At 38.9% G+C, this 115,343-nt stretch carries 115 protein-coding genes, 1 tRNA gene, 4 pseudogenes and 1 riboswitch (1 of these 121 running past the window's edge); of the genes and pseudogenes, 83 read left to right on the top strand and 37 right to left on the bottom strand.

Annotated features, from left to right (window positions below; translation table 11 throughout):
* Nucleotides 1–990: the 5' portion of a B12-binding domain-containing radical SAM protein gene (locus NCCP133_RS13120; protein WP_264805464.1), read on the bottom strand. Its footprint begins 759 nt before the window's first position; 990 of the gene's 1,749 nt are visible here — the first part of the coding sequence; the start codon lies at nt 988–990; the stop codon falls past the left edge of the window.
* A gap of 853 nt (nt 991–1,843) precedes the next feature.
* Entirely contained in the window at nt 1,844–2,011 is a 168-nt protein-coding gene (locus NCCP133_RS13115; RefSeq protein WP_264805463.1) for a hypothetical protein, read from the bottom strand.
* Between the two features lie 346 nt (nt 2,012–2,357).
* Here NCCP133_RS13115 and NCCP133_RS13110 point away from each other — a divergent pair, with 346 nt between their 5' ends.
* A complete protein-coding gene (locus tag NCCP133_RS13110; protein ID WP_264805461.1) occupies nt 2,358–2,702 on the top strand; it encodes a hypothetical protein in 345 nt (114 codons plus the stop codon).
* A 661-nt stretch (nt 2,703–3,363) separates the two neighbouring features.
* Here the strand turns inward: NCCP133_RS13110 and NCCP133_RS13105 are convergent.
* Both NCCP133_RS13105 and NCCP133_RS13100 read right to left on the bottom strand, forming a co-directional pair.
* Nucleotides 3,364–3,437 (bottom strand) — tRNA-Arg (locus NCCP133_RS13105).
* Between the two features lie 118 nt (nt 3,438–3,555).
* Nucleotides 3,556–4,596 carry an acyltransferase family protein gene (locus NCCP133_RS13100; RefSeq protein WP_264805459.1) on the bottom strand — a complete coding sequence of 347 codons (1,041 nt, stop codon included), beginning with the start codon at nt 4,594–4,596 and terminating at the stop codon, nt 3,556–3,558.
* Between the two features lie 629 nt (nt 4,597–5,225).
* On the opposite strand from NCCP133_RS13100, the gene NCCP133_RS13095 reads away from it, so the two are divergent.
* The 4 genes from NCCP133_RS13095 (at nt 5,226) to NCCP133_RS13080 (ending at nt 10,259) form a co-directional block, all read left to right on the top strand.
* Nucleotides 5,226–6,980, top strand: coding sequence for a methyl-accepting chemotaxis protein (locus NCCP133_RS13095; protein ID WP_442874264.1), 1,755 nt, complete (start codon nt 5,226–5,228; stop codon nt 6,978–6,980).
* A 207-nt stretch (nt 6,981–7,187) separates the two neighbouring features.
* Nucleotides 7,188–9,032, top strand: coding sequence for a PAS domain-containing sensor histidine kinase (locus tag NCCP133_RS13090; RefSeq protein ID WP_264805510.1), 1,845 nt, complete (start codon nt 7,188–7,190; stop codon nt 9,030–9,032).
* Nucleotides 9,029–9,529 (top strand): methylated-DNA--[protein]-cysteine S-methyltransferase, encoded by a 501-nt coding sequence (locus tag NCCP133_RS13085; protein ID WP_264805456.1) that lies wholly within the window; start codon nt 9,029–9,031, stop codon nt 9,527–9,529. Before NCCP133_RS13090 ends, NCCP133_RS13085 begins: the two co-directional genes overlap by 4 nt.
* A gap of 127 nt (nt 9,530–9,656) precedes the next feature.
* Entirely contained in the window at nt 9,657–10,259 is a 603-nt protein-coding gene (locus NCCP133_RS13080) for a DUF2087 domain-containing protein (RefSeq protein ID WP_264805455.1), read from the top strand.
* 20 nt (nt 10,260–10,279) lie between these two features.
* On the opposite strand, the gene NCCP133_RS13075 is transcribed toward NCCP133_RS13080, so the two are convergent.
* Complete coding sequence (locus NCCP133_RS13075; protein WP_264805453.1) at nt 10,280–11,065, bottom strand: carbon-nitrogen family hydrolase; 786 nt, start codon at nt 11,063–11,065, stop codon at nt 10,280–10,282.
* 147 nt (nt 11,066–11,212) lie between these two features.
* Between NCCP133_RS13075 and NCCP133_RS13070 the strand changes: the two genes are divergently transcribed.
* The 8 genes and pseudogenes from NCCP133_RS13070 to NCCP133_RS13035 all read left to right on the top strand — a co-directional run bounded on the left by NCCP133_RS13070 (nt 11,213) and on the right by NCCP133_RS13035 (nt 18,270).
* Nucleotides 11,213–12,385, top strand: coding sequence for a pyridoxal phosphate-dependent aminotransferase (locus NCCP133_RS13070; protein ID WP_309298066.1), 1,173 nt, complete (start codon nt 11,213–11,215; stop codon nt 12,383–12,385).
* Between the two features lie 93 nt (nt 12,386–12,478).
* A riboswitch (SAM riboswitch) is annotated at nt 12,479–12,584 on the top strand.
* A 76-nt stretch (nt 12,585–12,660) separates the two neighbouring features.
* Nucleotides 12,661–13,050 (top strand): annotated as a pseudogene (mtnW, locus tag NCCP133_RS13065) (2,3-diketo-5-methylthiopentyl-1-phosphate enolase); the annotation flags it as partial.
* 14 nt (nt 13,051–13,064) lie between these two features.
* Nucleotides 13,065–13,622 carry a 1,2-dihydroxy-3-keto-5-methylthiopentene dioxygenase gene (locus tag NCCP133_RS13060; protein WP_309298065.1) on the top strand — a complete coding sequence of 186 codons (558 nt, stop codon included), beginning with the start codon at nt 13,065–13,067 and terminating at the stop codon, nt 13,620–13,622.
* Nucleotides 13,623–13,931: 309 nt separating this feature from the next.
* Nucleotides 13,932–14,165, top strand: a complete 234-nt coding sequence (locus tag NCCP133_RS13055; protein ID WP_264805452.1) for an aspartyl-phosphate phosphatase Spo0E family protein — start codon at nt 13,932–13,934, stop codon at nt 14,163–14,165.
* A gap of 667 nt (nt 14,166–14,832) precedes the next feature.
* Entirely contained in the window at nt 14,833–15,651 is an 819-nt protein-coding gene (locus tag NCCP133_RS13050) for an electron transfer flavoprotein subunit beta/FixA family protein (protein WP_264805451.1), read from the top strand.
* Between the two features lie 18 nt (nt 15,652–15,669).
* Nucleotides 15,670–16,698 carry an electron transfer flavoprotein subunit alpha/FixB family protein gene (locus NCCP133_RS13045; protein ID WP_264805450.1) on the top strand — a complete coding sequence of 343 codons (1,029 nt, stop codon included), beginning with the start codon at nt 15,670–15,672 and terminating at the stop codon, nt 16,696–16,698.
* Nucleotides 16,691–17,986: an FAD-dependent oxidoreductase gene (locus tag NCCP133_RS13040; RefSeq protein WP_264805449.1), complete on the top strand. Its 1,296-nt coding sequence runs from the start codon at nt 16,691–16,693 to the stop codon at nt 17,984–17,986. Before NCCP133_RS13045 ends, NCCP133_RS13040 begins: the two co-directional genes overlap by 8 nt.
* Nucleotides 17,968–18,270 (top strand): ferredoxin family protein, encoded by a 303-nt coding sequence (locus NCCP133_RS13035; RefSeq protein WP_264805448.1) that lies wholly within the window; start codon nt 17,968–17,970, stop codon nt 18,268–18,270. Before NCCP133_RS13040 ends, NCCP133_RS13035 begins: the two co-directional genes overlap by 19 nt.
* Nucleotides 18,271–18,993: 723 nt before the next feature.
* Here the strand turns inward: NCCP133_RS13035 and NCCP133_RS13030 are convergent.
* The gene (locus NCCP133_RS13030; protein WP_264805447.1) at nt 18,994–19,314 is read right to left on the bottom strand and encodes a hypothetical protein; all 321 of its coding nucleotides are present in this window, start codon (nt 19,312–19,314) and stop codon (nt 18,994–18,996) included.
* 240 nt (nt 19,315–19,554) lie between these two features.
* Here NCCP133_RS13030 and NCCP133_RS13025 point away from each other — a divergent pair, with 240 nt between their 5' ends.
* The gene (locus NCCP133_RS13025) at nt 19,555–20,076 is read left to right on the top strand and encodes a hemerythrin domain-containing protein (protein ID WP_264805445.1); all 522 of its coding nucleotides are present in this window, start codon (nt 19,555–19,557) and stop codon (nt 20,074–20,076) included.
* Between the two features lie 26 nt (nt 20,077–20,102).
* Here NCCP133_RS13025 and NCCP133_RS13020 read toward each other — a convergent pair whose 3' ends face one another.
* Nucleotides 20,103–21,347 carry an MFS transporter gene (locus tag NCCP133_RS13020; protein ID WP_264805444.1) on the bottom strand — a complete coding sequence of 415 codons (1,245 nt, stop codon included), beginning with the start codon at nt 21,345–21,347 and terminating at the stop codon, nt 20,103–20,105.
* Between the two features lie 231 nt (nt 21,348–21,578).
* Between NCCP133_RS13020 and NCCP133_RS13015 the strand changes: the two genes are divergently transcribed.
* Nucleotides 21,579–22,571, top strand: a complete 993-nt coding sequence (locus NCCP133_RS13015; protein ID WP_264805443.1) for a phosphotransferase enzyme family protein — start codon at nt 21,579–21,581, stop codon at nt 22,569–22,571.
* A 47-nt stretch (nt 22,572–22,618) separates the two neighbouring features.
* Here NCCP133_RS13015 and NCCP133_RS13010 read toward each other — a convergent pair whose 3' ends face one another.
* A complete protein-coding gene (locus NCCP133_RS13010) occupies nt 22,619–24,124 on the bottom strand; it encodes an ATP-binding protein (protein WP_264805442.1) in 1,506 nt (501 codons plus the stop codon).
* 140 nt (nt 24,125–24,264) lie between these two features.
* Between NCCP133_RS13010 and NCCP133_RS13005 the strand changes: the two genes are divergently transcribed.
* The 3 genes from NCCP133_RS13005 to NCCP133_RS12995 all read left to right on the top strand — a co-directional run bounded on the left by NCCP133_RS13005 (nt 24,265) and on the right by NCCP133_RS12995 (nt 28,524).
* Complete coding sequence (locus tag NCCP133_RS13005; protein ID WP_264805441.1) at nt 24,265–25,869, top strand: bifunctional metallophosphatase/5'-nucleotidase; 1,605 nt, start codon at nt 24,265–24,267, stop codon at nt 25,867–25,869.
* A gap of 84 nt (nt 25,870–25,953) precedes the next feature.
* Nucleotides 25,954–26,415: a MarR family winged helix-turn-helix transcriptional regulator gene (locus NCCP133_RS13000; RefSeq protein WP_264805440.1), complete on the top strand. Its 462-nt coding sequence runs from the start codon at nt 25,954–25,956 to the stop codon at nt 26,413–26,415.
* A gap of 414 nt (nt 26,416–26,829) precedes the next feature.
* Nucleotides 26,830–28,524, top strand: coding sequence for a M3 family oligoendopeptidase (locus NCCP133_RS12995; protein WP_264805439.1), 1,695 nt, complete (start codon nt 26,830–26,832; stop codon nt 28,522–28,524).
* A gap of 51 nt (nt 28,525–28,575) precedes the next feature.
* On the opposite strand, the gene NCCP133_RS12990 is transcribed toward NCCP133_RS12995, so the two are convergent.
* Nucleotides 28,576–30,732 carry an ATP-dependent Clp protease ATP-binding subunit gene (locus NCCP133_RS12990; RefSeq protein WP_264805437.1) on the bottom strand — a complete coding sequence of 719 codons (2,157 nt, stop codon included), beginning with the start codon at nt 30,730–30,732 and terminating at the stop codon, nt 28,576–28,578.
* A gap of 202 nt (nt 30,733–30,934) precedes the next feature.
* On the opposite strand from NCCP133_RS12990, the gene NCCP133_RS12985 reads away from it, so the two are divergent.
* Nucleotides 30,935–31,993, top strand: coding sequence for a YkvI family membrane protein (locus NCCP133_RS12985; RefSeq protein ID WP_264805436.1), 1,059 nt, complete (start codon nt 30,935–30,937; stop codon nt 31,991–31,993).
* A 190-nt stretch (nt 31,994–32,183) separates the two neighbouring features.
* Here the strand turns inward: NCCP133_RS12985 and NCCP133_RS12980 are convergent, their stop codons facing one another.
* Nucleotides 32,184–32,873, bottom strand: a complete 690-nt coding sequence (locus tag NCCP133_RS12980) for a hypothetical protein (RefSeq protein ID WP_264805435.1) — start codon at nt 32,871–32,873, stop codon at nt 32,184–32,186.
* Between the two features lie 235 nt (nt 32,874–33,108).
* Nucleotides 33,109–33,711 carry a lysostaphin resistance A-like protein gene (locus NCCP133_RS12975; RefSeq protein ID WP_442874263.1) on the bottom strand — a complete coding sequence of 201 codons (603 nt, stop codon included), beginning with the start codon at nt 33,709–33,711 and terminating at the stop codon, nt 33,109–33,111.
* 160 nt (nt 33,712–33,871) lie between these two features.
* On the opposite strand from NCCP133_RS12975, the gene NCCP133_RS12970 reads away from it, so the two are divergent.
* Nucleotides 33,872–33,982, top strand: coding sequence for a DUF6254 family protein (locus tag NCCP133_RS12970; protein WP_019381647.1), 111 nt, complete (start codon nt 33,872–33,874; stop codon nt 33,980–33,982).
* 260 nt (nt 33,983–34,242) lie between these two features.
* On the opposite strand, the gene NCCP133_RS12965 is transcribed toward NCCP133_RS12970, so the two are convergent.
* Nucleotides 34,243–34,431 (bottom strand): YkvS family protein, encoded by a 189-nt coding sequence (locus tag NCCP133_RS12965; RefSeq protein ID WP_264805432.1) that lies wholly within the window; start codon nt 34,429–34,431, stop codon nt 34,243–34,245.
* A 271-nt stretch (nt 34,432–34,702) separates the two neighbouring features.
* On the opposite strand from NCCP133_RS12965, the gene NCCP133_RS12960 reads away from it, so the two are divergent.
* The 8 genes and pseudogenes from NCCP133_RS12960 to NCCP133_RS12925 all read left to right on the top strand — a co-directional run bounded on the left by NCCP133_RS12960 (nt 34,703) and on the right by NCCP133_RS12925 (nt 41,282).
* A complete protein-coding gene (locus NCCP133_RS12960; protein ID WP_264805431.1) occupies nt 34,703–34,897 on the top strand; it encodes a hypothetical protein in 195 nt (64 codons plus the stop codon).
* A gap of 328 nt (nt 34,898–35,225) precedes the next feature.
* A pseudogene (locus NCCP133_RS12955) lies at nt 35,226–35,431 on the top strand (SDR family oxidoreductase); the annotation flags it as partial.
* Between the two features lie 269 nt (nt 35,432–35,700).
* Complete coding sequence (locus tag NCCP133_RS12950; protein WP_264805430.1) at nt 35,701–36,072, top strand: cbb3-type cytochrome c oxidase subunit I; 372 nt, start codon at nt 35,701–35,703, stop codon at nt 36,070–36,072.
* Between the two features lie 957 nt (nt 36,073–37,029).
* Nucleotides 37,030–37,296: a phosphocarrier protein HPr gene (locus NCCP133_RS12945; protein ID WP_264805429.1), complete on the top strand. Its 267-nt coding sequence runs from the start codon at nt 37,030–37,032 to the stop codon at nt 37,294–37,296.
* Entirely contained in the window at nt 37,296–39,011 is a 1,716-nt protein-coding gene (ptsP, locus tag NCCP133_RS12940; protein ID WP_264805427.1) for a phosphoenolpyruvate--protein phosphotransferase, read from the top strand. Before NCCP133_RS12945 ends, ptsP begins: the two co-directional genes overlap by 1 nt.
* Before the next feature lie 505 nt (nt 39,012–39,516).
* On the top strand, nt 39,517–39,978 hold the full coding sequence (locus tag NCCP133_RS12935) for a hypothetical protein (RefSeq protein WP_264805426.1): 462 nt from the start codon (nt 39,517–39,519) through the stop codon (nt 39,976–39,978).
* Between the two features lie 171 nt (nt 39,979–40,149).
* On the top strand, nt 40,150–41,028 hold the full coding sequence (locus NCCP133_RS12930) for an NAD(P)-dependent oxidoreductase (RefSeq protein WP_264805425.1): 879 nt from the start codon (nt 40,150–40,152) through the stop codon (nt 41,026–41,028).
* Between the two features lie 74 nt (nt 41,029–41,102).
* Entirely contained in the window at nt 41,103–41,282 is a 180-nt protein-coding gene (locus tag NCCP133_RS12925) for a hypothetical protein (RefSeq protein WP_110067347.1), read from the top strand.
* Between the two features lie 253 nt (nt 41,283–41,535).
* Here NCCP133_RS12925 and NCCP133_RS12920 read toward each other — a convergent pair whose 3' ends face one another.
* Nucleotides 41,536–42,687: an aminotransferase A gene (locus NCCP133_RS12920; RefSeq protein ID WP_264805424.1), complete on the bottom strand. Its 1,152-nt coding sequence runs from the start codon at nt 42,685–42,687 to the stop codon at nt 41,536–41,538.
* 111 nt (nt 42,688–42,798) lie between these two features.
* Here NCCP133_RS12920 and NCCP133_RS12915 point away from each other — a divergent pair.
* From NCCP133_RS12915 to NCCP133_RS12905, 3 genes and pseudogenes are all read left to right on the top strand, one after another.
* Nucleotides 42,799–42,981 (top strand): annotated as a pseudogene (locus NCCP133_RS12915) (RDD family protein); the annotation flags it as partial.
* 340 nt (nt 42,982–43,321) lie between these two features.
* Entirely contained in the window at nt 43,322–44,641 is a 1,320-nt protein-coding gene (locus tag NCCP133_RS12910) for an MFS transporter (RefSeq protein ID WP_264805423.1), read from the top strand.
* A gap of 181 nt (nt 44,642–44,822) precedes the next feature.
* The gene (locus tag NCCP133_RS12905) at nt 44,823–45,725 is read left to right on the top strand and encodes a chemotaxis protein (protein WP_264805422.1); all 903 of its coding nucleotides are present in this window, start codon (nt 44,823–44,825) and stop codon (nt 45,723–45,725) included.
* 32 nt (nt 45,726–45,757) lie between these two features.
* On the opposite strand, the gene NCCP133_RS12900 is transcribed toward NCCP133_RS12905, so the two are convergent.
* From NCCP133_RS12900 to NCCP133_RS12885, 4 genes are all read right to left on the bottom strand, one after another.
* Complete coding sequence (locus NCCP133_RS12900; protein WP_264805421.1) at nt 45,758–46,243, bottom strand: YkyB family protein; 486 nt, start codon at nt 46,241–46,243, stop codon at nt 45,758–45,760.
* Nucleotides 46,244–46,348: 105 nt separating this feature from the next.
* On the bottom strand, nt 46,349–46,720 hold the full coding sequence (locus NCCP133_RS12895; protein ID WP_264805420.1) for a hypothetical protein: 372 nt from the start codon (nt 46,718–46,720) through the stop codon (nt 46,349–46,351).
* A 64-nt stretch (nt 46,721–46,784) separates the two neighbouring features.
* Complete coding sequence (locus NCCP133_RS12890; RefSeq protein ID WP_264805507.1) at nt 46,785–47,282, bottom strand: L,D-transpeptidase family protein; 498 nt, start codon at nt 47,280–47,282, stop codon at nt 46,785–46,787.
* 133 nt (nt 47,283–47,415) lie between these two features.
* Nucleotides 47,416–48,291 carry a metallophosphoesterase gene (locus NCCP133_RS12885; protein WP_264805419.1) on the bottom strand — a complete coding sequence of 292 codons (876 nt, stop codon included), beginning with the start codon at nt 48,289–48,291 and terminating at the stop codon, nt 47,416–47,418.
* 242 nt (nt 48,292–48,533) lie between these two features.
* Here NCCP133_RS12885 and fadH point away from each other — a divergent pair, with 242 nt between their 5' ends.
* Complete coding sequence (gene fadH / locus NCCP133_RS12880; protein WP_264805418.1) at nt 48,534–49,298, top strand: 2,4-dienoyl-CoA reductase; 765 nt, start codon at nt 48,534–48,536, stop codon at nt 49,296–49,298.
* Nucleotides 49,299–49,371: 73 nt separating this feature from the next.
* Here fadH and NCCP133_RS12875 read toward each other — a convergent pair whose 3' ends face one another.
* Nucleotides 49,372–50,160: a C39 family peptidase gene (locus tag NCCP133_RS12875; protein ID WP_264805417.1), complete on the bottom strand. Its 789-nt coding sequence runs from the start codon at nt 50,158–50,160 to the stop codon at nt 49,372–49,374.
* Nucleotides 50,161–50,489: 329 nt separating this feature from the next.
* Between NCCP133_RS12875 and NCCP133_RS12870 the strand changes: the two genes are divergently transcribed.
* From NCCP133_RS12870 to NCCP133_RS12860, 3 genes are all read left to right on the top strand, one after another.
* Nucleotides 50,490–51,704: an EAL domain-containing protein gene (locus NCCP133_RS12870; RefSeq protein ID WP_264805416.1), complete on the top strand. Its 1,215-nt coding sequence runs from the start codon at nt 50,490–50,492 to the stop codon at nt 51,702–51,704.
* Between the two features lie 78 nt (nt 51,705–51,782).
* Complete coding sequence (locus NCCP133_RS12865) at nt 51,783–52,022, top strand: hypothetical protein (protein ID WP_264805415.1); 240 nt, start codon at nt 51,783–51,785, stop codon at nt 52,020–52,022.
* A 241-nt stretch (nt 52,023–52,263) separates the two neighbouring features.
* Complete coding sequence (locus tag NCCP133_RS12860; RefSeq protein WP_264805414.1) at nt 52,264–52,971, top strand: DUF3993 domain-containing protein; 708 nt, start codon at nt 52,264–52,266, stop codon at nt 52,969–52,971.
* A 27-nt stretch (nt 52,972–52,998) separates the two neighbouring features.
* Here NCCP133_RS12860 and NCCP133_RS12855 read toward each other — a convergent pair whose 3' ends face one another.
* On the bottom strand, nt 52,999–53,250 hold the full coding sequence (locus NCCP133_RS12855; RefSeq protein ID WP_264805413.1) for a glutaredoxin family protein: 252 nt from the start codon (nt 53,248–53,250) through the stop codon (nt 52,999–53,001).
* 59 nt (nt 53,251–53,309) lie between these two features.
* Nucleotides 53,310–54,263 carry an MBL fold metallo-hydrolase gene (locus NCCP133_RS12850; RefSeq protein WP_264805412.1) on the bottom strand — a complete coding sequence of 318 codons (954 nt, stop codon included), beginning with the start codon at nt 54,261–54,263 and terminating at the stop codon, nt 53,310–53,312.
* A 183-nt stretch (nt 54,264–54,446) separates the two neighbouring features.
* On the opposite strand from NCCP133_RS12850, the gene NCCP133_RS12845 reads away from it, so the two are divergent.
* The 5 genes from NCCP133_RS12845 (at nt 54,447) to NCCP133_RS12825 (ending at nt 57,446) form a co-directional block, all read left to right on the top strand.
* Nucleotides 54,447–54,683, top strand: a complete 237-nt coding sequence (locus NCCP133_RS12845; RefSeq protein ID WP_264805411.1) for a YkuJ family protein — start codon at nt 54,447–54,449, stop codon at nt 54,681–54,683.
* 286 nt (nt 54,684–54,969) lie between these two features.
* Complete coding sequence (locus tag NCCP133_RS12840) at nt 54,970–55,119, top strand: hypothetical protein (protein ID WP_264805410.1); 150 nt, start codon at nt 54,970–54,972, stop codon at nt 55,117–55,119.
* Nucleotides 55,120–55,172: 53 nt separating this feature from the next.
* Entirely contained in the window at nt 55,173–55,316 is a 144-nt protein-coding gene (locus NCCP133_RS12835) for a hypothetical protein (protein ID WP_264805409.1), read from the top strand.
* Nucleotides 55,317–55,396: 80 nt separating this feature from the next.
* Complete coding sequence (gene cbpB, locus NCCP133_RS12830) at nt 55,397–55,843, top strand: cyclic-di-AMP-binding protein CbpB (RefSeq protein ID WP_264805408.1); 447 nt, start codon at nt 55,397–55,399, stop codon at nt 55,841–55,843.
* Between the two features lie 103 nt (nt 55,844–55,946).
* On the top strand, nt 55,947–57,446 hold the full coding sequence (locus NCCP133_RS12825) for an MDR family MFS transporter (RefSeq protein WP_264805505.1): 1,500 nt from the start codon (nt 55,947–55,949) through the stop codon (nt 57,444–57,446).
* A gap of 53 nt (nt 57,447–57,499) precedes the next feature.
* Here NCCP133_RS12825 and NCCP133_RS12820 read toward each other — a convergent pair whose 3' ends face one another.
* The gene (locus NCCP133_RS12820) at nt 57,500–57,682 is read right to left on the bottom strand and encodes a hypothetical protein (RefSeq protein ID WP_264805407.1); all 183 of its coding nucleotides are present in this window, start codon (nt 57,680–57,682) and stop codon (nt 57,500–57,502) included.
* 107 nt (nt 57,683–57,789) lie between these two features.
* Between NCCP133_RS12820 and NCCP133_RS12815 the strand changes: the two genes are divergently transcribed.
* The 6 genes from NCCP133_RS12815 to NCCP133_RS12790 all read left to right on the top strand — a co-directional run bounded on the left by NCCP133_RS12815 (nt 57,790) and on the right by NCCP133_RS12790 (nt 65,690).
* Nucleotides 57,790–58,674 (top strand): LysR family transcriptional regulator, encoded by an 885-nt coding sequence (locus NCCP133_RS12815; RefSeq protein WP_264805405.1) that lies wholly within the window; start codon nt 57,790–57,792, stop codon nt 58,672–58,674.
* Between the two features lie 154 nt (nt 58,675–58,828).
* Nucleotides 58,829–59,539, top strand: coding sequence for a 2,3,4,5-tetrahydropyridine-2,6-dicarboxylate N-acetyltransferase (gene dapD / locus NCCP133_RS12810; RefSeq protein WP_264805404.1), 711 nt, complete (start codon nt 58,829–58,831; stop codon nt 59,537–59,539).
* Between the two features lie 68 nt (nt 59,540–59,607).
* Nucleotides 59,608–60,732: an N-acetyldiaminopimelate deacetylase gene (locus tag NCCP133_RS12805; RefSeq protein WP_264805403.1), complete on the top strand. Its 1,125-nt coding sequence runs from the start codon at nt 59,608–59,610 to the stop codon at nt 60,730–60,732.
* 522 nt (nt 60,733–61,254) lie between these two features.
* Entirely contained in the window at nt 61,255–63,009 is a 1,755-nt protein-coding gene (locus NCCP133_RS12800; protein WP_264805402.1) for an ABC transporter ATP-binding protein, read from the top strand.
* Between the two features lie 11 nt (nt 63,010–63,020).
* Nucleotides 63,021–64,838 (top strand): ABC transporter ATP-binding protein, encoded by a 1,818-nt coding sequence (locus NCCP133_RS12795; protein ID WP_264805401.1) that lies wholly within the window; start codon nt 63,021–63,023, stop codon nt 64,836–64,838.
* 192 nt (nt 64,839–65,030) lie between these two features.
* Nucleotides 65,031–65,690, top strand: coding sequence for a potassium channel family protein (locus tag NCCP133_RS12790; RefSeq protein WP_264805400.1), 660 nt, complete (start codon nt 65,031–65,033; stop codon nt 65,688–65,690).
* A 56-nt stretch (nt 65,691–65,746) separates the two neighbouring features.
* Here NCCP133_RS12790 and rnjA read toward each other — a convergent pair whose 3' ends face one another.
* Both rnjA and NCCP133_RS12780 read right to left on the bottom strand, forming a co-directional pair.
* Entirely contained in the window at nt 65,747–67,414 is a 1,668-nt protein-coding gene (rnjA, locus tag NCCP133_RS12785; protein WP_264805399.1) for a ribonuclease J1, read from the bottom strand.
* 3 nt (nt 67,415–67,417) lie between these two features.
* Entirely contained in the window at nt 67,418–67,630 is a 213-nt protein-coding gene (locus tag NCCP133_RS12780) for a DNA-dependent RNA polymerase subunit epsilon (RefSeq protein ID WP_264805398.1), read from the bottom strand.
* A 580-nt stretch (nt 67,631–68,210) separates the two neighbouring features.
* Here NCCP133_RS12780 and NCCP133_RS12775 point away from each other — a divergent pair.
* From NCCP133_RS12775 to NCCP133_RS12765, 3 genes are read left to right on the top strand one after another with little or no spacing between them, the layout of a single operon-like run.
* Nucleotides 68,211–69,104, top strand: a complete 894-nt coding sequence (locus NCCP133_RS12775; RefSeq protein WP_264805397.1) for a DMT family transporter — start codon at nt 68,211–68,213, stop codon at nt 69,102–69,104.
* A 38-nt stretch (nt 69,105–69,142) separates the two neighbouring features.
* Nucleotides 69,143–69,913 carry a Cof-type HAD-IIB family hydrolase gene (locus NCCP133_RS12770; protein ID WP_264805396.1) on the top strand — a complete coding sequence of 257 codons (771 nt, stop codon included), beginning with the start codon at nt 69,143–69,145 and terminating at the stop codon, nt 69,911–69,913.
* Nucleotides 69,880–70,074: a hypothetical protein gene (locus tag NCCP133_RS12765; RefSeq protein WP_264805513.1), complete on the top strand. Its 195-nt coding sequence runs from the start codon at nt 69,880–69,882 to the stop codon at nt 70,072–70,074. The genes NCCP133_RS12770 and NCCP133_RS12765 overlap by 34 nt, the downstream gene beginning before the upstream one ends.
* Before the next feature lie 176 nt (nt 70,075–70,250).
* Here the strand turns inward: NCCP133_RS12765 and def are convergent, their stop codons facing one another.
* Nucleotides 70,251–70,802, bottom strand: a complete 552-nt coding sequence (gene def / locus NCCP133_RS12760) for a peptide deformylase (RefSeq protein WP_264805395.1) — start codon at nt 70,800–70,802, stop codon at nt 70,251–70,253.
* A gap of 180 nt (nt 70,803–70,982) precedes the next feature.
* Complete coding sequence (locus NCCP133_RS12755) at nt 70,983–71,108, bottom strand: YjcZ family sporulation protein (RefSeq protein ID WP_264805394.1); 126 nt, start codon at nt 71,106–71,108, stop codon at nt 70,983–70,985.
* Between the two features lie 278 nt (nt 71,109–71,386).
* On the opposite strand from NCCP133_RS12755, the gene NCCP133_RS12750 reads away from it, so the two are divergent.
* The 5 genes from NCCP133_RS12750 to lpdA all read left to right on the top strand — a co-directional run bounded on the left by NCCP133_RS12750 (nt 71,387) and on the right by lpdA (nt 77,618).
* On the top strand, nt 71,387–72,055 hold the full coding sequence (locus NCCP133_RS12750; RefSeq protein ID WP_264805393.1) for a YkyA family protein: 669 nt from the start codon (nt 71,387–71,389) through the stop codon (nt 72,053–72,055).
* Nucleotides 72,056–72,667: 612 nt separating this feature from the next.
* On the top strand, nt 72,668–73,783 hold the full coding sequence (gene pdhA / locus NCCP133_RS12745) for a pyruvate dehydrogenase (acetyl-transferring) E1 component subunit alpha (protein WP_264805392.1): 1,116 nt from the start codon (nt 72,668–72,670) through the stop codon (nt 73,781–73,783).
* 3 nt (nt 73,784–73,786) lie between these two features.
* Nucleotides 73,787–74,764: an alpha-ketoacid dehydrogenase subunit beta gene (locus NCCP133_RS12740; RefSeq protein ID WP_264805391.1), complete on the top strand. Its 978-nt coding sequence runs from the start codon at nt 73,787–73,789 to the stop codon at nt 74,762–74,764.
* 87 nt (nt 74,765–74,851) lie between these two features.
* Nucleotides 74,852–76,204 carry a dihydrolipoamide acetyltransferase family protein gene (locus tag NCCP133_RS12735; protein ID WP_264805390.1) on the top strand — a complete coding sequence of 451 codons (1,353 nt, stop codon included), beginning with the start codon at nt 74,852–74,854 and terminating at the stop codon, nt 76,202–76,204.
* Between the two features lie 4 nt (nt 76,205–76,208).
* Nucleotides 76,209–77,618 carry a dihydrolipoyl dehydrogenase gene (gene lpdA, locus NCCP133_RS12730; protein ID WP_264805388.1) on the top strand — a complete coding sequence of 470 codons (1,410 nt, stop codon included), beginning with the start codon at nt 76,209–76,211 and terminating at the stop codon, nt 77,616–77,618.
* Between the two features lie 85 nt (nt 77,619–77,703).
* Here the strand turns inward: lpdA and NCCP133_RS12725 are convergent, their stop codons facing one another.
* Nucleotides 77,704–78,084, bottom strand: a complete 381-nt coding sequence (locus tag NCCP133_RS12725) for a small peptidoglycan-associated lipoprotein (protein WP_264805386.1) — start codon at nt 78,082–78,084, stop codon at nt 77,704–77,706.
* Nucleotides 78,085–78,393: 309 nt separating this feature from the next.
* Between NCCP133_RS12725 and NCCP133_RS12720 the strand changes: the two genes are divergently transcribed.
* Nucleotides 78,394–78,639 (top strand): hypothetical protein, encoded by a 246-nt coding sequence (locus NCCP133_RS12720; protein ID WP_264805385.1) that lies wholly within the window; start codon nt 78,394–78,396, stop codon nt 78,637–78,639.
* A 53-nt stretch (nt 78,640–78,692) separates the two neighbouring features.
* On the opposite strand, the gene NCCP133_RS12715 is transcribed toward NCCP133_RS12720, so the two are convergent.
* Complete coding sequence (locus NCCP133_RS12715; RefSeq protein WP_264805384.1) at nt 78,693–80,216, bottom strand: glycine betaine uptake BCCT transporter; 1,524 nt, start codon at nt 80,214–80,216, stop codon at nt 78,693–78,695.
* A gap of 243 nt (nt 80,217–80,459) precedes the next feature.
* Between NCCP133_RS12715 and NCCP133_RS12710 the strand changes: the two genes are divergently transcribed.
* Nucleotides 80,460–81,329, top strand: coding sequence for a polysaccharide deacetylase family protein (locus tag NCCP133_RS12710; RefSeq protein WP_264805383.1), 870 nt, complete (start codon nt 80,460–80,462; stop codon nt 81,327–81,329).
* 119 nt (nt 81,330–81,448) lie between these two features.
* On the opposite strand, the gene NCCP133_RS12705 is transcribed toward NCCP133_RS12710, so the two are convergent.
* Nucleotides 81,449–81,886 (bottom strand): DUF1885 family protein, encoded by a 438-nt coding sequence (locus NCCP133_RS12705; RefSeq protein ID WP_264805382.1) that lies wholly within the window; start codon nt 81,884–81,886, stop codon nt 81,449–81,451.
* 178 nt (nt 81,887–82,064) lie between these two features.
* Here NCCP133_RS12705 and NCCP133_RS12700 point away from each other — a divergent pair, with 178 nt between their 5' ends.
* Nucleotides 82,065–82,364, top strand: coding sequence for a DUF3055 domain-containing protein (locus NCCP133_RS12700; protein WP_264805380.1), 300 nt, complete (start codon nt 82,065–82,067; stop codon nt 82,362–82,364).
* A gap of 221 nt (nt 82,365–82,585) precedes the next feature.
* A complete protein-coding gene (locus NCCP133_RS12695; RefSeq protein ID WP_264805379.1) occupies nt 82,586–82,720 on the top strand; it encodes a GapA-binding peptide SR1P in 135 nt (44 codons plus the stop codon).
* Nucleotides 82,721–82,759: 39 nt separating this feature from the next.
* Here NCCP133_RS12695 and NCCP133_RS12690 read toward each other — a convergent pair whose 3' ends face one another.
* Nucleotides 82,760–84,229 (bottom strand): aminotransferase class I/II-fold pyridoxal phosphate-dependent enzyme, encoded by a 1,470-nt coding sequence (locus NCCP133_RS12690; RefSeq protein ID WP_264805378.1) that lies wholly within the window; start codon nt 84,227–84,229, stop codon nt 82,760–82,762.
* A 205-nt stretch (nt 84,230–84,434) separates the two neighbouring features.
* On the opposite strand from NCCP133_RS12690, the gene NCCP133_RS12685 reads away from it, so the two are divergent.
* Nucleotides 84,435–85,409, top strand: a complete 975-nt coding sequence (locus NCCP133_RS12685; RefSeq protein ID WP_264805377.1) for an NAD(P)H-dependent flavin oxidoreductase — start codon at nt 84,435–84,437, stop codon at nt 85,407–85,409.
* Between the two features lie 55 nt (nt 85,410–85,464).
* A complete protein-coding gene (locus NCCP133_RS12680; RefSeq protein WP_264805376.1) occupies nt 85,465–85,737 on the top strand; it encodes a UPF0223 family protein in 273 nt (90 codons plus the stop codon).
* A gap of 86 nt (nt 85,738–85,823) precedes the next feature.
* On the opposite strand, the gene NCCP133_RS12675 is transcribed toward NCCP133_RS12680, so the two are convergent.
* Nucleotides 85,824–86,444, bottom strand: coding sequence for a YktB family protein (locus NCCP133_RS12675; RefSeq protein ID WP_264805375.1), 621 nt, complete (start codon nt 86,442–86,444; stop codon nt 85,824–85,826).
* Nucleotides 86,445–86,644: 200 nt separating this feature from the next.
* Here NCCP133_RS12675 and NCCP133_RS12670 point away from each other — a divergent pair, with 200 nt between their 5' ends.
* From NCCP133_RS12670 to NCCP133_RS12660, 3 genes are all read left to right on the top strand, one after another.
* Nucleotides 86,645–86,839, top strand: coding sequence for a hypothetical protein (locus tag NCCP133_RS12670; protein WP_264805374.1), 195 nt, complete (start codon nt 86,645–86,647; stop codon nt 86,837–86,839).
* Nucleotides 86,840–87,112: 273 nt separating this feature from the next.
* Nucleotides 87,113–87,913, top strand: coding sequence for an inositol monophosphatase family protein (locus NCCP133_RS12665; protein ID WP_264805373.1), 801 nt, complete (start codon nt 87,113–87,115; stop codon nt 87,911–87,913).
* Entirely contained in the window at nt 87,900–88,370 is a 471-nt protein-coding gene (locus NCCP133_RS12660; RefSeq protein WP_264805372.1) for a GNAT family N-acetyltransferase, read from the top strand. The genes NCCP133_RS12665 and NCCP133_RS12660 overlap by 14 nt, the downstream gene beginning before the upstream one ends.
* 199 nt (nt 88,371–88,569) lie before the next feature.
* Here NCCP133_RS12660 and NCCP133_RS12655 read toward each other — a convergent pair whose 3' ends face one another.
* Nucleotides 88,570–88,755, bottom strand: coding sequence for a YlaF family protein (locus NCCP133_RS12655; protein ID WP_264805371.1), 186 nt, complete (start codon nt 88,753–88,755; stop codon nt 88,570–88,572).
* A gap of 214 nt (nt 88,756–88,969) precedes the next feature.
* On the opposite strand from NCCP133_RS12655, the gene typA reads away from it, so the two are divergent.
* The 3 genes from typA to NCCP133_RS12640 are packed head-to-tail and all read left to right on the top strand — an operon-like array spanning nt 88,970 to nt 91,456.
* Nucleotides 88,970–90,808 (top strand): translational GTPase TypA, encoded by a 1,839-nt coding sequence (typA, locus tag NCCP133_RS12650; protein ID WP_264805370.1) that lies wholly within the window; start codon nt 88,970–88,972, stop codon nt 90,806–90,808.
* Between the two features lie 27 nt (nt 90,809–90,835).
* Nucleotides 90,836–91,150 carry a YlaH-like family protein gene (locus NCCP133_RS12645; protein WP_264805369.1) on the top strand — a complete coding sequence of 105 codons (315 nt, stop codon included), beginning with the start codon at nt 90,836–90,838 and terminating at the stop codon, nt 91,148–91,150.
* A gap of 15 nt (nt 91,151–91,165) precedes the next feature.
* A complete protein-coding gene (locus NCCP133_RS12640) occupies nt 91,166–91,456 on the top strand; it encodes a hypothetical protein (RefSeq protein WP_264805368.1) in 291 nt (96 codons plus the stop codon).
* Between the two features lie 88 nt (nt 91,457–91,544).
* Here NCCP133_RS12640 and NCCP133_RS12635 read toward each other — a convergent pair whose 3' ends face one another.
* Entirely contained in the window at nt 91,545–91,745 is a 201-nt protein-coding gene (locus tag NCCP133_RS12635) for a YlaI family protein (RefSeq protein ID WP_264805367.1), read from the bottom strand.
* Nucleotides 91,746–92,087: 342 nt separating this feature from the next.
* On the opposite strand from NCCP133_RS12635, the gene NCCP133_RS12630 reads away from it, so the two are divergent.
* Nucleotides 92,088–92,543 carry a pyridoxamine 5'-phosphate oxidase family protein gene (locus NCCP133_RS12630; RefSeq protein WP_264805366.1) on the top strand — a complete coding sequence of 152 codons (456 nt, stop codon included), beginning with the start codon at nt 92,088–92,090 and terminating at the stop codon, nt 92,541–92,543.
* 89 nt (nt 92,544–92,632) lie between these two features.
* Here NCCP133_RS12630 and NCCP133_RS12625 read toward each other — a convergent pair whose 3' ends face one another.
* On the bottom strand, nt 92,633–93,232 hold the full coding sequence (locus NCCP133_RS12625) for a YhcN/YlaJ family sporulation lipoprotein (protein ID WP_264805365.1): 600 nt from the start codon (nt 93,230–93,232) through the stop codon (nt 92,633–92,635).
* 367 nt (nt 93,233–93,599) lie between these two features.
* Here NCCP133_RS12625 and NCCP133_RS12620 point away from each other — a divergent pair, with 367 nt between their 5' ends.
* Nucleotides 93,600–94,928 (top strand): PhoH family protein, encoded by a 1,329-nt coding sequence (locus tag NCCP133_RS12620; protein WP_264805364.1) that lies wholly within the window; start codon nt 93,600–93,602, stop codon nt 94,926–94,928.
* A 133-nt stretch (nt 94,929–95,061) separates the two neighbouring features.
* On the opposite strand, the gene NCCP133_RS12615 is transcribed toward NCCP133_RS12620, so the two are convergent.
* Complete coding sequence (locus tag NCCP133_RS12615) at nt 95,062–95,559, bottom strand: peptidyl-prolyl cis-trans isomerase (RefSeq protein WP_264805363.1); 498 nt, start codon at nt 95,557–95,559, stop codon at nt 95,062–95,064.
* Between the two features lie 272 nt (nt 95,560–95,831).
* On the opposite strand from NCCP133_RS12615, the pseudogene NCCP133_RS12610 reads away from it, so the two are divergent.
* The 4 genes and pseudogenes from NCCP133_RS12610 to pyc all read left to right on the top strand — a co-directional run.
* Nucleotides 95,832–96,136, top strand: a pseudogene (locus NCCP133_RS12610) (glutaminase); the annotation flags it as partial.
* 123 nt (nt 96,137–96,259) lie between these two features.
* Nucleotides 96,260–96,541 (top strand): YlaN family protein, encoded by a 282-nt coding sequence (locus NCCP133_RS12605; RefSeq protein ID WP_110067841.1) that lies wholly within the window; start codon nt 96,260–96,262, stop codon nt 96,539–96,541.
* A gap of 416 nt (nt 96,542–96,957) precedes the next feature.
* On the top strand, nt 96,958–98,160 hold the full coding sequence (locus tag NCCP133_RS12600) for an FtsW/RodA/SpoVE family cell cycle protein (RefSeq protein WP_264805362.1): 1,203 nt from the start codon (nt 96,958–96,960) through the stop codon (nt 98,158–98,160).
* A 199-nt stretch (nt 98,161–98,359) separates the two neighbouring features.
* Nucleotides 98,360–101,800: a pyruvate carboxylase gene (gene pyc / locus NCCP133_RS12595; RefSeq protein ID WP_264805361.1), complete on the top strand. Its 3,441-nt coding sequence runs from the start codon at nt 98,360–98,362 to the stop codon at nt 101,798–101,800.
* A 214-nt stretch (nt 101,801–102,014) separates the two neighbouring features.
* Here pyc and NCCP133_RS12590 read toward each other — a convergent pair whose 3' ends face one another.
* Nucleotides 102,015–102,989 carry a COX15/CtaA family protein gene (locus NCCP133_RS12590; protein WP_264805360.1) on the bottom strand — a complete coding sequence of 325 codons (975 nt, stop codon included), beginning with the start codon at nt 102,987–102,989 and terminating at the stop codon, nt 102,015–102,017.
* A gap of 672 nt (nt 102,990–103,661) precedes the next feature.
* On the opposite strand from NCCP133_RS12590, the gene cyoE reads away from it, so the two are divergent.
* The 8 genes from cyoE (at nt 103,662) to NCCP133_RS12550 (ending at nt 111,812) form a co-directional block, all read left to right on the top strand.
* On the top strand, nt 103,662–104,600 hold the full coding sequence (gene cyoE, locus NCCP133_RS12585; RefSeq protein ID WP_264805359.1) for a heme o synthase: 939 nt from the start codon (nt 103,662–103,664) through the stop codon (nt 104,598–104,600).
* A 110-nt stretch (nt 104,601–104,710) separates the two neighbouring features.
* Nucleotides 104,711–105,784 (top strand): cytochrome c oxidase subunit II, encoded by a 1,074-nt coding sequence (coxB, locus tag NCCP133_RS12580; protein WP_264805358.1) that lies wholly within the window; start codon nt 104,711–104,713, stop codon nt 105,782–105,784.
* Nucleotides 105,785–105,814: 30 nt separating this feature from the next.
* The gene (gene ctaD / locus NCCP133_RS12575; protein WP_331491062.1) at nt 105,815–107,683 is read left to right on the top strand and encodes a cytochrome c oxidase subunit I; all 1,869 of its coding nucleotides are present in this window, start codon (nt 105,815–105,817) and stop codon (nt 107,681–107,683) included.
* Complete coding sequence (locus NCCP133_RS12570; RefSeq protein ID WP_264805357.1) at nt 107,683–108,312, top strand: cytochrome (ubi)quinol oxidase subunit III; 630 nt, start codon at nt 107,683–107,685, stop codon at nt 108,310–108,312. The genes ctaD and NCCP133_RS12570 overlap by 1 nt, the downstream gene beginning before the upstream one ends.
* A gap of 4 nt (nt 108,313–108,316) precedes the next feature.
* Nucleotides 108,317–108,652, top strand: coding sequence for a cytochrome c oxidase subunit IVB (gene ctaF / locus NCCP133_RS12565; protein WP_264805356.1), 336 nt, complete (start codon nt 108,317–108,319; stop codon nt 108,650–108,652).
* Nucleotides 108,653–109,110: 458 nt separating this feature from the next.
* Nucleotides 109,111–110,013 carry a cytochrome c oxidase assembly factor CtaG gene (gene ctaG / locus NCCP133_RS12560; protein ID WP_264805503.1) on the top strand — a complete coding sequence of 301 codons (903 nt, stop codon included), beginning with the start codon at nt 109,111–109,113 and terminating at the stop codon, nt 110,011–110,013.
* Between the two features lie 390 nt (nt 110,014–110,403).
* Nucleotides 110,404–110,871: a DUF420 domain-containing protein gene (locus NCCP133_RS12555; protein WP_264805355.1), complete on the top strand. Its 468-nt coding sequence runs from the start codon at nt 110,404–110,406 to the stop codon at nt 110,869–110,871.
* Nucleotides 110,872–111,137: 266 nt separating this feature from the next.
* The gene (locus tag NCCP133_RS12550) at nt 111,138–111,812 is read left to right on the top strand and encodes a GNAT family N-acetyltransferase (RefSeq protein ID WP_264805354.1); all 675 of its coding nucleotides are present in this window, start codon (nt 111,138–111,140) and stop codon (nt 111,810–111,812) included.
* Nucleotides 111,813–111,837: 25 nt separating this feature from the next.
* On the opposite strand, the gene ytvI is transcribed toward NCCP133_RS12550, so the two are convergent.
* Complete coding sequence (ytvI, locus tag NCCP133_RS12545; RefSeq protein WP_264805353.1) at nt 111,838–112,896, bottom strand: sporulation integral membrane protein YtvI; 1,059 nt, start codon at nt 112,894–112,896, stop codon at nt 111,838–111,840.
* A 223-nt stretch (nt 112,897–113,119) separates the two neighbouring features.
* Between ytvI and NCCP133_RS12540 the strand changes: the two genes are divergently transcribed.
* Nucleotides 113,120–113,476 carry an Asp23/Gls24 family envelope stress response protein gene (locus NCCP133_RS12540; protein ID WP_264805352.1) on the top strand — a complete coding sequence of 119 codons (357 nt, stop codon included), beginning with the start codon at nt 113,120–113,122 and terminating at the stop codon, nt 113,474–113,476.
* A gap of 63 nt (nt 113,477–113,539) precedes the next feature.
* On the opposite strand, the gene NCCP133_RS12535 is transcribed toward NCCP133_RS12540, so the two are convergent.
* Nucleotides 113,540–113,899, bottom strand: a complete 360-nt coding sequence (locus NCCP133_RS12535) for a YugN-like family protein (protein WP_264805351.1) — start codon at nt 113,897–113,899, stop codon at nt 113,540–113,542.
* 241 nt (nt 113,900–114,140) lie between these two features.
* Between NCCP133_RS12535 and NCCP133_RS12530 the strand changes: the two genes are divergently transcribed.
* Nucleotides 114,141–114,770, top strand: a complete 630-nt coding sequence (locus NCCP133_RS12530) for a CAP domain-containing protein (RefSeq protein ID WP_264805350.1) — start codon at nt 114,141–114,143, stop codon at nt 114,768–114,770.
* Between the two features lie 13 nt (nt 114,771–114,783).
* On the top strand, nt 114,784–115,215 hold the full coding sequence (locus NCCP133_RS12525; protein WP_264805349.1) for a CBS domain-containing protein: 432 nt from the start codon (nt 114,784–114,786) through the stop codon (nt 115,213–115,215).
* The last annotated feature ends 128 nt before the right edge of the window (nt 115,216–115,343 follow it).

Genomic DNA, 115,343 nt, shown 5'->3' with positions numbered 1-115,343 from the left:
CAAACCTGCAATCAAATCAAGATGCTGATCAATTTTTCCTCCGTCTTTAACCATTGTTACCGTCCTGCAAAGCTTATCAAAGTTCTGCTTCCTCATGACAAGTTCATTTGTATAGTCATTCGTTGACTGTACTCCAATCTCAAATCTGAACAATCCCGGAGGAGCCTCATTATTTAGAAATTCAATAACTTCAGGCCTCATGATATCTGCAGTGATTTCAAACTGAAATACAGTTCCGGGCAAATGCTCATCAATCAGAAATTGGAACATCTCAAGAGCATAGCTGCGGCTGATATTAAACGTACGGTCAACAAACTTAATGGTTTTTGCGCCATTTTTCATTAAATACCGAATGTCCTCTTTAATTTTTTCTCTGTCAAAATAGCGCACACCCACTTCAATAGAGGAAAGGCAGAACTGGCAGCTAAAAGGACAGCCGCGGCTTGTTTCGATATAAGTAACACGCTTGGATAGATGGGAAATATCTTCTTCAAATCGGAAAGGTGATGGTAGCTCGCGCAAATCCAGCTTGTTCCGCTGGGGGTTAACCTGAACCTCTCCATTTTTCCTGAAAGCAAGACCGTGTACGTGCTCCATATTCATGCCGCCCGCAAGTTCTGTTAATAACTGCTTAAATGTTTCTTCACCTTCTCCGATCACAATAAAATCAAATTCTTTTACTTTCTCCATCCATTCACCGACATCATAAGTTACCTCAGGTCCTCCAATGACGATGTGTATAGAAGGGTCAATTTTTTTAATCATTTTGATGATCTTAATGGTTTCCTCTATATTCCAGATATAACAGCTGAAACCGACAACTGACGGTTTTTTGCGAATAAGATCTGTAACAATATTCATGACTGGATCTTTGATAGTATATTCAGCCAATTCTACATCAAAATCAGGCTCTGCATAGGCTTTTAAGTAGCGTATGGCAATATTGGTATGAATATATTTGGCATTTAATGTACTTGCAATTACTTTCATTTATTATAAACTCCCTTTATTAGCAACTTAAACATCATATAATTGTATCATATTTTGGACGGAAGAAAAGGAAGTAAAACATGTCAGCAGAAGATTGCGGATCTGACTAATCAGGAAATTTGTTAATGATAGAAGGGGAGAAGATGTGAAAAATGGTAGCAGACATTTAGATAATGAACGTCCATAACTTCCATTTTGTTATACTTTGTTTCTTCATCTTATCTTGCACGAATTAAAATTTATCTGGCAAGATTCAAGTTTTATAAGATTCTTTTTATTTTATCTAGCATGTCACGGGACTTATCTAGCAGCAATTCAAATTAATCCAACATTTGACACAATTAAAGGAATTCAAAAATACACTTGGCTCTCCTTCGCCAAGCTCGGATGATAGCTCCATATGCTATCCCCACTATTATCAGCCTAACATTCGAGCTTTATAGAAGTTATAAGAGCTTGTAAAGAAACGTTTAACAAACGTAAAAAAAGCCAACCTTTTTTTTAAGATTGGCGATTTATCAGGACGTCCCAGGCGAGATTCGAACTCACGACCTACAGCTTAGGAGGCGGGCTTTCTTGGAATGATTAGGGAGGAAAAGGGCAGAGAAAACCCTATAGAATTAAGGTTTCCAGACTGTAAATAAGATTAAATTGGTTTAATTCAGGAGGTTTATGATGAGTTTCGACCCCAAACCGAACCCATTTTAAACTTCTATTAATGGTTCGTATTAGCTGCTAAATAGTAATCCTTAACGATGTCTCTTAATTTTTCACTGCAGTTAAATAATAAAATAATCAATAGAATAAAAAACTAGTAATGCAAATGCAAATACTAGTTTTTTATTCTACTAATCTATTTCCTCTTAAAAAGCAGAGCTATAATTAACGAAGTATGCAACAACAATAGTAGAGAAATGGCTAAAATATAAGAATCATCTGACGAAGCATTAAAAGTAATACCCCATATTAATACTACTGAAATAACAAAAACAATAATTGTGTTAACGATAATCTGCTTCATTAAGAGCCTCCTGAGAAAGAAATTAATAGTTTAATGTTACGGCATAAGATCTTGTATCAGTTGTAGTAGTTGGAACTATAGATAAACCAGCTGAAGTTACTGTAACAGATGGCTTTCCGCTGACCCTTTTATGACCATATTCAAACTTTACATTTATGCTACCGCCGGCCCTAGTTGTAGGAAGGTAAACATATTGTGCAACATAACCCTTATTTGTTCCCTCTCCAGCAATTAAATCATAAGCACCAGCTACTCCAGCGTTTGCATTCCAATCTGCTGGTGTATATTTAATAGAATAATCTGTATAGTAGCCATCTTTGTTTGAATCCCACGAATAACGGTGCTGATGTCGGATATTGTCCGGGCTACTGCCGATTTATTTACCTTGTCTGAAATTGGCACTTATCAGGTCTTGTTTCAGGTGAGTGTGGACGAACCGGGCCAACTGATTTTAACTCTCAATGGCGATGACCTAGCCTATACGGTGGTGGGGCGAGCAACCGGTACTTCTCAGATAGTAGGAATGGCTCTTGTGCAAACATCAGTCATCAATTCAATTCTCACTGTACGAAATCCTGCTGGAAATTCCACGGCACTAACCATTACTCCTCTCGCTGGAGGAACAAGCCTGTTTCAGCACACCTTGTTATCACGCGACTCCAATAGACAGCAAAATAAAACCAAGCTGTAGGCTGTAGGTTAGATAGCTCGAAATCTTCCTAACAACTACAGCCTACAGCTTGTATTTGGACATACTGCACCCAAAAGGCGGTCAATAGTACAAATTTGATAATCGTCCAATCTCTCTCAAAATCACTTAGTAACAGTTAATCCTCATTTAGTTAAAAGAAATAAAGAAAACCACGACAATTCCAAATCAAGTCAGAGTTTTATTTATAAAACAATTAGATTGATTAATAGTTATTTCTTCAAATAACGGATGATGGTTTTGTTGAAGAAGAAATTAAAATGAGCACAAGTAATAGATGTTGACGAATTGTTGACGGACACGGTCAACAAAGGTCTTTTTTAAAACTAAAAGAACAAACTTCATTCCTTCTGGAGCCTTGATATGTAAGAGATTTTCCATGATAACTTTATTGCTTCCGTGACTGTTTGCCACTTTGACAGGGTAGACTTCACTGGTTCGAACCCAGTTGGAAATAGAGGTCAACATTTATTATTATTGACCAGAACAAGTCCGAACAGCGGTATGAAATTACTAATAATAATCGTTCCGACCCCAAACTGACCCCAAATTTGGAATTCTATGGTTTAGGAATAAACAAATTGAATGAATTAAAAAGCGCGAAACCCTTGATATACATGGGTTTCGCGCTTTTCTTTATTGACGTCCCAGGCGAGATTCGAACTCACGACCTACAGCTTAGGAGGCTGTTGCTCTATCCAGCTGAGCTACTGGGACAAGGTGGTAAGAAAAACTTATCCAACACAATTATTAATTATAATGGCTTTATCAAATTTGGTCAATGGAAAAGCAAAAAAGAAGAAAAAACCAGCCACAATGTGTGGCCGGCAGCTATCTAGCTTGTAAGCTTTTTCCGATAAAACCTGGCATATGCCCTTGTTCGATCTTTTAATTTCTTCAGTTGTGATGTTCTCAGTTCAATAATAGGCTGTGCAAGCGATGTAATTAGTTTGCTTGATAGGAGCAGCGTCAGCAGCAGTGAAATCCCTGCAAGAAGAAGGAAATTTTCCGGCTTGTTGAAGTAATTTTGCACATCGCTTTCTCTGAATACGCGGACAAAGAAACCGTGCAGCAGGTAAACGTAAAGCGTATTTTTCCCCAAATTGGTAAAGAAATATTGTTTGCAGGGAACTAAAGCAAAGAAGCTAAATATCATAATCAAGCTAAGGATGTAGAATCCAAGTCTTGTTAATACTGCCCCTATTGCAGCTGCGCCCATTTCTGTATAAGGCTTGGAGCCTAGAAGCCATTTATAATCGATATCCGGGTAAAGATAAAAGCCGAAAAAGACCACTGCAAATACGATCGCAGCACTGATTCTATACTTTGGTCTAAATAGGGCGTATAAATGCTCTTTCTTTATATAATACCCAAGTAAAAACAAAGGAAAGAATACGAATGTCCTAGATAAGCTTAGATAGTTTGAGATCCAATCGGCATACCCAACAGCCAGCCCGATCAGCAAGGCAGCTGCTAAGGAAAAAACAGCTTTATGCTTTGCGAAATAAAGGAGCATGATGTTCCAGCAGAACATGCTGATCAGGAACCATAAAGACCAATGCGGGTTGAATGGGTCCATTTCAAATGTGCCTTTATTATATAAGAAGTAATAGAAAACAGAATAAATAATCTGAAATATGATATACGGCAGTATTAGTTTTTTTGCTATTTTCTTTATATAGCCTTTATTATAAAAGCCTTTTGCAAAAAATCCCGATACCAAAATAAACGCCGGCATATGAAAGGTATAAATAACCTTGTATAAGGTGTAAATTGTTTCATTATCTTCAATAAAAGAGCGGAGCAAATGTCCGAAAACGACAAAGAAGATTAAGATAAACTTAGCATTGTCGAAATAGTAGTCACGCTGTTTCATAAATCCTCCTCTATTAAAGACCCCCAAAAACTCTCTCTTTATTTACCCACTTTAACATGAAGCAAACACCTTTTCTCGTGTAAATAGAAGGTTGGATTTACAGAAAAAGTAAGTTGTTAATTTGCTGTTGAAAACTGTTATAATAAATTATTTGTTCTGTTGTATAATTCTATAAGCGGAATTATTATTTTTATATTCATGATTTATTTAAATTTATAAAATCTGTTTCAAAGTTTTTAATCAGAAAATAATATATGTAACAGATAAATGGAAATAGTTCTTTTGGAATTGTTATTGGGAATACTTTTTCGGAGTATTTTGACGTAAACCATTTGAGGGAGGGAGAACATGACAGTTTTCTCTAAAAACAACAATATATGCTGAAAGAGTCTTTAACTTATGTAACAAAGTACCCGTGTACTTTGCCTTTTTAATCCCTAAAGATTCATAATTGGAAAAATAATCTTCAAATGTATTTTTTATTCTTTTATAATGAATTAATAGAATAGTAAAAAAGATATACAAATAGAGGTTTGGCAGTTCAATTGTTTTACATCCGGTCTAATTGAAAAGGGGGGTATAAGGTGAAAGGGGTAAGAAAATTAAAACGAAACAAAAAAGAAATTAAAATAAATTCACAAGATAGGACGAAGGACTCGTTTTTACTGGAAAGATTGACAAGCAGAACGTGGTGGAAAAATCTTAAGCTTGGCCAAAAATATGGCGTTGCACTGTTTGTGACAATCGGGCTTTTCACAGCTTCAACAGTCCTTACTTTTTTCTTATTGACAATTGCTAATTCAAAAATGGATACAGTTAATGATTCTGGCGAGAAAGCGCTCATGATAACTGAATCAGCAGTCATCTTCCATCATAAGGGAAGTACCATCGGAAACTTCATTATCGATTCTAATCCAAAACATCTAGAAACTTTTGACGGGCTGACAGAAGACTTTAATAATTTAAAAAAGGAAATCAATCCAGTATTGACTTCAGCAGAAGCTAAAGAGCTGTTTAAGGAAATTGATGAGAACGATCAAAAAATTACTGCTCTGTTCCAAGATGTGATTGAGCCTAAAGTAAAGCTCCAGCATGTTAGGGAATACAGGCTTGGAAAGCTGCAGGCAGACAACATGATTACTGAGACAGTGGAAAAATTAACTTCATTAAACAGCATGATGAAGGAGGAACAGCAAAAAGTTGTTTCTTCAGCAAAATCAGGGTTGGTTCTTACTTTGATTGTCCTTGGTATCTCTATTATTATTTCTGCCATTCTTGGCATTGCCAGTATTCTATTTATTGGGCGTATTATTTCCAGAAAACTCAATCAGATTGTCCAGGTGTCCAATGAAATTGCAGCAGGAAATCTGAATGTCAGTTCAGTAGAATATGATGGCAAAGATGAAATAGCTGAGCTAAGCCGTGCCATTAATTCCATGAAAGAGAAGCTGCAAACAATGATTCAGGAAATAAATTTCGTGTCGGGTTATGTTACTGAAAGAAGCGGAGAGCTGAATATTGCAGCAAATGAAGTAAAAGCGTCCAGTCAGCAAGTTGCTTCAACGATGCAGGAGCTTTCCGGGGGAGCGGAGGAGCAGGCGAGCTCTGCTTCGCGATTATCGGCAGTGATGGATGAATATATGAACAAAGTGCAAGAAGCTGCCAAAAGCGGGCTTGAAATCAAGAATGCGTCCAGCGAGGTGCTGTCTCTCACTGATAATGGAGATAGACTCATGAAAGAGTCCCAGCAGCAAATGACCTTAATTAATAAGATTATGAAAACATCTGTAGAGAAGGTTAATGGTCTTGATGAACAGACGAAACATATTTCAAGGCTTGTTAAGGTCATTCAGGAAATTGCAGGTCAAACAAATCTTCTTGCTCTAAATGCAGCTATTGAAGCAGCGAGGGCTGGGGAACATGGCAGAGGTTTTGCAGTAGTTGCTGATGAAGTCAGAAAACTTGCAGAACAGGTTTCATTCTCAGTTTCAGATATTACAAAAATTGTGGAAGGCATTCAAATTGAATCCAATGGTGTAGCGGAGTCCCTTCAATCTGGATATACTCAGGTGGAGAAGGGAACGGAGCAAATCCAATTAACGGGAGAGACTTTCCAAAAGATATTTGAAGCGGTTAATTTAATGTCTAAGAATGTCAATGACATTTCCAGCAGCCTTGAACAGGTTTCTGTGAGCTCTTCTCAGATGAATCAATCAATTGGAAGCATTGCTGCAGTTTCAGAGGAATCAGCTGCAGGCATTGAGCAAACAAGCGCATCCATTGCCCAGACCAATCATTCGATGGAGGAAATATCCGATAATGCCCAATCTTTATCCAAATTGGCAGAACAACTAAACGGCATGATTGCTAAATTTAAGCTATAATATTTGGGGCATGCCTAACAAAGGTGTGCCTCGTTTTATTTATTCTGGAAAATAGCCCCTATAGTTCAACTGTTTCATTCGTCATTGACATTCAGTTTTCTATACTATTTAAAGGGATTTCGTCGGAATCTGTAGAAATATTTATTTAACGCAAGGAAATGGGCATTAATACCCGGAAGCCTACTAGGAGGGAATAGAGTGGTCACAATGAATCAGGAAATCAAGCAGCTCTATGCCAGGATTGAATTATTGGAAAAAGAAAATAAAGCATCGGCTGAAATAATTAGGGATCTGTCTCCAAGTCAGTGTATGTTTACACAATCTAAGGATGGAATCCTTATTTTTGACCATAATGATAAGATTGTTGATGCAAACCCGGCATTTTGTGAAAGCATTAAAATGGATAAATCCGCAATGATCGGCCAGTATCTGTCGAATATTGTGCCGATAAATAAACATTTCAAGCCGGGCAAGCAGAGGGAGATTTTAAAGCACAAGGATAATGTTAGAGGAATCCTCTCAATCCATATTGGCAAGAAGACGAAGGATTTTCATTTTACTACCAGTATACTGGATAAAAGCGGGCTCTATATGTGTACATTAAGGGATATAACGAGTAAGCGGCTCCTGGAAAAGAAAGTGAAAAAGAATGAAGAGCTATATACAGATCTCTTTATTGAAGCTTTGGATGGAATAATCTTTTGGCGAGGCAGCGGAGAAATCCTTAATGCAAATGAGGCAGCCTGTCGAATTTTTGAGTGTACGCATGATGAGCTTCTCCATAAACGACTAGATGACTTCGTCTACGAAAAAAATGAAAGATACCATCGTATATTGAAAGAGCTTTTTGCCAAGGGCGGCATACGGGATGAGCTTGTTTTTCTTATGCCAAATGGCCAAATAAAGTCACTGGAATTCACGGTTAAATTAAACTCCGTTGAAGGCTATCATATGACGATTTTCAGAAATGTTAGTGAGCGCCATCGCATGGAAAAGGAATTGAGGGAAAGTGAACTAAAATTCCGGCGCATTTTTGAGGGTGCTTTGGAAGGTATTTTTCTCTGGAATGATCATTATCAAATTGTCGATATTAATCAATCTGGCCAGAAAATGCTCCAGATGTCTAAAGATGAATTGATTGGCGTTTCATTACATAGTATCCTGAATGACTGCAACATAACCGATGATGAACTAAAACAGCAGATTAATAGTATACAAAATGATGGGCATTCGGGCGGCAGCCTTTCGATTACACTGAAGACAGGAAGAAAAAAACACTTTGAGTTTTCGAATAAGCTTAATGTTTTTTCTAACTTAAGCATGACGACATTTAAGGATATAACGGAAAAGCTAGAAATGGAAGAACAGCTTAGAAAATCAGATACATTAAATGTAATTGGTGAGCTTGCCGCAGGGATTGCCCACGAAATCAGAAATCCTATGACTGCTCTGAAAGGCTTTATACAGCTTTTAGAAGACAGCATTGAGGAAGACCATACCATGTATTTTAATGTGATTACCACAGAGTTGAGCAGAATTGATTCCATCATAACCGAGTTCCTTATACTTGCAAAACCTCAGGCAGTAAAATTTCTTGAAAAAGATTTAGCCCAAATCATGAAAGAAACGGTTGACCTTTTAAGTGCCCAGGCAGTACTTCACAATGTTCAATTCAGGACTTATTATGAAAAGAACTTGCCTCTTGTTTTCTGCGAGTCGAACCAAATGAAAAAGGTTTTTATCAATATCATAAAAAATGCGATTGAAGTCATGCCAAAAGGCGGGTATATAACGATTTCGCTTCAAAACACCCGCGATAATAAATTACATATTTCCATCAGGGATGAGGGTTCCGGAATACCAGGCCATAAAATTAAAAAGCTTGGTGAGCCGTTTTATACGACCAAAGAAAGAGGTACTGGATTGGGATTGATGGTTACATATAAAATTATAGAGGAGCATAATGGCACAATTGAAGTGGAAAGCAAACTGGGAGCCGGTACGGTTTTTCACATTTATTTGCCCTATATTAAAAAGGCGGGAAAACAATGAAAACCAGAATTTATACCAATAAAGCAACACCTATAGGAGATGTTTACATTGTTGTTGAAGACGAGAAACTTACAGCCATATACATGGGGGAAGAGGATTTTCTTGAAGGAGAAATAAAATCTGCGCTGCAGTACGATCCTGCTGATCCTTTAATAAAGGAATGCCTCCTTCAGCTTGCCCAATACTTTAATGGGGAAAGACAGGAATTTAATCTCCCAATAGAGCCCCAGGGGACAGTATTTCAGAAAGCCGTGTGGAAGGAGCTCTCTTTCATTCCATTTGGTGAAACGAGAAGCTATCAGGATATTGCTGTGAAAATTGGAAACGAAAAAGCAGTCCGGGCTATCGGACAGGCCAACAAGGCAAACCACTTGCCGATTATTATTCCATGCCATCGGGTCATCGGCAAAAATAAATCTCTAACGGGGTATGCAGGCACTCGCACGGAAATCAAAGAGCAGCTGCTTACTCTTGAAGGTGCTGGGTATAAAAAATGACAATGTCTTTTCATATCACCCTTGGGTGATTTTTTTCTGGGTAAATCTGCTTGTCTTTAGTTGACGAGTCTTCGATAATTTGATATATATCTAATTAGATGATGGTCAAAATGGAGGGGGTATGAATTTGCAATTGAACCGACTGGTATCCTTTTACAAAACCATGGGAGATCCAACTAGGATCAGAATAGTTTTTCTCCTTGCTAAAGAGCCTTTGCATGGTCAGGCAATAGCGGTAAAGCTGGGGCTGACGCCGCCGACAATTACACATCATTTGAATAAACTGCGTGAAATAAACCTTGTATACCAGCGAAGAGATAAAAATACTGTATATTTTTATTTAAATGAGTCTGTGCTGAAACAGCAGTCAAGTGTACTTGTCAAATTAGCTGACAAAGAGGAGGTTAAGAAATTGGAGGAGCTGAACCTGGAAAATCAAAGAGTGATTGATAATTTTTTTACTAAAGATGGGAAACTGAAAAATATCCCGGCTCAACGTAAAAAGAAGCTGATGGTTTTTGAGCATCTAATTAAGGGGCTGAAAATGGGTAAGAAATATGAAGAAAAAGAACTGAATGCATACATTAAACAATTTCATGAAGATTATGCCACGATCCGCAGGGAATTCATTATCAATCATTACATGTATAGGGAAAACGGCATCTATGAATTAAATCCGCCGGAAATGTGGGCAAAGATAGAAGGATCATCATCCAAAAAAGGGCCTTAAAAATGCAGGGCCCTATATTTTTAACGATAGTAATCGGGCTTTCGGTCTTCGAAAATCGGAATCATTTTACGGACTTCTTTCACTTTGTCAAGGTCTATTTCACCTCTAACTATCTCTTCATTCTCAGATCCCTCAGCAACAACTTCTCCCCAAGGATCTATTATCATGGAATGGCCTGCAAAAATATTTTCAGGGTCTGAACCAGCACGGTTGCATGCTATTATATAGCATTGGTTTTCAATGGCACGTGCGATTAATAAAGTCCGCCAATGAGAAAGCCTCGCCAAGGGCCATTCTGCTACAACAAACAAAGCTTCTGCCCCTTTGGAAGTATGGGCACGTATCCATTCGGGAAAACGGATATCATAGCAAATCATCCCTGCGAATCTCCTGTTCTCCAATGAGAAAGCCCCCTTTTCTTTTCCTCCTGTGAGATAAAGGTGCTCATTCATCAGTTTGAACAAATGCAGCTTGCTGTATTGATGGATTGTATTCCCATTCTTATCGACAACAAGTAAAGTATTATAAACACAGTCTTCCGTTTTATTTGCGACGGAACCGCCTACCAGATGAACGTTATTTTTTTGTGCAATCCGTTTCAAAAAATCAATGGCTGAAGCGGCATTCTCATCAGCAATATCTTCTAATCTGGTTAAATCATAACCCGTCGTCCAAAGCTCCGGAAGCACAATCAAATCTGGATTAGTTTTTAGTGCTTTTTCGATCATTGCTTCGGCTGCTTCAAAGTTTTCTTTTGGTTTGCCAAATAGTATATCCATTTGTAAACATGCAATCTTTAATTTCATGATATCCCCCCGCAATCAATTATCTTTTCTTTTATGGTAAAATTAGTCCGAAGATAACAATTTTCGAAAATTAACTTTACAACTTATCATTTACGTTATATCATTTGTGACTATATTTTCAATCTTTTTTTTAAGCAGGTGAGAAATTTGATAAATTATCCACAATCCGATTTGCTGAAAAGTTTGCCAAAACAGTTTTTTGCATCCTTGGTTTCCAAGGTGGGGAAAAAATTTGAACAGGGCTATGATGTGATTAACCTTGGGCAGGGAAATCCAGATCAGCCCACTCCTGTTCATATTGTAAAAAGGCTTCAAAGTGCATCTGAAAAACCTATTAATCATAAATATTCTCCTTTTCAGGGTTTTTCTTATTTAAAAAAAGCAGCGGCTGAATTTTATAAAAGGGAATACAATGTCGACATTGATCCGGAAACAGAGGTAGCCATTTTATTCGGAGGAAAGGCAGGTCTTGTTGAAATCCCGCAATGTCTTTTAAATCCTGGTGACAGTGTATTGGTGCCGGATCCCGGCTATCCGGATTACTGGTCTGGAGTAGCGCTGGCAAAAGCTGAAATGGTCATGATGCCATTAAGGGAGAAAAACAGCTTTTTGCCGGATTACAGCGAGCTGACGAACGAACAGCTGGATGGTGCAAAAATTATGTTTCTCAATTATCCAAACAATCCGACCGGAGCAGTGGCAAACGAAGAATTTTTTAAGGAAACAGCAGAGGTAGGGAGGAAACACGGGATATGCATAGTCCACGACTTTGCATACGGCGGCATTGGCTTTGATGGCAAAAAGCCGATCAGCTTTATGCAGACTGATGGGGCAAAAGATATAGGGATTGAAATTTATACACTTTCGAAAACATATAATATGGCAGGCTGGAGAATCGGGTTTGCAGTTGGAAATGCAAGTGTCATATCCGCATTAAATCTTTTTCAGGATCATCTTTATGTAAGCTTATTCGGAGCAGTCCAGGAAGCTGCTGAAGCTGCGTTGACTGAATCACAAGAATGTGTCAAAGAACTGAATGCCCTTTATGAAAACAGACGGAATGCATTGATAACAGGTCTTCAAGAAATCGGCTGGAATGTACAAGCTCCCGATGGATCTTTCTTTGCATGGCTCAAAGTTCCAGAAGGGTATTCATCCGAAGAATTTGCAGATCTTTTACTGGAAAAGGCTCATATTGCAGTTGCGCCTGGCATCGGGTTTGGCAATCATGGTGAAGGATATGTCCGTGTGGGGCTGCTGACTTCTGAGGAAAGGCTGAAAGAAGCAGTGGAAAGAATACAGAAATTAAATTTATTCTAAATTATTTTTATTTGTTAATTGACAAACAAGAATAACCCTGTCATAATCCAAATTAAATTTTAATTCGAAATTTACTAAATAATCATTTTCGTTTTTTTATCAAGAGCAGGTGGAGGGACTAGCCCTATGAAGCCCGGCAACCGACTTACTTTTAAGCACGGTGCTAATTCTTGCAGCTTTTCTAGCTGAAAGATAAGAAGATGTTAGTTCATGCTGCTAACCTCTTCTTATTGAAGAGGTCTTTTTATTGTTAAAGTTTGAAAGGAAGAATCGTTATGAGTGAAATTACTGCAACGTATCTTATTCATGATGCAAAGCATAATCCCGCGAAGAAAGCAGAGGAAATTGCTTTAGGGCTGACAGTTGGTTCCTGGACCCATTTGCCCGAACTGGAAAAGGACCAGCTGCGCAAACATAAAGGCAGAGTTGTTTTAGTTGAAGTCATATCAACAGCAGAAGAGAGCAAGGAAAAAGCTGCTATTATTCAGGTCGGGTACCCAACTGCAAATTTCAGCCCGGATTTGCAGGCAATTTTAACCACAGTATTTGGAAAGTTATCACTCGATGGAAAGATAAAATTAATAGATTTACAGTTTTCGGAGGAACTTAAAAGCTTCTTGCCTGGTCCTCGCTTTGGAATAGGAGGAATTAGAGGCAATATAAAAGATTCGAAAAAAGTATGCAATTGAAAGGATTGACTACTTGGGCGTATATCGTATTGCAAATGTCAGGAAAAGAAATCACAAACCAGGAAGAGGTGGCAGGTTTTCTGAATCAGCAGGAAGTGATTTATGAACATTGGGCAATTGAAAAACTCCCAGAAAGACTGAAGGAGAAATATTTGCTTTCAGATGAAGAAAAGCAAGAGATTCTTGGCGCATTTGCAGCAGAGATTCAGGATATTTCTGAGAGAAGAGGATATCAGGCCCAAGATGTTATTTCCCTTTCAGAAAATACACCCAACTTGGAGCAGCTCCTACAGAATTTCCAGCAAGAGCATCATCACACTGATGACGAAGTAAGATTTATTGTAAGCGGCCATGGAGTATTTATCATCCAAGGAAAGGATGGAGAATTCTTTGAAGTTTTTCTGAATCCTGGAGACTTGATATCTGTGCCTGAAAATATCCGTCATTATTTTACATTGCAGGAAGATCGAAAGGTTGTTGCTATCAGAATATTTGTGACAACTTCAGGCTGGGTGCCAATCTATGAAAAAGAAGAAATTCAAATTTAATAAAAAGTCCTTTTGCCAAATGGCAAGAGGACTTTTTATTTTCTTGAAATAATGAATGGATATTTTTTACAAATATATTCCTCAAGAATCCGAAAATAAAACGTCGAAACTGTTAATTGTAGTCTGAAAATGATGTCGAAAACCCGAATGCTAAAACTGCAAATACTGTCGATATCATTTCTTTTGGAAAAAGATTGTCTAATAATGCGAATCTATTTACATTTATAGAAATTCTTGTAATAATGCTTCAAGTAGCCACATTTAAATTTAATTAAATGGATAAAGGGATTGGAGTAGGAGGAAAAAAAGTTGCGCCATAAAAGAACATTTATGCTGGCTGAAATTCAGCAAAAAAAAGAAAAAATGATTGAAACGGCGAAGAAAAAAGGACTGGCCAGTGAGGAAACAATACAATGCAGTCAGGAACTTGATAAACTAATTTTTGAATACCAGTGTGCAATTAAGAGGGAGCAGGAACAAAAAAGAAAAATGAGGATCTCATTTAGGCAAATGATCCTTTTATGGAAGAAAGTAGTTGTCTAAATAATAAATGACTAAGCATATAATGAGGAAGATAAAAACTAAATCAACAGAATTATAGATTGAATGAAAAAGGATCCAGTGAGGATCCTTTTTATCTATCTAAAATATTTCAATGAGAATGATCATACATAACAATCCAATTATAAATGAGTATGTAGATATCCGATCTTTCCCGTCAAAAGCAATGTATCACGCCATCTATGCGTCACCGAACCCAAATAAGCAATGCGCCCAACAATCCTGTTGGTAAGGCGGACAGTACACTGCCAATAAACACTTGGTGCATTGGAATTCCCTCACTTTTCCCCTAAAGAAAAAACAGTTTTTATGTGATTTATGTCATTGTGCAAAATAGAAAATTATAGTAATGAATGAAGTCTATTAATACAACATTTCTCATGGTGCTCCTCCATTTTTCCACTGCTTTGTTTTCTGCAAACACTCTGTTTTTTAGACTTGCAAAATTCTGCCCGCATATCAAAAAAGACCATTGAGAATTTTCCGCACCATGAGGAGTAATTCAAAGAGGAGTAATTCAAACGAAATCTGGTCTTGTGAGTACTATGCCTGTATTACGAATCATATATCGTAATACATAGCATTTTATACATTACTTAAAGCAAGCGCTTTAAAAACAAGCTTTAAGTTAGGAGGAGGGAACCAAAAAATGCATATAGTGGTCTGTGTCAAGCAAGTGCCTGATACAAAAATCATTAAAATCAACCCAAAAACGAACACTCTTGACCGTCGAAGTGCACCTGCCATTTTAAATCCCTATGACGCACACGCTGTACAGGAAGCTGTGAAAATTAAAAAAGAGTTGGGGAAAGGGACTATTTCTGTATTGTCCATGGGACCTCCCCAGGCAACTGCGGTGATTAAGAAAAGCATAGAAATTGGCGCTGACAGGGGATTTTTAATATCGGACAGAGCCTTTGCCGGAGCAGATACTCTGGCAACAAGCTATGCACTTTCCAAAGCATTGGGGAGAATTTCGAAGGAAATGCCGGTAGATCTGATCATGTGCGGGAAACATGCAATCGATGGTGATACTGGACAGGTGGGCCCAGGAATAGCACGCAGGCTTGACATTCCCCCTGTAACGAATGTAATAGAAGTCTCCGAACTGAACGAAAGTGAAAACAAAGTACTGCTGAAGAGAAAAATCATGAATGGATATGAATTGATTCAAGCTCAAATACCATGCTTGCTGACGGTAGAAAAAGATATTAATAGCATTGAATATGCGCCAATGTCAAATATGATTAAAGCTGCGAGGTACGAACCAGTTATCTGGTCAGTGAATGACCTGGAGGATGTGGATCGCACACAGCTTGGACTCAAAGGATCGCCTACTATAGTTGGCAAAATGTTCACACCGCCAAAGCCTGAGGGCGGAAAAAGGCTGGAAGGCACTCCAGAGGAACAGGTTAAGCAGCTTATGGGGCTGTTAAGCGACAAAAAAGAATTATTTCTAAGCCAGTAAATGAAAAGGCAGGGAGGGATGGCTATGGAGGAATACCGGGGAGTATGGGTTTTCATAGAACAAAATGACACAAAAATAGAAGGTGTTTCCCTAGAGCTGCTCGGCGCAGGCAGAAAGCTAGCTGATAAACTGGAAGTGCCTCTTTCGGGTGTTTTAATAGGCTGCAAAATAAAGGAATTAAGCCAGGAAGTTATATCTTATGGAGCAGATCAGGTTTATGTGGTAGACCATGAAGTGATGAAAGATTACCGGACAGAATCTTATATGAAGGCAGTTATTAATCTTGCAGAAAAATATAAACCTGAAATTTTCCTGTATGGAGCTACTTCCAATGGAAAGGATCTTGCGAGTGCTGTAGCTACAGATTTAAGTACAGGATTAACTGCGGATACGACAATGCTTGATGTCGAATTGGAAAAAAGATTGCTTGAAGCAAGCCGTCCTGCTTTTGGAGGAAATATTATGGCGACAATCTTGTGCAAAAAACATAGGCCGCAGATGGCGACTGTGCGTCCTAAAGTAATGAAGGCCCTGGAGCCTGACTCCAGCAGACAAGGGAAAGTTATAGAAGAGCCTATCATGCTGAAAGAAGAAGAGATGCGTACAAAAGTGCTTAAAATTGTGAAAGATGTCACAAAAAAGGTTAATTTAGCAGATGCTCATGTTGTAGTCTCCGGAGGCAAAGGGATGGGCGATGTACAAAACTTCCAGCTGATCCATGAGCTTGCAGAAACAATTGGGGCCACAGTTGGTGGAACTAGGGATGTGGTTGAAGCCGGCTGGCTTCCGCATGAACAGCAAGTTGGACAGACCGGGGAAACAATTACGCCCAAAATCTACTTTGCCATTGGAATTTCCGGAGCGATCCAACATGTCGTGGGAATGAAAAATTCAGAATTTATCGTTGCGATCAATAAAGATCCCGATGCGCCCATTTTCGATGTTGCCACCTATGGCATTGTTGGAGATGCAATGGAAATAGTGCCGAAACTTATTGAAGAGTTCAAAGAAATATGTAAAAAAGGAGGTGAAGAAACCAATGTCTGAAAAGTTTGATGTAATCGTTGTGGGAGCCGGACCAGCAGGAACCTCCTGCGCATATGTATGTGCAAAAAATGGCCTGAAGGTATTGCAAATCGAGAGAGGTGAATATCCCGGAAGCAAAAATGTAATGGGCGGTGTGTTATATCGTAAGCAAATGGAAGAGATCATTCCTGAATTTTGGAAAGAAGCACCATTAGAGCGTCCGGTCATCGAACAGCGATTTTGGATGATGGATAAAGAGTCCTCTGTCAGCTTTGGATATAAGGGGCTTGAATGGGGGAAGGAGCCATACAATAACTTCACTGTGCTTCGAGCTCCATTTGATCAATGGTTCGCAAATAAAGGTGTTGAACAAGGTGTCCTTCTAATAAATGAAACAGTCGTATTGGAATGTTTAACTGAAAATGGAAAGGTGGTTGGCGTAAGAACGGACCGGCCAGATGGGGATGTTTTTGCGGATGTTGTGGTTCTGGCGGATGGTGTAAATTCCCTGCTTGCGAAGCAGCTGGGCTATCATAAAGAATTCCGGCCTGATGAAGTGGCGCTGACAGTGATGGAAGTGGTAAACCTTACGAAAGACAAGATTAATGACCGCTTTAATTTAGAAGACAACCAAGGCTGTACAATCGAGATATTTGGAGACTCTACAAAAGGCAATCTGGGGACAGCGTTTATCTATACAAATAAAGAAAGCATCAATATCGGTGTTGGTACAACGCTCTCAAGCATGATTAAGGCAAAGATGAAACCCTATGACTTGCTTGATTATCTGAAGAATCATCCTATGGTAAGACCTTTAATTGAAGGAGGTGAATCAGCTGAGTACCTGGCTCATTTGATACCTGAAGGCGGTTATCATTCTGTGCCAAAAGTGGCAGGGAACGGTGTCCTACTTGTAGGTGATGCTGCTCAGCTAGTTAATGCAATCCATCGTGAAGGATCCAATATGGCAATGGCATCTGGAAAAATGGCTGCTGAAACTATCATAGAAGCCAAAAGCCGAGGCGACTTCAGTGAAGCAAGCTTAAATCAATACAGGGAAGCACTGTACCAAAGTTTTATCATAAAGGACTTGGAGAAATATAAGGATGCTGCCCACACATTTGAGCATTATCCGCAATACTTTAAGGAATACGTGCCAATGATGAACCGGGCAGCCAGCAAGTTCTTCACAGTCGATGGAACACCTAAAAAAGAGAAGCAAAAAGAGATCATGAAGAGCTTCACAAGCGGTCGCGGCACCATTCGTATACTGCAAGATATGTACAGAGCATGGAAGGCGGTGAAATAATGTCAACCAAAACGATCGAAGAAAAACAGTACCTTGTTCGTTTTAAGGCAGACACAAAATCACATCTTACTGTATTGGACCATGAAATCTGCATGACAAAATGCCCCGATAAAATTTGCACCATTTTCTGCCCTGCCGAAGTCTACAAATGGGAAGGCTTAAGAATGCAAGTAGGATACGAGGGCTGCCATGAATGTGGCAGCTGCCGCATCGGCTGTCCATATCAAAATATTAAATGGGAGTACCCAAAAGGCGGACATGGAATTGTGTTTAGGCTTGCATAGAAATTATAAGATAAGTGTATGTAAGATGATGCTGGAAGCTGCATCATCTTTTTGTTTTAGTTCTTTGATAGATAAAAAAACCGGCCATTCAAATTGGCCGGTTTAGAAAAAGGGGGACTAAATGAAAAAAGAGTTTTTTCAATACATATTAATTATACCGAGAATTTATGAACAAACTGTTACCAAGTTATAATGAATCTATTAAGCCTTTTTTAGCATAGAAAAGACTATTTGACTAAAAGAAATTAAGGGTTATTGAAAACGTGCCCGCTTAATAAGTATAGTATAAATCACCGCGTTAATGCTTTTAAGTAATAGTGCTTTAGTATCTTATTTTTATCATAATAACCTGTTAAACTTAAGATGGTCGGACTTTTTATAGTTGACCCCCTATAATCTGTGAGCTTAGAGAATCTTCTAAGCTCTTTTTTGGAGACTCTGCATTTAGCTTTCATACAACGGATCATAAGAGGATACAAAATAGAAAAGAATCAAAAAGATCAGCGCCCGAAGTCATCTCCATAAGTGAAAATGGTAAGAAATCAGGAGCAATAACGCCCAAAATTATTTGCTGAGGCAATTAACATGCAGGCTATGGGCAATATTAAATTTTCTTTTCGTCAGTTAGGGGATATGCAAGTAAAGTAGTATATACCTATATGTATGTTTTTTCACATTTGAAGGTAAAAAAGGATGAAGCATAAAGAGGAGTTATTTGTGAGGTTAGCTGATTTTTTCATTTCTTTTTAAAAATCCAAGCTGGGAGCCTTTGACGTTCGCCTCCAGTTCTTTTGCATGATCGAAGGCTTTATGAATGCATTCGTAGTGAGGAGAAGAATAAAGCTCCTTGTTCCATGAAAAACTGCCTTCTGAATTGGATGGGTAAATTAGTACTTTCCAGCAGTAAAATTCTTTTTCCTGTTCTTTTAGCTGCCCTTCTAGCGCTATTAGCCAATGGGTATACCCGAAGGAAAGGGACGGGTCAGCTGCACCAGCAGGAATAAGGCTTTTTTGATAAAAATCAATATAGTTTGGCTGATACATAAGAAATCCTCCTAACATATTTTTTTAGCTATGCAAATAACCTGCGGCATATAATACGAGATTGCAAAGATTATATCTTACCTTTATTATATGGCAGAAAGGGGAAATTTGCACTCTAATTGTTATAATTTTTTGAAAATTATTAACTTATGTACTTCTAACCTTTGTGATTGCTATCACATCAAAATCTTTCATTGCCTCTTATACTGAACGTATAAAACATAGGAGGGGATTAATCAAATGGAAGGTTGTATGAGTTCAATGATGGGGAATGGTTCTGTAGCTCTGAGCCGAGGGCTAAAACAGTTAAAAGAGGAGCATCCTCCCTTGCTTGCTATGCTTGAAGAGCTGCTGCGAATAAGCTTGAAAATCGAAGAGTCACCAGATAAAGCAGCTTTTAATCTGTTGACAGAGAAAGTTCGAAGCTTCATTCAAGCACTTGATCCACATTCAGAAAGAGAAGAAGGCGTGCTTTTCCGTATGATGGAGCAGTATCTTGGAAAAGGAACGGGCCCGATTGCTGTCATGGAATATGAACATGATCAGGCGAAAGGCTATATAAAGACCTATATGGAAGCTGCGGAGAATACGGAGAACATGACTGGGAATGAGATAGCCCATCATGCCGGTCTGATAAAAAATGCTTACTATACATTAACTCAACACTTTGCAAAAGAAGAAAATATTCTGTTTCCAATGGCAGAAAATCTGCTTTCGGAAAATGAGAAAACAGAACTATATAATAAAATAAATGAAATATAAAGAAGGAGGGACTGTTCCCTCCTTCTTTATATTTTTTTCGTATTCCATTCCGAAACAGTGCTGTCTGAAGGCAGCAGCAAAGTCAACAATCCCAGCACTGGAAGAAAGCCGGTGAATACAATCATATTTGCCAGGCCGAATGTGTCAGCTATATAGCCCAGTGCGACAGAGCCAATTGCACCCATCCCGAATGCAAGCCCGACTGTTAATCCAGCCATTGTGCCAATCTTGCCCGGGATTAATTCCTGAGCATACACTACAGTAACGGAAAAGCTTGACATTAAAATGAAACCGCTCAGAACAAGCAAGATAAATGCGGCAGCTGATGGAACAAAAGGAATAAGAAGTGAGAGTGGCACTGTTAGAGTCATCGAAAAAAAGATGATTGATTTTTTGCCGAAGCGATCAGCAAGGGGACCGCCGAAAAAGGTACCTAGTGCTCCTGATATGAGAAAAGCAAATAAGAAAAGCTGAGATTCCCCAATAGTAAATGAATATTTTTCAATCGCATAAAATGCATAAAAATTTGTCATCCCCGAGATGTACCAGGACCGGGCAAATATTAAAAAGAGAATCAGGATCAAAGCTCCCCATACGCCTTTGGAAATCTTCTTTTTTTTATGGGTAAGGATCTGTTTTTTTCTGTCAAGCACAGATAGTTCCTGCTGAAGCCTGCCCGTATACCAGAAGGCAATATAGATTAACAAGCCGACAGCAATGGCTGCAACCACGGTAAACCATGCTGCCCCCATTTGTCCAAGAGGAACAAGGATAAGGGCTGTTATAACAGGAGCCAATGCCTGTCCGGTGTTTCCTCCGACCTGATAAATGGATTGGGCTAGCCCTCTGCGTGGACCGGCTGCCATATAGGCTACCCTTGACCCTTCAGGATGGAAGACAGCTGAACCTAACCCAATGAATAAGACTGAAATCACAACCCATTCATACTTTGGGGCAAATGCTAAACCTAAAACCCCGAACAAAGTAAATGTTAAGCCAATGGGCAAAGCAAAGGGAATGGGATTTTTGTCTGTTGCCATCCCTATTACCGGCTGCATGATGGAAGATACCATGTTTAAGGAAAAGGCAATTATTCCTAGCTGTGAAAATGAAAGCCCCATTGATTTCTCCAGTATGGGAAACATAGCAGGAATTATGGATTGAATTGAGTCATTTAACAGGTGACATAACCCAATGATAAACAGTATGCGATATGCCGTTTCCTGCTGAGGACATGAAGAAGGACTGACTGAAACAGGAGAGGTACTCATATTACTGGACTCCTTTAAATGAATAATAGAAAATTTCGAAAATCTAAATATAGTTTACATCATTCTTTAATCTTTGGCTATCTGCCATTTTTTTAGGTTTACCACTCAAAAATAGGCACATTTCATCTGTGCACTATCTCATGAATATCGATCAAAAGAATTTTAAATTGTTATTTTGATTTTACATTAAATAGTATATAATTGGGATTATTTGGAAAGTTGAGGTTTTAGATGGAAAAAAATGTTGAGATCTTAATGACAGCTGAAATTTTAAACCGTTTTTTTCATTGCTACTCATTAGAACAAAACCAATATAAGAAGCTCGGAGATTTTGAAAATTATGTATACGAGGTTTATAGAAATTCAGAATCCTTCATTCTGAGGCTAACTCACTCTTCCCACAGAACAGAGGCGGAACTCTTGGCAGAAGTGGATTGGGTAAATTACTTAAATTCCCAAGGCATAAGCGTTCCAAAGGTATTTTACTCGGATCATGGGAAATTTGTGGAATTGGCACCTGCTGAGGATGGCTCCCTTTTTTATGCGAGCCTTTTTTCTAAAGTTCCAGGAACGCCGGTAAAAGTGACCGCCCCTGGATTCAATGAAAGGTTATTTAAAGCGTTGGGGAGAGCAAACGCACAAATGCATTCAGCAGCAAAAGCCTATGAACCGAAAAATGGAATTGTTCATCGTATGCAGTGGGAAGACGAGGATCTTCTCGAGGTTGAAAAATATGTGCCTAAATCAGAAACATTAGTGATAGAAAATACCCAAAAGCTTCTTTTGCAGCTGAAATCATTGCCGAGAAACAAGGAGAATTTTGGCCTAATACATACTGGCGTCCATTCAGGGAATTTTTTTTATGACAGCAAGGAAATTCTTATTTTTAATTTTGACGATTGCTGTTATCATTGGTTCGCTTCAGATATTGCCATTCCTTTATATTATTCCCTTTTATATCGCTTCAAAGACCATAATAATAAGGAAAGCAATGCTTATGGGAAGAGGTTTTTAACTTCTTTTACAGAAGGATATCAAGAGGAGAATTCTTTGCCCAAAGATTGGGCAATTCAGCTCCCCTATTTTTTGCGTCTAAGGGATGTGACATTATATTCGGTTCCCCACAAGAAAATTGCTCCTGAAGATAGAGACGAGAATCTTAATCTGATGCTCCAGCAGCTAAAGAATAGAATTGAAAAAAATGCTCCAATTTATTCAGCTTGAACCTAAAAGGTGCCCTCACTATCTGACCGTACCTTTAAATTCATAATTTATCCTTTATGTTTATGGATTGGCAAAAAGATATCTACCTGTGTTCCTTGATCCTCCTTGCTTGTTATAAAGATTTCTCCTCCAAAAGACTGAAGGATTCGGCGGCACACAACAAGTCCAAGGCCGGTGCCTGTATCTTTCGAAGTGTAAAAAGGGGTAAATATTTTTTCAATCTCCCCTTCTGGTATTCCTGAACCTGTGTCAATAATTTTGATTTGGGCCTTGGATGGGAGCCGGCTTAGTTTTATCGTTAAATCGCCGCCATTGTGCATGGATTCAAAGGCATTTTTTGTAATATTTAATAGAACCTGTTTTATTTGGTCCTTGTTGCAATCAGCTTCTGCAGGCTTGTCTGGCAAAAAAGTCAGGAAGCGGACATTATGCAAATTTGCTTCCGATATAATCAAGGGCTCCAATTCCTTAATAATATTTCGAAGGTCAATCGTTTCTTTTTTTTGGGCTGTCGGTTTCCCAAGAATTAAAAACTCACTGACTATTTCATTGATTCTGCTGATTTCATTATTAATAACGGAAAAATAATACTGATCATGTGTATTTGTATATTTTTCACTTAAAAGCTGAACTAGACCTCTAATTCCAGTTAATGGATTTCTTATTTCGTGTGCTGTACTGGCTGCTAGTGTGCCGACTAGTTCCAGTTTCTGCAGTTCATTTTCTTTTTTCTCGTTCTCAGTTTGTTTTTTTAGATTCCAATATTTGATCAAAAGAAACAGGATATGACTGATGATAATCAAAAACAGGATATATTGGGCTGCATCCTGAATAATATCTAAAACTTTTCTTTTCGGCAGTTCAACTTTTATAGTCCAGGGAAGCCTGTCTATCGGAATTGAGATGCTGTTCTGGTCTGAAAAAGAGGAGTCTCCATCCATATTAATATCCATAATGGGTTTCCCTTCAAAATTTAAAACGGATAATTTTGCATCAGGGGTAAGGAGCCGCATGATATTCTGGACGTAATCCACCCTCATATGGGCTGCAATAATAGATAAAAGTTCACCTTCTTCATTTAATACTGGCTTTCCAATGCCAATTACTGTTTGGCCATTAGATAAGGTATCCGGGGTGTTGGAGATCACAATGTCTTTGGTTCTGTATACCTCTTTTATATATTCTTTATCTAAGTGATCAGAGTCTGTGAAAAATTGGTTTGATCCTGATAAAACTTTTCCTGTTCTGTCCAGAAGATAAATCCCTCCATACCGGGGGTCCAATTGCAGGGCTTGCTGCAAAAGGGACTCCAAATTCTTGGGGTCTGTGTTAAATGTCCCTGCAGTCATTGATAACATTTCGAGGGTAGTAACTGTCTCTGAAATAAGCTGATCCCAGCTCCTCTGGTGAATGGAGCCTGTCCATCTTGCTTCATCAAGCCTATCTTCATCACTATGCTCCACTGCGTTCAATAAGAAAAAAAAGCTGCCGAACACTGTAGGAATAATCACGATTAAAACATATAAAAATACATTTCTGTACCGAATATTCATGAATATAACTCCAAGGTTTTAAAGTTTTAAGTTAAATAGTCCGTATTTATGCAGATGTTATCAATATTATACCATTTTGTACAAAAAGAGGTTTAATTCTGTTTGCGCAATGATATTTTATTAAGTAAGGAGGGGTTTGAATGAAAGCAGAGGTAATTCTGTCAATTTTCGCCACAAGCGATATCCATGGACATATTTTCCCTTATTTATATGGAAATGGCGAGCATGCTGACCATGGATTAGGAAAGCTTGCTGCACTGATAAAGAAAGAAAAGGAGAAGTCCGAGATATCAATCTTAATAGATAATGGAGATTTAATTCAGGGTACACCGCTAACTTATTATTACTCCCGTTTTTTAATTAGCCAAAAAAACCCCATGATTCAAATATTAAATAAGCTCGAGTATGATGCAGCTGTTATTGGGAATCATGAATTTAATTATGGGAAAAGCATTCTTGCAAGAGCTGTCAGCGAGTCAAACTTTCCATGGCTGGCCGCCAATATTTTATTCAGTACAACAAAAGAAACCTATTTTGGACTTCCATACAAAATTAAAACCTTTCCAAATGGGTTAAAAGCAGTGGTGATCGGTGTGACAACCCGGTACATACCGAATTGGGAAAAAAAGCAGCATATTGAGAACCTGGCCTTCGAATCAGCAGTAGCCAGTTTAAAAAGATGGATTCCCTATGTTCAGGAGGAAGAAAAGCCCGACATAATTATTGTTTCTTATCATGGAGGTTTTGAAAGAGACCTAAGCACTGGTGAGCCGACTGAAGAACAAACAGGAGAAAATGAGGCATACAAAATTTGTACTGAAGTGCCTGGGATTGATGTGCTGATTACCGGGCACCAGCACCGATTTATAGAAGAGGGCAAAATCAATGGAGTTTCAGTTGTCCAGCCAGGATTTAATGGGCAAGCTCTTGCAAAGGTTACGGTGAAATTCAAAAAGAACCACAATGATTGGCTGATTGCTGAAAAGCACTCAACTTTAATATCTGCAAAAGAAGTTCCTCCGGATGAAGCGATTCTAAATATAGCGGATTACTATGAAGCCAAAACGCAAAAATGGCTGGATACAGTCATTGGTGAAATAGAGGGCGATATGCTGATTGATGATATTTTTGAAGCGCGATTAAGGGAACACCCACTGATTGAATTCTTTAACAAAGTGCAAATGGAAGCGGCGGGGACTGATATATCGTGCACAGCGCTGTTTCATGAAAGTGCACCAGGCCTAAGCCATCAAGTAACGATGAGAGAGATTGTTTCTAACTACATATATCCTAATTCATTGAGTGTGCTTAAAGTTACAGGGAAAGACATAAAGGGTGCTTTGGAGCGCTCAGCTGCCTATTTTGAACTGAAAGGTGACACTGAAGTTATTGTAAACCCTGAATTTTCTTATCCGAAGCCACAACACTATAATTACGATATGTGGGAAGGCATTCAATATGAAATTGATGTCTCGCGTCCAAAAGGGGAACGGGTAATAGCCCTTCAATTTAAAGGGCAGCCTGTGATGGAAGATGCAGAGTATGAAGTGGTAATGAATAATTACCGTGCTGCCGGAGGAGGGGGTTATACCATGTTCAGAGACAAGCCGGTAGTGAAAGAAATTCTGACTGATATGACTGAGCTGATCGCAAATTATTTATTAGAAAATAAAAAAATCATGCCTTCATTAAATCACAACTGGAAAGTGGTAGCTGGCAATGGAGGGGACCTATTGGTAAATTGACAGCTTTCTTCCTGTTACCTATAATAATTTTGAACTATAATGAAGAAAAATGCTACTAATTAAAAGGTAAAGGGATTGGATAGAATGGGTTCTGAACAGATCGGCCAATCGTTGAAATTATTTATTGTCCTTTCTAGAGCTTACAGGGCAATCAATGAAAATGTAAATAAACTTATACAATCTTACGGCTTAAATCCAACTGAATTTGCAGTATTAGAGCTTCTATACCATAAAGGAGACCAGCCATTGCAGCAAATCGGCGGGAAAATACTGTTAGCGAGCGGAAGCATTACTTATGTCGTGGACAAGCTTGAACAAAAGGGGTTTTTAAAAAGGGTAGCCTGCCCCAATGACAGAAGGGTTACCTTTGCCCAGATTACTGATGAGGGAAAAGCTTTCATCGATAGAATTTTCCCTGACCACGAAAAGCATATCCATTCATTAATGTCAGAGCTCTCCAATCAGGAAAAAGAGACAGCAATCGAACTGCTAAAGAAGCTTGGCTTATCGATTTCTAATGACAAGAAAGCAGGTGCCGACGAATAAAAAACAACAGCTTTGATAAGCTGTTGTTTTATTTGTCTCAAAGTAAGAAAGTATATAAGCTTCGAAGGTCGATTACTGTATAGCGCAAGTAGCCTACCTCATCGAGGTCACAAGCCGTTTTCCTTTCAGAATGGAAAACATATTTCTTGCAGGAACCGTTTTATGCCTGAGGCCCGCAGGACAAGGAAGGCTTCGTCAGCAAATCTTTTGGCACGAAAAAAAAGCGGTAGCTTTTTTTGAGGATAATCATCGCGACAAAAAGCGGCAGACTTTTGGGAGGAAATGGAATGCTTAGTCTGCGTTCCTCCTTGGGCAAGGCGCTTCCGCTTTTCTTATCTTCCAGGAAGGAATTAACCAAATATTGGCGAAATAGAATAAGGGCTTTATTTTCATACAGACAAGGGGGCAATAAAAATGAAGTTTGAAGAATATACTTATGTTCGGCCGGAATTAGAGAAAGTAAAGAGCCAATTTATAGCAGCACTGGAGAAGTTTGAAAGTGCTGCCACTTCTGAAGAGCAAACCAGTGTAATGAATGAAATTAATGATATCCGCAATGATATCGGCACAATGTTTAACCTTTGCTATATCAGACATTCCGTTGATACGAATGATGAGTTTTATAAAGCCGAGCAGGATTATATGGATGAGATTCAGCCGGAAGTAGAAGGATTTGTGACGAAGTATTATCAGGCGTTGGTTAATTCAAAGTTTAGGGATAAGCTGGAAGCAAAATGGGGCATACAGTTATTTGCGCTTGCTGAGGCACAGCTGAAAGTATTCTCACCAGAAATTGTTCCACTCCTGCAAAAGGAAAATAAACTTTCAACCGAATACACAAAGCTGATTGCTTCCGCAAAAATTGACTTTGAGGGAGAAGAACGTACCCTTGCACAATTGGAGCCTTTTACTGAATCCACAGATAGAGAAATGCGCAAAAAGGCAAGCGAGGCACGATTTGGATTTTTAGCAGAAAACGAGAGTGAGCTGGACCGAATTTATGATGAGCTTGTTAAAGTCAGAACGGAGATTGCCTATAAGCTGGGGTACAAAAACTTTGTTGAGCTTGCATATTTCCGCATGTACCGTACAGATTATGATGCTGAGATGGTCGCGGACTTTAGGAAGCAGGTAAAGGACTTCATCGTTCCAATTGCCACAAAGCTCAAGGAGCGCCAGAGCGAGCGAATCGGTGTCGCCAAACTTAAATACTATGATGAGGGCTTTGAGTTTAAGACAGGCAATCCCGTACCAAAGGGAGATCCTGACTGGATTATTGAAAAGGGACAAAACATGTATGATGAGCTTTCCAAGGAGACAAGCGAATTTTTCTCCTATTTGAGGAAAAATAATTTAATGGACCTGGTTGCCAAGAAAGGTAAAGCAGGGGGCGGCTATTGCACTTATATTGAGAATTATAAATCACCGTTTATTTTCTCTAACTTCAATGGTACTTCGGGAGATATCGATGTTCTTACACACGAAGCAGGACACGCATTCCAAGTGTTTTCCAGCAGTCATTTTGAAATACCTGAGTATAATTGGCCAACTTATGAAGCTGCGGAGATCCATTCCATGAGCATGGAGTTTTTCACATGGCCTTGGATGGAGGGCTTCTTTAAGGAAGATACAGAGAAATACAAGTTTTCTCATTTAAGCGGAGGTCTTTTATTCTTGCCATATGGAGTTTCCGTTGATGAATTCCAGCACTGGGTTTATCAGAATCCGGAAGCTTCACCACAGGAAAGAAAACAGGCATGGAGAGAAATTGAGAAGAAATACTTGCCGCACAAAGATTATGATGGCAATGAATATTTAGAAAATGGAGGATTCTGGCAGCGGCAGGGCCATATCTACAATTCCCCATTCTATTACATTGATTATACACTGGCACAAATTTGTGCATTCCAATTCTGGAAACGATCCAGAGAAAATCAAGAAGAGGCATGGAAAGATTATTTAAAATTATGCCAGCTTGGCGGCAGCAAAGCTTTTACCGGTCTTGTTAAAGAAGCTGGATTGATTTCTCCATTTGAAGAGGGCTGTGTCGAGTCAGTTATCGGAGAAATTGAAAACTGGCTGAACTCCGTGGATGATAAAAGTTTATAAAGGTATAAAAAAGAGCCGAAGTTCACAAACCCCGGCTCTTTTTATTGCATATTAAATGATTGGCTTAATGACAATTTTTTTGTGCTCAACTACTGCTTGAAGATTGCGTTTTCCTCCATGGTCAATGATGAAATCAGCAATTCTGTCTTCAAGCTCATCTTGAATCACTCTTCTTAATGGTCTTGCACCATATGCAGGATGGTATCCATCTTTTGCTAATTTTTCCTTTACTTCTTGTGTAACAGTCAATTCAATTTCCTGCTCCTTTAATGTTTCCTGAAGCTCATTAAGCATTAGGTCAACTATTTTTAGCAGATGCTCTTTTTCAAGTGCTTTAAATTCGATAATGCTATCAAAGCGGTTGAGGAATTCAGGTTTAAAGAAACTTCCAAGTGAGTCGAGAATGCTTGATTCTTTTACTGCATCAGTAGTGCCAAAGCCTACGTGAATTTCTTTATATCCAACTCCAGCGTTGCTTGTCATAATGATCACAGTATCCTTAAAGCTTACAGTGCGGCCCTGGCTGTCTGTCAGACGGCCATCTTCAAGAATTTGCAGGAACATGTGCTGCACATCCGGGTGTGCCTTTTCAATCTCATCGAGCAAAATAATGCTGTATGGATTCCTGCGGACATTCTCTGTGAGCTGTCCAGCTTCTTCATGCCCTACATATCCAGGAGGTGAGCCAATGATTTTAGATATACTGTGTTTTTCCATATACTCACTCATGTCCAGCCTGATCATGCTATCCTTTGTACCAAATAGCTCCTCGGCGAGTGTTTTAGTTAATTCAGTTTTACCGACACCTGTAGGTCCTGCGAAAAGGAATGAACCAATTGGACGATTCTTAGATTTTAGTCCTGCACGGCTGCGTCGAATGGCTTTTGCAACCTTTTGGACAGCTTCTTTTTGCCCAATTACCTTTTCAGCAAGATTTGTTTCGAGATTTTGCATTTTTTCCTGCTCATCTTCCACGAGTTTTCCGACAGGAATACCGGTTTTCTTTTCGATAATATCTTGAATGTGGCTAACCTTAATAACTGGCCGGTCTGCCTTGTTATCTCCGTTTAACGCCTTTTGTAATGCTAGTTCTTCTTCGTGAAGTTTTGCAGCTTCTTCGTATTTTTCTTCCTTTAAAACTAGTTCTTTCTGCTTGCTGATTTCATTAAGGCGCTTTTCCATGTCTATAGCCGGGGCATAGCTTGATTCAAGATTGCACTTTGAAGCTGCTTCATCCATTAAGTCAATTGCTTTGTCAGGCAGGAAGCGACCCTGGATATAGCGGCTCGATAGCTGTACACATGCCTTAACGGTCTCTTCAGGAAAAGAAACATCATGATAATCCTCATATTTATGCTTAAGGCCCATCAGAATTTCGATTGCTTCTTCAGTGGTCGGCTCCTGAACATAAACAGGCTGGAATCTGCGTTCAAGTGCCGGATCTTTTTCAATCTGCCGGTATTCTTTTAAGGTAGTAGCACCGACCACTTGAAGCTCGCCTCTTGAAAGTGCAGGTTTTAAAATATTTCCCGCATCCATAGATCCTTCCGCAGAGCCTGCACCAACCAGCAAATGAATTTCATCGATAAATAGAATAATATTTTTGCGTGTCTGCAGTTCGGAGATCAGTTGCTTCATGCGTTCCTCGAATTGGCCGCGGATTCCCGTATTTGCAACTAAAGAGGCAACATCTAGCAAGTATACTTCCTTGTTTAAAAGTTTTTTAGGAGCCTTGCCTTCGGAAATCTTAATGGCAAGACCCTCGGCAATGGCAGTTTTGCCTACTCCGGGTTCACCGATTAATACAGGGTTATTTTTGGATCTTCTATTGAGAATTTCAATAACACGATTTACCTCTTCATCTCTTCCGATAACTGGATCAATTAAGCCTGCCTTGGCCAGCTGATTCAGATTCCTTCCAAATTGGTCTATAAACCTGCTGTTTCCATTATGGTTAGGCGCTTCTTTTAATGGAGAATGTAAGGAATCCTCTTTGCCTTGCTGGGAAGCCACTTTCTTAAAGAAATCCTCCAATGGCATTTGGCCAAAACCTGAAAAGCCACTCATAGCCGGTCCAAAGGAAGTGAGGCTTTTTTGCTTTTCTGTTTGATAACAGCTGTGACAAAGGTTTAAATTGCGTTCATTTCCATTAACATTCAATTTCAATTGTACATTCGCTTCTTTTATTTGACATTTTTGACAAAGCATTCAGCATACCTCCATATTTGTATTGGTCTGACTTTGACTTTCCTTGACCTTTTGATTTTATTATAATTTGACCTTTTTTGACTTTCAAGTATTTTTCACCGGTATTTTTTGACAATTTTTTGCTTTGCCATGTTTTAATTGCAAAAAAGCTCGTCTTTGTTTGTACTAGGCCTCATATATTAGAAAGGAAGGAGGAGATTTGGTGAGAACAAACTGGGGAGCGGCTTTCCAGATTGCTGCCGTTTATGTGGGAACCGTAGTGGGTGCGGGGTTTGCAACTGGAAGAGAAATTGTGGAGTTCTTCTCCCGATTTGGCTTTATCGGACTAGTGGGCATTTTAATGAGCGGCTATATTTTTATTTTCCTGGGTTCAAAATTGATGCGCATCTCCGCCCGCATAAAAGCTGAGTCATATCAGGAATTAAATGAATATCTATTTGGGAAATTATTTGGGTCTGCCATTAATATATTGATGTTATTTATGCTGTTGGGTGTGTGCGCGGTGATGCTTTCTGGTGCTGGTGCTGTATTTGAAGAACAGATTGGAATTGGCAAGATGACAGGATTGTTAATAACAATAGGTTTAACCATTATTACAATGATAGTAGGAATAAGGGGATTGTTCGCAGTTAACACATTTGTTGTGCCTATGATGATTGCATTTAGTTTCATTTTAATGATTATAAGCATGAAACTTCCTAACTTTACAGAACAAGTGATGTTTATTCCATTTGCTGAAGATGGCTGGAAGGCAGTTGTTGCTCCGTTTTCTTATACAGCACTCAACCTGACACTTGCACAGGCTGTGTTAGTGCCTGTTGCTTCAGAAATAAATGATGACCGTACAATTAAGTGGGGAGGGTATCTTGGAGGTGCGGCCTTAACACTTATTCTTATATCAAGCCATTTAACATTGGTTATGCTTCCGAATATTGAAGCCTTTGATATCCCAATGGCTGCCATTGTAAAAACCCTGGCATCTTCGATTTATTGGATATTTGTTTTTGTGATTTATGGTGAAATTTTCACATCAGTTATTGGAAATGTCTTTGGTATTGAAAGGCAGGTGAAAAAATATATTTCCCTTCCAAGCATCGCAACGGTAAGCATCATTTTTGTTATTTGCTACTTTATAAGCCTGATCAATTATGGAACATTACTTTCTTATCTATATCCTATTTTTGGTTATGTTAGTTTAACCTTTATTATACTTTTATGGATGAAGCCGTTTGCTGAAGATAAAAATAGTAATAAAGTTTAATGATGGCCCTTTTCGTCTTATTTATAATATCAGAATTTATATTCCTTTGAACTTAGAAAACTGTTTAGCGCAAGCAGCTTACCCCCTCAAGGTCACAAGCTTGTCTTGTTTTGGATCCGTCCAATCAATCTAGAGCTATACTGAGCCATATAAAAAAAGAGATCCTTTTCATCGGATCTCTTTGCTATCTTTATTTTTGCGGTTCTTCTTTCATAATGGTTTTTGCCATTTGAAGGAAAGCTTCCTCATGGTCGTCATTTGCCTTGTTGAAAAGAGTTAGTTTAAGTGCAAGATCTTCCTTTTTAATAAGATATGCTGTAACCTTTTCACTATTTTGTTCCGCCCTCATTACCGTGGCATCCTGGAAAAATTCATCGGCTGGCGCTTCACCGGTTTGGACGTCTTTGCTTACAGCAGCTAATTGTGATTTTGTATTCTCTTCAATCATATTCCAGTCAGCATCCTCAGGGAGAAGTTCTATCCGCATGAATACTTGGTCATTTTCAGTATAAAACAATATATCTTTATGGGGTTCTTCTGCGGTCAGCTCATATCCTGGAAGTACATACATAGAATAGTTTTGATTATCACTATGTTTTAAGAAGGCTGTGTCCTTTTTTATTTCGCCATTAACCGAATAGCTTAAATTCTGTTCAAGAATTCGGATCATCGTATCGCCTTCTTGGGATGTTTCACCATTTGCTGCATCACCTTCATCAGCTTGCTCCTTGCCATCCTGGCCTTCTGTTGCTTCTTCTTCGGTTTGAGCAGTTTCATCCCCATGAGCTGCATCATCATTAGTATTCTGGCCAGTGCCGCACCCAGCAAGAACACCAGCAATTAATCCCGCTATTAGTAGTAGTTTTGCCATGATTTTCATTTTGTGTCCTCCTATTGTTCACTTAGAAGCATTTCTACATAATTAGACGCAATTGGCATAAAGGGGTTACAAAAATATTCCTATTAATTAGTACATTACCATTTATGCTAAGTATCGACAAGACTCTATAAAAGCAGATTAGCAGCATCTTGAACGGAAATCAGGAAGTCAGGAGAGTTTTTAGAGAAAGGAATAAAAAAACAACCCGTTAAGGGTTGTCAATGGAAGAAGCTGTTTAATTAAATGGCAAGAGGACAAACATAAACAAATCAAATACCAAATGGGAGACGATCACTAAAGGAATACTTCTTTTCCAAGCATAAAGCCATCCCCAAACAAGCCCTGCAATTAACGCAGCAAACGAGAGCATCCAATATCCTGAATATAAATGGACTGAAGCATAGAGGACAGAAGAAAGCGCAATGGAAAGTGTAATATTTGAATGCTTCATCAATCTCTTTTGTACAAAACCTCTCCAAAAAATTTCCTCACCTGGAATAATGATTAAAATCAGCACGAAATAATGCCAAAGAAGAGAAGGGGAAAAACGCGCATAAAGCTTATCTATTTGATTGATAATGGGAAGATTCAAAAAATCAAATAAGCTGAATCCAATCCAAAACAGGCCATATAGAAAAGCACCCGAAAAAGCACCATATAACAGATAAGTAGCAAATGAAACCTTATTTTCCATTTCTTCCATGATAATTGAATAGCTAATTAAAAATAGCAAAGCAGCAGAAAAAATATACCAAAAAATGGATTTATCATGAAATGTAAAATACATAAGCAGATGAGCTAGAAAAACTCCGCCAACAAAACGGACATCTGCAGCCACATTTTTCAATTTTATTTACTCCTTTCAGCAAAAAAATAGACAAATATTATTTTAACAAAAAATACAAAGAAAAAGGAAGGAAAAGATTTCTTAGGCAAACCTAATATAAAAGTGCATTTAAATGCTAATCCTATGTACATGAGAAGGGAGGTTCATAAAAATGACGAAGTCAAAAAGAGAGAAAGAGCGTGCATGGACTGTGAGGAAACAGGATCAGCATCCACATGGAAAAGTGAAATCATTGAAGGAACTTTCGGGTGAAAAGGAATAGTAGCTAAGGGGGTCTCCGCAGAGGGGGCCTTGCCTGCCGATATAATAGTCCTTCAAATCAAATGGTATTTCTAGGCGGCAGCCTGATAATATGGAATCAGCGGTAAAATGCTGGAGGGAGAATCAGCAAAAGCTATGGCTAATTCAGCAAATTATGGCGAAGGGAATACATTCTAATCGAATCCGATGAAATGCACAAAAAAAGCAGCATGTTAGCTGCTTTTTTTGTGCATCTGCAAGAATGCGCTTTCATTTTTCCTTTTATACCGCTGATTCTTTTACCACCTTGTAGTTCTTATGATTGACAACAGTTCTTTGGTCCAATTCCAGATCTCGATAGTTATCCATATAAGTCAAATCGACTATAACCGAATTCTCATTTACTTTTTCTACAATCCCCTGCAATCCATCGCGAAATTCAATAATATTGCCAACCTCTGCTTTTTTCAAAAAGCATCTCTCCTTTTTTGTCACTCTCTTTAGCTGTGTAATAACAGTTTGCACTATGGTAAGTTAGTCGTAAAGAATTTTAAATTTTTTGTTTCCAGAAATAATCAGCGTTGATTGGTAATATTATACCAGATTAATATTTAATTTACATCAAAAATATTTAATATTCAGAAAAAAGTATGGCAGCGAAGATTTTCTGATTACCTCAACTTCTAAAAAGGGAGTTAAATTATAATAAGAGATGATTAGAATACATAAAGGAGCTAACAAAATGAAAGAAGAACAAATACATGAAGTATTAAATCAATTAAAACAAGGAATCATTTTAGAATATTATGTTTCAATAGAGGACTTTCTGCCATTTCGAAGTGTGCTGGTAAAAAGGGAGGACTTCAAGCATTTCCGCGGAATAGCACAGCGAGGAGGCGATGTTTTTTACCAATACCTTGAATTACCCAGGAGTTAAGGTTTGTGTTTGACATATGTTTCTTTTGGGTAATGATAAAACTCACCTTGAAGATTGAAGTTTCTACAAACTGGTCCATTGATTATTTACTTGATGACCAAGCGGTTTATTAACTGATAGCCCAGGTAGTAATCTTCCAGGTTGCTAATGGTTATTATGCTTTTACACCGGTTTCTATAGGGAATCAATCGTCCTGCTGCTGACAGTGAAGCTATGAAAGCTGTTAATGAAGCGCATGCTTTAGTGGGAAAGGAAAAGAGTTCCCTGTTCTTTTATAACCCGCTTGCAAATGGATTTTATCCAGGAAGGTGACAACTGTTATTGGAAATCATCGATTTGCCAAGGCTGGGTAGAAGCGGAGGATTATAAGGGACTTAGAGAAATTGATCATAAGCAGCATCTTTCCAGGAGATTAGGCAAATTGATATTGCCCGCACTTGTTTATTCTTATCGGATCCTGAAAATGACTTTATCACAGGAGAAAATATTATAGTCGATGGCGGAATGACGAAAAAAATGATTTATGAATCTTAAGTCTGCTACTTCCTTAACAACACTATATTTAGAAGAAAAACCGCTGCAATAAATATAATGCATAAAAGAATCTGAACAAACATCTGCTTCACACCTGCCTTCATAACAAGTGTAAAGACTCATTATTAAGTCGGGTTAAAGTTAAAGTAAAGTTATGATGAATGAATTTATATAAGTTGGAAATAGGTAACAAGCACCCTGTTCTAAATGGTACTTTTTGCTCATATTCATGTAGTACTCCAGCACATTTAGAAAGGGAGGGGACTTATTTGGGAATCACCATGATTAAGATTTCATCTGTATATTTTGCTGTTGGGGTTTTGCTGGGGTATTATATGTCGAGTACTCATTCCTATTTATTAACACCTGTTCATGTCCATATCAATTTACTTGGATGGACTTCATTGACTCTGGCAGGTATTCTCTATTATTTATTTCCTGCACTGGCCGAGAGGAAGACCGGAAAGTGGCATTTTTGGCTCCATAATATCGGGCTGCCAATTATGATGATTTCCCTTGCTTCGGTGCTTATTACAGAAAATAGCACATTTTTGCCTGGAACAGCAATTGGAGCAACAATTACGGCTGTTGGCATCCTTCTATTTGTTTGGAATATCCTCAAAAATTTAAAACCTGAGTAGGAAAAACGCACGGGAGGTTTCCCCCGTGCGTTTTTCCATATAGACATGCTGCTTTTCCGTTTCGCTTTCGTGTCGTGGTATAATTTTTTTGAGTATTCTTTTAATTCCTTGATAATTTCAAGTCGTGTTTGCTCGTCTTCAATTCCGCTAAAACCGTAAATATATTCGGAACCAAACGACTTTTTCCAGACTGGTTCAGAGCTGCTGGCTGCTTCACTGCTTTTTAATTGATATATCTTATTGGAAAGCGTTCCTGGAACAGGGACAATCCTGAAGACTTAAAGAATATCATCGAAATGCTAGCGCGTTCAGTTTCAGATCTTATTAAGATTTATACCGGAAAAGAAAAAGATCATTTAACTGCTCAAAAAGGAACAATTTCAAAAATGAGAGTAGGCTATAATATTCTCCATTACAAAGAAAAAGCAAAGACATTTCGAAAGCGGACTAAATATCGTCCCTTAGTTGTGAGATAGTATTAAATTCTTTTCACAACACAAATATAATTTTGGCAATACAGAATGAAAACTTTGGAAAATGAAAGCGTTTAACTGAAAAAAAGTGAGAACAAACGCGAAAAATTAAGGTTTTTTCATTGTCTAAATGTATGTGAAATGCTATTCTTTTGTCTGAGATGTAAGGTGTCTGATGACTTAAATATTTGCCGGGGAAATTTTCCGGAAACAATAGGACTATTCGATGTTGAGGAAAATAGCACGTGATTTTTTTTGCTGCTATTTTTCAAGGACATTTGAACAACCTATATACATGAATACAAGGCTATTGGAAAAAATAAAACAGCATATAGGGCAGATTCATCCCGCTTGATTTCAACTTTCTTCCTGCTGCTGTTTTGACGATTTTTTCAAGCTTGCGTTTTTAAGTTAGTGGGGCAATGCCTTGCACATCTTAACTTACTATTAAAATTTATTTTTATAAGAAGGGGATTGATCCAATATGGTTCAAAAGCAATTCAAAGTAACTGCAGAAACAGGAATTCACGCACGTCCGGCTACAATGCTTGTGCAGGCTGCCAGCAAATTCGATTCTGAAGTACACCTCGAGTACAAAGAGAAAAAAGTTAACCTGAAATCAATCATGGGTGTTATGTCTTTAGGCGTTGGACAAGGTGCCGATATCACGATCATTGCAGAAGGCAACGATGAGCAGGATGCACTTAACAGCCTTGAAGAAACACTGAAAAAAGAAGGTTTGGCTGAATAATGAGCTTTTTAAATGGTATAGCGGCATCAAGCGGTATTGCTATTGCTAAAGCATACCGTTTGGTTGAGCCGGATTTATCTTTTGATAAGAAGAAGATAGAAGTCCCTGCACAAGAGGTTGAACGCTTCCAGACAGCACTTGCTGAATCAAAAGGTGAATTGGAAGTAATTCGCGACAACGCCCATAGAGAGCTTGGTGCTGATAAAGCTGCTATTTTCGATGCACACCTTCTTGTCTTAAGTGATCCGGAACTAATCTCGCCAATTGAAGATAAAATAAAAACAGATAAGGTCAACGCTGAATCGGCTTTAAGTGAAACGGCAGATATGTTTATTACAATGTTTGAACAAATGGACAATGAATATATGAAGGAACGTGCTGCGGATATCCGTGACGTAACCAAACGTGTACTTTCCCATTTGCTTGGCGTCCAAATTGCAAACCCAAGTATGATTGCTGAAGAAGTGATCATCATTGCTGAAGACTTGACTCCTTCAGATACAGCACAGTTAAACCGCCAATTTGTAAAAGGGTTTACAACTGATATTGGAGGCAGAACATCACATTCAGCCATCATGGCCCGTTCCATGGAAATTCCAGCAGTTGTAGGAACTAAAGAATCAACGAAGCAAATTAAAAATGGTGACCTTGTCATTGTGGATGGATTAAAGGGTCTGGTACATATTAATCCAACCCCTGAGGCTGTGGCCGAGTATGAAGAAGAGCAGCGCAAGTTTGAGGAGCAAAAGGCTGAGTGGGCCAAGCTTGTCAATGAAAAATCCATATCAGCAGATGGCCATCACGTTGAGTTGGCTGCCAATATCGGTACACCTAAAGACCTTAAAGGCGTAGTTGAAAATGGCGGAGAAGGCATCGGCCTCTATCGTACGGAGTTTTTATATATGGGAAGAGACCAGCTGCCGACTGAAGAGGAGCAGTTCGAATCCTACAAAGCTGTCCTTGAAGGAATGAAAGGAAAGCCAGTTGTTGTCCGTACCTTGGACATTGGCGGAGACAAAGAGCTTCCTTATTTGAATCTTCCAAAAGAAATGAACCCATTCCTTGGTTTCCGGGCAATCCGCCTATGCCTAGAAGAACAAGATATGTTCCGGACTCAACTAAGAGCTTTGCTGAGGGCAAGTACTTATGGGAATTTAAAAATTATGTTCCCAATGATTGCTGCTTTGGATGAATTCCGGCAGGGGAAGGCAATCCTTGAAGATGTGAAGCAAAAGCTTGTTAGTGAAGGAACAAAGGTTGCTGACAACATTGAAATTGGCATCATGGTCGAAATTCCTTCAACAGCTGTTATGGCTGAGCAATTTGCCAAAGAAGTTGATTTCTTCAGTGTGGGTACAAATGACCTGATTCAATATACGATGGCTGCTGACCGTATGAATGAACGAGTATCTTACCTTTATCAGCCATATAACCCGGCGATTTTGCGACTGGTTAAAATGGTAATCGATGCAGCCCATAAAGAAGGCAAATGGGCAGGTATGTGCGGAGAAATGGCAGGCGACGAAACTGCAATTCCGCTTTTATTGGGATTGGGACTTGATGAATTCTCAATGAGTGCAACATCCATCCTGAAGGCTCGCTCCCAAATCCGTAACCTTAAGCAAAAGGATATGGAAGCACTTGCAGAAAAGGCGCTTCATTTGAATACAGCTGAAGAAGTAGAACGGGCTGTAAAAGAAGCAACAAACCTGTAATCAAATTGAAATAAATATTTTAGTTTTAAATCATGTTTCCGGGGAAAATGAGAAGTAAGCACTTAGGCAAGACTTAAGTAAGCTGATCATTCTCATTTCCCCCCCTTTTTAAGCCGGCCGTAATGGCCGGTTTATTTTTTTTGCTGTATTCCTGCTGTAGACGAAGAAAAAAATCAGCCTTCAGAATGACCTCGTTCCGTTCTAATAAATGTTATCTACACAATAAAACTTTCCTATTATAAATTTATAAATTATAAAAAGAGAGATGGAAAATGATAACAATGATAATCAGCTTTCTGTTTCATGATCGATATATAAGCCTAAAAGAAAAACAGACAAACGAGTTATATGAAAAACAAAGTTTTTTTAAGCCGAGTTGTCCACTAAAAAAGCCCATGCAGAGGGCTTTTTTTATGTTCTAATCAAATTGTTTTCAATTAGTTATCATAATTGGGGTTTACTGTAAGAGCAGAAAGGAAAAGGTAATGAAAAAGGAGGAATGAACATGAGGAAGAAGATTGTGATTTCACTTCTATTGGTCTTGCTGACTGCATCACTGTCTGGATGCATGCAGGGTCCTCAGCAATCAATCGTTAATAGCCATGCAGAAGCCCTGCTGACTAAATATAACGAACTGCAATTTCGTTTTAAAATTAATGATAAGATCTTAGCGGAAGAGGAGCTGTACAAGGTGAAAGTCTCCATACATAATGAAAAACTGGCAGCTGCATTGGGCACTGATGAAGTAGTTTATGGGGAAGACACCATCATTGATGGGGAATACATTGAGGTTAACAATGAAAAGGGTAATTTTATTTTTATGAATCCTATTCCTTTGAATAAAGACCTTCATGTTTTTGAAATAGAAGATATGATAGTCAATAAAGATGCAGTATCTGTAGAAATTATGAATGATGATGAAGTTATTGCAAGAGCTTTCCTTAATAATTTTTCTTCGCAACTGTAATATGTTTACTTGGGCTGATTTTGGGTAATATTAAAAGCACGCATAAAATTGGGGATGGACCAGGCATTTGTCTGGTCTTTTGTCGTTTCGCCCATTATTATTTTAAAAGAACAGAAGAAGTGTTAGAATTAATGTAAAAATTCAGATACTTCAATAAGGAGCGGATTTAATTTGATTTCACCAGAGAATACAGTTATAGGTTTTGTCGGGACGGGGGTAATGGGGAAAAGCATGGCGTCCCATCTCTTAAAGGCAGGCTATCCACTAGTTGTATATACACGAACAAAAATAAAGGCTTCTGAACTGTTAGAAAGCGGAGCAGTATGGGCTGAGACACCATTGGAGGTTGCTCAAAAGGCTAATGTCATCATAACGATCGTTGGTTACCCTGCCGATGTGGAAGAAGTGTATCTTGGTGAAAGTGGCCTAATTACAAATGGAAATCAAGGTACATACCTCATTGATATGACAACATCAACTCCAACTTTGGCGAAAAAAATTCATGAGGAAGCAGATAAAAAAGGGATGCATGCTTTGGATGCTCCTGTATCTGGAGGTGATGTTGGTGCAAGGGAAGCCAAGCTTTCAATCATGGCTGGAGGAGATCAAGAAGACTTTCAGGCTGTTGAACCCATTTTTAACCTCCTTGGAACAAATATCGTTTACCAAGGAAAGGCTGGATCAGGACAGCATACGAAAATGTGCAATCAAATTGCCATTGCTTCCAATATGATAGGAGTTTGCGAAGCAGTTGTATATGCTGAAAAATCCGGCTTGGATCCCAAGACTGTGCTCCAAAGCATTTCAACGGGTGCAGCTGGCAGCTGGTCGCTCTCCAATCTCGCTCCGAGAATGATTGATGGCAATTTTGAACCCGGGTTCTATATAAAGCATTTTATCAAAGACATGAATATCGCTCTTGAAGAAGCTGAAGCAATGGGTATGATGACGCCAGGACTTGCTCTTTCAAAAAAAATGTACGCAGAGCTTGCAGAAAAAGGCGAAGAAAATAGCGGCACACAGGCATTATATAAATATTGGAATAAGTAAGCGACGCTTTATACGCATAAAGCTTCCTGATTCACTTCAAACTAACAATGAAGATGAAAAAGGGGGCTAGACTTGTGGCGAAAAGAACAAAGAAAAACGATCCTCAGCAAAAAAACAAAAAGGGCTTTGATTCGGCTGTCATTGATTCAGAGTTCTCCCATGAATTTGGCAGTGCGGACACTAACAAAATTCATAAAGATAAAGCCAAAAAAGAAAAGGCACCAAAAAATAATGGTCAATACAAAGGCCAGTAATGAAAAAAGGCAAGTCTGATGCTTGCCTTTTTTCTCAGGTGAATTTTGAAGATGCAGTTTATATTTGGCGCAAAAACACCAAGTGCCCGCGCAAAAAAGACCAGAAGCCGCAAATCAAGGGCTTTGTTTAATCAAACGGCGTTCTTCACTAACACCAAACCTCTAAAATGAATTTAGCGCCAGCCTGGCGCAATAGCATCCAAACTGGCGCATATCAAATAAAGCTTATTAAAATTAGATTCAAACCACCTTACTATTTAATCCCTTCAAGATACTGCTCAATCCGATCCATTCCTTCTTTTAATGTGTCCATTGAATAGGCAAATGATATCCGAAAATAACCTTCGCCATAGGTGGAAAATGCACTTCCTGGGACAACGGCAACTCCAGCCTTCTCAACAAGCGATAAAGCAAAATCAAATGAATTCATTGAAACAGATGGCATTTTAATGAAGAAATAGAATGCACCATCGGGCTTGACCACATCCATGCCCATTTGAACTAAGCGATTGTATACATAATCTCGGCGCTTTGCATATTCCTGTCTCATTGGCAATGCATCATTTTTACCCGTTGTCAGAGCTTCCAGGGCAGCCATTTGCGAAATGGAGGACGCACATGTCACATTGTATTGATGAACTTTCAATATATGTTTAGCTAGATTTTCGGGCGCAAACAACAGTCCAACGCGCCAGCCTGTCATGGAATGGGATTTGGATAATCCGTTTATGACGATGGTTTGTTTGCGCAAGTGAGAAGCGATTGATTGATGAGGCTGCTCATAAATCAGTTCGCTGTAAATTTCGTCAGCCAGGATAAAAATATCTCGTCCTCTAACAAGAACTGCAATCTCCTCGAGCTCACCCTTTGTTAAGCTGACTCCTGTTGGGTTCGAAGGATATGGCAGGACAATGCACCGAGTTCTCTCACTGATTTTCGTTTTAATTAGATCAGCCGTAAATCGGAAATTATTTTGGGTAATATCAGAAAAGACTGGTGTGGCACCACAAAGTTTAATAATGGGTTCATATCCCGGATAAACAGGTCCTGGCAAAATCACTTCAGAGCCTTCTTCCAAAATGGTTCTGAATGAAATGTCAATGGCTTCACTTGCTCCGGAGGTAACAATAACCTCTGTTTCTGGGTTATATGTAAGATTATATTTTTTATTAACAAAATCAGTTGCAGCTTTGCGCAGGCGTATGTCCCCTGCATTATGCGTATAGGTAGTAAAGTTTTGGTCGATTGCCCTTTTCCCTGCCTCTTTTACATGTGTCGGCGTTGGAAAATCCGGCTGTCCGATGGTGAGGGAAATCATGTTTTTTGTATCGGCAACCATATTAAAAAACTTTCTGATTCCTGATATTTCTATATTCTTCACTTTTGGATTTATTAAATGTTCCAATGTATTCACCTCTCGTAATCATAATTTATATTCTATCACTTTGCGGCCGGGTGATCTAACCAGAAATTGAAAATATAAAAAAGCCCTGATCATTCAGATCAGAGCTTAGCTATTAGCCTATTTATAACGGATCTAAATGGCAATCGCATTTCTTTCTGGAGGGCGCTAGGCAGGTATTTGGCGATGTCCTTTTTGTCTGGGATTCTCTTTATTGGCTATATAATTGCTGCCTTTACGGAGAAAAAACAGGCCTTGCACGATTTAATCGCAGGCACGGTAGTAGTAAAAAAATAATTTTCTAACAAAGCTGCATGGCCTTTGGCCATGCAGCTTTTTATTAGCAGACTGTGTTATGTATTATCTGTTAGCCCTCTGTTGAATTGAAGGCGAAGGAACAGGATCATTGGATGGCATGTCATTACTTTTTTTTGCAAACCTCCTTATTAAGCAAAAAAGGATTTATTTTCTTCATATGGAATATAAATTTAGCAAAGGGAGGATGTATATAAAAAAGGAAGAAATCATCAATCACTACGAGTCATTTTCTTTATGGCAATTATCAAATTAAAAAGGGGATTTTCCGGATGGTCTTGAATAAAGAATAAGGTGTTTTTTACCTGAAGGAGTTGATGAAATGGAAGTTGAAAAAACGGAGATTCAGAAAAAGACAAAGCTGAATTCCTGGCGGCTTTATATGACATTGCCAATAGTATCCTGGGCATTATATGATTTTGCAAATACTATTTTTTCATCCAATATTAATACAATATTCTTCCCTTTTTTCTTACAGGAATCGATCGGGGAAAATGAGGTTTTAAACCAGATAGCCAGTACCTTTATATCCTATTCAAATGCACTGGCAAGTTTTTTTCTTGTGCTTTTTTCTCCATTATTTGGAGTGATGATCGATAGAAATGGTAAAAAGAAGAAATATATTATTTTTTTTACGCTTATAACTGTGCTGGCGACCATTTTAATGGGTGTATTTGCGGCAGGCACGATAAACGGGAAAGTCATGGGTCTCCCCGTTTACCTTGCTTTAGTCATTATCTGCTTTGTGATCGCTAAGTTTTTTTATCATTCAAGTCTGGTATTCTATGATGCCATGATTTCGGATTTGGGAACCAAACAGGAAATCCCCTTAATTTCTGGCTTTGGGGTGGCCGTTGGGTATATAGGAACTCTTGTAGGGCTGACAGTTTATTTATTTGTAGGGGACGATGGTTTCCATGAAGCGTTTATGCCAACCGCGCTATTATTCCTGCTTTTTTCAATGCCATTATTTTTCTTTGTTAAAGATAAACCTGTCGAGGTTAAAGAAAAGCAAAGCTTTTTATCAGGTTATAAGGAAATCTGGAAGACCTTTAAAGAAATGAAGCAATATAAAGCTATTTTTACTTTCATGATTGCTTATTTTTTCCTGAATGATGCCATTGCAACAACGATCGCCATGATGGCTGTATATGCAAAAACAATTGTCGGTTTTACAACTGGCAAGTTTATTTTGCTTTACCTCGTGTCCACTGTTTCAAGCATCATTGGCTCTTTTATATTCGGATACATTACTAAAGCCAAAGGTCCAAACAAAGCCGTTAAGTATGTGGGACTCCTTCTTCTTGTCGCGCTAGGGATTGCCGTTGGTTCAGTAAACGAATTGATGTTCTGGATTGCAGGCAGCATGTTCGGTATAGCCCTCGGATCAATGTGGGTGACAACCAGAACTTATATAGTGGAATTAACCCCTGACGATAAACGAGGGCAATTTTTTGGGCTTTTTGCGTTTTCAGGAAAAGTATCTTCAATCATTGGCCCACTCATTTATGGGAGCATAACGTTAATCTTTGCGGAATATGGAAACCTGGCTAGCAGAATGGCGCTTGGATCACTAATGATCCTCACTTTAGCAGGATTATTGATTCATTCAAGAATTAAAGAAGGCGGTAATGCTGCATAAGTCATCAAAAAGATAAACAAATGGATATACCAACAGCAAGCCAACTGGCTTGCTGTTGGTGTTTTCTAACAGTATATAGTGCCATTGTCATACAATCTATTAAATTTACATAAGAAAATTTATCCATTCGTGTTATATTAGTAGAGAAAATGCTTATTAAAAGATAGGAAGGACGAAGGAAATGGACCAGAGAAAGGGCATTTTGCTCGAAAGCGGAACAAATGAATTGGAAATTGTTGAATTTTCAATTGGTAAAAATAAATTCGGAATAAATGTCATTAAGGTAAAGGAAATTATAAATCCAGTACAGGTAATTCCGATACCGCATTCTCATAGAAATATAGATGGAATAATAGAGTTACGGGGTGAGGTTCTTCCTGTAGTTAATGTAGCCGCATCATTAGGAATGCAGTCATCAGAAAATCCTCAGCAGGATAAGTTTATAGTAACGGAATTTAATCAGCAAAAGGTTGTCTTCCATGTCCATGGTGTCTCCCAAATACATCGGATCTCCTGGAACCAGATTGAAAAACCATCTGAGATGTATCAGGGGCCTGACACGCAGGTAATCGGAGTAATCAAGCTTCAGGGAGAAATGGTCCTACTTTTGGATTTTGAAAAAATGGTTACTGAAATTAATCCGGATTCAGGAATCAGTATCCAAAAGGTACAGAAGCTTGGCAAAAGGGAGAGGTCGGATACAAGACTGGTTGTTGCGGAGGATTCGCCTTTGCTGAGAAAACTGCTGCATGATACTTTAAATGAAGCAGGGTTCTCTAATATTGAATTCTTTGAAAATGGACAGGAAGCTTACGGTTATTTGGAATCTCTTGCTCAATCAGGATGCAGTATCTCCCAGGAAGTACAACTGATAATAACGGATATTGAAATGCCGCAAATGGATGGACATCACCTGACAAAGAAAGTGAAAGAGCATCCTCAGCTTTCTGCAATTCCTATTATTATTTTTTCTTCATTAATAACAGATGATCTGCGTCATAAAGGGAAAATGGTGGGAGCAGACGCACAGGTGAGCAAACCGGAGATTGCAGAACTAGTTCTCTTGATTGATCAATATGCATGATAAAAAAGCTGGGCTTCCCCAGCTTATTGCTTTTAAAAATAACTTTCGCCCAGCTTTTTGAATACAGGTTTCTCATATCTCGGCTTTTTCTGTTGTGGTGAGCTTGTGTGCTCCTTTAATCCGGTATAGGCGATCAGCAGCATTTTTGCGGTGTTTAAAGAAAGGGATGCCTTTGGATTTCTGACTTGGGAATCTAGTTTTCCAAGATGGGGCAGATGAGAAAAATCTTCCTTCGAAGGTGGCAGATGAAAAGAGTAATATCCGCATTTAACCAATACATCTGATTGCTGCTGGCTGTTTTTAGGATTGCCTGAATAGTGAAGGCCCACTTTGTTCGCTTTCCCTTCTTTAATAAGCTTATAGAGTGCATCATGCTTTAGCTTATATAAGAATTTTGGGTTTGGTGCTGTTTTTGCATGGCGGTTAACGGTGAAGATGGCTTGTGAGAGGTTTTCAACCGTTGGATGCAGTTGGGGAGTATGTCTTTTATCCCAATTCAATTGATTGTCTCCTTTCATATTATCAAGGGGTATAGCATTATTATACCCCTTTTCTCCAATAAAACCAACAGTGGGGAAGCCATATGTTTAAGTAAAAGCACTATACCTCTATTTGTTTATCCTTCACTCGCTGAATGGAGTTTCCTCTTTAAGGATAGAAATAAGCATCACTGTTCCTAAAAAGATGGTAGCAGTGCCTGCGCCAATCATGACAGAATGGACGCCAAGCCCTTTGGCAAGCATCGCTCCTGCAGCAGGAGCAATCAGCATGGAAAAGGTCTGAAGTGACATAGCGGCAGCAGATACTCGGCCCATCATGTGTTTAGGGGTTTCAGATTGCAGTACATACCCATAGGGAACAGATTCACCTGCCCCGAGAAGGCCTAAAAGACTTGCTCCGATAATCCAAACTAGCGGCGGTAAATCAAGGATGCCAAAGCCCCCTAATCCAACTGATAGGATTAATGTTCCACTGATAACAGAGGAGGAAGCCATTAGATGAATCGGTTTTCGATTCCAACTGGTCCATTGCTGCGAAAGTTTTCAATAAAAGCAATTTTTATGGCTGAATAAGCACTTTTGTACCATTCGGAACCAGGCTGGCAAGCTCCAATACATCCTCGTTATACATCCGAATACAGCCTTTGGAAACTGATTGGCCAATGGATGCTGGATTGTTCGTTCCGTGAATTCCATAACCCAACTTGGATAGCGAGAGCCACATCACACCATATGGGCCTCCGGGATTAGGTTCTCTGTTCACAATAACAAAATCGCCAATTGGTGTTTGAGTGAGCATTTGTCCAACAGCAATAGAGTATATTTTTTGGACTGCTCCTTTTTTTAAAAGAGTTAAATTTCTTTTACCTCGGGAAACGATAATGGTATATGGAATGGTTTCAGGGTTTGGGAGGCCTGGGATTAAGATTCGCTGCCCGACGTAGATCAAATTTGGATTTAGAATGGCTGGATTGACTGCAAGCAGCTGGCTGGGGGTTCTGCGGTAGTTTTTCGCGATAACGCTCAGAGTCTCACCAGGCTTTACAATATGATAAATAAAAATCATTCCCTTCTTTAATAAGTCTATTTCAAATATATGCAAATAAATGAAAGCAGGGAACTTAAAAAAATAGCACGAGAGAGGAGGAAAAAATAGAAAAGGAAAGCTGCCCAAAAAGGTGCTTTCCTCTTTATTCTTTGTTATTGGAGTGTAGTGTGAATACGGTCATTTCAGGCTTGGACAAAAATCGGAATGGAAGTCTGGTGGTACCGAGTCCTCTATTAACATAAAGGGTTAGGGGTTCCTGGCTGCCGATCTGGTAAAAACCTTCGTGATATTTTTTTGCATATGGCGGCTTTACTAGTGCACCGAAAAAAGGGATTTTTATTTGTCCGCCATGGCTGTGACCGCTTAATTGAAGATGTATGCCAAAGGAGGAGGCCCCGTCAGCCAAGTCAGGTGCATGAGACAAAAGTATTTTAAAAGATGATTCCTGAGCATCTTCAACAGCAAGCTTTATATCCGGCCTCCCGAGCATGGCATCATCAATACCGATAACATAAATGCTGTTTTCCGAAATGGCAATTTTCCGGCTTTCATTAATCAAGAGGGTAAATTCTGCTTTTTCCATGATAGATTTATAGATGTCAGATCCATACCCGCCATGATCATGGTTTCCGTAGATTGCAAACTTGCCTAGAGGAGCCTCCAATTTTTTTAAAATGGGTGCAATTCGACTGGCCTCTGCATACTTATTGGGCTCATCCATTAAGTCACCAGTGAAAAAAATAATATCGGGATTTTGTTTATTGATTTTGTCAATTAACTCTTCCAGCTGGCTCAATTCATAATGAAATCCCAGATGAGTATCACTGAATTGAACAATTTTCAGATTATCGAAAGCATGTGGAATAGCTTTATTAGTAATTGTATGAGTCGTAATATCTAAAAGCCGGGGTTCTATATCTCTTGCATAATAGTAGCCTCCCGCACTCAAACCGAAAGCGGCAGCGGCAAAGCCGAGCAATCTTTTTAAAAAGGATCTTCTGGACACTTTTTTCGGCATTTATTTTTACCAACCTATCTAATTATATTTTTTTGTCGCTAAGTATTTTATTTATGGCATGTGGCCTGGGTGGCCATAAAATAGCTGTTCCTTCTAATACTATCAAACTATGCTTTTGAAAAGAAGAATAAACTGCTTTAGTAAGGATTTCTTCATTTCCTAATTTCTAAAAAAATTACGAAAATTCTATATTTAATGTTAAAATATAAATGAATGATGATTCATTTCAGGAGGGGATATTGATGAAAAACAAAACGGTTATCGTGACTGGCGGTTCCAGTGGTATGGGGAAATATATGGCGAAGCGTTTTGCAGAAGCCCAAGCCAACGTGGTGATAACAGGAAGAAATCCAGACAGGCTGGAAGCAGCAAAAAATGAAATTGATAAATATCCGGGACAAGTATTGACCGTCCAGATGGATGTGCGGGAATTCGAACATGTTAAACATATGCTAAATGAAACACTGAATACTTTCGGACAAGTTGATTTCCTGGTTAATAATGCAGCAGGAAATTTTATATGTCCTGCAGAGCAACTAAGCGCAAATGGATGGAATTCTGTTATTAATATTGTCCTGAATGGAACCTTTTATTGCTCCAGTGAAATAGGTAAATACTGGATTGAGAAAGGGATAAAAGGAAGCATTATCAATATGGTGGCTACATATGCGTGGGATGCTGGTGCAGGTGTTATCCACTCGGCTGCAGCAAAAGCAGGTGTATTATCCATGACACGTACATTGGCAGTCGAGTGGGGAAGAAAGTATGGGATTAGAGTCAACGCTATTGCACCAGGCCCTATCGAACGAACAGGAGGGGCAGACAGGCTTTGGGAATCTGAAGAAGCCGCTAAAAGAACTCTTCAAAGTGTACCGCTTGGCAGGCTGGGGAAACCCGAAGAAATAGCAGAATTGGCTTTCTTCCTGTTTTCAGATCATGCAAATTATATAAATGGAGAATGCATTACAATGGATGGAGGTCAATGGCTCAATCAATTTCCATTTTAATAAAAGGGTGGGTAAATTCCATTTTTGGACATAAAAGCGGCCGGCTGAATGAATTTCAGCCGGGCTTCATAAGCTATTGGTAACTGACAGCTCTTGACTTCAAGGCATGCCACGATGAAATAAATCTTTCCTTTGATACTTTCACCTTTTTTCTACCTGAAAGCGGATCGTTTAAATAAACATACTGATTATCATAGCCAACCAATACAACAGCATGAAGATCCAATGGTGTTTTTATGGTTTGGTTTCCATGGGTCCATGACTCCCAGCGGTCTGGGAGCCTATAATCTCCTGTGGTCCAAACGACAACTGGGTATCCTTTGGATGTATGATTTAAGACAGATTCAAAGTTATGCCCGGTTAAATTAACTGCTCTCCCCGGAAGGTATTGATTGACTAAGTTCTCAATAGGTTTATCAAACACAGCATATCCAGCACTGCTTCCTGTCATATCTCCTACAAATCCTTCTGCTGGATTACCCCATTTTAAAATATCACCTTTAGAGCGTACAAGTGCATCATCTTCCTTTTTTACGCTTTTATATAAATCCATTTTTCCAATCTTTACACCAGCATGCTGCAGGACCATCGCCAGGCTTGTTACTTCGCATCCATACTTCAATTCTGGATTTTGTTTGATCAGTGGAACATCAATCATAACTGACCGTTTTTTATATACTGAAGCCGTTTTAGTGTTTTGAGCTGTAAATTTTTGTCCTTGCGGCTGTTCTTCTAATGCTTGTATCTTGCCATCCGTGTTTCTTGAGGACATTTCATCTTGTTGGACTTTAGTTCGCACTGGTTCCGAATGATTGCAGCCCAGCAATGGAATAAGAAGGAATACAAATAGGAGATTCCTCAATGCAATACCCTCTTTCTTTGATGTTCTGGTATTAGGTTGTGAGGAATTGCGGGTCCATATGATGTAAAGCTTTTGCCAAACCATACTGTTTTATCAATAAGTGGAACCTGTATTTTATATAGCAAATGTTTAAGGCGAATATGGTATAATATTTCATTAATCGAAGTCTAATGGGCAGAATGATATCCTCTAAGGACTCAGGAAACTAAGGGGATAAGTTGGAGACAAACTGCTCGTAAAGGCCCGATTGGTTCAACTAACAACCAGTGGTGGAAAAAGACTGCCTCACTGGCTGAAGTTTCACTTTATACATAGGGAGGCTAATGGACATGGATGCGTTGGATATTCTTACAGATTTAGAAAATGTATTTCCTTACTTCCAGCCAATATTTAGTGCGGATGAGCACCGTGTCATTGGTTATGAGGTACTGGGACGTTACAGAGGATCCAAAGGGGTAGTCAGTTTGGGACCTTTATTTCAGGATGAAACCATCCCAGAAGAGTTTCGGCTTGAGGTGGATTATGAAATCCTAAAGAAGGCTTTGGAAAAAGCAATTCACTTGGATCAAGATATTATGCTTTTTATAAATAGAGATGCAGACCTTTTAATGCATAGTGATGGAGAACAGTTTTTGAAAACACTCCATGACTATGAAAAAAAAGGGATAAGCCTTGATCGGATTGTTCTTGAAATAACCGAGCGAAATTATAAGGGCGATATTGGCCATCTTGACCATCTTTTAAATTACTACAGAACATATGGGATTAAATTAGCAATAGATAAGCTTGGCAATGAAAGCAGCCGCCTTGACCGAATAGGGCAATTAGCACCGGACATATTAAAGGTTGATTTAATATCAATGAGGTCAACTGCAACTGCATATAATTTTAACGATATTCTTTATTCATTATCCATGCTTGCTAGGAAAATTGGCGCAAGCTTGCTTTTTGAAAATATTGAAATGGTTCATCAGCTGCAATACGCCTGGAAAAATGGCGGCCGTTTTTATCAAGGCTATTATTTGCAAAAACCAGCAGAACAATTTACAGAAAGGGATATTTTAAAAGAAAAGCTTAGGAAAGAATGTCATCAGTTTATTGTCCATGAAAAGAAAAAACTTGAATCACTATATCAAGTGACGCTGGAGTTTAATGAAAAAGTGAATGAATTCGTAAGTAAAAATCGTAAAATTTCCGATTATGAAGGAAGTCTGGAACATCTTGCACGGCTTTTAGATGGAGCAGCTTTTCGCCTTTATATTTGTGATGAAGATGGATTTCAGAAATCGCCTAACCTTTTTAAAAAGGAAGAGGGATGGAGTCTGCAGAAAGAATATCTCCAGAAAAATTGGAGCTGGCGCCCATACTTTTTAGAAAATATCATGAAAATGAGGATAAATAAAAAAGGAATCCTTTCTGATTTGTATACCGATATTGAGACAGGGGAAACAATCAGGACTTTTTCCTTCCCGCTTAATGCGGAAGATTATTTATTTGTTGATTTATCATACAATTATCTATATGAGCAAGATGGATTATTATAGAGGCAAAAATAACTAGTATAAACATTCTCCAAATGAGGAACTGTAAGGGTAGAACCTTTCCTTGAGGAGAGATTAAAAATGAGTATGTTCGCATGGATTATTTTATTTATTGGACTTGGAGTACTGGTTTTTTCCCTGATATACACCTTATTTGTTGCAAAAGAGAGAAAAGCTGTTAAAGGAGATATCGACACTGAAATTCCTGATCAAGTACAAAAACATGCTTATATTCGCAATCCGATATTCTTAACATATGCGATATGTTTTGGCATATTAATTGTTATGATTACTTATTTTGCACTTACATGGAATTGGTAAAAGACCCCGGTGCGGGTCTTTTCTTATGGTTTTTTTGTTAGAAAATATTTACAAGCATCGATAAAGGCTCTTTCGCCATAAAAACGTTATTTCTTTGTCAATACGGGTAGATTTATAACAAGAAAAGAATTTTTCTGTCAAACGATAAGAGAATTTCTGGTACGAAAAAAATCGGTGGTTCATTCTTTTGCTGGTAAAATTGAGGGTATATATAAAGAGCGAATAAGAAAGGGAGAGTGGAATGTACAAGCACTTATTAGGATTTTTATTTATCTTTTCAGCTATGTTTGCAGTGAGTTCTTCCCATTCTAACGCTGAGAGCGGCTTTTCAGGCAATGAGGAGGTCTATAAATTTTTACAGGAAGCGTTTCAGGCACAAGTATCATTAAGCGAAAAAGAGAGAAGTCTGGAAGAAGTGATGGGTGTGCTGGATCCCTATTTTTCGGAAACAGCCAAAGAAACGTTCTTGAATGCAAACCTTATTTCTGAAAATGAAAAGCATATTATTTATGGTTCAGATGCTGCCTCATTTTATATTCCGTTTTTCTCCTATTCAAATGATACAAAGGTAGTTGAGGACAAAGATAAAATATATGTTTATGAATATTTTCCAGGAACCCAGGAAGGCCCTGTAGGCTATGAAAGCCATTATGAAGGTATTTTGCTTGAAAAGGAGAAAGGCAAAATGAAAATTGTACAATTTTTGGATGAAAACATACCGGACTTGATTCTAGAGAAGGCAGATAAAGAGCAAAATACTTTAAAGGCCTCTTTTAAAACCTCTGTTGAACCAATTTTGTTCAATAATCCTTCGTACCAATTTAGTTTTCTATTGAGCCCATTTGATGCATTTCTCCGGACAGGAGGCATTTTATTAACAAACAATCAGGCAGGAGGGCTTGCTTTATTTCAGCAAAATGAATTAAACAGCCAGCTGGCTTCCAATTAGAAAAGAGCTTAAAGGCACCTTATGCTTTTAAGCTCTTTTCGATTCTTTAATTTGCAAAACCGATTTCAGTTTTTCCAAATCAAACCCTCTAATAACAGTATTCCCGATAATAATGGTTGGGGTAGAGAAAGAATTATACTGTTCGGTTAATTCCTTGTGTGCGCCTGTATCTTTTTTTATATCCTTTATTGTAAATGAATAACCGTACTCGTTTAAAAACTTCTTGATTATTTCACAGGGTGGGCAGTCAGGCTGTGTATACAGGATTATTTCTTTCAACTAAAAGTTCCTCCTAAAATTTAGTACAGTTATCATTTTAACGCAGGTGTATCAGGAACTCAACTGCCATACTTGTAAAGATAATCAATTAGCCCCATGGCACAAACTTCCATATCTATCGACAGGATTTTATAGACAGAATGATTCATTGGAATGCCTTTCTCAGTGAGATAAGACCTGATTGCTAAGTCAAGTTTATCCTTTACAGCCAGTGTTTGCAACTCGAATGCTCCTCCTTCTGCCATGCCTGATTTGCCTGCTTTAATAAATACGTCAAGCCACTCCCTGATTTGTTTATATACCTCTTTTGGATTCCTGCTTATGCCGTAATGTCCAAAAAAAATATAGTCCAAATTTAGTTCTTCATACATTTCGATAGAGGCTAGCATTTTTTCCGGGTCGAACTGGTTCGGTGATGTGGATGGCAGGTATAGTTCAATGTCGTCTTCCTTGAGCTGGGGGTATGCTACACCAGCAGTATCACCTGTAAACATCCCATTTAATACAGGATGAAAAATGCTGAAGTGGTGGTTTGCATGTCCAGGTGAGTGATAAAATGTAAGTGTGCAATGAGATCCGATCGCTAGTTCGTCTTCATGATCTTTAATAATTATTCTTTCTTGCGGCACTGGAAGAATAGGAATAAAAAGTTCATCAAACTTATCGCCATATACGGCTCTTGCACCGGCAATTAAACGGGATGGGTCTGACAAATGCCGGGAGCCTTTCGGATGTACAATTAGCTTTGCATTTGGACAATGTGCTAGCAGAAGGCCTGCTCCACCGGCATGATCCAGGTGGATATGGGTTACAATGATGTAGTCTACATCCACTGGTTCCAATTCAAGCTTTTCTAACCCATCCAGAATATAGGGGATTGAGGGGCTTGCGGATGTTTCTATCAATGTTAGGTGTTCTTCTGTTAAAACATATGTACCGGTGCGTTTTTCCATTGAAAGGTCAAAATCATCAATCAAATAAAGGTTTTCAGCCAGTTTTTCAGGTTTTTTCAAAAAAAATCACTCCCTTTATATAGCTTTTGCTTGTACAAATGCATGACATTATTTTATTCTGTTAATATTGGTATGTAAAGTATTAAGGTTGAATATTCTGAATTCAATTTATAAGGATAGAAACATGCCAAAAGAGAAACCTAAATGTATGATTATGGGTTTTGTTTTGAAAGGAGAGAGAGCATGTCACAGCTTCAAGGTATATTAACACGCTTAAAGAGCTTGCAGGAACAATCAACTGCCGGAGAACCTATGCAAAGATTTTTTGAGGTAAATGGAGAAAGGAAATGCCAGGTTACTTATCATCCCAAGAATGAAACATTTGAGTTGGAAGTATATAATGATAAAGAGAAGCCGAAAAGATATCAATTTGATAATATTGATATGATCACGATCGAAATCTTTGACTTGATCCAATAATGATCTACTTACATAAGGGGCCTTTAAGGCTCCTTTTTATTGATCTCTTATATCCCTTTGAACTTAGAGAACTGTCTAGCTCCAGGCGCCTACCCCCTCGAGGACCGGCTTGTGCTTGAGGCCCACAGGATGCGGGTCATGCAGACGTTGCCACAGGACGTGGCATTCTTAGTCTGCGTTCCTTCGTGGACAAGGCGCCTTGCGCTTTTCTTATTTTACAGTAAATATTTTTCTGTTATTTATGTTCCATGATATACTGGCTGTAACAAAAGGGCAGAGGTGCAAAATGTATTATCTAATCTTAATCTTGCTTTTTTTCACTGTACTTCTTATGCTTGCAGATTTGATCAATACAAAAAAGGAAGTAGTCATGATCCGGAAAACCCTTGAAGAGATGAAAAAGATTCTTGAAGAAACCAGGGGATCCAAGAGGTAAAGGATACATATCAGAGTGAAATATGGAAAAGGATATTAGCAAGAGGTGATATTATGATGCCAATTGTTAAATGTCCAAGCTGCTTGGCTGAAAAAGAAATAGATGGAGTCTTGACAGCTCAATCTAATCAGAATGTGATTTTCCGCTGTCCCAATTGCCATTATGAAGTCAGGGATATTCAAACAAGTAAGGGATGATTAAGTAAAAAGGGGGAAAACCGCTGGAAACTATGATAAAATAAAAGGGATTTATAACCTATTTTGAGGAGTTTTCGGCGATGATAAGTCTTTATAGCGAGGAATTTTTAGAATTTAACATTAGTGATTTTATGATTCCTTCAGAACGGGTAGCGCATGTCCAGGTGGGCAATAATCTGGAGCACGCACTCTTGGTATTGACAAAAAGCGGCTATACAGCCATTCCGGTCCTTGATCCGCATTATAAGCTCCAGGGTTTAATCAGCACTCCAATTATCATGGATTCCATTCTTGGCCTGGAACGGATCGAGTTTGAAAAGCTGGAGGAAAAAAGAGTGGAAGAGGCCATGAACCGCACGATCCCCCAACTTGATATCAAAGCTTCTTTCCAGCAAACTATCGGTCTTTTAGTCGATCATCCTTTTTTGTGCGTAGAAAATAAGGAAGGATATTTTGAAGGGATACTGACACGAAGAACTGTTTTGGATCAATTAAATAAGCATATCAGAAGATTGAATAGACAATAATGAAATGATTCGGCTCCCCAACTGAGGGAGCTTGCTTTATTTTTAATGAAGTTCTGATTAGCCAATTGGAGGGGAAAACTTGAGCCGGGGAATACATAAAGAGATGGCTGAAGGAAAGAAAAGAGTGACAAAAAAACCTTTTGTGCTCGCTTCGGTAATGCTTGCAATGTTCATGGGGGCAATTGAAGCTACAATCGTTTCCACAGCCATGCCTGCCATTGTAGGCGACTTGGGAGGCTTTGCATTATATAGCTGGGTGTTTTCGGCGTACTTGCTGATGAATGCTGTCACAGTTTTAATTTACGGTAAGCTGTCCGATTTGTTTGGACGGAAGCCAGTATTGACGTTTGGAATTATTGTGTTTTTAATCGGTTCCTTTTTATGCGGATTCGCTGAGTCCATGTCCATGCTGATTATTTTCCGTCTTATTCAGGGATTTGGGGCAGGGGCTGTAATGCCAATTGCCACAACAATAGTCGGAGATATATACACAAAAGAGGAAAGAGCGCAGGTACAGGGCTATTTATCAAGTGTCTGGGGGATATCTGCCATTATGGGGCCGGCAATTGGAGGACTTCTTGTAGAATATGTAAGCTGGCGCTATGTATTTTGGGTTAATATTCCTCTTGGAATAATGGCTATTGCAGGCTTATGGCTCTTCCTGCATGAAAACGTTGAAAGAAAAAAGCATCAGATCGACTATGCTGGGGCTATTCTTTTAACCGTTTCAATTTCTTCGCTGATGTTTGTACTTGTAGAAGGCGGTACAAATTGGGCGTGGAATTCAATGGAAGCAATCAGCCTGATTTCTGTGAGTGTAATTGCATTTATATTATTTATCCTGCAGGAGCAAAAAGCCGCCGAGCCCATGATGCCTTTTAACATTTGGAAAGAAAAGCCCATCCTGATTGCAAACCTGGCCTCTTTGACGACTGGCGTCATGCTGATTGGCATATCCAGCTTTCTGCCTGCCTTTGTCCAGGGGGTCATGGAAAGGTCTCCTATTGTAGCGGGCTTTACACTGACAACCATGTCGATAGGCTGGCCAATTGCAGCGGCTGCGGCAGGGAAATTGCTGTTAAAGATTGGGTTTAGAAGCACCTCAGTTTTAGGAGGAGTATTCCTTATCTTGGGAAGTATTATGTTCGTGACCCTTACACCAGAAGCGGGACCGATATGGGCATCTGCAGGAAGTTTCCTGGTTGGTGCCGGAATGGGCTTGACCAGCACGGCCTTCATAGTATCGATCCAAAGCACTGTGGAATGGAAACAGCGGGGGATCGCAACAGCAGCCAATATGTTTATGAGGAATCTTGGAAATACGATTGGAGCAGCGTTGCTTGGCGGAATTCTAAACAGCCAAATAATGTCTTATATTCAGAAAAACGGTGAAGGAATTGAAGCCGATTTATCTCTTGATTCAGCCAATGTCCTATTAAATGAAGAAGCACGAAACAATCTTGGGACAGGAGTAAAAGAGGTGCTGCAGGACGGGCTGACGTTCTCGCTGCACTCGGTTTATTATGCAGTGCTGCTATTTGCAGTCATAAGCTTTATACTAGTTATTGCTTTGCCAAAAAATGAAAAAGAAGCCGCTTCTTAAATTTCCTTATTTCAAGCAAAAGCTCTGCATAGAAATGCAGGGCTTTTTTAGTCTTAAATGATTCTAATCAGAAGCTGAATGATTAGAAGGAGCGTAATAGCATATAGATGCCATTTGAGAATCCGAACGGAAATTTTATTTGCGCCCATAATAGAACCGACATCGAGAAAAAAGCTAATGCTGATATTGAAGTTGCCGGCAGCAAAACCAATTAAGGAAAAAATCAAAAGTTCCATAAATCTTCCACCTCCTGTTGATAACATTTTATTCGCATTTTTATGATAATGAATTTCTAATAAATTTAAGATATACTATAAGAAAAAGTTATTAAGGGGAGCTGGCGATGTCTTCACTTACGGAATTCCATCTTCTATCTGTATTGGCTCAGGAAATGAATATGAGAAAAGCGGCTGAAAGATTATTTGTGTCTCAGCCGGCATTATCCCAGCGCCTTGTGAATATTGAGAAAGAGTGGGGGAGCAGGCTTTTCATCCGTTCTCAGAAAGGCTTGTCTCTGACACCAGCAGGTGAACTTGTCATCCACTTCGTTAACGAAGTGCTGGTGAAGGAGGAAAAAGTGAGGGAGTCGATCACTGCCTTAAATTCAGAAGTGCATGGGACTCTAAAAATAGCGGTAGCTTCCATTGTAGGACAGAACTGGCTGCCTCAAGTGCTAAAAAAATTTGTAAGCCGGTATCCGCAAGCAAAAATTTCTCTGATTACTGGCTGGAGCAGTGAAATATTAAAATCTCTCTATGATGACCAAGTGCATATAGGAATTATTCGGGGTACCCCTGACTGGAAAGGGGTAAAGATTCCCCTTTTTAAAGATAGTCTCTATCTTGTAGATACGGAGATTACAAGGCCTGAACAGGTTCTTGAAACGGATCGTCCATTCATTCAATTTAAAAGTGATTCAAATTATTACCAGGAAATTCAGGACTGGTGGCTAAGGCAATTTAAGACTTCGCCTAAAAGGACCATTGTGGTAGATCAAATCGAGACATGCAAACAGATGACTTTCAATGGGATTGGGTACGCTATTCTTCCGGCCATTACCCTGAATGGTGCAGAAAAAAATATTTTTAAGATACCGCTTCTGGATGAGCATAACATGCCTATAAAGCGCGATACTTGGCTGCTTGGCTATGAGACTGCTTTTCAGCTTAAACAGGTACAGGCTTTTGCTGAATTAATAAAAGAGCATATTGAAGAAGAAAGGCAATGAAGGTTGCTTTCTGCTGCCTGGAAAATATAGGGATATAGCGAAAGCGGCATGATTGATTAAACGTTAAATTCCATGTGATAATTCTTGTTTTCAATGCTTTTGTTTGTTAAAGTAATTCTAGTTGCAAAGTTATACATAGAGGAGGACTTTTAATATGAAAATGATGGATGCAAACGAAATTATTTCATTTATCCAAAACAGCACAAAGTCAACACCTGTAAAGGTTTATGTAAAAGGAGATTTAGAAGGGATCGACTTCGGGCCTTCAGCTAAAACTTTTTTAAACGGCAATACTGGGGTTGTATTTGGTGAATGGGCTGAAATTAGCCAGGCTATCGAATCCAGCCAGTCAAAAATTGAAGATTATGTGATTGAAAACGACCGCAGAAACTCTGCGATTCCTTTGCTTGATATGAAAAATATTAAAGCGCGCATTGAACCGGGTGCTATTATCCGTGACCAGGTTGAGATCGGCGATAATGCAGTTATCATGATGGGTGCTTCCATTAATATTGGGTCCGTTATCGGTGAAGGCACCATGATCGATATGAACGTTGTCCTTGGCGGCAGAGCAACTGTCGGAAAAAACTGCCACATTGGTGCTGGAACTGTATTGGCAGGAGTTATCGAGCCTCCTTCAGCTAAACCGGTTGTTGTTGAGGATGATGTTGTCATCGGTGCTAATGCTGTGGTTCTTGAAGGTGTAACAGTAGGTAAGGGCGCTGTTGTTGCTGCTGGCGCAATCGTCATTGACGATGTTCCTCCTTATACTGTTGTTGCAGGCACTCCGGCACGCGTGATAAAAGAAATCGATGAGAAAACAAAATCCAAAACAGAAATTAAGCAGGAACTTCGTCAGCTATAATTGCAATTAAACTAAAGCGTGGATTATATCCGCGCTTTTTCTAAATAGACAGAAAGGGGAAAATGCCCATGAGTGGGACAAATGCTTTAATTGATATCCGTAGAGAACTTCATAAAATTCCTGAAATTGGATTTCAAGAATACAAAACACAGCAGTTTTTGTTAAATTACATAGATTCACTGCCGCAGGAAAATCTCGAGATAAAAACATGGAAAACAGGGATTTTCGTAAAAATCAATGGGAATAATCCTTCCAAGATGATTGGTTACAGAGCTGACATGGATGGACTGCCAATAGTTGAAGAAACAGGTTTGCCATTTAAGTCAGAGCATAAGGATCAAATGCATGCCTGCGGACATGACTTGCATATGACGATTGCCTTGGGGCTGATCACCAGATTTGTGAAAGAACGAATCAATGATGATTTACTGTTCATTTTCCAGCCTGCAGAAGAGGGTCCCGGTGGAGCTGAACCAATGCTAAAATCGGACATTATGCAAGAATGGAAGCCTGATATGATTATAGCTCTTCATATTGCTCCTGAGTATCCTGTCGGAACGATTGCTTTACGGGAAGGCCTGCTGTTCGCCAACACCTCCGAATTGTTCATCGATTTAAAAGGAAAAGGCGGCCATGCTGCATACCCGCACAACACCAACGATATGGTGGTTGCGGCCTGCGCATTGGTCAGCCAGCTGCAGTCCGTTGTTTCAAGAAATGTCGACCCGCTCGACAGTGCTGTTATTACGATTGGAAAAATAACTGGAGGTACTGTACAAAATATTATTGCTGAAAAAGCAAGGCTTGAGGGAACGATCCGGACGCTTTCTCCTGAATCTATGAAAAAAGTAAAAAGCCGGGTTAAGGCGCTTGTAAGAGGAGTAGAAGTTGGATTTGAATGTGAGGCTTTAACCGATTTTGGGAGCATGTATCACCAGGTATACAACGAAGAAACGTTAACGAGAGAATTCATGGAGTTTGCCCGTTCCAATACAGAGATGAATGTAGTTGAATGCCGGGAAGCAATGACGGGTGAAGATTTTGGCTATATGCTCGAAAAAATACCCGGCTTTATGTTTTGGCTGGGAGTGGAATCTGAATATGGACTTCACCATGCCAAATTGAATCCAGATGAAACGGCAATCGAAAAAGCAATTGATTTCATTGCAGCGTATTTAAAATATAAAGGTTAATGAAGGATGCCTGCTTTTTGGCAGCTATTTTTTTCTTTAAGAAAAATGGTTAAATGAAGGAATTTATTAAAAAGCTGATTGCACTGCCTTTTTGAAAAGGGCCCTGCATTCAGCTTTATTTTTTACAAAATTTACCTTTTTTCCCGCTCAGTGCCTGCTTATTTCTGAATGAGGATCTGATGAGGGAATGGAATCTAAATGCCATTAGCATCAAGAGCTTCTTTGAGGGCTTTTCTAAGCAGCCCATCGCTCCATATTTTCCGTTTTAACCTAATGTCTGTACTTACATTAGGCCCTTCGACAATTGCCTGACTTTCTTCGGGTTGTAGGTTGTAACTTAATCTCCAATTTTATTAAAGGGTCATATTTTTGAGAACCACAAAGAATAAACTCAATAGGATGCCAATAATAAAAAAAGTGGAAAAATCACACAAAAAAGGGTGGAAATATACTTCGAAACCCGATATATTTAATAGTACGTTCTGATTTTTCTAAATTTTCCACAAGTTGAGGGGGATGCAGTTGGAAACATTTAAAAAATTAAAGCAGTACTACTGGCCATATAAACATTACTTTTTATGGTCCATTTTATTTTTGTTTGTGGTAACAGCGATAACCGTTGTGTATCCCATGATTCTGCAGGTGACAATTGACGAGGTTATCATTGGAGGACAATATGGATGGATTCCTTATTTGGCTTTAGGGTTTATTGGCATTATGGCAATAAAGGGTGCAGCAACCTATATCCATCAATATACTGGTGATTTATTTGGCATTACATCAGTTTATAGGCTAAGGAATGCTCTTTATGAGAAGCTTCAATTATTGTCGTTCAGGTATTATGACAACGCCAAAACGGGTGACTTGATGTCTCGTTTAACAGCTGATGTAGAAGGGTTTCGTTTTTTTCTTTCCTTTGGTTTTTCAGAACTAATCCGTTTCGTTTTATTAATTTTGATAAGCATTTCGGTTATGTTCTTCTATTCTATCCCGCTAACAATCGTAACTCTTATCACCTTGCCGTTCCTGGCGGTTGTCACATTCAAGTTTGATAAGGCTGTTCACCCGGCTTTCCGGAGCATCCGCAAGTCATTTGGGCGCCTGAATACAAAAGTCCAGGAAAATATAAGCGGCATCAATACAGTTAAATCATTATCACGGGAAGATTATGAGATTAATAAATTTAACGATTCTAATAGCGATTACAAGGACAAATATCTTTTCACTTCGGACATATGGGCTAAGTATTTCCCGTTAATGGAGTTTTTGGGTAATTTAAGTGTCGTATTATTGCTGGCATACGGCGGATTTCTGGTAATGGAGGGAAGTTTAAAGCCGGGAGAGCTTGTTGCTTTCTATAGCCTTGTCTGGTACATCATGTGGCCAATTATGAATCTAGGATTCATTGTAAACCTCTTTTCTCAATCAAAGGCATCTGGCGAACGGCTGCTTGAAATATTGGAAGCTGACAATGAAATTGAAAGCAAAGATTATCCTTTAGTTGCAGAGCGCTTGGTGGGTGAGGTTGAATTTCGCAATGTTACGCTAAAATACACAAAAGAAGATAAGGATGCGTTAAGCAATATTACCTTTCACGCAGAGCCAGGAAAGGTAATTGGCCTAATAGGCTCAACTGGATCAGGGAAGACAAGCTTAACACAGCTGATGACTAGGTTTTACGAGCCTGCTGGCGGCGAAGTACTGATTGATGGAGTGAACGTAAATGAGTACTCTCTTCAGTCGCTAAGAAGAAACATTGGATTTGTTCTGCAGGAGTCATTTTTATTTTCTTCATCAATTAAAGCAAATATTGCATTTGGAATGCCAAATGCCTCCATGGACGAAATTGTGGAAGCAGCGAAACACGCCCAGGCACATGACTTTATCATGGAGCTTCCGGACAAATACGATACCATTCTTGGGGAAAGAGGGATGGGCCTGTCAGGCGGCCAGAAGCAGCGGATTGCAATCGCTCGTGCGATATGTACCGACCCTAGCATTCTAATTTTGGATGATGCTACAAGCGCAGTTGATATGGAAACTGAATTCAGGATCCAAAAAGCATTGAAAGAAGTAATGGCAAACCGCACAACCTTTATTATTGCCCACAGAATTTCTTCCTTAAAGCATGCAGATGAAATTCTAGTACTTGATAATGGAGTTGTAGCTGAAAGAGGCACACATGATATGCTTCTGAAAAATAAAGGTCCATATCAGCGAATCTACGATATTCAATATCAGGACCGGGATAAGGTTCTGCAATCACATACAGGTTAGGAGGTGCCAGTTTGAAAAAGGAAAAAAACGAAAAAGTCTTAAACAGGTTTCAATATTCAACTGAAGATGTAATTGAGAAGCCATTCAACTGGAAGCAAATGATGCGCCTATTCAGTTATATGAAACCATACCGGAAAAAATTGCTGCCGCTGTCAATCATTATGGTTTTAATCAATACAGGTGTTAGGCTGGTTATTCCGATTTTAATAGGTGTCTATACACTTGATAAAGCGTTAATTGAAAAGGATGGGCAGTTCCTGGCCATCCTAGTATCACTAATTGCGGGACTATACACCATGTCTTATGTAGCTAACTATTTCCGGATTAAATGGATGAACATGCTTGGACAAAGTGTTATCTATGACCTTCGGAAACATCTTTTTACGCATGTACAGACACTTTCACACCGATTCTTTGACCAGCGTTCGGCGGGATCGATATTAGTCCGGATCATGAATGACATTAACTCCTTGCAGGAACTCTTTACGAATGGCGTAATAAACCTGCTGATGGATCTTATTATGCTTGCAGGCATCTTTATTATCTTATTTACATTAAGCCCTGAACTGACATTGGCCATAATGGTTATAATGCCAATCATGTTTTTTATATCTACCTCACTTCGGAGAAATATCAGAAGATCTTGGCAAGCCGTCCGTTTAAAACAATCAAAGCTGAATTCACATTTAAATGAAAGCATTCAGGGAATTAGGATTACTCAGTCCTTTACACAGGAAAAAGAAAATATGGCATTCTTTGATGGAGTGAATACAGAAAGCTTTGAAAGCTGGCGGTCAGCTTCACAGAAAAATGCTATGTTCAGACCTCTTGTCGAATTGACAAATGCACTAGGCACAGCTGTTTTAATTTGGTATGGTGCACATTTAATCCAAAGTGAGGCTATTACCATTGGTGTTTTTGTCTCATTTGCTTTTTATCTGGGCATGTTTTGGGAACCAATATCAAGGCTTGGGATGGTATATAACCAGCTGCTGATGGGAATGGCTTCTTCTGAAAGGATTTTTGAATTTCTTGATGAAAAACCAATTGTCTCCGAAAAAAGCAACGCAATGAAACTTCAGAATATAAAAGGCCATATTGAATTTGAGGAAGTAGTCTTTTCCTATGATGAGAAAAGGACTGCCTTAAATAAAGTTAGTCTTGAGATGGAGGCGGGGCAGACTGTTGCACTTGTTGGGCATACCGGGTCAGGAAAAACGACGATTGCCAATTTAATCAGCCGATTTTATGATCCCACTAGCGGTGCTGTAAAGATTGACGGCCGCAACTTGAAGGATGTATCTTTATCCAGTTTGCGCCATCAAATAAGTGTTGTCCTGCAGGATACCTTTATTTTTTCTGGAACGATTTTTGATAACATCCGTTTCGGCAGACCGAATGCTACGGATGAAGAAGTAAAGGATGCTGCTAAGGCAGTAGGTGCCCACGGGTTTATAGAAAAGCTGCCTAAGGGATATGAAACGGAAGTAGAAGAACGAGGAAATATCCTTTCCGTAGGAGAAAGGCAGCTTCTTTCATTTGCCAGAGCCTTGCTTGCAGACCCGCGAATTCTGATTCTAGATGAAGCAACAGCAAGCATAGACACTGAAACAGAAGTGAAAATCCAGGAAGCATTAAAGAAACTTCTGAATGGCAGAACAGCCATCATTATCGCACACAGACTTTCTACGATCCGCGAATCTGATCAAATCTTTGTATTGGATCATGGGAGTGTACTTGAACAAGGAAATCATGACCAGCTCATGAATCTTAAAGGGGAATATTACCATCTGGTAAAAGCACAGTTCAACATGCTAGAAGCTATTTAAGATATTTGTTATAGCGTAAGTTATTATACCGAGCATTTTTTGGGAGGCTCTTTATATTTTAATAAGACATTGGGTTTGTGGAACAGCTATTTTTATTGAAGACATTCAGCTTATGATGTTTCTTGCATTCCTGCAGCACATGCTAATATGTTATTATTGTCTATATTGCTAACTGGGTTGGAGGAATATTAAATGAAGAAAGAATTTGCTGTTATTGGACTTGGACGTTTTGGCGGAAGTATCTGCCGTGCGCTGGCTGAAGAAGGCATGGAAGTAATGGCGATTGACTCAAATGAGGATCGAGTAAATGAATTTGCCAGAATTGCTTCGCATGCAGTTGTTGGCGATACGACTGATGAATCGGTAATTAAGGGACTTGGAATCAGGAATTTTGACCATGTTATAGTTGCTATTGGAGATAATATTCAGGCCTCCATCCTGACAACTCTAATTTTAAAAGAGCTGGGGGTCAACAAGATAACTGTTAAGGCCCAGAATGATTATCATGAAAAAGTATTAAGAAAAATAGGAGCAGATCATGTGGTCCATCCAGAAAGAGATATGGGCAAAAGAATTGCACATAGTATCGTGTCCAATAATGTTCTTGATTATCTTGAGCTTTCAGATGAGCACAGTATTGTTGAAATTGTTGCGAATGAAAAGCTTGCAGGGCACAGCATTATTGATCTCGATATCCGTGCGAAGTATGGAATTAACATTGTAGCAATAAAAAGAAAGAATGAGATTATTGTATCCCCTCAGGCAAATGAAAAAATCCAATATGATGATATTCTAATCGTCATCGGAGCTGATGTGGATATCAACAGGTTTGAAAAGAAGGTAATGTCTTAGTCCTTTCATTACGCAAAAAGGCTGTATCACTCGAAAAGAGCGATACAGCCTTTTTATTATACTTCCATGATTATTGGCAGTATCATTGGACGGCGCTTGGTTTTTTCATAAAGGAATGGAGCTAGTGTATCCGTGATCTCATTTTTGATTTCAGACCATTGCGTGGTTTTGCGTTCCATTACTCTGCTTAAGTGCTTTGTAATAAGAGCCTGGGCATCATTAATTAAATCTCCGGATTCCCTCATGTAGACGAACCCGCGGGAAATCAAGTCAGGTCCGGCTGCAATTTTAAAGTCTTTCATATTGATGCTGACCACAACGACAACCAATCCTTCCTCAGAAAGAATTCGGCGGTCTCTTAGGACAATATTGCCAATATCGCCTATTCCGCTGCCATCAATATACACTGAACCAGAAGGAATCTTACCGGCTACCTGTGCTGAATCTTCACTTAATGCTAGCACTTCGCCATTGTCCATGATAAAGCAGTTTTCCTCTTCAACCCCGCAGTCAACGGCCAATTTTGCGTGCATTTTTTGCATTCTGTATTCTCCATGAATCGCCATAAAGAACTTTGGCTTGATTAAACGGAGCATTAGCTTCTGTTCTTCCTGGCCGCCGTGTCCAGATGTATGAATATTGCTTAGCTTACCATAGATGACATCAGCTCCGGCGCGGGAAAGTCTGTCAATGGTTCGGCTGACACTGATTGTGTTTCCTGGAATAGGTGAAGAAGAGAATACGACTGTATCACCAGGGATTATCTGAATTTGACGGTGTGTTCCATTTGCAATTCTAGACAATGCTGCCATCGGTTCTCCCTGGCTCCCGGTACAAAGGATTGTAACCTGGTTTGCCGGAAGACGGTTAATCTGGTTAGAATCAATGAAAGTATCCTTTGGAGCTTGGATGTATCCTAAATCCTGCCCAATATTGATAGCTGCTTCCATGCTTCGTCCAAAGACAGCAATTTTCCTGCCATTTGAAACGGCTGCTTCTGTAACCTGCTGTAGGCGATGGATATTGGATGCGAAAGTAGCAAAAATGACCCTGCCTTCCACTTTGCGGAAAATATCATGAATGCTTTCGCCTACTCGGCGTTCAGACATTGTAAAGTCAGGGATTTCACTGTTTGTACTATCAGAAAGAAGACAAAGAACACCTTCTTTTCCAATTTCCGCCATTTTTGTTAGGTTTGCTGGTTCACCGACCGGGGTGAAGTCAAATTTAAAGTCTCCCGTATGGACAACTTGTCCAGGAGGGGTTTTTACGACGATCCCATATGAATCCGGGATACTATGGGTTGTGCGGAAGAATGTAACAGAAGTCTTTCTGAATTTTATAATGTCATCTTCCTTTATTTCATGAAGGGCTGTCTGCCTTAGAAGCCCATGTTCTTCAAGTTTGTTCCTAAGCAGGCCGAGTGCAAGTTTACCGCCGTACACCGGGATATTCACTTCTCTTAGAAGATAAGGAATCCCTCCGATATGATCTTCATGCCCGTGAGTAATAAATAAACCTTTTATTTTATCAGCATTTTTTACCAGATAGGTGTAATCAGGAATAACATAATCAATTCCGAGCAGTTCATCCTCCGGGAATTTAATTCCTGCATCAATTAGGATGATTTCATCCTGAAATTGTACTCCATAGGTGTTTTTTCCGATTTCTCCCAGGCCGCCTAATGCGAAAACGGCTGTTTGGTCATTTTTTACAAATTTCATAAATTATTCAATCTCCAATACTTTAAAGTCTTCATTTTGTTTTTCATATTCTAAAAATTCGCTTTCCACAGCGGTTACAAACTCTATATTAAAAGGGCGGTCAGCCAGCTTATTGCGGACATCTCTTTCAGAATCTCCTTCGACAAAAATCGTTTTTGTTTTTTCTCTGACCGGTACTTCTGTTTTAGAGTCTTGATAATATACTTTAAAAATCATTTCTATCTCTCCTTAATCCGATATCGCTTAATCTATTATATAAAATAATAACATGTATTACATGTTTTTTCCTGAAAGACAAGTATTAACTTTGATTTTTAAGCTCTAGCGTCTCTCCTTTTGCACAGTTTACCACAGCAGCTAAAGCTGGAATAAGGTGGAGGGGAGCGTAAACTATGTAAAAAAGTGTACTGATAACCAATTTACAATAAGGAAGGAGCCCTTCGCAAGTTTGAAGGGCTCAAAATTGTCAGGCAATAGACTTTTTTCGCAGCATTTCGTTCCACTGTTTTAAGAGCTTCTTTCTCAGCTTCTTTAACATAGTGGATCAACTCCTTACTTTCTATTTTAAACGAACCTTGTCCAAAGTAAAGGTGCAAGGGCGTTTTAAACAGAGTTGTATTAATAATTTTCTCTTCAAAGATATTTTTTAGTTATATTATATGGTGATAGATGAAAATTTCTCGTGGGTAAAAATGGAAATTTGATTTAAAGAGACAGATTTACACATGGAAACCAATTGACAATTTCTCTTTAAGGGTTTAGTGTTTTATTGCTGTAATGAAAGGGTGTGGATCATATGGGGAAACTATATGGGGCTTTAATGGTTTTAAGCTTGATTTGGGGAACTTCATTTCTTTTTATTAAGATTCTGCTGGAGGAAATAGAACCAGCAGCAGTTGTTTTCGGAAGATGTTTGTTCGGAGTTGCACCTTTAGCCCTAATTGTGCTATTTAAGAGCAAAAAAATTGCGTGGCGGCGGCTTCCCTTAAAAAAACTCATACTGGTGGGCTTTTTAAATAATGCATTGCCGTGGCTGCTGATATCAGTGAGTGAAACAATGATATCCTCAGGCATGGCATCCGTTCTGAATGCAACAACACCAATTTGGACTCTCTTAATTGGTTCCCTTTTTTTTGCTGCCGTTCTGGGCAAAAACCAGTGGATCGGCATTGGCATTGGTTTTATTGGAATTTTAATTTTATCTGATTTTCACACCGCAGATTTATTATCAGGCAATACTTACGGTGTCTTTTTAATGTCAGGTGCCGCTTTTTGCTACGGAGCCGGGACACATCTTACAAAAAAATATCTTGCAGAGGTTTCAACTCTGCATATATCACTGTTCACGCTTTTAGCAGCTGCAATTATCAGTTTTTTTGCAATGCGATTACTATCGTCTACTCCATTATACAAATTTATGGAGATGAACATATTCCTTCCACTGATTGGTTTAGGGGCTTTTGGTTCAGGCATTGCTTATCTTTTGTATTATTATTTGGTAAAGGAAGGAAGTCCGGAATTTGCTTCATTGGTCACTTATATTGTACCTGCATCAGCAATCATATGGGGAGCCATGCTTCTTAATGAGCAAATCCATTTATCAATGATTGTTGGGCTTATTATTATATTTGCAGGAGTATATGTTACCTCAAAAAAAGAAAGGCAAACAGGAAGAAAGGCTGCAGCATGAAGCAATATGATTTAGAACGAAAGGAAGTATGAAGACTTATGCGTAAAATTGTTTTCTTTGACATTGATGGGACTCTTCTGGATCACAATAAAAAGCTCCCTGATAGTACGAAAGAAGCGATAGATCAGCTGAAAAAGAAAGGTACATTTGTAGCCATAGCTACAGGCAGGGCGCCATTTATGTTTGAAAGCCTTCGTAAAGAATTGGATATTGATTCATTTGTCAGTTTTAATGGACAGTATGTGGTTTTTGAAAATGAAGCTATTTATCGTAATCCTTTAAAAACATCGGAAATCGAAAAACTGTATAACCATGCTCACGCTAATGGACATCCTCTCGTATTTATGAATGAGAAAACGATGAAATCATCAGTCCCTCATCATGAATATATTGAAAAAAGCATGGGAAGCCTGAAGTTCCCTCATCCTGAAGAAGATAAGGATTTCTATATGGATAGGGAGCTTTATCAGTCACTGCTTTTTTGTGAGGAAAAGGATGAAAAAATATACTTTCCTGAATATCCTGAATTCGGATTTATCAGATGGCATCCTTACTCCGTAGACGTATTGCCTGCTGGAGGGTCAAAAGCAGAAGGAATTAAAAAAATGATTGAGCGGCTTGGATTTGAATTGAAGGATGTATATGCTTTTGGAGATGGATTGAATGATATTGAAATGCTACATGCTGTAGGTACCGGGGTAGCTATGGGCAATGCTGCGGATGTGGTTAAAGAGGCAGCTGACCGTGTAACAGAATCAGTTGACGAAGAAGGGATTTGGAAGGGGTTAAAAGATCTTCAATTAATTTAATAGAAGGCTGTATTGAATGGCAGTGTTCATTTTCATTTGTAAAGCTTTTTGATGGAGCGGAAGGCTCAGTGCCTGCAGGAAATCATCAGGCAAATTTAATAAAAGGAAAGCCCAAAGTAGAAAGAGGCTTTCCTTTTATTTTAGAGAGTATAAAATTTTGAACGTCGATAACTGTCTTGCTCCAGGCGCCATCGGCTCTCAGGTCTACCAAACCGTCAAAAAGATGAAAAAACAACCTTTTGGATTGGCTTATGCTTGTCGCCGATAGGCGGGCGCCTTGCGATTTTCTTATAATATCAGAATTTATATGGTTGCCCCTTTTTTGCAATGAATAAAGTTATCTCTCAATTGCTATCGCATTATCAATAGGCTGTAAAGGATTTTGTTTATCAATATGATCATAAAACATAATCCCATTCAAGTGATCAATTTCGTGCTGGAAGACAATAGCAGACAGTCCCTTTAGCCTAAGCTTAACATCATTGCCCTCAAGGTCTGTTCCTTTTATGGTTATTTTTGCATACCTCGGCACAAAACCGGGTATTGATTCATCGACAGATAAACATCCTTCCCCTGTAGATAAATATGAACGCTGAACAGAATGGCTGATAATTTTTGGATTAAAGAGGGCATAACTGAATAGTTCTCCGTTATCGGTTACATGTACTGCAATCATCCGTTTGGAAACATTTATTTGAGGGGCTGCTAAGCCAATGCCAGGCCTTAATCCAAATTTGGCAGCAAGTTCAGGTACCTGGCTGTTCATTACATATTCCAGCATATCCCTTAATAGCTGTTTTTCTTCTTCAGATGGAGGCATGTTCACTTCCGCTGCCGCTTTTCTTAGGGTAGGATGGCCATCACGAATTATCTCTTTCATGCTTAGCATGAATAATCACTCCCGCTATGTAATAAAAAGTTTAATTCAAGCGAGCCTGAGATCGGCGGAAAAAGCGTTGGGGAAGATCCAGCAAAATCAGGCTCTAAAGGCTGCTTTATTAATTTCAGTTTAACAGAGCGCGCTGAAAATGTTAATAAGAGAAGGCACCAACGGGGCCTTCTCCAAGAATTAAAACTTCCAGCAAGCGCAGCCAACAATAATTAATAGAATAAACAATACAACAATCAACGCAAAACCTCTTCCATAACCAACGCCGCCTACAGGATAACCGCAGCCATAACCGTATCCATACATGAAGGATAACCTCCCTATAGTTTGATTTTCGTCCATATTTTCTAACCAGCCGCATTGGACGATTAATATAGCCTATGTATAAACAAATGTTTGGTGTAGGCCAATGCCCAAGTCATAATGGGAAAATGAATTGAATAGATTGAAGTAAGATGATAATGGACGGACAAGCTTTTGTATTGCGGGAAGCGGTACTCGATAAAATCTGTCATTCCATTGGGCTATTGTCAAAAGGCGCAAGTATCGATATAGTTAAATTGTTAAAGTAAGGAGGTTTCACTGTGTTGATTTTTAGCAAAAGCCGATTATTGCTGATCGTAATTTTTGCATCAATTTTTATTGCTGGATGTATGAACAAGCCTGCCCCAGAGGAAGAAATGTATGAAGTACTTGAAAAAGTAGTTGCAGAAGAAAAAGGGTTTGAGGAGCAGCAAGAGCCGCTTGTTAATTTGGAGAAAAAAGAAAAGGAATTATATGATAAGATTATTGCCCTGGGAATGAAAGAGTTTGCCGAAATTACCAAGCTGTCTGATGAAGCTTTATCCATTGTGGAGCAAAGAAAGACCCATATGAAAAAAGAACAGAAAAGCATCCAGGCCTCTAAAAAGGAATTTGAAAATTTATCTGCTATAATAGATGAAATTGAAGAAGAAGAGCTGCATGAAAAATCAAGCGATTTATATAAAATAATGATGGATAGGTATGCTATCCATGACGTGCTGTATAAAGATTATTCCAAAGCGCTTGAATATGATAAAGAACTTTACACCATGTTTAAAAACGAAGATCTTTCCCTTGAACAGCTTGAAGAACAAATCAGCAAAATAAATGATATGTACGAAAAAATTCTTGATTCAAATAAGCAATTTAACGAAAAAACGAAAGAATACAATGTAGCAAAGCTTGCCTTTTATAAAGAGGCAGGACTTGAGATAAAAACCGAGGAATGACTGAAATGCCGGCATATTGAGTTGCCGGCATTTTTTATTAATTACCTTTGTTGCTTGGTGTGCGTATGTCAGAAAATTTTGGAGGACAATAGTAAAAAAGAGTCCGTTTCATTTTCCTGATTAAATTTTATAAAAATAATTCTAAGTATTAAACTTTACTATAACACATTTGATTTTAGAATTTTTTTATAGTACAGTATGGATCGAAAAAATAATACAGTTTTGTTTATTAATTATAGATATTAAAACTTTGCCTGCGATGTAAAAACATATGATAAGGTAATTGACGTAATGATTTAGGTATATTAAACTAAATCTCGTAAATAATTCTGTATCAATTTAGTTGCAAAATAGACTGATACAGAATATGATAGTTAAGGATGCTCAGAAAGACGTTTTTTTAGATAAGATCTGTGGAACACTAATCAAAAGTATGCATTTGGCGAACTAAGCTTCCTGCTATTTAGAGATACTTTATAAAGCAAGCGCATTTTGGGAAAGATTCTTTCTTAGTAAAAGGATTTTCTAAGATGGCACCGTTTTGGGTAACCTAAATTTTGTGTATAAAAACTCTTAATTAACGTCTTTTTATGAAAGGAAAGGGTGACTGATATGGCTTCTAAAACAAAGAAGGCACAATTCGACGCGAAAAAACAGCTCGAAACAGTTGAAGAACAGTTCCAAACACTACAAATTTTAAACGAAGAAGGCAAGGTTGTTAATGAATCAGCAATGCCTGAAATTGGTGACGATCAGCTGCAGGAATTAATGCGCCGCATGGTTTATACACGCATTTTGGACCAGCGCTCCATCTCATTAAACAGACAAGGTCGTTTAGGCTTCTACGCACCAACTGCTGGACAGGAAGCTTCACAGCTTGCTTCCCAATTTGCATTGAAAAAAGAAGATTTCATTCTTCCTGGATACCGCGATGTGCCTCAAATCATTTGGCACGGACTTCCTTTATACCAAGCTTTCTTATGGTCCCGCGGACACTTTGAGGGCGGAAATATTCCAGAGGGTGTGAATGTTATTTCACCTCAAATTATCATCGGTGCACAATATATCCAGACTGCAGGGGTTGCGCTTGGCATGAAAAAGCGCGGCGAAAAGAAAGTTGCCATTACTTACACTGGTGACGGCGGTGCCTCACAAGGTGATTTCTATGAAGGAATCAACTTTGCTGGTGCATTTAAAGCACCGGCTATCTTTATTGTTCAAAATAACCGTTTTGCTATTTCAACTCCTGTTGAAAAGCAGTCAGCGGCTAAGACTATTGCCCAGAAAGCTGTTGCAGCTGGTATTCCTGGAATCCAGGTAGATGGAATGGATCCGCTTGCTGTGTATGCTGCTGTTAGCGAAGCCCGTGAGCGTGCAATCAATGGTGAAGGCCCAACACTTATTGAAACTTTAACTTATCGTTACGGTCCGCACACAATGGCAGGAGATGATCCAACTCGATATCGTACATCGGATCTTGATAATGAGTGGGAAAAGAAAGACCCTCTTGTTCGCTTCCGTAAGTTCCTTGAAGATAAGGGAATCTGGAACGAAGATATGGAAAACGAAGTAATTGAACAAGCAAAAGAAGATATTAAAGAAGCCATTAAGAAGGCTGATGATACATCAAAACAAAAAGTTACAGACCTTATGAACATCATGTATGAAGAAATGCCTTATAACTTAAAAGAACAATATGAAATATATAAAGAAAAGGAGTCGAAGTAAACCATGGCGCAAATGACAATGATTCAGGCAATTACTGATGCTCTTCGCACAGAATTGCGCAACGATCCGGATGTATTGGTATTCGGTGAAGATGTGGGCGTAAATGGCGGCGTTTTCCGTGCTACCGAAGGCCTTCAAAAAGAATTCGGCGAAGAGCGTGTATTTGATACACCACTAGCTGAATCCGGAATCGGCGGTCTGGCAGTTGGTCTTGGTTTACAGGGCTTCCGTCCGGTCCCTGAAATTCAATTTTTTGGATTCGTTTTTGAAGTAATGGATTCTATCTCCGGCCAGCTTGCACGTATGCGTTACCGTTCTGGCGGAAGATACAGTGCACCTGTTACAATCCGCTCACCATTTGGAGGAGGCGTACATACTCCTGAAATGCACGCGGACAGCCTTGAAGGCTTAATGGCTCAACAACCGGGCCTTAAAGTTGTTATCCCGTCGACTCCGTATGATGCAAAAGGATTGCTGATTTCATCTATCCGCGATAACGACCCGGTTATTTTCCTTGAGCACATGAAATTATACCGTTCTTTCCGCCAGGAAGTCCCTGAAGAGGAATATACAATTCCGCTAGGCAAGGCAGAAGTAAAACGTGAAGGTTCGGATTTAACAATTGTGACTTACGGCGCAATGGTTCATGAATCATTAAAAGCGGCTGAAGAGCTTGAAAAAGAAGGCAAGTCTGTTGAAGTAATCGACTTGCGTACTGTTGCACCGCTGGATATCGAAACAATTATTGCCTCTGTTGAGAAGACAGGCAGAGCAATTGTCGTTCAGGAAGCGCAAAAGCAAGCTGGTATTGCAGCAAATGTTGTTGCGGAAATCAATGATCGTGCAATTCTTAGCCTGGAAGCTCCCGTTCTGCGTGTAGCTGCACCAGATACTGTATTTGCTTTCCCGCAAGCTGAAACAGTTTGGTTACCAAACTATAAAGATGTAATCGAGACAGCTAAAAAAGTTCTTGAATTTTAATTGTATATAACTGATAACACAAGGGGGAAGATATTCCCCTGACGTGTTTTACTATGAACGAGCGAAATAATAGGAGGGTGAATTCCATTGGCATTCCAATTTAGATTGCCTGATATCGGTGAAGGTATCCATGAAGGTGAAATCGTTAAGTGGTTTGTAAAGCCAAGCGATGAAGTACAAGAAGATGACGTGCTTTGTGAAGTCCAAAATGATAAAGCAGTTGTAGAGATTCCTTCTCCTGTTAAAGGTAAAGTTGAAGAAATTCTTGTTGAAGAAGGTACAGTCGCAACTGTAGGTCAAGTATTGATCACTTTTGATGCTCCAGGATACGAAGACCTTAAATTTAAGGGAGACCATGAAGATGAGGCTCCTAAAGAAGAAAAAACAGAAGCACAAGTACAGGCTACAGCTGAAGCTGGCCAGGACTTGAAAAAGGAAGAAGCTTCTGCGCAAGATGCACCTAAAGAAGGAGCAGTAATCTCCCAGGCTGATTTAGATCCAAACCGCCGCATTATCGCGATGCCTTCTGTAAGAAAATACGCACGTGATAAAGGTGTCGACATTCGCCAAGTAGCTGGAAGCGGAAAAAATGGACGCATTCAAAAGGCTGACATTGATGCATTCCTGAATGGCGGAGCACAAGCTCAAGCTGCTGAAGCGCCTGCTCAAGAAGCTGCGTCACAAGCTGAAGCAAAAGAAACTGCACCTGCAGCTGCACAGGCAATTCCTGCTGGACAGTACCCGGAAACTCGCGAGAAAATGAGCGGAATCCGTAAAGCTATTGCAAAAGCTATGGTAAACTCTAAGCATACAGCTCCACACGTTACATTAATGGATGAAATTGATGTAACGAAACTTGTTGCACACCGCAAGAAGTTTAAAGAAGTTGCAGTGAATAAAGGAATTAAGCTTACATTCCTTCCTTATGTGGTAAAAGCATTAACAAGCGCATTGCGTGAATTCCCAGCACTAAACACTTCAATCGATGATGCAGCAGGCGAAATCATCCATAAGCATTACTACAACATTGGTATCGCAGCAGACACTGAAAAAGGTCTTCTTGTACCAGTTGTCAAGGATGCAGACCGCAAATCTACATTTGCTATTTCTAATGAAATCAATGAACTAGCTGGTAAAGCACGTGATGGCAAGCTTGCTGCCGATGACATGAAGGGTGCTTCTTGCACAATCACAAATATCGGTTCTGCAGGAGGACAATGGTTTACTCCGGTTATCAATCATCCTGAAGTTGCCATTCTTGGAATTGGCCGCATTGCTGAAAAACCAGTAGTGAAAGATGGAGAAATTGTTGCTGCTCCAGTATTGGCATTATCACTAAGCTTTGACCACAGAATCATTGATGGAGCAACTGCTCAAAATGCATTAAATCACATCAAGCGTTTACTGAATGATCCAGAACTATTGTTAATGGAGGCGTAAGAACATGGTAGTAGGAGATTTCCCAATTGAAACAGATACTATAGTCATTGGTGCAGGTCCAGGAGGATACGTTGCAGCGATTCGCGCAGCACAGCTTGGACAAAAGGTTACAATTGTAGAAAAAGCATATATGGGCGGAGTTTGCTTAAACGTTGGATGTATTCCTTCAAAGGCCTTAATCGCAGCAGGCCACCGCTATGAAAACGCTAAGCACTCAGATGTAATGGGGATTACAGCTGAAAACGTAAAAGTTGATTTTACAAAAGTACAAGAATTTAAATCCGGTGTAGTCAAGAAGCTTACAGGTGGAGTAGAAGGCCTTTTAAAGGGGAATAATATCGACATCGTACGCGGTGAAGCTTACTTTGTTGATACGAATACCCTTCGTGTAATGGATGATAATTCTGCACAAACTTACACATTTAAAAATGCAATCATCGCAACAGGTTCACGTCCGATTGAACTACCTTCTTTTAAATATTCTAAACGTGTTCTTGATTCGACAGGTGCCCTTGCACTTCAAGAAATTCCAGAAAAAATTGTTGTGATTGGCGGAGGCGTTATTGGAATTGAACTTGGCGGCGCATATGCAAACTTTGGTTCACAAGTAACAATTCTTGAGGGGGCAGATGATATCCTTCTCGGAATTGAGAAACAAATGACTTCACTTGTAAAACGGAACCTGAAGAAAAAAGGCGTTGAATTCATTACCAAGGCATTTGCTAAAGGTGTTGAAGAGAATGAAAATGGTGTAACCGTTAAGTTTGAAGAAAAAGGCGAAGAGAAAACTCTTGATGCAGATTATTTGTTTGTAATGGTAGGAAGACGTCCAAATACAGACGAACTTGGCTTAGAACAAGTTGGCATTAAGATGACAGAACGCGGTGTTATTGAAATCGATAAGCAATGCCGTACAAATGTGAGCAATATTTATGCAATCGGTGATATTGTAGCAGGTCCTCAATTAGCTCATAAAGCTTCTTATGAAGGTAAAATAGCAGCAGAAGCAATTTCTGGCCATAATGCTGAAATTGATTACCTTGCAATTCCAGCTGTCGTATTCTCTGAGCCTGAATTAGCATCAGTCGGTTATACAGAACAGCAGGCTAAAGAAGAAAGTATTGAAGTAACAACGGCCAAGTTCCCATTTGCAGCAAACGGACGTGCGCTTGCACTCGATTCAACTGATGGGTTCTTAAAGCTAGTTACTCGCAAAGAAGATGGACTTGTAATTGGTGCTCAAATTGCAGGAATTAGTGCATCTGATATGATTGCTGAACTTGGGTTAGCGATCGAAGCAGGTATGACTGCTGAGGATCTTGCCATGACAATCCATGCTCATCCAACATTAGGTGAAATTACAATGGAAGCAGCAGAAGTTGCTATTGGCAGCCCGATTCATATTGTAAAGTAAAAAAAATCCTTCCCATTGCGGGAAGGATTTTTTATTTTTGGTTCTGTTTCATCCATATGGGCCTTTTCCAAGGTCCTTGCATTTCCTACATGCCGCTGTCCAAAGCATTAGCCACGGGTTGAACAATTTGTTCTCTCGGAACAACTCCCTTTACCTCAACCAATACTTCATCCTGATAGACAATTAAAATAGCCGGACAGCCTTCTATATCAAAATTGGTATAGTAGTTTTTTGAATCAGATGCCGTAATGATTTTCATATTCTTTATTTCTTCAGGAAAGCTCCTTTTTAATTCAATAATCGCATCATAATAAGAAACCTCCTGCTCGTATTGGTTATGGTCAGAGAAAAAAATAATTTGTTTAACACTGTCGTCAATCATTAACTCTTCTTTTGTTTCTTTATGGTTGCATGAAGAGGTCATAAGTAAGATTGATATGATTATTATAAGCGGCAGACCTTTCATATATTCAATGCCCTCACTTTATAAAATATTCAAGAAACAAATCGATCGAAGACACCATATAGAAAAAATATTTTCTAGTATAAAAGTCACTAGAGATTCCCATAAAGTTAACAGTCCATACAACATTTAAAAATTAATCTTTAATAATTATGAGTATTTTATCATACAGGTTATGAAAATTTTGGCTTGTCATTCAAATGTTACAGAAATGAAAAATAAGATATTAATATTAAACATATATTACAAACACAAAGGTTTTTTTATTAGAGAATAGGGAAATTTGGTACCAGAAAAGTGGTGGTGGGAAAAGTGAAGGTTTATACAGCACTGTTGCTGCAGCTGATTATTTGGAGCGGTTATACATTTATTGAATGGCTGTCTAAATACGATCAGCTTGTATACAAGGTGATCATGTTTTTCGTTTTTTTCTACTTGGCCATAAACATTGGAAACTGGATTATAAAATCAGCAAAAAAAACGTTTTTTGTGACGATCATGAGTCTAAGCCTATATGGATCATTCCACCTAGCCATGTCATACCTCTCCCAGTGGTAAGCTTAGAAAAAGCAGGCAGCCTCTTAAATGAGGCTGCCTGCTTTTTCTTTTTATCATTTTTTAGTAATTTTCCTATCGGGAATGATTTCCTCTTTAAACGACTTAATCAGTGAAATCATGATTAAAAGCATTATAAGGGTAAAAGGAAGTGCAGCAATAATGGATGCTCTCTGCAGAGCTTCCAATCCCCCTGTCCATAATAGGATGGCAGCTGAAGCAGATTGAATAATTCCCCAGACAAACTTCACTTTGTTCGAAGGGTTCAGGCTTCCGTTCGTAGTTTGCATGCCAAGGACAAACGTGGCTGAGTCTGCAGATGTAATAAAGAATGTACTGATTAAGAAAATAGCCAGTAATGATAGAACCGTCGAGAATGGGAAGTTATCAAATACAGTAAATAAAGCAACTTCCATCCCTTGCTGCTCTATTGTTTCCATTACAGGTTTTGCTTCAAAGAACTCCATATATATGCCGGTTCCGCCGAAAACGGAGAACCATAAAGCTCCAAAAACGGTAGGAACAGCAAGTACACCGATTACGAATTCTCTAATGGTCCTTCCTTTGGATATACGCGCTATAAAAGTTCCGACAAATGGAGCCCAAGCAATCCACCAGGCCCAATAAAAAATTGTCCAATCCTGAAACCATGTGAGATTCTGATCAAATGGACTTAATCTAAAACTCATTGATGGCAGGTTTTGAAGGTAAGAACCTATTGTCGTTGTGAAAAGGTCCATAATAAAATTCGTTGGGCCAACGAAGAGAAGGAAAAGCATTAACCCGATTGCTAATAAAATGTTTAAATTACTTAAATATTTTATTCCTTTGTTCAATCCAGTTTGCGCTGAAAGCATAAATAAAATAGTTACAATGGCTATAACTGTCAACTGTGTAGCAGTACTATTCTCAACCCCGCCAAAAGTTGCTGACAGTCCGCCGGTAATTTGAATGGCACCAAGTCCTAAAGAAGTCGCTACACCAAATACTGTGGCAAAGACGGCGATGAAATTGATAATAACGCCAAGTGGTCCATCCACACGGTCACCTAAAATGGGTTTTAGGATTGAACTGATGACCCCAGGTGCTCCTTTTCTGAATTGAAAATAAGCAAGAGCAAGAGCGATTACTGTATAGATAGCCCAAGGGTGGAGTCCCCAATGGAAGAATGAATATCTCATAGCAGCTCTTGCTGCATCAGGCGTCTGACCTTCTAGGAAAGGGGGAGCATAATAGTGATACATCGGCTCTGCTACGCCCCAAAAAACTAGACCAATTCCCATTCCCGCACTAAAAAGCATGGCAAACCAAGTTAAATAATGATACTCAGGCCTGTCTGCGTCCTTTCCTAAACGAATATTTCCGTATTTGGTAAATATTAATAGGATAGAAAAAATCAAAAAGGCTGAAGCTGACAATAAGTAAAACCAGCCAAACTTCTTAAGGATAAACCCTTGAATGATTTGGGTAGTTGTGTCAAGGTTGCCTTTAGGCAGTACGCTTTGCGGGACAAGACCCCATAAAATAAATAATACTGTGAATATGACTGAAACCGTGAATACGGGTGTCAGTTTCTTCATCAAATCCCTCCAAGTCTTATAAATAGTTTGTTTGTACCCTAATAAAATAATTTTGTAAAACTCCCAGACCGTTAAGAAAAATGGAAAATGCTTTATAATGTTCATAGCGAACTTTTTTGGGTAAAAGCAGCAGATAAGAATAAGGAGTTATAAGGGGAACAACTTTATAGTTATTTAAAACCATTGTTGATGATATCACTTATTGGAGATGGTGAAAAGGAATATGCATTTAAGGAGGGCAACATGAGAAAAAAAACATTTGTTATGCTTCTTTTGTCGTTTGTTTTTATACTTAGTGCTTGCAGCGACGAAAAAAGAGAAGAATCTGCTGGAAAGGTACATAAGGCAGAAACAGAAAAAGCGGAGGAAACGATGACTTCCTCGAAGGAAGAGAGCGCACACCATGATAAAGAAATCAGTGAAGAAAAGACTAGTACGGAAAAAGTTCAAGAGGAGACAGCGGTCTCAACTGAACCGCTTTATCATCTTGATGAAAACAATTGGACCATTAAGCCCATTGGTCAGGCAAATCCTAAAGTAGTGCTATTAACGATAGATGATGCTCCTGATACATACGCCTTGGAGATGGCAGAAACATTAAAACAGTTGGGAGCGCCCGCAATCTTTTTTGTGAATGGGCATTTTATTGATTCCCCAGACAAGGAAGATGTACTAAAGGCTATCCATGAACTTGGTTTTCCTATCGGAAACCATACCTACAGCCATACCAATCTGAAAGATCTGTCAGAGGAACAGCAATATAAAGAAATTGTTGGTCTAAATGACCGAATTGAAGAAATTATTGGGCAAAGGCCGAAATTTTTCAGAGCGCCATTTGGATCAAATACCGATTATAGTAAAAAGGTCGTGCGGGAAGAAAAAATGCTTTTCATGAACTGGACTTATGGGTATGACTGGGAGAAAGACTATCAAACGAAAGAGGCGCTTACAGAAATAATGATTAATTCTCCATATTTGGTGGAAGGTGCAAACTTACTGATGCATGACCGGGAATGGACTAAGGATGCTTTGCAGGATATAGTTAAAGGATTGCAAAACAAAGGATTTGAATTTGTTAATCCAGAATTGATCAAGAAGGCTGACAAAATTTAGCAACACCATTTTCCTGTAAAATGAAATAAAGAGGAGCTTTAGCTTGGCTCCTCTCCCACTATATTAAATGCAAAAATAGATTAATAACAGCAGTTACGCTGTTCTCGCTATATTGGTCTTTACTTTCTGGGGTAAAAATACATAACTCTTCCATTGAATAAATGCAATTCTCCTTTTAGCTTTTTAGCAAGGAATCTGCAAAATTCATTGGCTTTTCCTTTGTCTCCAAATGTAGCATTTTCAGGCAGAGTTACTTGTATGTAAGCTTGATCCCGGTCAGTTCCATCCTCTTTTTTAATAGTTTCTTTGCCAATTCCAAGAAGAATTGCATTATAGCGGTCGTGATCTGATAAAAGGTAAAACCAGCTTCCTTTCCCTTCAGGCTTTTCTTTTATCTCGTAAGGAAAAGCAGCATCATTATAATCCCAGTTTACTTGGTCGCCTGTTTTTCCTGTGATTTCCTTGAAATACCAGAAAAGGTCTTTAAGCTCTTCGGTAGTAATACTTTCCTTAGTTGATGTAGGAACTAGCTTAATATATGAATTAGCTGCCACCATCTTCCCCCCCAATAACATAAATATTATAATTCAGCACAATAACACCCTATTTTATTCTAGCACTACATAAAATCTTATGACAACTTAAAATAAGAAGGAAAATTGAAAATACTTGTCAAAACTAACAGAATGAATTATAATAAAATTCTAAATATTTAAATATAAAGGGAGGTATATTATGGATTTTTTTGAAAAGCTCTATGATGAGCATGAAAATGTCAATGTCCGCTTTGTTGGCTTCACAACGGAGTCAACCCGTTACGATTTTGGGATCGTTTATACGAACCTCTTCTTTTCCAAACCTCTGGTTATTTGTATGCAAACTGGCCGCTCTACACTCCTCGATCCTAAAGATCTCGAAGATATTGAATACTTACAAAAAGCCTTTAAACTTGAATTATATGAACAGGCTGCAGATTTAAGTGAATTTTTCAGAGAAGCCATACCTGGTGCCCATTTTGAAACACAATATGATTAATATTTGTAAAAAAACAGGCCATCTTGGTCTGTTTTTTTTATTGTGACATACTATACAAAAACAGTAACCGACAAGTACTATCAATTAATACTAAAAAACACTTTGAATATGTTATACAATTAGGCTTGAAACATTAATAGTGTTATATTATTATTGATTTAAAGATGTTAAGCGCTTTCAAATTGAAAATAAAATTACTCAATGAAAGGGAGAATGAAAAGATGGGTACAATCGTATGCCAGACTTGTAATTCAACTATCGATCACTTTGAGGATGAAAAAGTAACGGTTTTATATTCGAAAAAATGCAATTGCTGTGATGGTGAAAAAACAGACAAAGCAAACAATAACCACTAATAAAAAGAGCCTATTCCAGTAAGGATAGGCTCTTTTCCATTATCGGATAGCTCGGTGCTCTTCGATCACGCGAAGATATTTAAAATCATAATCTTCCGGACCTTGGACGGGAAGGCCGGCTTCCATATTTTTTTTAATATAAAGAAGGTTTTCTTTTGTTATAATTTCGCCAGGTATAAAAATTGGAATCCCCGGCGGATAAACCATGATGAATTCAGCTATGATTCTTCCTTCAGATTTATCGAACGGAACTAATTCAGTATCGGCATAAAAGGCATCGCGCGGCGTAAGAGATAACACAGGGATATCTGGGAGAAGAACTTGTGTTTCGAGTTTCTCCATGTTTCCTTGACGTTCTTTTGCCAGCTCAGCAAGTGCGGATACTAAGATATCGGCTTCTTTTTCAGTATCTCCAGGTGTAATAATACAAAGGATATTATATAAATCGGACATTTCTACTTCGATGTTATGCCTTTCTCGAAGCCAGTTTTCAACATCAAACCCATTCATGCCAAGCTCTTTGACAGAAATGATTAATTTTGTCGGATCATAATCGTGAGCTGCTTTCGTTTCCAATATTTCTTCTCCAACGCAATATAACCGATCGATTTCATTTAAGCGGCGTCGGATGGATTGAGCTAATTCTATTGTTTTTCCAATTAGCTGCTTGCCCTCAGTAGCAAGACGTTTTCTTGCAACATCGAGAGAGGCGAGCAGTAAATAAGAAGTGGAAGTAGTGGTCAGCATACTTAAAATTGATTGTACTCTTTTGGCTGATACGAGATTTCCCTTCATATTTAAAATTGAGCTTTGCGTCATGGAGCCCCCGAGCTTATGAACGGAAGTAGCAGCAAGATCTGCTCCTGCCTGCATTGCAGATAATGGAAGCTCGTCATGGAAATGAATATGAACCCCGTGAGCCTCATCAACAAGGACAGGTACATTGTATGAATGGGCAATGTCTACAATTTTCTTTAAGTCAGCTGAAATTCCGAAATAAGTAGGATTAATTACCAGTACACCTTTAGCATCCGGATAGAGTTCAAGCGCTTTAGATACTGATTCTGTTGTAATTCCATGCGAAATTCCCAGTTTTTCATCAATTTCAGGGTGAATAAAAATAGGTGTTGCTCCTGAGAAAACTATGGCAGACATGACGGATTTATGGACATTTCTCGGAACAATGATTTTGTCTCCAGGTCCGCAGACAGCCATGACCATTGTCATGATCGCTCCGCTGGTACCCTGTACTGAAAAGAATGTCCTGTCTGCTCCAAAAGCTTCTGCAGCAAGTTCCTGAGCCTCCTTAATAATGCCCTTTGGCTGATGGAGATCATCAAGAGGTCCAATATTGATCAAGTCGATTGCAAGGGCATTATCCCCGATATATTCTCTAAACTCCGGGTCAATGCCAGCGCCTTTTTTATGTCCTGGTATATGAAACTGAACCGGGTTCTTTTTTGCGTGTTCAAGTAATCCGCTGAATAACGGTGTTTTATATTGAGACAACTTATTCTCACACCTCTTTAGTTAATATTTCGAAAAGCATGCATAAAACATTTGCATTATAGCATTATTCGTATTCTTTGCATAGAAGGATTTAACGCCGTTTTTATTTCCATACCAAAAACTCTTTAAAATTTTAACTTGCTTTTAGTTTTAGGAGTTGACAGGAAAATAAAACATAAAAATAGAAATAGAAGAATATAGACGAATGGAGGTAGAAAGAATGAAATGGAAAACGAAAGTTACTGAATTGCTTGGTATTCAATATCCGATTATTCAGGGAGGACTTGCTCACCTTGCATATTCCGAGCTTGCTGCAGCAGTATCTAATGCAGGCGGACTTGGCCAGGTTACTGCGATGTCACTTAGCAGCCCGGAAAAACTTAGGGAAGAGATTCAAATGGTGAAAAAATTGACTGAAAAGCCTTTTGGAGTTAATTTTGCTATTGGACAGCACGGCAGGCCATTTTCTGATTACCTTGATGTAGCAATAGATGAAGGAGTGCCTGTCATCTCTATGACTGGTGGGAATCCTGCTCCTATTTTTGATCAATTGAAAGGTGTAAATGTTAATAAGCTTGTGCTGGTAGCTGCTAAAAGGCAAGCAATAAAAGCAGAAGAGCTTGGTGCAGATGCTGTGATGGTTGTTGGCCAGGAAGGCGGAGGTCATTTGGGCAGGGATGATATTGGAACGTTCGTTCTTGTTCCTCAGGTAGCAGATGCTGTTTCCATTCCTGTCATCGCTTCTGGAGGCATTGGAGATGGCAGGGGGATGATGGCTGCTTTAAGCCTTGGAGCAGAAGGGATTGAAATGGGCACCAGATTTGTAGCAACGAAAGAATGCGTACATGCTTCAGAATTATATAAAAAGCGTCTGGTTGAAGGATCAGAAAACGACACAGTAGTCATTAAAAGGACAATTGGTGCTCCTGCCAGGGTAATAGCTAACACATGGACTGAAAAAATCCTGGATATAGAAAAACAAAACGGCGGTTATGAACAATTAAAGAATTACATAAGCGGGAATGCTAATAAAAAATTTATTTATGAGGGGAAAGAACATGAAGGGTTTGCTTGGGCAGGCCAGGTAATGGGGTTAATTAAAGATGTACCGACTGTTGAAGAGTTGTTCCAGCGTATGATTGCCGAAAGTGAAGCGATCTGCAAAAGATGGGTATATTAACTTATTTACAGATTAACTAATTTAACAGCAGATTTACAAAATGAGGTGAAATGAAATGGAATACCAATACCCTATAGACCAGGATTGGTCTACAGAAGAGATCGTTGATGTTATTAAATATTTCGAGAGTGTCGAACAGGCCTACGAGAAAGGAATTGAACGGGATCAATTTATGAATGCCTATAGGCGTTTCAAGGAAATCGTACCTGGAAAAGCTCAGGAAAAAAACATCTGTGATGAATTTGAAGAATTGAGCGGCTATTCATCTTACAAAACAATAAAGAAGGTTAAAGAGTCTCCTGCAGGAGATAAAATTAAAATGAAATAAAGGGCTGTAACCGCAGATGTGCCAAAAACAAAAACCTCCCATTTTATAGGGAGGTTTTCGTTTTTGGCGCAATCATTAAATGATGTTTATGCCATTTTGTATAGGGGTAATAAATTTTTAAATACAGATTCTGCTTTTTCAATAAATTGATCAGGCGACATGCTGACGGCTTCCTCACGGGGAATATGGAAGCCGCAAAGAATTTCAGCCTTCTTGACAGTTTGCAGGCGAACAAACATGGATTTTAATTCATCTTTAGACAGTTTATTATGCGGAACTGCAGATGGTTTCGTATGATCACCAGACCAGAGATAATTTTTCGGTATTTGTTTATACAATTTATCCAGGCTGTCCACGAATGCTTTGCCGAACTCTTCTTTATTCGGTGCTTCATAAATGACAGCAAACCAAATGAATACATGTGTTTCCCATAAGCCTATTTGAAAATGCGGCAGCATTTTGTATCCTCGCGCATTGCTTGCAAATGCCACCCAAGTATCATTTGGAGGATTCTTGGTTCGCCTCGCGTGTTTAGCAACATGAGGAAACATTTCATTACCGGATAAAGCTGAGAGCGAAGGGGCGAAGTGAGTTCCCAGTTCTTCGAGCTTCGGCCTGATTGTCGACTTTAATGCTTCCATCCTGTCATCCAGGCCATCTATTTTAAAGACATCAAAATCTTTATTGGTAAAACCAGTAAAAGACATAATCTAACCTCCTAAATGCTTTGTCAAATATTGTAGCATAACCTGTAACAATCAAGAAAAGGTAAAGCCTCAAAGCTTTTATAAATTTAAGTTAGGTAATCGCACAAATTAGTTGCAACTAAGATTTTCTCTTCATATGATAATAGTAAAAATAAGCAGAAAACTTAAATAGATCATTATTGGAAGGGGTGTACTGTCTAATGAAACAACTTATGAATACTGTTAAGAAAAAAGCTGGTGAGAGGGAGAGAACAGCTGTCCTGAGATTAGAATTGGACTATGAATTGTCGACTTTATTTGATGCCATGAATGAAAAAAATGAAGATTTAAAGAAGCAGTCAAAGTTAAAGCTTGAAAAAATCAGACAGGAACTTCTAAGATTAAAAGCACTTTAATGATGAATGTTGAACTGTGAAGCAAAGGAGATAAACGCAGAATAAATGGAGATGAAAAGCAAAAACTTTTAAAGACGAACTCCCTGGTCTAGATGAGGAGTTCGTTTATTATTTTTATAATGAATTTGTTGATTCCTTTTACCTTTGCAAATGATAAGACAATTCATGGGAGAGTATATAACTTGAACAACATAATGAATTCATTTAAGCTATTTATATTTTAATGAATTCCCTTAAATACATTTGGGAATTCAAGCGGAAGGTGGACTGAATGTGGCAAATTGGAGTGAGGTTGATACATATGCAAAATCCTGGGTTAAGGAAGCTGGGGAAAATATCCGAAAATCTTTCAGCAAAAAGTTGACTATTATGACTAAGTCAAATGCTAATGATTTGGTAACGGATATTGATCAGGGAACAGAGCAATTTTTTATAAAAAAAATCAAAGAGAAGTTTCCTGAGCACCGAATCATGGGGGAAGAAGGATTTGGTGATAAGCTGAGCAATTTGGACGGGGTTGTTTGGATTATTGATCCAATCGATGGAACAATGAATTTTGTGCACCAGCAAAGAAACTTTGCCATATCCATTGGCATCTATGAAAATGGCGAAGGCAAAATCGGATTAATTTATGATGTTGTACATGATGAGTTGTACCATTGTAAAAAAGGGCATGGTGTCTATATGAATGATTTGAAGCTGCCTCCATTAAAAGAAACGGAAGTATCGAAAGCAATTATTGGCTTAAATGCAACTTGGGTAACGGAAAACAAACGAATAGATCCATCCCTTTTGGCGCCGCTTGTAAAAGAAGCACGAGGAACCCGTTCCTATGGGTCTGCGGCAATTGAAATGGCCTATATCGCTTCAAACAGAGTTGATGCTTATATTACCCTGCGGCTGGCTCCTTGGGATTTTGCTGCAGGGGTAATCATGATAGAAGAGCTGGGAGGTGTAGTAACTACTCTAAAAGGGGAGAAGCTGAATTTTCTTGAAAATAATTCAGTTTTAGTATCCAAGCCGGGACTGCATAAGGAGATTATGAAAGAGTACTTAAACAATGGCAATTGGTAAAATATATAGCAGCCTTATGGTTACTGAAGACTGGCCGTTTTTCTTGCAAACCATTAAGGAAAGCCCTGATTGGGAAGATGCTGAGAGAAGCGGCTTTAATATTAAAAATTTCTTGATCAGATATAGTGATTTAAATGGTGTCTGGCGAGTTTGGAAAATGAATGGTGACCGTATTGCCATCACTTTTCATGTGAATTCATCTCCATCCAATCAAAAGCCCTGGATGGGGACGATCCTTGTAAAGAAAGAATTGAGAAGGCAAGGGATCGGATTAGCAATCATTCGGCAAATATGCTCTGAGTTGAAGGATGGAGGGGAAAAGTCTTTTTTTGCAGGTGTGCCTGAAGACTGCTGCAATTGGATCGATTTTCTCTCTGAGGGCGGCTTTGAGCAATTTAAAGTGGAGACTTCCCCCGAAGGCCAGGAATATTTAATAATGGTCTGTCCCCTTATATAAGCAGCTAATGTGATTAAAATAAGAAAAACTGTCTAGCTCCAGCGCCTGCCCTTTCGAGGTCACAAGTTTGTCTGGTTTTGGTCTCCACGAGAAGGTAGGCTTTGTCAGCATTATCATCGCACTCCCAAAAGAGGCAGCTTTTAGGAGGACGCGGTGTACGTAGTCTGTGGTCCTTCATAGGCAAGGGATTCGGCTATTCTTACAGCAATCCATCTTCTCTCATTTTCTTCTTTGTTTTAAAGCCATACCCCATTACAAAAACTAAAAGAATGATTGAAAATATGATGCCAATGACGCTTCTTTCAGCCACGGAAACGCCTATTCCCATCATGCATATGGCTGCGCCAATCGCAAAAGCTAATAAAGGCCATTTAATATTTTTCATTGTATTTAACCCTCCCTGGTGGAGTATTTTATGCAAATGCTGGTGAGAAAATATGTAAAGAAGATGCTTTTAGCCTGATTCAATCATTATATATCCGTTTCTTTATCATTTTACACAAAAAGCTTTTAGGTTTCTACAGTAATTATGATATAATGTATCAGTTGTGAAAAATTGTTGAAAAATGATTCAGTTTTTATAAATAGGAGGAAATCTTTTGAAATTAAGAGAAGATATTCGTAATATTGCTATTATTGCCCACGTTGACCACGGAAAAACAACGTTGGTTGACGAGCTTTTAAAACAGTCTGGAACTTTCCGTTCAAATGAGCATGTAGAAGAGCGGGCAATGGATTCAAATGATTTGGAAAGAGAAAGAGGAATCACCATTCTAGCTAAAAATACTGCAGTAAAATATAAAGATACAAGGATAAACATTCTTGATACGCCAGGACACGCAGATTTTGGCGGAGAAGTTGAACGGATTATGAAAATGGTTGATGGTGTATTATTGGTAGTTGATGCTTATGAAGGATGTATGCCGCAAACACGCTTCGTACTCAAAAAGGCATTGGAACAAAAATTAACTCCAATCGTAGTAGTAAATAAAATTGACAAAGAATCTGCCCGCCCAACAGAAGTTGTTGACGAGGTAATCGATTTATTTATCGAACTTGGTGCAGAGGAAGACCAGCTTGAGTTTCCGGTCATTTATGCATCAGCCATTGCTGGGACTGCAAGTACAACTCCTGATAAACAGGATGATGATATGCATTCGGTTTATGAAGCCATTATTGACCATATCCCAGCACCTGCTGATAACCGTGAAGAACCGCTTCAATTCCAGGTAGCACTTTTAGATTATAACGATTATGTAGGAAGAATTGGGATTGGCCGCGTATTCCGAGGAACGATTAAGGTCGGCCAGCAAGTTGCACTGATGAAGCTTGATGGATCAGTTAAACAATTCCGTGTGACGAAAATTTTTGGGTTCTTCGGCCTGAAGCGCGAGGAAATTCAAGAAGCGTATCCTGGTGATCTAATCGCTGTTTCCGGAATGGAAGACATCAACGTAGGGGAAACGATCTGCCCTGTTGAGCATCAGGAAGCACTTCCTGTTCTAAGAATCGATGAGCCAACATTGCAAATGACTTTCGTTGTAAATAACAGCCCATTTGCAGGAAGAGAAGGCAAGTATATTACAGCCAGAAAAGTTGAAGAGAGATTGCGTGCCCAACTTGAGACAGATGTAAGTCTTCGTGTCGAAAATACAGAATCGCCTGACGCTTGGGTAGTATCTGGACGTGGAGAACTTCATTTATCAATCCTCATTGAAAATATGCGCCGTGAAGGTTTCGAATTGCAGGTTTCAAAACCTGAAGTAATTATTAGAGAAATTGATGGTGTTCGCTGTGAACCTGTAGAACGTGTTCAAATTGATGTGCCGGAAGATAATACCGGCTCAATTATTGAATCCATGGGTACCCGTAAAGGTGAAATGCTTGACATGGTAAATAACGGTAACGGACAAGTTCGACTAACATTCAATGTCCCAGCCCGCGGATTAATTGGCTACTCCACAGAATTTATGACGCTTACTCGCGGATATGGTATTATCAATCACACATTTGACAGCTATCAGCCTGAAATTAAAGGACAAATTGGCGGAAGAAGTAAAGGTGTGCTCGTTTCAATGGAAAGTGGAAAATCATCCACATATGGTATTATGCAAGTAGAGGATAGAGGAACCATTTTCGTTGAGCCAGGTACTGAGATCTATGAAGGAATGATTGTTGGGGAACATACTCGCGAGAATGATCTTACCGTTAATATCACAAAAGTGAAACATGCAACCAATATCCGTTCCGCTAATAAGGATCAAACAAACGTAATTAAAAAGCCGCGCATATTAACTCTTGAAGAAGCACTTGAATACTTGAATGATGATGAGCTTCTTGAAGTTACACCTGAATCAATCAGACTGCGCAAAAAAATTCTTGATAAAAATGAACGTGAAAGACTAGCTAAGAAAAAGAAATACGCTGAAACAAACTAAGGCTAAGAAGGGTGAGGAGAGAAGGATATGGATATTTCACAGCGCCTGTCTTTTTTCGCTGCTTTATTCAAAGTCGATGAAAATCCCACAACAGGGATGTGGCTTCTTTATATAACAATTGTCCTTTTGTCTATTCTGGTTTTTAAATTAGGTTTCGCTAAAAAGCTTCCTATTGCCAAATCAATAGTTATATACACCTTCTTGATATTAGGATGTACAATGCTGACTTTCCTTGGTGTTTTTCTCCCGGTTGCAGAAGGCCTTGTTGTAGCTGCGCTAATATTAATTATTTATAAAATCCGTCTTCATCAGGAAAAGAAGCAGCAGGCAAATGCGGATTAACGGGGAGAGGCTGATATGAAATCTTTGCAGGATTCGCTGTATAACTGGTTAACAATAAAAATTATCAGTGATGAACGGCCGGATGATAAAGCAGCAATAGACACAGAAAGAATGTTTTTTGAAATTCTCGGGGATGAGCATCAGATTTCTGATCTTGAAGTTGCAAAAGATGAAGTGATGTACTATGTGCATTATACTAAGGACGGAGAACGTAATAAAACCCGTTTTCCGCGTGAATTGATTGAGGTAATGCTCAATCAAATCAAAAATGAACCTGAAAAATATGTGAATTATCCAGATGTGTAAGTAAAAAAGCAGCCCCTTTTAAAAAGGGCTGCTTTTTTACTGCTATTTGCAAAAATGTGAAAATGCTTTACAGGCTGAATCAGAATGCTTACCATTCTTCCTCTTGGACTTTGCTTCTGTATAGTTTGAAATTGCCTGTTTCAGCTCTTTTTTGGGTTTTTTCTGCAATTCTGGCTTCACATGGTTGGCACATATATGTGTGAATTGGCCGATTGCGCAGCCTTTTTGCCTGGAGCGATTCATTCTCTATTGATTCGATCTTGTCGCAAAGTACACATTTAACTCTCATATGACACCTCAATCATTTTGGCTTAACTCCATTATAGTACAAGTTTGGAATCGATTCGAATTATAATGAATTTTTTTGCTTTAACAGTATTTTGCCTAAGATGTTAGTTCATATTAGGATTGAATGGTTTTTTAGGAAAAGAGCTCTGTTAAACGAGCCTGTTGATTTGTGCTCCAGGCACTTGCCTCCTTTCAAAACAACAAGTACTAAAAACACATTTGAGTTTTAATGAAAACTAGGCAAAAAAGCAAAGAAAGAAATATCATCAATAGGCAGGAATGTTTATTAGTTGAAAGTGATGGATTATCATACTATGATAAATGTAGTAAAGGAGGGAAAGGAATGGCAAATCAGGTAGAACCAAAATTAATTAAACCACTCTTTGATGCGCTTCAGAAAGAACGGTTTGTTACCCTTGCAACTGTGGACCACGAAACAGGCGGACCCAATGTGAGTGCGATTTCGTGGGTACTTGCCAAAGAGGAAGAAACAATCTATTTCGCTGTTGATAATCGATCAAGAATCGTTCAGAACATTAACAGCAGCAATAAAGCGGTTTTAAATATCATTGCAAATGAATCTACATATTCCATTGCCGGAGAAGCTTCAGTGAAATCCGAAAAGATGGAAGGGGTGCCTCTAAAGCTTGCCATGATTGAAATTAAAGTAAAAGAAGTACGGGATGTTATGTTTTATGGATCTAAAATTACAGCAGAACCCCAGTATGACAAAACTTATGATAAAGATGCAGCCGCACGCTTGGATAACCAAGTTATGGAGGCGATGAAAAAAGCTTAGTTCCCTTTGGGAGCTAAGCTTTTTTCATCAGAAAAAACGCCAGGTACCCTTTCTGATTAAGTAAATCGGATAGGCGCCTGGCATGATGGTCATTTATGGTAATTTGATTGTTCTTGCTGTTTTTGTTCGAGCTGTTTTTCCTGATTGTTATTCAGCTTTTTCTTTGGATCTTCCGTCGCGTTTTTTTCGTTTTTCTTATTTGGATCAACTAAGTCTGCGGGCACTTCAGGTATAAGTCTGCCTGCAATGTCAGCCAGTTCATTCATGATTCCCTGTAACGGCTCACCGTTTTGGATGTCATCGGCAATCTCTCTCAGCCTGGCGTTCATATCCGGATCGGCCACAATAATGGCTCTTGCTCCATGCGGGTCATTTTTTAGGCTTTCTGCAACAGAATATTTAATTGTCCCTACCTCGGATCTGTCCAGGTTCTTATTTACATCGATTCCCACAATTGCAAATCTGCCAAGGACCACAGCTGTTGCATCATTGACGTTCGGAATCCTGGTTGCTAAGTTGACTAGGTGTCTGGAAACTTGCTGCCCTGTCTCCCTGTCAACTTCTTGAATTGTGCTATTTTTAACATTAATGGCATTTTGCTGCTCCTGTTGTCCTTGGGACTGGTTATTGTTTACTCCGCACCCTGATATAAGCATTGCTGAAAAACACAATAATAACCATTTTTTCATATATGACACCTCCGGGGCTACCAATAAATTTTCCCTGAAATAAAAGATAAGCCGAAAAAGAGCCTTGCATCCTATCTCAGGACTAGATTGGATTCTTTAATGATTATTGTGCAAAACTTCTTCTATCTTTATTCGGAAATACATATATTTTATCAAGTTAGATTTGTCCCACAGCATGCGTTGCCTTTTATCCTATTCATTCAACTTCTCGGCAAAAATGAATAATATAAACAAACAGCATATAACAATATGAGTCCGTACAAAAGCGATAGGCCATACTCAGGAGCTTACCAAACCAAAAAGGCGGAAAGTCTGCAAAATTGAAGTTTCGCTTTATAAAGACCCAAGAGGAGCAGGAGGCATCAGATTGAGTAAAATTTACGTTTTAGATACCAATGTCTTGTTGCAAGACCCTAATTCCATATTTTCATTCGAAGAAAATGAAGTGGTTATTCCAGCTGTTGTACTAGAAGAAGTGGATTCGAAGAAGAGGTATATGGATGAGATAGGCAGAAATGCAAGACAAGTATCCAGGCTGATTGATGGCATGAGAGAAACGGGAAAGCTTCATGAAAAAATCCCTCTTGAAAATGGCGGAAGCCTGCGTATTGAGTTAAACCACAGATCATTCCATCAGCTGCAGGAAATTTTTGTGGAAAAAACAAATGATAATCGCATATTGGCAGTTGCAAAAAATTTGTCCCTTGAAGAAGAGACAAAAGAAAATGGAAAAACAGTCATTTTAGTCAGCAAAGATACGCTGGTAAGGGTAAAAGCAGATGCAATCGGGCTCATATCGGAAGATTTTTTAAGTGATCGGGTAGTGGAAAATGATCACCTTTATCCGGGGTTTTTGGAGGTTTATATCGGACTCGATATATTAAATCGTTTTTATGAAAAAGGAGAGCTGCCGTTATCGGATGTAGCAAACCATCCTTTTTACCCCAATCAGTTTCTTGTCATGAAGGATGCCCTGGGCTCATCTTCATCAGCTTTGGGAGTGGTTGATAAAAGTGGGAAAAAGGTGAAAAAGCTAATTTTTGACCATGATCATATATGGGGGATCAAACCTCGTAATGTCCAGCAGACTATGGCTCTTGAGATCTTATTGAGAAGGGATTTGCCGCTGGTTACCTTAATTGGCAAGGCTGGAACTGGAAAGACCTTATTGGCACTGGCGTCTGGGTTAATGCAGACTGAGGACTATGGGCAATATAAAAAGCTGCTGGTTGCCCGGCCGATCGTTCCGGTAGGAAAAGATCTGGGCTTCCTCCCAGGTGAAAAAGAGGAAAAATTGAGGCCATGGATGCAGCCGATATATGATAACCTGGAGTATTTGTTTAATGTGAAAAAGCCGGGTGAACTGGATGCTATCCTGGCAGGAATGGGATCGATCGAGGTGGAAGCTTTAACCTATATAAGGGGAAGGAGTATTCCTGATCAATTTATCATTATTGATGAAGCTCAAAACCTGACGAAGCACGAAGTAAAAACGATTCTTACGAGGGTTGGGGAAGGCAGCAAAATAGTCTTGATGGGAGACCCCGAGCAAATCGATCACCCGTACTTGGACGCATATAATAATGGCCTAACTTATGTTGTGGAAAAATTCAAAGACCAGGTGATTTCAGGTCATGTAAAACTAGTCAAGGGGGAGAGGTCCGGCCTTGCACAGCTTGCAGCAGATCTTTTATAAATAAATCTTTCATGAGGCTATGAGCTGCAGTTTTTAAGACGGGGGAATACCAGGATAAAATCAATCATCTGAAAGGTTCCCGATAAGAAAAGGGCGATGGTGCATCGCCCTCACCGGTCAGTCCACTCACCGGTCAGTCCACTCTGAATGCCTTCACTGTTTTTATCGGATTGTTTTTATTGCTTCCATCACCCATATATACATGTACCGGACCGTCTTCTTTTAATGGTTTGCCTTCCTTTGAAAACCCCAAAATCAAATCTTCTGCTTGAGATAAAGGTAATTGGAACTCTCCATCCACGCTTTCAATTATTAGGAATTCTGCATTTTCATCCGGCTCTGCATTCAGAAGAAAAGGCTTAAAAGGCATTCCAAAAGTGCCAGTCAGAACCTTTTCTTTTTTAAATTTTTTTTCTGTTTTCAATGTTGGCGGGAAGACTGCTCCTTCCATGATCTCACGGTCCCAATGTTTTGAAACCGCTTTTGTATACTCCTCAAGTTCATTTCTGTTCTTGGTTTCTTGATTAAAATAAGTAGTTAAATCAACCCTGCGGTCATCAAAGATCCAAACTCCCGGATCTAATGTAATTGCATATTTAACTTTTCCTTTAAACGAGATAATATTTTCCATCCTGAATCCTCCCGAATATCCTTAAACTCTTTAATAATAGTCATATTTAAAGTATACAGATTTATGGGCTGCTTGTCATACTGGCATGCTCTTTGGTTAACAAGCAAAATAATAAAAAAGAGGCCAGGAGGAATAAAAATGATTTGCCATACATGCGGTGATTTGCAGAAAAAGGTTGAGGAGTAGTTCTATTGATCAAAGACGGGCAGGTAGCTGAGATTACATTCCAACACCTTCCGAAAAAAATAAACATGACCTATGTGTTGCTGTTTATAAGGGCAGTTTTTGCGCTTGATAGAAAGAGCTCTGAGACTGCGGAGAAAATTATTCAGAGGGACATTGCTCGGATTTGCCATACTTTTATGGTGACATGCGGAATGTTTAATGCGTCCGGTGAATTTGCCATTAACGTTGGTATACTTCTAAAAGCGATGTATCCGGTGGAATCCTTGGTGTAGTGCCTGACCGGTGCGGGATTGGAATTTTTGAGCCTTCGCTTGACCAGAAGGGAAATAGTATTGGTGGTATAAAGCTGCTGGAAATTATGTTGAATAGAAATAATTACAGTATCTTCTAGAATAATTAAGGTAAGCTCTAGGGAGCATTATTTCTGTAAATCCCTTATAATCCTTGCTTTTTTCCAAGCTTAAGTATAAAATTTATAGATAGGATAATCGCTCGGAAATGGAGGGATTGAAAGTTGGCTTCTGAAATGATTTTGGATCATAAAGAAAAAGCAAACGCTCTTTTGAAGGCAGATGCTGCTAAAATATTGAAATTAATAAAAGTGCAAATGGATAACCTAACCATGCCTCAGTGCCCTCTATATGAAGAGGTGCTTGATACACAGATGTTCGGTTTATCCAGGGAAATAGATTTTGCTGTCCGTCTTGGATTAATTGAAGAGACCGAAGGCAAGGCTATTCTTGATGAATTGGAAAGGGAATTGTCCATTCTTCACGAAGCTTCAGTAAAAAAATAAAAATAAAAAACTCAAACATTCTTCATAAAGATTGTTTGAGTTTTTTTATAACTAAATAAAACATGTGTTAAAGTTAATGGTGGTGATACATTCTCAGTTGTTTCAGGCGGTGTTTAATCATGGATGTATATTCAGTGTCCTGCAAGAAGAGAGGGAGAGTCAGCAGGCGAATGGGATGCTTTATTCCTCCCCATGAAATTCAACAGGCTGCATCGGAATTCAACAGGTAATTAGTATAACCAGAAGAAGAAAAATTACATATTGGTATAACTTAATTTTAGATTAGTATGACTTAATTGTGGAATTAATTTCATTCTTATGTTACATTTGAATTAACTTTTCTTTTCTTCAAAGCAGGATATTTAATACTATAGTAGAATAAATAATAAACTTAGAAGACAAGGGAAGAGGGCAGGATGTTTAAAAAAATTATAAAATCATATGATTATACGTTGGTTGCTGCTGTTGCACTGCTCTCTGTTTTCGGGCTAATCATGGTATTCAGTGCAAGCATGGTTACAGCGGTACAGATTTATAAGCAGCCAAGCGACTTTTTTTATGACAAACAAAAGATGCATTTAGTTTTTTCCGCAATTGCATTTATCTTTGTTGCTCTATTTCCTTACAAAGCGATGCAAAGCAATAAATTTCTTGTTCCAATGGTGATTTCCTCTTTATTTGGATTAACTGCCCTATTCATTTTCGGAAAAGTGGCGGGTGGAGCATTAAGCTGGTTTGAAATTGGAAGCAGAAGCCTTCAGCCCGCAGAATTTGTTAAGCTTTCTGTTATCATTTATTTAGCTGCAGTATATGCAAAAAAACAGCCATATATAAACGAATTTAATAAGGGTGTACTTCCCCCGCTTGCCTATTTGATTTTAGCAGCACTGCTGGTTGCAATTCAGCCGGATTTTGGAACAGCAATCATCATTTTTGCTATAGCAGCGGCAATCATTTTTACTTCAGGCATGGATTTTAAAAATATTTTTAAGCTCGGTTTATTTGGGGTGTTACTGGCTGCACCATTTATCCTTCTATTGAAGGATAAGATTTTTGCTCCGTACCGAATGGGACGGATTGAAGCTTTCAAAGATCCTTTTGGGTCAGAATTTGGTTATCAGCTTTCCAACTCCTATATTGCCCTTGGCGCAGGCGGTTTAAAGGGACTAGGCCTCGGTGAAAGTGTGCAGAAGCTGGGCTATCTTCCTGAAGCACATACTGATTTTATTATGGCCGTCATTGCAGAGGAACTGGGTGCTTTTGGAGTAGGATTTGTTTTATTGCTTCTCGGGTATATTGTCCTGAGAGGAATCTTTATCAGTTTAAAGTGCAGAGATGCTTTTGGAAGCCTGCTTGCAATTGGGATTTCCTCCATGATCGGGATACAAGCTTTTATTAATCTTGCAGGAATCTCAGGAATAATGCCTCTGACAGGCGTTACACTTCCTTTTATCAGTTATGGAGGTTCATCGCTTCTTCAGCTTTCCATTGCCATGGGGATTCTAGTAAATATTTCTATGTTTGTTAACTACGAACAAAAGTATAAAAATAAAAATGAACAGCCAAAGCCGGAAGATATTCCAGTGATTTCTGAAAAGTCATTCATTATTCGTAAATAAGCACAGAGTCTTCTCAGTGCTATTTAATACATAAATCAGGGAAAAAAATCCTTCCTGATATAAAAAGTGGGCATCCTGCTTGAAGATGCAGGAGAGCCCTGGAAGCTAATTACAGGTTGAAGACAGGTGTATTTGCGCCCGGATATAGCCTGATTTGGCAGAATATTGTTAAAAAATACACAAAGACGAGGTGTTATTCTTGAGCCAAAGAATCAACAAAGTTTTAGTAGCTAACAGAGGAGAAATTGCTATTCGTGTTTTCCGTGCTTGTACTGAGTTGGATATACGTACAGTAGCCGTTTATTCAAAAGAGGATTCAGGATCCTATCATCGATATAAAGCAGATGAAGCGTACTTGGTAGGGGAAGGCAAGAAGCCTATTGATGCATATCTCGATATTGAAGGCATTATTGAGATTGCTAAAAATAGCGATGTTGATGCGATTCATCCAGGATATGGGTTCTTATCGGAAAATATCGAATTTGCGAAGCGATGCGAAGAAGAGGGCATTATTTTTATCGGTCCCTCTTCAAAACACTTAGATATGTTCGGGGATAAAGTCAAAGCCAGAACACAAGCGCAGCTTGCTGAGATTCCGGTTATCCCTGGAAGTAACGGACCAGTTAATAATTTGGAAGAAGTCATAGATTTTGGGAAAAGCCATGGATTCCCTATTATCATCAAAGCCTCACTTGGCGGCGGTGGAAGAGGCATGCGCATAGTAAGGAACCTTGAGGAAGTAAAGGAATCCTATGAGCGTGCGAAGTCAGAAGCAAAAGCAGCATTTGGCAACGATGAGGTCTATGTTGAGAGATTCATAGAAAGGCCAAAACATATCGAGGTACAAATCATAGGTGATCATGAAGGAAATATTGTTCATCTATATGAAAGGGATTGTTCTGTCCAAAGGCGCCATCAGAAGGTAGTAGAAGTTGCGCCTTGCGTTTCCCTTTCTGAAATGCTGAGGGATGATATTTGCCAGGCCGCTGTCAACCTGATGAAAAAGGTAGATTATATTAATGCAGGGACGGTAGAATTCCTTGTATCGGACAATCAGTTCTATTTCATTGAAGTAAACCCGCGTGTACAGGTTGAGCATACGATCACCGAAATGGTGACTGGTGTAGATATTGTTCAAACTCAAATTTTAGTAGCGGAAGGCCACTCCTTGCACAGTAAAGAAGTGGGAGTTCCATTACAGGAGAACATTCATATCCATGGGTTTGCGATTCAGTCACGTGTTACGACAGAAGATCCTTTAAATAACTTTATGCCTGACACGGGCAGATTAATGGCTTACAGATCTGGCGGAGGTTTCGGTGTGCGCCTTGACGCAGGGAATGGTTTCCAGGGAGCAGTCATAACTCCATATTATGATTCTCTTTTGGTAAAACTTTCGACTCACGCGATGACTTTCCAGCAGGCTGCTTCGAAAATGGTACGAAATCTTCAGGAATTCCGTATCCGAGGCATTAAAACGAATATTCCCTTCCTTGAAAATGTGGTTAAACATGAAAAATTCTTAAAGGGAGAGTATGATACTTCCTTTATTGATGAGACACCAGAATTATTCCTGTTTCCGAAAAGTAAGGACAGAGGTACAAAGATGCTTAACTATATTGGCAATGTGACCGTCAATGGATTCCCCGGTATTGAAAAGAAAAAGCGTCCAGTTTTTGATGAGCCTAGAGTGCCGAAAATGAAATACAGCAGCAGCTTTAAGGACGGTACAAAACAAATTTTGGATCAGCAGGGCCCTGAAGGTCTTGTGAATTGGATTAAAGAGCAAAAGGAAGTTCTTTTAACCGATACCACATTCCGGGATGCGCATCAATCGTTGCTTGCTACACGAGTAAGGACAAATGATTTAAAACATATTGCTGAACCGACTGCAAAGCTGCTCCCTGAAATGTTCTCCTTCGAAATGTGGGGCGGTGCAACATTTGATGTGGCATATAGATTCCTGAAGGAAGATCCATGGGAAAGATTGCTTACATTGAGAGAAAGAATGCCAAATGTGCTTTTCCAAATGCTTCTTCGTGCTTCTAATGCAGTGGGATATAAAAATTATCCGGATAATGTCATAAGGGAATTCGTTGAAAAATCAGCATATGCAGGCATCGATGTATTTCGTATCTTTGACAGCCTGAACTGGGTTAAAGGTATGGAAGTAGCCATTGATGCTGTCCGCCAGAGCGGTAAAATCGCTGAAGCTGCGATGTGCTACACAGGAGATATTTTAGATCCAGCTAGGACAAAGTACGATTTGAATTATTATAAAAATTTAGCCAAAGAGCTTGAAAACCAGGGGGCTCATATACTTGCGATCAAGGATATGGCTGGACTTCTTAAACCGCAATCAGCATATAGGCTTATCTCAGAACTAAAAGAAACTGTGGATATTCCAATCCACCTTCATACTCATGATACAAGCGGTAATGGTATTTACACATATGCAAAGGCAATTGAAGCAGGTGTTGATATTGTAGATACAGCTTTAAGCACCATGGCTGGTTTAACTTCACAGCCAAGTGCAAACTCACTTTATTATGCGCTCGAAGGCACTGATAGAACACCAAAGGTTGACATCCAGGCATTAGAACAGCTGTCTTATTATTGGGAAGATATACGCAAATATTACCAGGACTTTGAAAGCGGCATGAAGGCACCACATTCGGAGATTTACCAGCACGAGATGCCGGGCGGACAATACAGCAACCTGCAGCAGCAGGCTAAAGCTGTTGGTCTTGGTGATAAATGGGATGAAGTAAAGGACATGTACTCTCGTGTGAATCATCTGTTTGGCGATATTGTAAAAGTTACACCTTCTTCAAAGGTCGTAGGGGATATGGCTCTTTTCATGGTTCAAAATCAGCTTACAGAGCAGGATGTCCTGAAAAAAGGTCAATCGCTTGATTTTCCTGATTCAGTAATTGAATTGTTTGAAGGTTATTTAGGTCAGCCATACGGAGGTTTTCCTAAGGAGCTTCAGAAGGTCATTCTTAAGGATAGAGAGCCGATTACTGTTCGTCCTGGCGAACTTTTGGAGGATGTCGATTTTGAGGCTTTAAAAGAAAATCTATTTAAAGATCTGGGCAGACAGGTTACAAGTTTTGAAGCAATAGCACATGCCCTCTATCCAAAGGTATTTATGGATTATGTAAAGACATGTGAGCAATTCGGAGACATATCCGTTCTGGATACACCAACATTCTTATACGGCTTACGGCTTGGAGAAGAAGTAGAAATTGAGATTGAAACAGGAAAAACATTGATTGTTAAGCTGGTTTCAATCGGTCAGCCGCAGGCGGATGGAACAAGAATTGTCTATTTTGAACTTAATGGTCAGCCCCGTGAAGTAAGCATAAAGGATGAAAGCATTAAATCAACAGTCGCTTCAAAGGTGAAAGCAGACCCGCACAATGAAACACATATTGCTGCCAGCATGCCTGGAACTGTAATAAAGGTTGTTGTTGAAAAGGACGAAAAAGTAGAAAAAGGCGATCATTTAATGATCACTGAAGCTATGAAAATGGAAACAACCGTACAGGCACCATACTCTGGAACAGTTAAGGAAATATATGTCGGGAATGGCGAAGCGATCCAAACTGGAGACTTATTAATTGAATTGTCAAAATAGAATATAAAAAAAGAGCTTCAAACGCCGAGGGCACTGAAAAAGTCCATTTAAAGAGAAAAAAGAAGTTGACTACCTACTATATGTAGATAATCAACTTCTTTTATTTGCTGTATGTTGATGAAAGTGCTGGCTAATTACTCAAAGTGAACACTTTTTCAGCGGCTTTCAAACGCCGAAGCTCTTTTTTTAGGATAAAAATAGGAATTTCTAGTTATTACGTGATTGTCGTAATGGGAGGAACCGTTTCTCCTTGCTTTTCTTCCTGATCAACGTTTTCGATGGCAAGTTCATTTTTTCTGCTTCTTGAAGAAAGAAGCAGAAAATAACTTAATACCCCGAACAAGCAAGAAATAAAGAATGCGTGTGCAAGAGCGATATATAAATTAAGTCTGGTCATGACAACCAATGCTCCTGCAGCTACCTGGAGAGATACTAAAATAAATGAAATAATCCAGCCCCAATAAATTACTTTCTGGTCCTTATAATACTTAATTGCCTGATAGGTAATATAGCCAATCCAGATAAAGATCAATCCAGCTGCAGCTCTATGACCCATTTGCACCCATTCATACATGTTTTCTGGAAGTGAGAAGGATCCATTTATGCAAAGCGGCCAATCTCGGCATACAAGGCTAGCATTAACATGGCGGACTAGAGCTCCAGTATACACGACAGCATAGCTATACAATGAGACTCCGATAATATGGCTTCTCATTCTCTTATCGATGATAAGCTTTTCGGCCTTAAATTTCTTATCCACCTCAAAAATCAGTAAGGTGAGCAGAAGCACTGCAGCAAAGGATATTAAGGAAATACCAAAATGCAGGGCAAGCACAAAATCCGATTGTCCCCAAACGACAGCAGCTGCTCCAATCATAGCCTGAAGGACAAGAAAAAAGAAAGACGTCAGCGACAAAAATTTTGTTTCTCGAATATGGCCTATTTTTATCCAAGTCCAAACGGACAAAACCAGGACCATAATTCCGACTAAACCGGAAACAAGTCTGTGCGCCAGCTCTATAACCAGTTCGGGAGTTATAGAACTAGGAACGAATTCACCATTGCATAGCGGCCAGGATTTGCCGCATCCCATTCCTGATTCTGTTTTAGTAACAAGCGCACCGCCTAACAATATAAAAAGCATGCCGATAGTTGTTAAAACGGCAAACCATTTTAAAGATCGTTGCAAAGCCTTTCACCTTCTTTGTAATATTCGTTTTGCCCATTTTTTTATCTAATGGAATATAGATTTCTCATTCTATTAATCCACATACTATCTTAACAAAAATCCTTTAAAGAGTCAGATGGGAATGCATCTCCATATACTTTTTCGATAGTACAGGAATAAAGATTTTTTTACAACACTTATGAAAAATTATAAACGTAATTATAGTAAAAAAGGTTGAAACTTGTATTGGAGTTTGCTAGAAATATAAAGGGGGTATTAAATGGATATCCCTATCGCGGAAAATTTTGCCTGTTACCCTATGGCAAGATATATAGTTATGAGTTGGATTTTCACCACTTAATTTTTTCCTGCAGCTTTATTATCTCAAAAAAACAACCTTTCTTTAAGTGAATTTTATCTTTGACACAAATTAGTCATAAATTATTCTAAAAAAATTCACAAAAGAGTTTTAAAGTGTGATTTAATATACAGAAGAAAGGTTTATATTTCGTTTTGGTAATAAACTGTTTATTTACGTTGTGAATAGTAGAAAACTATTTAGATCATAATGATTTTTTACGGGTAAACCCCTCGTTTTTTATCGCAAATATGGCTTTAGAGGAAATTATCCTTTATAGTAGTTGTAGTGTTTATCTAGCTCTGTTTGTGATAAGGGATAAAGGAGGAAAAGATATGTCCAACTCACGGGCTTTGAGTGAAGCTGCAATTGAAGACAGTGAGCGAAGCCTTCAAAATGATATACCGAAGACAACAGTCTGGAAGGATTTCCTTGCGCTGATTAAAATAGGCATTGTAAATTCCAATCTGATAACAACCTTTACCGGTGTTTGGCTTGCATTGCATTTTTCCGGAATAGGATTTTTCAATCATTTGGAATTGGTATTGTATACATTAATTGGCTCTTCACTGATTATTGCCGGCTCATGCAGCCTGAATAATTATATTGACCGCGATATTGATCCTTTTATGGAAAGAACGAAAGGCAGACCTACTGTTACAGGTAAAGTCAACCCAGCAAAAGCCGCGCTTTTGAGTTTTCTCCTGATTGGCCTGGGAACCGCCTTTCTAATGTTTACAACTGCAACTGCAGTTGTAATTGGGTTAATTGGCGTTTTTAGCTATGTTGTCCTCTATACAATGTGGACAAAACGCAGGTTTGTCTCCAACACCATTGTTGGCAGCATATCCGGTGCTGTGCCTCCATTAATTGGGTGGGCTGCAGTGGATGCAAATCTGGATCCAATGGCATGGGTGCTATTTGCAATTGTATTTATCTGGCAGCCTCCTCATTTCTATGCTCTCGCTATAAGAAGAGTTGAGGAATATAGAGCAGCTGGAGTCCCGATGCTTCCGGTTGTGAAGGGGTTTAAAACGACAAAGAGGCATATTTATATCTGGGTTGCCGCCTTATTGCCGCTGCCGTTTCTTATGCCTTCGCTTGGTCTGGCATTCATGATCCTGGCTACAGTCTTAAATATTGGGTGGATTTTGACTGGTCTATATGCCAGGAAGTTTAAAGATGATATTAAATGGGCTACATTAATGTTTGTATACTCATTGCAATATCTGACCATCATGTTTGTAGCTATGGTAATTATCACACTTATTTAATTTTGTTAGGAAATTCTTTCTTTCGCTAGTTACGAGAGGGGATTTATCCATATTTTTTGATCAAACAATTCAAAAAATGAAATTTTTACGAAAGAGGGGTTTGATTAAGCATGAAAAGGCTTGCAAAGTGGCGTCTTTTTTCTCTGTTTGCAATGATGGCGCTTGTTCTCTCCGCTTGTACCGGCGAACCGTATTTATCTACGCTGAAACCTGCCGGCGAAGTGGCGCAAACACAATTTGATTTGATGGTGTTAAGTACAGCGATTATGGTGGGGGTAATTGCCGTCGTTGTAGTAATCTTCTTTATTGTTGTTTTTAAATTCCGTCGCAAGGACGACAGAATTCCGAAACAAGTGGAAGGAAGCCACAAACTGGAAATCATTTGGACTGTTATTCCTATTCTATTGCTTCTTATTCTTGCTGTACCGACAGTTTCAGCTACTTTTAAGCTTGCTGATGTAAGCGAAATGGAAAAGAAGAATGAAGAAGGTAAAACAGATGCACTCGTTGTTAATGTGCGTGCAAATCTATACTGGTGGGAGTTTGAATATCCAAACCAGGAAATTATCACTGGCCAGGAATTAGTTGTGCCAACTGACGAAAAAGTTTACTTCAATCTTATTGCTTCTGATGTTAAACACTCATTCTGGATTCCTGCAGTTGGCGGAAAGCTGGATACAAACACTGATAACGTGAATAAGTTCTGGCTGAAGTTTGACGGTGAAAAGGCTGCGGAAGCAGATAACTATTTCTATGGTAAATGTGCTGAACTTTGCGGACCTTCCCACGCTTTGATGGATTTCAAAGTTAATGCGGTTCCGCGTGATCAGTTTGATCAATGGGTAACTGCGATGCAGGATGTAAAAGAGCCTCAGCAGGCAGAAACAGATCTTGCACAAGCTGGACAAGAAGTTTTCAATAACAGCTGTATCGGCTGCCATGCTGTAACTCCAGCAAACACTGCACCTGAAGCAGCCCGTTTAGCTCCAAACTTAACAAACTTCGGCGATCGTGACCGTATTGCCGGTATCCTTGATCACACTGAAGAAGATTTGAAGAATTGGTTGAGAGATCCAGAAACATATAAGCCTGGAAACAAAATGACAGGTACTTATGGAGAGTTAACTGAGGAACAACTTGATGCCCTTTCAGAATACTTAATGGGCTTAAAAGTTTTGGAATAACAAGGGATTTTTGAAAAGGGAGGTAAAATTGTGAGTACCTTAGCACAGAAAAAAGGTTTTGGAGCGGTTTTATGGGACTATTTAACAACAGTTGACCATAAAAAAATCGCGATCCTTTATCTTATAGCTGGCGGATTTTTCTTTTTGCTTGGCGGTTTGGAAGCCATGTTCATCCGTATCCAGCTTGCTGTACCAAACAATGATTTTGTAAGTGCCGGATTGTATAATGAAATTTTAACTATGCACGGTACAACGATGATCTTTTTAGCGGCGATGCCACTAATATTTGCATTTATGAATGCTGTAATGCCACTTCAGATTGGAGCGCGAGACGTAGCATTTCCATTCTTGAACTCATTAGGATTCTGGCTGTTTTTCTTTGGTGGAGTTTTCCTAAACCTTTCTTGGTTTTTAGGGGGAGCACCAGACGCAGGCTGGACTTCTTATGCATCTTTATCACTAGCATCCGAAGGACACGGCATCGATTTTTATGCACTTGGATTGCAGATTTCCGGTGCAGGTACGCTAATTGGAGGTATCAACTTCCTTGTTACTATCATTAACATGCGTGCCCCAGGTATGACTTATATGCGAATGCCTATGTTCACTTGGGCTACATTTGTAACATCAGCATTGATTCTATTTGCATTCCCTGCTTTAACAGTAGGTTTGTTCTTACTTGTTTTTGACCGTATGTTTGGTTCTAACTTCTTCGATGCGTCAATGGGCGGTAATACAATTATCTGGGAGCACTTCTTCTGGATTTTTGGTCACCCTGAAGTTTACATCTTGGTATTGCCGGCTTTCGGAATTTTCTCTGAGATATTTTCGATTTTCTCAAGAAAGCGCCTATTTGGATACTCTTCAATGGTATTCGCAACGGTTCTTATTGGATTCTTAGGATTCATGGTATGGGCTCACCATATGTTCACAACTGGTATGGGGCCGATTGCTAACGCGATTTTTGCCGTTGCCACAATGGCGATTGCAGTACCGACTGGTATTAAGATCTTTAACTGGCTATTTACAATGTGGGGCGGAAGCATAACGTTCACAACTCCGATGCTTTGGGCTGTTGCCTTTATTCCTTCATTCGTAGCCGGTGGTGTGACAGGTGTTATGCTTGCATCGGCAGCACAGGATTACCAATATCATGATAGCTACTTTGTAGTTGCTCACTTCCATTATGTTATTGTCGGCGGTGTTGTGTTTGCGCTATTTGCAGGTGCACATTTATACTGGCCGAAAATGTTTGGAACAATGTTAAACGAATTGCTTGGAAAGATTACTTTCGTGTTATTCTTTATCGGGTTCCATTTAACATTCTTTATTCAGCATTTCCTTGGACTTTGGGGTATGCCTCGCCGTATCTTCACTTTCCTTCCTGGACAGGGACTAGAAACGGCTAATATGGTTAGTACTGTCGGTGCCTTCTTTATGGCAGCTGCAGTAATCATTATGTTAATTAATATTGTTATAACAAGTGTTAAAAATGAAAAAGTTGGCAATGATCCTTGGGGAGATGGACGTACTTTAGAGTGGGCCATTCCATCACCGCCTCCATTCTACAACTTTAAGCAGCTTCCGCTGGTTCGCGGACTTGATGCATATTGGCTTGAAAAGATGGAAGGCAAAAAAGGCATGTCACCTGCTGAGCCTCTTGGTGATATCCACATGCCAAATAATTCTTTCATTCCATTTGTTATTTCTTTCGGATTATTTGTGGCTGCGTTTGGAGCAATGTACCGGGCAGATCACAGCTGGGGTATTCCTGTCTTAATTGTGGGGCTATTGATTACTTTAGGCTCTATGTTTATTCGGTCTGTTAAGGATGACCATGGCTTCCATATTCATAAAGAAGATTTGGAAGATAATAATGATAAGGGGGTTAAGGCATAATGGCTGCTGAACAAAAAATGACTTATGAAACATGGCCGGCGTCGCCTGAAAAGCAAACCCTCGAGGCCAAGAATAAATTCTTAGGTTTCTGGTTTTTCCTAGGAGGAGAGACGGTACTTTTCGCATCCCTCTTCGCAACGTACCTTGCGTTGAAGGATAAAGTTCCAAACAGTGATATGGCATTAGCGAAAGACCTGTTTGAAATTCCTCTTGCCTTCATTATGACGATGCTTTTATTAACAAGCTCGCTAACAAGTGTTTATGCAATGTACCAAATGAAGAATTTTAACTTCAAAAAGATGCAGCTTTGGCTAGGTATTACTGTACTTCTTGGACTTGGCTTTCTTGGCTTGGAGATCTACGAGTTCAATCATTATGTTCATGAATTTCATCACAGTTTTACTAGCAGTGCATTTGGTTCAGCCTTCTATACACTAGTTGGCTTCCATGGTGCTCACGTTGCATTCGGTTTACTTTGGATCACTACTTTGATGATCCGCAACAGTAAAAGAGGATTAAGCCTTTACAATGCTCCTAAATTTTATGTGGCCAGCCTTTACTGGCACTTTATCGACGTTGTTTGGGTATTCATCTTCACAGTAGTATATTTAATGGGAATGGTGGGATAAACTGATGGCCAATCAACAACCAAACTCAGGTAACCCAAGAGTAGACATTGAATATAGACGGAAAAAAAGTGCAGAAGAGATGAAACATCAAGTGATCACCTTTGCTATGATGATCTTCTTGACAATTGTTGCATTCGTGGCAGCTGGTTATGAAGGCTTCTCGGCATGGTTTATCGTGCCATTCATCTTGATTCTTGCAATCGTGCAAGTAATTTTCCAATTGTACTATTTTATGCATATGAGCCATAAAGGTCATGAAGCACCTGCATTGTTCTTATATTCCGGAGCATTTGTCGGGTTTATTACAATCATTGCTTTCTTGACTGTCATTTGGTGGTAATTTATGAGAGAAAATCGGCTAACAGCCGATTTTCTTTTTATTTGGAAGTAAGAAAGTAAAACTTTGAACATAGGACTGTCTAACTCCATCCCCTCGGGACCACAAGCCGTTCCTCAAAAAAAGCGCAGGACTTCTTTCCATGAAAGGTTCTTCTTTTGCTTGGCGGGGTGGTCAAGGCGCCCTCCCTTTTTTTATAGGGATTATTAATGTTCCTGCTGAACTTGCTCGAGCTTTTACATCTTACGGAAAACCTGAAGCTGCCACTTTAAAAGTGACAAAATACCAACAATTCTTCGTAAACACCGTTATATGAGGGTATTGGAGATTTTTGAACTGGCACTTTATTGAGATTTTAGATGAGAGAGCGTATAATAAAACTTGTCTTTGTATTGTATATATAATTAACCCTTACTTAATGACCAGATAGGGTTATTCTGAATGAGGTGATAAGCATGTCTATGTCTATAGAAATATTCGGTTTTCGTGCGCTATGGAGTCCACTCTTCTTTTTATTTGTGCTCCTTATTCTATCGGGATACTTTATGATAACGATAAAATATCGCGGCACGTTCAAAAATAGTGAACCTTTAACAAAAAGGCAAGGTGTTTATTTTACTATTGGAATGGTTGTTTTATATCTAATTAAGGGCTCTCCAATTGATCTGATGGGACATTTGATGTTTTATGCCCACATGACTCAGATGGCAATCTTGTATCTGGTTGTTCCGCCTCTTGTCATTCTGGGTATCCCTCAATGGATTTGGCGGGTATTAATCAATTACAAATGGATTAAGCCCTTCTTTAATTTTTTGACAAAGCCGCTCATAGCACTGATATTGTTTAATGGGGTATTTTCAATTTATCATATCCCTGATGTATTTGATATCGTTAAAACTGATATGATGTTTCATACAGTTTACACTTCAATCTTATTCTTGCTTGCACTATTTATGTGGTGGCCAATTCTAAATGAACTACCTGAAATGGATACTTTAGGCGGACTTAGAAAGGTAGGATATGTCTTTGCAAATGGTGTATTATTAACGCCTGCTTGTGCATTGATTATCTTTGCTGATACTCCGATGTATAATACCTACTCAGATCCTAATGCGTGGGCACAGGCACTGCAGTTATGTGTGCCGTCAGCTACCTTGGCAAGCCTGAACCTCAGTGGACCAGAGATGTTTAATTCAATGTCCCTGATACATGATCAGCAGCTTGGCGGGGTTATTATGAAAATTATTCAAGAAATTGTCTATGGTTTCGTACTGGCTCAAATCTTTTTCGCCTGGTATAAAAAAGAGCAAGAACCATCAGCCATTGAAAAAGAACACATGCTTAATCCGCAGCTAATTAAATAACCGAAACTCCAGCTGGTTTGCTGGAGTTTTTTTATACTATCAGAATCTATATTCTTTGGAACTCAGATAACTGTCTAGTTCCAGGCGCCTATCCCATGTAGGTCACAAGACGAGCCTCCCAAAAAGGCAAGACGCCTTTCCATGGCTCGTCTTGTGCTTGTCGTGGGTGGCCAAGCGCCTTGCGCTTTTCTTACGAAATCTGTCAATAGTGCAGTGAATTTAATCACATTAATAAGGGGTTAAAATTGAACATTTGAGGAACTTTTTTAAAAGTCCGTTCTGTTTGTTGAAAAAAGGGATATTCTCTACTAAAATTAAGTTTATGTTATAATTTTAATTTATGATTTAACAGGGTGAAATAAAAACCGGAATCGGAGAGAGGAAGAATTTATGGAATACTCATTGCCAATTCTGCCTACTATAAGCACGACATTTATTGTGCTGAGTGCAATTACTGTTGCAATTGGTTGGGCACAAATAAGCAAAAAAAAGCTTGACGCCCATAAGAAAACAATGACATTAGCAGCTGTATTCGCTGTGATTTTCTTTATCATATATGCCAGCAGAACAGTATTTATTGGTAACACTGCTTTTGGCGGGCCTGATGATATTAAAATTTATTACACCATCTTCTTAATTTTCCATATTACTCTTGCAACTGTGGGTGCAGTATTAGGAATTATATCTTTGTATACCGGCTATAAAAATAAGTTGAAGGCACATAGAAAACTAGGGCCAATAACGAGTGTGGTCTGGTTCTTTACTGGGATAACCGGAGTTGCCGTATACTTGCTCCTTTATGTCTTTTTCCATGGAGGAGAAACCACTTCTGTTATAAAGGCAATATTGGGGACATAAAAATAAAGGATACCGCTGATTACAGCGGTATTTTTTATTGGGTTTTTTAAGCTCATTACTGAGTTTGACAGCTAAATATTGGAGCAAATGCTTGACATCGCGGATAAGCTCCCATTTTCTGCTTACTATTTTTTTATAAGGATTTTTACTAGCATATTAACTGGGAAAAAGCTTTAAGATTTTCCAGGCGCAAGGGGAATGGCATCATCAGACGATTTAAAAAAGACCAGCATAACAAAGAAATAGAAAAAATTTACGCAGAATATATGAAACAATATTCTGGAGGCTTGATCAGGAACTCCTATTGGAGGAAGAATTTTGTGTATTCTGATTACCAAATCGCTGTATATTTTAATGAACCAGGAGAGGGGAAGGGCTATCTGCTATTTAAAGTAAAAGACAATAGAATGGATGTAGAAGAATTTATAGCCTTAAATCAGGAAGCCAGAGTGAATTTATGGAACTTCATCTGTCAGCATGATTCAATGATTGACAAGGTTAAGTTGATAACCTCAATACATGATCCGTTCCCATATTATTTGCAGCAGCCTAATTTAAAAATGGAGGTATTCCCTTACTTTATGGGAAGGATCGTAAATGTAGAAAAGTGTTTAACTCAATATTCATTTATAGGAAATAAAGAGAATGTTTTTATTCAAATTGAGGATCTTCATGCACCATGGAATACAGGAAGTTATTTAATATCTGACCATGAAGTTAGTACTTTCAAAGAAAAAGAAGGAAGTCAATGTGCTAACCCGGCAGCTAGAAGACTGCACATGTCCATAAACGCTCTAACTGCCATCATTATAGGATACAAGCGCCCTTTGGAATTATATGAGTTAGGTGAAATGACGGGACCAAGAAAAGAAGCAGAGATACTTGAAAGGAAAGTGCCCTTTCAAAAATCTTTTTTTATGACTTCTTTTAAGAAAGCATAATAAAAAGCGTCCTTGCGGACGCTTTTTATATTTTAAAATTTATTTTAATTAAGCCTGCTTCTTTTGCTGAATTAAAGGCAATTATCATAAGCGGTCCAATGATAAAGCCGAGGATGCCCAGCAATTTTAAGCCGATATACATTGCGATCAAAGTAGCCAATGGGGACAACCCGATTTGGGTACCCATTACTTTAGGTTCAACAGTCCTCCTGATAATCAATAAGATTGCTGCTAAAACTGCCAGCTGGGTTCCCATGGAAATGTCTCCAGTTAGAAGATGGAAGAGTGCCCATGGGCCAAGAATGACAATAGAACCGATAATCGGAATGAAATCGATAATCCAGATGATAATGGACATTACCAATGCAACTTCTGGGTTTATAAATAATAACCCGATTAAGGAAACAATAAAAATGATCAAGCTAACCAGGAATTGAGCTTTGAAAAACCCAAACCCAACGTATGAAAGACGGGAAGTCATAAATCTGACTTTATCTGCTGTTCTTTCCGTTAAGTGATTATACATTCCTTTCCTTAAGCGAGGAAGGTCGTTTAAAAATAGGAACAATGCAATCAGATATACGATGAAACTGACAAGATAATTCGGAATATTGGTTAGCAGTGCTTTTAAATTATCAATATTTACATAAGCAACAAGATCATCCTTTGTTTTGTTTAAAAAGGTTTGAACCTGCATGCTAATTTCATCAACTAGATCCTTTGGAAGGTCTTTAGCCGCATTTGTAAAATCTGCTTCAGCACTTAGCCAGGCTTTAGTGATCTCGTTAATGTACACAGGAGCATTTTCAATAAGCTTAATTGCCTCTGTAATAACTTTTGTCGTAATAAAATAGCCTGATAACCCAATGAAAAGCACAAATCCTACAAAAGTAACCAGCACTGATATTCTTCTGTTTATTTTTATTTTATTTTGAAGCAATTTAACCATTGGTTCCAGGATGAGTGCTGTAATGAAGGCAACAATCAATGGAACAGACACAGGTAAAATAAAGTAGAATAAGACAGCTATAAGTAGTGCCCCGATTAATATAAATAAAAAACGCCTCGTGAATATAGCAGACAAAAAAGAAATCCCCTTTCCAAACTCCTAAAAGCAGTTAGCATCAGCGTTTGCAATGACACTAATTCCTATTATGACAAAGCATATAAAATAATAGTAACATTTTAATTATATTATGCATTTAATGTTAGAAACAATAAAAACATCTTTAAGTAAGGTGATTTTTTCCTTAGAGATTATTGCCCGGTAATATGAATTAAATCGTAAAGAAAGAAGTGAAAAGAAGATGAAAAGGAAACATCTTGACTTCGAAACGATTAAGTCTGCCAGCGATATAATCTCAGCAATTGTAGAATCAAGTTTGCGGGAATGGGATGGTATAACACCAGCACAAAATGAGAAATTTACTATATTAAGAAAGAAACCTAAACATATATCACTTTCATTTAAAGATGCAGAAGTTTATCTGAAAATAAGAATGAATGTACACAAAGGAATCAATATAACGGAAAAAATAATACAAATTCAAAAAGAAATAAAAGATGAAATTATACACTTAACTGGTTTCAAAGTAAGAAGAGTGGATCTATCGATTGAGAAATTGCTGCCCAATTCAACAGCAGTGCGGGATAAAGAAATGTAAATGTGTGTATAAAAAGACGCATGGCTTCCATGCGTCTTTTTATAGTATAAAGATGGTTAGTAGTTATACGGCAAATTGATCAATATCTGATTTAATATCTGCAAGAATTTTTTCGCACTGGCTAACGAGTGATTTCGGGAAGCTTTCTCCTTCTCCATATTCAACTCCGTGAGGATAATAGTGCTTTCCAAGAAGAGGTGTCAGCAACTGGATTAATGCTTTGTGCGCACCCACATCACCTTCAACTGCATATCCGAAGACACGAAGGTAAAAAACTCCTTCTTTCAGTTCAAATTTCCGGTCATATGTAACTCTTTCAAAATCCCACTGCCCTTCACGGACAAGACCGTGTGATAGCATAACTTCATCTAAGCGGGTTAAGTCTGCTTTTTTATTTTCCAGACCTATGTTTTCAAATTTCATATTTGTCCCTCCTGAAAACAATCCATGGTTCTTTGGCGACCATGCATAATTTAAACAAGTTTATCTCAAATTTAATAATAGTAGAAAAAAGCGTAACTTGCAACGAATACATGCAAGAAAACAGGTGTTGTCAAATAATATTTATTTCTGGCAGCAAAAGAGACAAGAAAAGTTAAATTGTACATAAGTTAAAGGACATATTAAAATTGACAGCTCAGCCAGACGAAAGGGGAAGCGTCCTATGAAGAAAAAAAGAATTTTTGCCATAGTAATATTCTTATCCTTTGCAGTATCCATGCCAGCTGCTGCAATAACTGAATACAAAGTTGAAAAAGCCGACACATTATGGAAGATTGCAGATACATTCAATAAAGAGCTTCTTGAAGTCATTAACAGTAATCCTCAAATAAAAAATCCCAATTTAATCTACCCAGGACAAACGATTTTCATTCCAGGCAGAACTGGCCAATTAAGCAATGGGCAAATGAATGAAGATGAGCGTACTGTATATGAACTAGCCAACGAGGAACGAAGGCAGAGAGGGTTAAAACCATTGATTATGGATTTTCGACTAGCTGGTGCTGCTAAACAAAAATCCAAAGATATGATGAAATTTGAATATGTATCACATAATTCTCCTACTTATGGAAATCCTACAAAAATGTTAAGGAATCAGCAAATTTCTTTTCTGAATGTGAAGGAAAATATCGGAGCTGGCTATCGAAATGCTGAAGTGATGTTTTCAGCATGGATGAATTCATCCATTCACCGGGCAAATATCTTGGACAAACAGGCTACACATATAGGTGTCGGTTATGTTCAGGGAGGTTTGCATGGTCACTACTGGACTATTTTTATTGTCAAAAAATGAGGAGGTTAAATTGATGGAAAAAATTCGTGACATTATGACTGTTGATGTTGAAAGCTGTTCGCTTCTGGACAATGTATATGAAGTTGCAGTTAAGATGAAGGACTTAAATGTAGGTGCTGTACCCATAGTGGATAATGATAAACTGGTGGGGATGATTACTGATCGGGATATCGTACTACGCTGTGTTGCCGAAAAACATCCCGCTTCATCTAAAGTTGAAGACATCATGAGCAGCCATCTTCTAACCGTAACAAAAGATACAGAAGCAAGTGAAGCTGCCCGTTTGATGGCGGAGCATCAAGTTCGCCGGTTACCGGTAGTGGAAGGTGACAAGCTAGTCGGAATAGTATCTCTTGGCGACTTCGCAGTACACCATTTAACGGATGACCAGGCAGGGGAAGCTCTTACAGATATTTCTAAACATGAAGGCGAAGCACAACACTAAAAGGACACCAATTGGTGTTCTTTTTTTGATATCAGAATTTATATCCCTTTGAACTTAGAGAACTGTCTAGCGCAAGCTGCCTACCCCCTCGAGGTCACAAGCTTGTCTAGTTGCGGCTCCTAGGGACT

It is taken from the genome of Cytobacillus sp. NCCP-133 (genome assembly GCF_026011715.1).
In the GTDB taxonomy this organism is placed as follows: domain Bacteria; phylum Bacillota; class Bacilli; order Bacillales; family Cytobacillaceae; genus Cytobacillus.
Note: the sequence above shows the minus strand (reverse complement) of the source record. Positions and strands in the feature narration are given on the sequence as shown.

Bases quoted from the DNA above. Each gene is read 5' to 3' on its own strand.
- NCCP133_RS12840 (WP_264805410.1), top strand. From the start codon at position 54,970: ATGTATTATCTAATCTTAATCTTGCTTTTTTTCACTGTACTTCTTATG.
- NCCP133_RS12570 (WP_264805357.1), top strand. From the start codon at position 107,683: ATGGCTGCTGAACAAAAAATGACTTATGAAACATGGCCGGCGTCGCCT.
- ptsP (WP_264805427.1), top strand. From the start codon at position 37,296: ATGAGCTTTTTAAATGGTATAGCGGCATCAAGCGGTATTGCTATTGCT.
- NCCP133_RS12885 (WP_264805419.1), bottom strand. From the start codon at position 48,291: ATGCCGAAAAAAGTGTCCAGAAGATCCTTTTTAAAAAGATTGCTCGGC.
- NCCP133_RS12670 (WP_264805374.1), top strand. From the start codon at position 86,645: ATGAAACAACTTATGAATACTGTTAAGAAAAAAGCTGGTGAGAGGGAG.
- NCCP133_RS12865 (WP_264805415.1), top strand. From the start codon at position 51,783: ATGAGTATGTTCGCATGGATTATTTTATTTATTGGACTTGGAGTACTG.
- lpdA (WP_264805388.1), top strand. From the start codon at position 76,209: ATGGTAGTAGGAGATTTCCCAATTGAAACAGATACTATAGTCATTGGT.
- NCCP133_RS13100 (WP_264805459.1), bottom strand. From the start codon at position 4,596: ATGAAACAGCGTGACTACTATTTCGACAATGCTAAGTTTATCTTAATC.
- NCCP133_RS12655 (WP_264805371.1), bottom strand. From the start codon at position 88,755: ATGAAAAATATTAAATGGCCTTTATTAGCTTTTGCGATTGGCGCAGCC.
- NCCP133_RS12755 (WP_264805394.1), bottom strand. From the start codon at position 71,108: ATGTATGGATACGGTTATGGCTGCGGTTATCCTGTAGGCGGCGTTGGT.
- ctaG (WP_264805503.1), top strand. From the start codon at position 109,111: ATGTCTATAGAAATATTCGGTTTTCGTGCGCTATGGAGTCCACTCTTC.
- NCCP133_RS13110 (WP_264805461.1), top strand. From the start codon at position 2,358: ATGTCGGATATTGTCCGGGCTACTGCCGATTTATTTACCTTGTCTGAA.
- dapD (WP_264805404.1), top strand. From the start codon at position 58,829: ATGAAAATGATGGATGCAAACGAAATTATTTCATTTATCCAAAACAGC.
- NCCP133_RS12905 (WP_264805422.1), top strand. From the start codon at position 44,823: ATGGACCAGAGAAAGGGCATTTTGCTCGAAAGCGGAACAAATGAATTG.
- NCCP133_RS12820 (WP_264805407.1), bottom strand. From the start codon at position 57,682: ATGGAACTTTTGATTTTTTCCTTAATTGGTTTTGCTGCCGGCAACTTC.
- NCCP133_RS12640 (WP_264805368.1), top strand. From the start codon at position 91,166: ATGAAATCTTTGCAGGATTCGCTGTATAACTGGTTAACAATAAAAATT.
- NCCP133_RS12990 (WP_264805437.1), bottom strand. From the start codon at position 30,732: ATGCTTTGTCAAAAATGTCAAATAAAAGAAGCGAATGTACAATTGAAA.
- NCCP133_RS12980 (WP_264805435.1), bottom strand. From the start codon at position 32,873: ATGAAAATCATGGCAAAACTACTACTAATAGCGGGATTAATTGCTGGT.
- NCCP133_RS13060 (WP_309298065.1), top strand. From the start codon at position 13,065: ATGCAATTGAAAGGATTGACTACTTGGGCGTATATCGTATTGCAAATG.
- rnjA (WP_264805399.1), bottom strand. From the start codon at position 67,414: ATGAAATTTGTAAAAAATGACCAAACAGCCGTTTTCGCATTAGGCGGC.
- pdhA (WP_264805392.1), top strand. From the start codon at position 72,668: ATGGCTTCTAAAACAAAGAAGGCACAATTCGACGCGAAAAAACAGCTC.
- NCCP133_RS13050 (WP_264805451.1), top strand. From the start codon at position 14,833: ATGCATATAGTGGTCTGTGTCAAGCAAGTGCCTGATACAAAAATCATT.
- NCCP133_RS13045 (WP_264805450.1), top strand. From the start codon at position 15,670: ATGGCTATGGAGGAATACCGGGGAGTATGGGTTTTCATAGAACAAAAT.
- NCCP133_RS13075 (WP_264805453.1), bottom strand. From the start codon at position 11,065: ATGAAATTAAAGATTGCATGTTTACAAATGGATATACTATTTGGCAAA.
- NCCP133_RS12555 (WP_264805355.1), top strand. From the start codon at position 110,404: ATGGAATACTCATTGCCAATTCTGCCTACTATAAGCACGACATTTATT.
- NCCP133_RS13035 (WP_264805448.1), top strand. From the start codon at position 17,968: ATGGAAGGCGGTGAAATAATGTCAACCAAAACGATCGAAGAAAAACAG.
- NCCP133_RS12680 (WP_264805376.1), top strand. From the start codon at position 85,465: ATGGAATACCAATACCCTATAGACCAGGATTGGTCTACAGAAGAGATC.
- NCCP133_RS12550 (WP_264805354.1), top strand. From the start codon at position 111,138: ATGAAACAATATTCTGGAGGCTTGATCAGGAACTCCTATTGGAGGAAG.
- NCCP133_RS12725 (WP_264805386.1), bottom strand. From the start codon at position 78,084: ATGAAAGGTCTGCCGCTTATAATAATCATATCAATCTTACTTATGACC.
- NCCP133_RS12600 (WP_264805362.1), top strand. From the start codon at position 96,958: ATGTTTAAAAAAATTATAAAATCATATGATTATACGTTGGTTGCTGCT.
- NCCP133_RS12935 (WP_264805426.1), top strand. From the start codon at position 39,517: ATGAGGAAGAAGATTGTGATTTCACTTCTATTGGTCTTGCTGACTGCA.
- NCCP133_RS12660 (WP_264805372.1), top strand. From the start codon at position 87,900: ATGGCAATTGGTAAAATATATAGCAGCCTTATGGTTACTGAAGACTGG.
- NCCP133_RS12675 (WP_264805375.1), bottom strand. From the start codon at position 86,444: ATGTCTTTTACTGGTTTTACCAATAAAGATTTTGATGTCTTTAAAATA.
- NCCP133_RS13005 (WP_264805441.1), top strand. From the start codon at position 24,265: ATGAAAGCAGAGGTAATTCTGTCAATTTTCGCCACAAGCGATATCCAT.
- NCCP133_RS13115 (WP_264805463.1), bottom strand. From the start codon at position 2,011: ATGAAGCAGATTATCGTTAACACAATTATTGTTTTTGTTATTTCAGTA.
- NCCP133_RS12540 (WP_264805352.1), top strand. From the start codon at position 113,120: ATGAAAAGGAAACATCTTGACTTCGAAACGATTAAGTCTGCCAGCGAT.
- fadH (WP_264805418.1), top strand. From the start codon at position 48,534: ATGAAAAACAAAACGGTTATCGTGACTGGCGGTTCCAGTGGTATGGGG.
- NCCP133_RS12900 (WP_264805421.1), bottom strand. From the start codon at position 46,243: ATGAAAGGAGACAATCAATTGAATTGGGATAAAAGACATACTCCCCAA.
- NCCP133_RS12895 (WP_264805420.1), bottom strand. From the start codon at position 46,720: ATGGCTTCCTCCTCTGTTATCAGTGGAACATTAATCCTATCAGTTGGA.
- NCCP133_RS13030 (WP_264805447.1), bottom strand. From the start codon at position 19,314: ATGTATCAGCCAAACTATATTGATTTTTATCAAAAAAGCCTTATTCCT.
- NCCP133_RS12630 (WP_264805366.1), top strand. From the start codon at position 92,088: ATGGCAAATCAGGTAGAACCAAAATTAATTAAACCACTCTTTGATGCG.
- NCCP133_RS12805 (WP_264805403.1), top strand. From the start codon at position 59,608: ATGAGTGGGACAAATGCTTTAATTGATATCCGTAGAGAACTTCATAAA.
- NCCP133_RS13085 (WP_264805456.1), top strand. From the start codon at position 9,029: ATGAAAACCAGAATTTATACCAATAAAGCAACACCTATAGGAGATGTT.
- NCCP133_RS12700 (WP_264805380.1), top strand. From the start codon at position 82,065: ATGGATTTTTTTGAAAAGCTCTATGATGAGCATGAAAATGTCAATGTC.
- coxB (WP_264805358.1), top strand. From the start codon at position 104,711: ATGAAAAGGCTTGCAAAGTGGCGTCTTTTTTCTCTGTTTGCAATGATG.
- NCCP133_RS12960 (WP_264805431.1), top strand. From the start codon at position 34,703: ATGAAAGAAGAACAAATACATGAAGTATTAAATCAATTAAAACAAGGA.
- NCCP133_RS12815 (WP_264805405.1), top strand. From the start codon at position 57,790: ATGTCTTCACTTACGGAATTCCATCTTCTATCTGTATTGGCTCAGGAA.
- NCCP133_RS13040 (WP_264805449.1), top strand. From the start codon at position 16,691: ATGTCTGAAAAGTTTGATGTAATCGTTGTGGGAGCCGGACCAGCAGGA.
- NCCP133_RS13020 (WP_264805444.1), bottom strand. From the start codon at position 21,347: ATGAGTACCTCTCCTGTTTCAGTCAGTCCTTCTTCATGTCCTCAGCAG.
- cyoE (WP_264805359.1), top strand. From the start codon at position 103,662: ATGTCCAACTCACGGGCTTTGAGTGAAGCTGCAATTGAAGACAGTGAG.
- NCCP133_RS12635 (WP_264805367.1), bottom strand. From the start codon at position 91,745: ATGAGAGTTAAATGTGTACTTTGCGACAAGATCGAATCAATAGAGAAT.
- NCCP133_RS12710 (WP_264805383.1), top strand. From the start codon at position 80,460: ATGAGAAAAAAAACATTTGTTATGCTTCTTTTGTCGTTTGTTTTTATA.
- NCCP133_RS12530 (WP_264805350.1), top strand. From the start codon at position 114,141: ATGAAGAAAAAAAGAATTTTTGCCATAGTAATATTCTTATCCTTTGCA.
- NCCP133_RS13010 (WP_264805442.1), bottom strand. From the start codon at position 24,124: ATGAATATTCGGTACAGAAATGTATTTTTATATGTTTTAATCGTGATT.
- NCCP133_RS12835 (WP_264805409.1), top strand. From the start codon at position 55,173: ATGATGCCAATTGTTAAATGTCCAAGCTGCTTGGCTGAAAAAGAAATA.
- NCCP133_RS12535 (WP_264805351.1), bottom strand. From the start codon at position 113,899: ATGAAATTTGAAAACATAGGTCTGGAAAATAAAAAAGCAGACTTAACC.
- NCCP133_RS12780 (WP_264805398.1), bottom strand. From the start codon at position 67,630: ATGATTTTTAAAGTATATTATCAAGACTCTAAAACAGAAGTACCGGTC.
- NCCP133_RS12525 (WP_264805349.1), top strand. From the start codon at position 114,784: ATGGAAAAAATTCGTGACATTATGACTGTTGATGTTGAAAGCTGTTCG.
- NCCP133_RS12790 (WP_264805400.1), top strand. From the start codon at position 65,031: ATGAAGAAAGAATTTGCTGTTATTGGACTTGGACGTTTTGGCGGAAGT.
- NCCP133_RS12845 (WP_264805411.1), top strand. From the start codon at position 54,447: ATGTCACAGCTTCAAGGTATATTAACACGCTTAAAGAGCTTGCAGGAA.
- NCCP133_RS12910 (WP_264805423.1), top strand. From the start codon at position 43,322: ATGGAAGTTGAAAAAACGGAGATTCAGAAAAAGACAAAGCTGAATTCC.
- NCCP133_RS13025 (WP_264805445.1), top strand. From the start codon at position 19,555: ATGGAAGGTTGTATGAGTTCAATGATGGGGAATGGTTCTGTAGCTCTG.
- NCCP133_RS12615 (WP_264805363.1), bottom strand. From the start codon at position 95,559: ATGGAAAATATTATCTCGTTTAAAGGAAAAGTTAAATATGCAATTACA.
- NCCP133_RS12825 (WP_264805505.1), top strand. From the start codon at position 55,947: ATGGCTGAAGGAAAGAAAAGAGTGACAAAAAAACCTTTTGTGCTCGCT.
- NCCP133_RS12775 (WP_264805397.1), top strand. From the start codon at position 68,211: ATGGGGAAACTATATGGGGCTTTAATGGTTTTAAGCTTGATTTGGGGA.
- NCCP133_RS13090 (WP_264805510.1), top strand. From the start codon at position 7,188: ATGAATCAGGAAATCAAGCAGCTCTATGCCAGGATTGAATTATTGGAA.
- NCCP133_RS12740 (WP_264805391.1), top strand. From the start codon at position 73,787: ATGGCGCAAATGACAATGATTCAGGCAATTACTGATGCTCTTCGCACA.
- NCCP133_RS12645 (WP_264805369.1), top strand. From the start codon at position 90,836: ATGGATATTTCACAGCGCCTGTCTTTTTTCGCTGCTTTATTCAAAGTC.
- NCCP133_RS12970 (WP_019381647.1), top strand. From the start codon at position 33,872: ATGACGAAGTCAAAAAGAGAGAAAGAGCGTGCATGGACTGTGAGGAAA.
- NCCP133_RS13015 (WP_264805443.1), top strand. From the start codon at position 21,579: ATGGAAAAAAATGTTGAGATCTTAATGACAGCTGAAATTTTAAACCGT.
- NCCP133_RS12715 (WP_264805384.1), bottom strand. From the start codon at position 80,216: ATGAAGAAACTGACACCCGTATTCACGGTTTCAGTCATATTCACAGTA.
- ctaF (WP_264805356.1), top strand. From the start codon at position 108,317: ATGGCCAATCAACAACCAAACTCAGGTAACCCAAGAGTAGACATTGAA.
- NCCP133_RS12870 (WP_264805416.1), top strand. From the start codon at position 50,490: ATGGATGCGTTGGATATTCTTACAGATTTAGAAAATGTATTTCCTTAC.
- NCCP133_RS12770 (WP_264805396.1), top strand. From the start codon at position 69,143: ATGCGTAAAATTGTTTTCTTTGACATTGATGGGACTCTTCTGGATCAC.
- NCCP133_RS12705 (WP_264805382.1), bottom strand. From the start codon at position 81,886: ATGGTGGCAGCTAATTCATATATTAAGCTAGTTCCTACATCAACTAAG.
- def (WP_264805395.1), bottom strand. From the start codon at position 70,802: ATGCTAAGCATGAAAGAGATAATTCGTGATGGCCATCCTACCCTAAGA.
- NCCP133_RS12625 (WP_264805365.1), bottom strand. From the start codon at position 93,232: ATGAAAAAATGGTTATTATTGTGTTTTTCAGCAATGCTTATATCAGGG.
- cbpB (WP_264805408.1), top strand. From the start codon at position 55,397: ATGATAAGTCTTTATAGCGAGGAATTTTTAGAATTTAACATTAGTGAT.
- NCCP133_RS12860 (WP_264805414.1), top strand. From the start codon at position 52,264: ATGTACAAGCACTTATTAGGATTTTTATTTATCTTTTCAGCTATGTTT.
- NCCP133_RS12695 (WP_264805379.1), top strand. From the start codon at position 82,586: ATGGGTACAATCGTATGCCAGACTTGTAATTCAACTATCGATCACTTT.
- NCCP133_RS13000 (WP_264805440.1), top strand. From the start codon at position 25,954: ATGGGTTCTGAACAGATCGGCCAATCGTTGAAATTATTTATTGTCCTT.
- NCCP133_RS12995 (WP_264805439.1), top strand. From the start codon at position 26,830: ATGAAGTTTGAAGAATATACTTATGTTCGGCCGGAATTAGAGAAAGTA.
- NCCP133_RS12945 (WP_264805429.1), top strand. From the start codon at position 37,030: ATGGTTCAAAAGCAATTCAAAGTAACTGCAGAAACAGGAATTCACGCA.
- NCCP133_RS12685 (WP_264805377.1), top strand. From the start codon at position 84,435: ATGGAGGTAGAAAGAATGAAATGGAAAACGAAAGTTACTGAATTGCTT.